80 protein-coding genes and 1 pseudogene are annotated in these 96,504 nt (G+C 69.5%); 37 read left to right on the top strand and 44 right to left on the bottom strand.

Annotated elements, in window-relative coordinates:
- On the top strand, window positions 1-884 hold an 884-nt coding region (locus tag FJV41_RS03730), incomplete at its 5' end, for an LA_2272 family surface repeat-containing protein (protein WP_438616729.1).
- 10 nt (window positions 885-894) lie between these two features.
- On the opposite strand, the gene FJV41_RS03725 is transcribed toward FJV41_RS03730, so the two are convergent.
- Window positions 895-1,674 (bottom strand): alpha/beta fold hydrolase, encoded by a 780-nt coding sequence (locus tag FJV41_RS03725; RefSeq protein WP_141641010.1) that lies wholly within the window; start codon window positions 1,672-1,674, stop codon window positions 895-897.
- Between the two features lie 95 nt (window positions 1,675-1,769).
- Between FJV41_RS03725 and FJV41_RS03720 the strand changes: the two genes are divergently transcribed.
- Entirely contained in the window at window positions 1,770-2,288 is a 519-nt protein-coding gene (locus FJV41_RS03720; protein ID WP_141641004.1) for a nuclear transport factor 2 family protein, read from the top strand.
- A 64-nt stretch (window positions 2,289-2,352) separates the two neighbouring features.
- On the opposite strand, the gene FJV41_RS03715 is transcribed toward FJV41_RS03720, so the two are convergent.
- Both FJV41_RS03715 and FJV41_RS03710 read right to left on the bottom strand, forming a co-directional pair.
- Window positions 2,353-3,189, bottom strand: a complete 837-nt coding sequence (locus FJV41_RS03715) for a ceramidase (protein WP_141641003.1) — start codon at window positions 3,187-3,189, stop codon at window positions 2,353-2,355.
- Window positions 3,190-3,221: 32 nt separating this feature from the next.
- Window positions 3,222-4,592 (bottom strand): hypothetical protein, encoded by a 1,371-nt coding sequence (locus FJV41_RS03710; RefSeq protein WP_141641002.1) that lies wholly within the window; start codon window positions 4,590-4,592, stop codon window positions 3,222-3,224.
- Window positions 4,593-4,788: 196 nt separating this feature from the next.
- Here FJV41_RS03710 and FJV41_RS03705 point away from each other — a divergent pair, with 196 nt between their 5' ends.
- On the top strand, window positions 4,789-5,172 hold the full coding sequence (locus FJV41_RS03705) for a hypothetical protein (RefSeq protein WP_141641001.1): 384 nt from the start codon (window positions 4,789-4,791) through the stop codon (window positions 5,170-5,172).
- Window positions 5,173-5,235: 63 nt separating this feature from the next.
- Here the strand turns inward: FJV41_RS03705 and ureG are convergent, their stop codons facing one another.
- The 5 genes from ureG to FJV41_RS03680 all read right to left on the bottom strand — a co-directional run bounded on the left by ureG (window position 5,236) and on the right by FJV41_RS03680 (window position 10,078).
- Window positions 5,236-5,973 (bottom strand): urease accessory protein UreG, encoded by a 738-nt coding sequence (gene ureG / locus FJV41_RS03700; protein WP_141641000.1) that lies wholly within the window; start codon window positions 5,971-5,973, stop codon window positions 5,236-5,238.
- A gap of 12 nt (window positions 5,974-5,985) precedes the next feature.
- Window positions 5,986-6,648: an urease accessory protein UreF gene (locus FJV41_RS03695; RefSeq protein WP_141640999.1), complete on the bottom strand. Its 663-nt coding sequence runs from the start codon at window positions 6,646-6,648 to the stop codon at window positions 5,986-5,988.
- A gap of 16 nt (window positions 6,649-6,664) precedes the next feature.
- Window positions 6,665-8,380, bottom strand: a complete 1,716-nt coding sequence (gene ureC, locus FJV41_RS03690; protein ID WP_141640998.1) for an urease subunit alpha — start codon at window positions 8,378-8,380, stop codon at window positions 6,665-6,667.
- Window positions 8,377-9,147 carry an urease subunit gamma gene (ureA, locus tag FJV41_RS03685; RefSeq protein ID WP_141640997.1) on the bottom strand — a complete coding sequence of 257 codons (771 nt, stop codon included), beginning with the start codon at window positions 9,145-9,147 and terminating at the stop codon, window positions 8,377-8,379. The genes ureC and ureA overlap by 4 nt, the downstream gene beginning before the upstream one ends.
- Window positions 9,148-9,232: 85 nt before the next feature.
- Window positions 9,233-10,078: an urease accessory protein UreD gene (locus FJV41_RS03680; protein WP_306440860.1), complete on the bottom strand. Its 846-nt coding sequence runs from the start codon at window positions 10,076-10,078 to the stop codon at window positions 9,233-9,235.
- 266 nt (window positions 10,079-10,344) lie between these two features.
- Here FJV41_RS03680 and FJV41_RS03675 point away from each other — a divergent pair, with 266 nt between their 5' ends.
- Window positions 10,345-11,454, top strand: coding sequence for a saccharopine dehydrogenase family protein (locus tag FJV41_RS03675; protein ID WP_141640996.1), 1,110 nt, complete (start codon window positions 10,345-10,347; stop codon window positions 11,452-11,454).
- Window positions 11,454-12,107 carry a TetR/AcrR family transcriptional regulator gene (locus FJV41_RS03670; RefSeq protein ID WP_141640995.1) on the top strand — a complete coding sequence of 218 codons (654 nt, stop codon included), beginning with the start codon at window positions 11,454-11,456 and terminating at the stop codon, window positions 12,105-12,107. The genes FJV41_RS03675 and FJV41_RS03670 overlap by 1 nt, the downstream gene beginning before the upstream one ends.
- Window positions 12,108-12,119: 12 nt before the next feature.
- Here the strand turns inward: FJV41_RS03670 and FJV41_RS03665 are convergent, their stop codons facing one another.
- The 3 genes from FJV41_RS03665 to FJV41_RS03655 all read right to left on the bottom strand — a co-directional run bounded on the left by FJV41_RS03665 (window position 12,120) and on the right by FJV41_RS03655 (window position 14,706).
- Window positions 12,120-12,479: a PilZ domain-containing protein gene (locus tag FJV41_RS03665; protein WP_141640994.1), complete on the bottom strand. Its 360-nt coding sequence runs from the start codon at window positions 12,477-12,479 to the stop codon at window positions 12,120-12,122.
- A gap of 84 nt (window positions 12,480-12,563) precedes the next feature.
- On the bottom strand, window positions 12,564-13,265 hold the full coding sequence (locus tag FJV41_RS03660; RefSeq protein WP_174476245.1) for a TFIIB-type zinc ribbon-containing protein: 702 nt from the start codon (window positions 13,263-13,265) through the stop codon (window positions 12,564-12,566).
- Window positions 13,266-13,287: 22 nt separating this feature from the next.
- Window positions 13,288-14,706, bottom strand: a complete 1,419-nt coding sequence (locus FJV41_RS03655; RefSeq protein ID WP_141640992.1) for a galactose oxidase-like domain-containing protein — start codon at window positions 14,704-14,706, stop codon at window positions 13,288-13,290.
- 236 nt (window positions 14,707-14,942) lie between these two features.
- On the opposite strand from FJV41_RS03655, the gene FJV41_RS03650 reads away from it, so the two are divergent.
- Window positions 14,943-16,385: an ELWxxDGT repeat protein gene (locus FJV41_RS03650; RefSeq protein WP_141640991.1), complete on the top strand. Its 1,443-nt coding sequence runs from the start codon at window positions 14,943-14,945 to the stop codon at window positions 16,383-16,385.
- Between the two features lie 52 nt (window positions 16,386-16,437).
- Window positions 16,438-18,939 carry a hypothetical protein gene (locus tag FJV41_RS03645; protein WP_141640990.1) on the top strand — a complete coding sequence of 834 codons (2,502 nt, stop codon included), beginning with the start codon at window positions 16,438-16,440 and terminating at the stop codon, window positions 18,937-18,939.
- 31 nt (window positions 18,940-18,970) lie between these two features.
- Here FJV41_RS03645 and FJV41_RS03640 read toward each other — a convergent pair whose 3' ends face one another.
- Window positions 18,971-19,744 carry a glucose 1-dehydrogenase gene (locus FJV41_RS03640; protein WP_141640989.1) on the bottom strand — a complete coding sequence of 258 codons (774 nt, stop codon included), beginning with the start codon at window positions 19,742-19,744 and terminating at the stop codon, window positions 18,971-18,973.
- Window positions 19,745-19,776: 32 nt separating this feature from the next.
- Window positions 19,777-20,763, bottom strand: coding sequence for a zinc-dependent alcohol dehydrogenase family protein (locus tag FJV41_RS54520; protein WP_141640988.1), 987 nt, complete (start codon window positions 20,761-20,763; stop codon window positions 19,777-19,779).
- A 247-nt stretch (window positions 20,764-21,010) separates the two neighbouring features.
- Here FJV41_RS54520 and FJV41_RS03630 point away from each other — a divergent pair, with 247 nt between their 5' ends.
- Window positions 21,011-22,063: a lysylphosphatidylglycerol synthase domain-containing protein gene (locus FJV41_RS03630; protein ID WP_246136971.1), complete on the top strand. Its 1,053-nt coding sequence runs from the start codon at window positions 21,011-21,013 to the stop codon at window positions 22,061-22,063.
- Here FJV41_RS03630 and FJV41_RS03625 read toward each other — a convergent pair.
- A complete protein-coding gene (locus FJV41_RS03625) occupies window positions 21,996-24,212 on the bottom strand; it encodes a molybdopterin oxidoreductase family protein (protein ID WP_141640987.1) in 2,217 nt (738 codons plus the stop codon). The genes FJV41_RS03630 and FJV41_RS03625 overlap by 68 nt on opposite strands.
- A gap of 121 nt (window positions 24,213-24,333) precedes the next feature.
- On the opposite strand from FJV41_RS03625, the gene FJV41_RS03620 reads away from it, so the two are divergent.
- From FJV41_RS03620 to FJV41_RS03585, 8 genes are all read left to right on the top strand, one after another.
- The gene (locus tag FJV41_RS03620) at window positions 24,334-25,260 is read left to right on the top strand and encodes a hypothetical protein (protein ID WP_141640986.1); all 927 of its coding nucleotides are present in this window, start codon (window positions 24,334-24,336) and stop codon (window positions 25,258-25,260) included.
- A gap of 143 nt (window positions 25,261-25,403) precedes the next feature.
- On the top strand, window positions 25,404-26,414 hold the full coding sequence (locus FJV41_RS03615) for a 3-oxoacyl-ACP synthase III family protein (RefSeq protein ID WP_141640985.1): 1,011 nt from the start codon (window positions 25,404-25,406) through the stop codon (window positions 26,412-26,414).
- Window positions 26,415-26,724: 310 nt separating this feature from the next.
- A complete protein-coding gene (locus FJV41_RS03610) occupies window positions 26,725-27,279 on the top strand; it encodes a chalcone isomerase family protein (protein ID WP_141640984.1) in 555 nt (184 codons plus the stop codon).
- Between the two features lie 140 nt (window positions 27,280-27,419).
- On the top strand, window positions 27,420-28,223 hold the full coding sequence (locus FJV41_RS03605) for an OmpA/MotB family protein (protein WP_141640983.1): 804 nt from the start codon (window positions 27,420-27,422) through the stop codon (window positions 28,221-28,223).
- A 38-nt stretch (window positions 28,224-28,261) separates the two neighbouring features.
- Window positions 28,262-30,877 (top strand): TonB-dependent receptor, encoded by a 2,616-nt coding sequence (locus FJV41_RS03600; RefSeq protein ID WP_141640982.1) that lies wholly within the window; start codon window positions 28,262-28,264, stop codon window positions 30,875-30,877.
- Between the two features lie 2 nt (window positions 30,878-30,879).
- Window positions 30,880-31,749, top strand: coding sequence for a hypothetical protein (locus FJV41_RS03595; RefSeq protein ID WP_141640981.1), 870 nt, complete (start codon window positions 30,880-30,882; stop codon window positions 31,747-31,749).
- Window positions 31,750-31,995: 246 nt separating this feature from the next.
- The gene (locus tag FJV41_RS03590) at window positions 31,996-32,730 is read left to right on the top strand and encodes an AHH domain-containing protein (RefSeq protein ID WP_141640980.1); all 735 of its coding nucleotides are present in this window, start codon (window positions 31,996-31,998) and stop codon (window positions 32,728-32,730) included.
- A gap of 4 nt (window positions 32,731-32,734) precedes the next feature.
- On the top strand, window positions 32,735-33,313 hold the full coding sequence (locus FJV41_RS03585; protein WP_141640979.1) for an imm11 family protein: 579 nt from the start codon (window positions 32,735-32,737) through the stop codon (window positions 33,311-33,313).
- Window positions 33,314-33,423: 110 nt separating this feature from the next.
- Here FJV41_RS03585 and FJV41_RS03580 read toward each other — a convergent pair whose 3' ends face one another.
- The 3 genes from FJV41_RS03580 to FJV41_RS03570 all read right to left on the bottom strand — a co-directional run bounded on the left by FJV41_RS03580 (window position 33,424) and on the right by FJV41_RS03570 (window position 36,198).
- Window positions 33,424-33,744: a hypothetical protein gene (locus tag FJV41_RS03580; RefSeq protein ID WP_141640978.1), complete on the bottom strand. Its 321-nt coding sequence runs from the start codon at window positions 33,742-33,744 to the stop codon at window positions 33,424-33,426.
- A gap of 123 nt (window positions 33,745-33,867) precedes the next feature.
- Window positions 33,868-35,187: a Kelch repeat-containing protein gene (locus FJV41_RS03575; RefSeq protein WP_141640977.1), complete on the bottom strand. Its 1,320-nt coding sequence runs from the start codon at window positions 35,185-35,187 to the stop codon at window positions 33,868-33,870.
- A 144-nt stretch (window positions 35,188-35,331) separates the two neighbouring features.
- Complete coding sequence (locus FJV41_RS03570; RefSeq protein ID WP_141640976.1) at window positions 35,332-36,198, bottom strand: hypothetical protein; 867 nt, start codon at window positions 36,196-36,198, stop codon at window positions 35,332-35,334.
- Between the two features lie 270 nt (window positions 36,199-36,468).
- On the opposite strand from FJV41_RS03570, the gene FJV41_RS03565 reads away from it, so the two are divergent.
- A complete protein-coding gene (locus FJV41_RS03565; protein ID WP_141640975.1) occupies window positions 36,469-36,897 on the top strand; it encodes a hypothetical protein in 429 nt (142 codons plus the stop codon).
- Window positions 36,898-37,056: 159 nt separating this feature from the next.
- On the top strand, window positions 37,057-38,007 hold the full coding sequence (locus FJV41_RS03560) for a hypothetical protein (protein ID WP_141640974.1): 951 nt from the start codon (window positions 37,057-37,059) through the stop codon (window positions 38,005-38,007).
- A 63-nt stretch (window positions 38,008-38,070) separates the two neighbouring features.
- Here FJV41_RS03560 and FJV41_RS03555 read toward each other — a convergent pair whose 3' ends face one another.
- A complete protein-coding gene (locus FJV41_RS03555; RefSeq protein ID WP_141640973.1) occupies window positions 38,071-39,324 on the bottom strand; it encodes an Hsp70 family protein in 1,254 nt (417 codons plus the stop codon).
- Between the two features lie 167 nt (window positions 39,325-39,491).
- Here FJV41_RS03555 and FJV41_RS03550 point away from each other — a divergent pair, with 167 nt between their 5' ends.
- Window positions 39,492-41,237: a hypothetical protein gene (locus FJV41_RS03550; RefSeq protein WP_141640972.1), complete on the top strand. Its 1,746-nt coding sequence runs from the start codon at window positions 39,492-39,494 to the stop codon at window positions 41,235-41,237.
- Window positions 41,238-42,069: 832 nt separating this feature from the next.
- Here FJV41_RS03550 and FJV41_RS03545 read toward each other — a convergent pair.
- The 8 genes from FJV41_RS03545 to dps form a co-directional block, all read right to left on the bottom strand.
- A complete protein-coding gene (locus FJV41_RS03545) occupies window positions 42,070-42,969 on the bottom strand; it encodes a CHAD domain-containing protein (RefSeq protein WP_141640971.1) in 900 nt (299 codons plus the stop codon).
- Between the two features lie 4 nt (window positions 42,970-42,973).
- Window positions 42,974-43,513, bottom strand: coding sequence for an inorganic diphosphatase (locus tag FJV41_RS03540; protein ID WP_141640970.1), 540 nt, complete (start codon window positions 43,511-43,513; stop codon window positions 42,974-42,976).
- 101 nt (window positions 43,514-43,614) lie between these two features.
- Window positions 43,615-44,028 (bottom strand): hypothetical protein, encoded by a 414-nt coding sequence (locus FJV41_RS03535; RefSeq protein ID WP_141640969.1) that lies wholly within the window; start codon window positions 44,026-44,028, stop codon window positions 43,615-43,617.
- Complete coding sequence (locus FJV41_RS03530) at window positions 44,025-44,576, bottom strand: hypothetical protein (protein ID WP_141640968.1); 552 nt, start codon at window positions 44,574-44,576, stop codon at window positions 44,025-44,027. The genes FJV41_RS03535 and FJV41_RS03530 overlap by 4 nt, the downstream gene beginning before the upstream one ends.
- A 55-nt stretch (window positions 44,577-44,631) precedes the next feature.
- The gene (locus tag FJV41_RS03525; RefSeq protein ID WP_141640967.1) at window positions 44,632-46,074 is read right to left on the bottom strand and encodes a protein adenylyltransferase SelO; all 1,443 of its coding nucleotides are present in this window, start codon (window positions 46,072-46,074) and stop codon (window positions 44,632-44,634) included.
- A 20-nt stretch (window positions 46,075-46,094) separates the two neighbouring features.
- On the bottom strand, window positions 46,095-46,712 hold the full coding sequence (locus FJV41_RS03520; RefSeq protein ID WP_141640966.1) for a glutathione S-transferase N-terminal domain-containing protein: 618 nt from the start codon (window positions 46,710-46,712) through the stop codon (window positions 46,095-46,097).
- Window positions 46,709-47,569 (bottom strand): SDR family oxidoreductase, encoded by an 861-nt coding sequence (locus FJV41_RS03515; protein WP_174488506.1) that lies wholly within the window; start codon window positions 47,567-47,569, stop codon window positions 46,709-46,711. The genes FJV41_RS03520 and FJV41_RS03515 overlap by 4 nt, the downstream gene beginning before the upstream one ends.
- 107 nt (window positions 47,570-47,676) lie before the next feature.
- Window positions 47,677-48,234 carry a DNA starvation/stationary phase protection protein Dps gene (gene dps / locus FJV41_RS03510; protein WP_141640965.1) on the bottom strand — a complete coding sequence of 186 codons (558 nt, stop codon included), beginning with the start codon at window positions 48,232-48,234 and terminating at the stop codon, window positions 47,677-47,679.
- 243 nt (window positions 48,235-48,477) lie between these two features.
- On the opposite strand from dps, the gene FJV41_RS03505 reads away from it, so the two are divergent.
- On the top strand, window positions 48,478-49,569 hold the full coding sequence (locus FJV41_RS03505; RefSeq protein WP_141640964.1) for a ferrichrome ABC transporter substrate-binding protein: 1,092 nt from the start codon (window positions 48,478-48,480) through the stop codon (window positions 49,567-49,569).
- Window positions 49,570-49,594: 25 nt separating this feature from the next.
- Here the strand turns inward: FJV41_RS03505 and FJV41_RS03500 are convergent, their stop codons facing one another.
- Window positions 49,595-49,846: a rhodanese-like domain-containing protein gene (locus FJV41_RS03500; RefSeq protein WP_246136970.1), complete on the bottom strand. Its 252-nt coding sequence runs from the start codon at window positions 49,844-49,846 to the stop codon at window positions 49,595-49,597.
- A 4-nt stretch (window positions 49,847-49,850) separates the two neighbouring features.
- Here FJV41_RS03500 and FJV41_RS03495 point away from each other — a divergent pair, with 4 nt between their 5' ends.
- Entirely contained in the window at window positions 49,851-50,324 is a 474-nt protein-coding gene (locus FJV41_RS03495) for an aminotransferase-like domain-containing protein (protein WP_246136969.1), read from the top strand.
- Here the strand turns inward: FJV41_RS03495 and FJV41_RS03490 are convergent.
- Complete coding sequence (locus tag FJV41_RS03490) at window positions 50,284-51,321, bottom strand: AraC family transcriptional regulator (protein WP_141640961.1); 1,038 nt, start codon at window positions 51,319-51,321, stop codon at window positions 50,284-50,286. The two genes, FJV41_RS03495 and FJV41_RS03490, sit on opposite strands and share 41 nt — an antisense overlap.
- 1 nt (window position 51,322) lies before the next feature.
- Window positions 51,323-52,207, bottom strand: coding sequence for an oxidoreductase (locus FJV41_RS03485; RefSeq protein ID WP_141640960.1), 885 nt, complete (start codon window positions 52,205-52,207; stop codon window positions 51,323-51,325).
- Window positions 52,208-52,495: 288 nt separating this feature from the next.
- On the opposite strand from FJV41_RS03485, the gene FJV41_RS03480 reads away from it, so the two are divergent.
- A complete protein-coding gene (locus tag FJV41_RS03480) occupies window positions 52,496-52,813 on the top strand; it encodes an energy transducer TonB (RefSeq protein ID WP_181790363.1) in 318 nt (105 codons plus the stop codon).
- A gap of 27 nt (window positions 52,814-52,840) precedes the next feature.
- On the opposite strand, the gene FJV41_RS03475 is transcribed toward FJV41_RS03480, so the two are convergent.
- Window positions 52,841-53,983, bottom strand: coding sequence for an esterase/lipase family protein (locus FJV41_RS03475; RefSeq protein WP_141641006.1), 1,143 nt, complete (start codon window positions 53,981-53,983; stop codon window positions 52,841-52,843).
- Between the two features lie 108 nt (window positions 53,984-54,091).
- Here FJV41_RS03475 and FJV41_RS03470 point away from each other — a divergent pair, with 108 nt between their 5' ends.
- The 6 genes from FJV41_RS03470 (at window position 54,092) to FJV41_RS03445 (ending at window position 61,996) form a co-directional block, all read left to right on the top strand.
- The gene (locus tag FJV41_RS03470; RefSeq protein ID WP_141640958.1) at window positions 54,092-56,170 is read left to right on the top strand and encodes a S46 family peptidase; all 2,079 of its coding nucleotides are present in this window, start codon (window positions 54,092-54,094) and stop codon (window positions 56,168-56,170) included.
- 221 nt (window positions 56,171-56,391) lie between these two features.
- Entirely contained in the window at window positions 56,392-58,620 is a 2,229-nt protein-coding gene (locus tag FJV41_RS03465) for a serine/threonine-protein kinase (protein ID WP_141640957.1), read from the top strand.
- Between the two features lie 54 nt (window positions 58,621-58,674).
- On the top strand, window positions 58,675-59,502 hold the full coding sequence (locus FJV41_RS03460) for a hypothetical protein (protein WP_141640956.1): 828 nt from the start codon (window positions 58,675-58,677) through the stop codon (window positions 59,500-59,502).
- Window positions 59,503-59,513: 11 nt separating this feature from the next.
- Window positions 59,514-60,332 (top strand): hypothetical protein, encoded by an 819-nt coding sequence (locus tag FJV41_RS03455; RefSeq protein ID WP_141640955.1) that lies wholly within the window; start codon window positions 59,514-59,516, stop codon window positions 60,330-60,332.
- Window positions 60,333-60,707: 375 nt separating this feature from the next.
- Complete coding sequence (locus FJV41_RS03450) at window positions 60,708-61,307, top strand: adenylate/guanylate cyclase domain-containing protein (protein ID WP_141640954.1); 600 nt, start codon at window positions 60,708-60,710, stop codon at window positions 61,305-61,307.
- Between the two features lie 41 nt (window positions 61,308-61,348).
- The gene (locus FJV41_RS03445) at window positions 61,349-61,996 is read left to right on the top strand and encodes a glutathione S-transferase family protein (protein WP_141641005.1); all 648 of its coding nucleotides are present in this window, start codon (window positions 61,349-61,351) and stop codon (window positions 61,994-61,996) included.
- Between the two features lie 16 nt (window positions 61,997-62,012).
- Here FJV41_RS03445 and FJV41_RS03440 read toward each other — a convergent pair whose 3' ends face one another.
- The 3 genes from FJV41_RS03440 to FJV41_RS03430 form a co-directional block, all read right to left on the bottom strand.
- On the bottom strand, window positions 62,013-62,837 hold the full coding sequence (locus FJV41_RS03440; protein ID WP_141640953.1) for a glycosyltransferase family 2 protein: 825 nt from the start codon (window positions 62,835-62,837) through the stop codon (window positions 62,013-62,015).
- The gene (locus FJV41_RS03435; protein ID WP_141640952.1) at window positions 62,834-63,433 is read right to left on the bottom strand and encodes an HAD family hydrolase; all 600 of its coding nucleotides are present in this window, start codon (window positions 63,431-63,433) and stop codon (window positions 62,834-62,836) included. Before FJV41_RS03435 ends, FJV41_RS03440 begins: the two co-directional genes overlap by 4 nt.
- A gap of 95 nt (window positions 63,434-63,528) precedes the next feature.
- On the bottom strand, window positions 63,529-63,969 hold the full coding sequence (locus FJV41_RS03430; protein WP_141640951.1) for a host attachment protein: 441 nt from the start codon (window positions 63,967-63,969) through the stop codon (window positions 63,529-63,531).
- A 192-nt stretch (window positions 63,970-64,161) separates the two neighbouring features.
- Between FJV41_RS03430 and FJV41_RS03425 the strand changes: the two genes are divergently transcribed.
- The 3 genes from FJV41_RS03425 to FJV41_RS03415 all read left to right on the top strand — a co-directional run bounded on the left by FJV41_RS03425 (window position 64,162) and on the right by FJV41_RS03415 (window position 68,997).
- The gene (locus FJV41_RS03425) at window positions 64,162-65,379 is read left to right on the top strand and encodes a peptidase associated/transthyretin-like domain-containing protein (protein WP_141640950.1); all 1,218 of its coding nucleotides are present in this window, start codon (window positions 64,162-64,164) and stop codon (window positions 65,377-65,379) included.
- A gap of 5 nt (window positions 65,380-65,384) precedes the next feature.
- Window positions 65,385-67,175, top strand: coding sequence for a hypothetical protein (locus FJV41_RS53435; RefSeq protein ID WP_246136968.1), 1,791 nt, complete (start codon window positions 65,385-65,387; stop codon window positions 67,173-67,175).
- A 304-nt stretch (window positions 67,176-67,479) separates the two neighbouring features.
- Window positions 67,480-68,997, top strand: coding sequence for a serine/threonine protein kinase (locus FJV41_RS03415; RefSeq protein ID WP_141640949.1), 1,518 nt, complete (start codon window positions 67,480-67,482; stop codon window positions 68,995-68,997).
- Between the two features lie 207 nt (window positions 68,998-69,204).
- Here FJV41_RS03415 and FJV41_RS03410 read toward each other — a convergent pair whose 3' ends face one another.
- A complete protein-coding gene (locus FJV41_RS03410) occupies window positions 69,205-69,738 on the bottom strand; it encodes an FHA domain-containing protein (protein WP_141640948.1) in 534 nt (177 codons plus the stop codon).
- A gap of 148 nt (window positions 69,739-69,886) precedes the next feature.
- Here FJV41_RS03410 and FJV41_RS03405 point away from each other — a divergent pair, with 148 nt between their 5' ends.
- Together FJV41_RS03405 and FJV41_RS03400 are read left to right on the top strand one after the other, a co-directional pair.
- Window positions 69,887-70,432 carry a hypothetical protein gene (locus FJV41_RS03405; protein WP_141640947.1) on the top strand — a complete coding sequence of 182 codons (546 nt, stop codon included), beginning with the start codon at window positions 69,887-69,889 and terminating at the stop codon, window positions 70,430-70,432.
- A 31-nt stretch (window positions 70,433-70,463) separates the two neighbouring features.
- On the top strand, window positions 70,464-71,888 hold the full coding sequence (locus FJV41_RS03400; RefSeq protein ID WP_141640946.1) for an alpha/beta hydrolase: 1,425 nt from the start codon (window positions 70,464-70,466) through the stop codon (window positions 71,886-71,888).
- A gap of 4 nt (window positions 71,889-71,892) precedes the next feature.
- Here FJV41_RS03400 and FJV41_RS03395 read toward each other — a convergent pair whose 3' ends face one another.
- Entirely contained in the window at window positions 71,893-72,744 is an 852-nt protein-coding gene (locus FJV41_RS03395) for an ATP-grasp domain-containing protein (protein WP_141640945.1), read from the bottom strand.
- A 138-nt stretch (window positions 72,745-72,882) separates the two neighbouring features.
- Here FJV41_RS03395 and FJV41_RS03390 point away from each other — a divergent pair, with 138 nt between their 5' ends.
- On the top strand, window positions 72,883-73,110 hold the full coding sequence (locus FJV41_RS03390) for a hypothetical protein (protein WP_141640944.1): 228 nt from the start codon (window positions 72,883-72,885) through the stop codon (window positions 73,108-73,110).
- Between the two features lie 54 nt (window positions 73,111-73,164).
- Here the strand turns inward: FJV41_RS03390 and FJV41_RS03385 are convergent, their stop codons facing one another.
- A complete protein-coding gene (locus tag FJV41_RS03385) occupies window positions 73,165-74,775 on the bottom strand; it encodes a serine/threonine-protein kinase (RefSeq protein WP_141640943.1) in 1,611 nt (536 codons plus the stop codon).
- Window positions 74,776-74,984: 209 nt separating this feature from the next.
- Here FJV41_RS03385 and FJV41_RS03380 point away from each other — a divergent pair, with 209 nt between their 5' ends.
- Complete coding sequence (locus FJV41_RS03380; RefSeq protein WP_181790361.1) at window positions 74,985-79,514, top strand: amidohydrolase family protein; 4,530 nt, start codon at window positions 74,985-74,987, stop codon at window positions 79,512-79,514.
- A gap of 177 nt (window positions 79,515-79,691) precedes the next feature.
- Here FJV41_RS03380 and FJV41_RS03375 read toward each other — a convergent pair whose 3' ends face one another.
- Window positions 79,692-80,333: a TetR/AcrR family transcriptional regulator gene (locus FJV41_RS03375; RefSeq protein ID WP_141640941.1), complete on the bottom strand. Its 642-nt coding sequence runs from the start codon at window positions 80,331-80,333 to the stop codon at window positions 79,692-79,694.
- Between the two features lie 121 nt (window positions 80,334-80,454).
- Entirely contained in the window at window positions 80,455-81,675 is a 1,221-nt protein-coding gene (locus tag FJV41_RS03370) for a metallophosphoesterase (protein WP_141640940.1), read from the bottom strand.
- Between the two features lie 251 nt (window positions 81,676-81,926).
- Between FJV41_RS03370 and FJV41_RS03365 the strand changes: the two genes are divergently transcribed.
- Window positions 81,927-86,291, top strand: coding sequence for an RCC1 domain-containing protein (locus tag FJV41_RS03365; RefSeq protein ID WP_141640939.1), 4,365 nt, complete (start codon window positions 81,927-81,929; stop codon window positions 86,289-86,291).
- A gap of 69 nt (window positions 86,292-86,360) precedes the next feature.
- On the opposite strand, the gene FJV41_RS03360 is transcribed toward FJV41_RS03365, so the two are convergent.
- The 3 genes from FJV41_RS03360 to FJV41_RS03350 form a co-directional block, all read right to left on the bottom strand.
- Entirely contained in the window at window positions 86,361-87,335 is a 975-nt protein-coding gene (locus FJV41_RS03360; protein WP_141640938.1) for a TIGR02996 domain-containing protein, read from the bottom strand.
- Window positions 87,332-88,750 (bottom strand): reverse transcriptase family protein, encoded by a 1,419-nt coding sequence (locus FJV41_RS03355; RefSeq protein ID WP_141640937.1) that lies wholly within the window; start codon window positions 88,748-88,750, stop codon window positions 87,332-87,334. Before FJV41_RS03355 ends, FJV41_RS03360 begins: the two co-directional genes overlap by 4 nt.
- 215 nt (window positions 88,751-88,965) lie before the next feature.
- Entirely contained in the window at window positions 88,966-92,478 is a 3,513-nt protein-coding gene (locus FJV41_RS03350; RefSeq protein ID WP_141640936.1) for an aldo/keto reductase, read from the bottom strand.
- 36 nt (window positions 92,479-92,514) lie between these two features.
- On the opposite strand from FJV41_RS03350, the gene FJV41_RS03345 reads away from it, so the two are divergent.
- Window positions 92,515-93,147 carry a hypothetical protein gene (locus FJV41_RS03345; protein WP_141640935.1) on the top strand — a complete coding sequence of 211 codons (633 nt, stop codon included), beginning with the start codon at window positions 92,515-92,517 and terminating at the stop codon, window positions 93,145-93,147.
- Window positions 93,148-93,214: 67 nt separating this feature from the next.
- Here FJV41_RS03345 and FJV41_RS03340 read toward each other — a convergent pair whose 3' ends face one another.
- The 3 genes and pseudogenes from FJV41_RS03340 to FJV41_RS52035 all read right to left on the bottom strand — a co-directional run.
- The gene (locus FJV41_RS03340) at window positions 93,215-93,832 is read right to left on the bottom strand and encodes a hypothetical protein (protein ID WP_141640934.1); all 618 of its coding nucleotides are present in this window, start codon (window positions 93,830-93,832) and stop codon (window positions 93,215-93,217) included.
- Between the two features lie 167 nt (window positions 93,833-93,999).
- Window positions 94,000-95,064 (bottom strand): alpha/beta hydrolase, encoded by a 1,065-nt coding sequence (locus tag FJV41_RS03335; protein ID WP_141640933.1) that lies wholly within the window; start codon window positions 95,062-95,064, stop codon window positions 94,000-94,002.
- A 107-nt stretch (window positions 95,065-95,171) separates the two neighbouring features.
- Window positions 95,172-96,504 (bottom strand): annotated as a pseudogene (locus tag FJV41_RS52035) (hypothetical protein); the annotation flags it as partial.

Raw genomic sequence — 96,504 nt, 5'->3', positions numbered from 1 at the left:
CGGCTGGGTTGGGCTGGGTGGACGGGACGATGGAGGGCGTGCAACTGGCGGGCATCGCCAACGTCACGGGCGGCGAGGCGCTGGGGTTCCAACTGGCGGCGGGTGGCAACCTCGCCTTCGGTGGAGCGACGGGCGGGCAGTTGGCGGGCATCATCAACTACTCGGAGCGCTCGTTCTCCGGGTTCCAGCTCGCGGCGGTGGGAAACCGCTCTGACGCGGACATGCATGGGCTCCAGCTCGTGGGCGGCGTCAACATGGTGGAGAACCTCACGGGGGCGCAGATTGGAGTCTTCAATCTGGCCGGCAGTGTGACGGGCGCGCAGGTGGGCATCATCAACGTCGCGGGCAACGTGAGCGGAGTGCAGCTCGGGTTCATCAACATCGCCGATGATGTGTCGGTGCCCATCGGTCTGCTCAGCCTGGTGCGCAAGGGGCGCATCGCCTTCGAAATCTGGTCCGACGAAGTCACGCCGCTGTCCGTGGGCGTGAAGTACGGCAGCCGCACGGTGCATGTGCTCGCGAGCATCGGCATGAAGGACCTGGAGGGCGACTCCTGGCGCACCGTCACGTCGCTGGGCGTGGGCGTGCATCTGCCCTTTGGTGACTCGGACCGCTACTACGCGGACATCGACCTCTCCATTGGTGGCTGGCAGCCCAAGCTCTTCGGCGAAGGCACGGAGAACAATCTCTATCGCCTGCGCGGCAGCGTGGGCTGGGAGTTGAAGCGGCGCTTCGCCCTGTTCGGCGGTGTGTCGCTCAACGCCTACAAACCGCCGGACGACAACCCGGACAAGGGGATGACGTGGATGCCGCAGTGGCAGACGGGGCGCGGGCCCACGGGCACGCGCATGTGGCCCGGCCTGTTCCTGGGCGTGCGCATCTGACGCGCGGGCGTCAGTCGCGCAGCAACCACTCCAGCAGCTCCTTCGCCGCGTCCACGTGGACGAAGTGGCCCGCGCCCGGGAGCGTCGCCACCGGGCAGCCCGCGGCCTCCAGGCGAGCGGCCTCCGCGTCGGAGACGTAGCGCGAGCGGCCTCCCCGGATGCAGCGCATGGGGGGGCGGTCCTTGCGCTCCACCGCGGCCCACAGGTCCGTGCCATTCACGCGCGAGTGCAGCTCCGCGAGGGCCTGTCGGTCGAAGCGCCAGCGCACGCCGTCGCCGTCCGCCACCAGGTTCATCACCAGCCAGTCCGCGAGTCCATCAGACAGTCCCTTGGCGGTGAGCGTCGCCCGCATCTCCTTGCGGTTCGGCGCGCGGGGTGGGGCCTGGAGGAGGATGCCCAGCACCATGCCGCTGTCGGACAAGTCGTAGGGTACGGGGCCGGGGGCGATGTCGAGCAGCGACACGCGGGAGACGGCCTCGGGGACGTGGAGGCTGGCGGCGAGGGAGACACGTCCGCCCAGCGAGTGGCCCACCCAGTCGAGCGCGCCGGTGAAGCCCTGGGCGCGGGCGGTGTCGAGCACGTCGCGGGCGAGGGTGTAGAGGTCGGCGCTCGGGGGTGGGACGGGAGAGGCGCCGTGGCCGGTGAGGTCCGGCATCAGGAAGCGGCGCCGAGGGTCCGCGGCGCTCCACGCCATCGCCAGGGAGCGCAGGTTGCGTCCCGTGCCAAGGAAACCGTGCAACAGCACCGTGGGCACATCCCCCTCACCGACCTGGAAGCTCTCGAGGACCACGCGACTCACGCCTTTCTGGCCGGCCCGGAGTATTGACCTGGGGGTGGGCCGTGCAGCTTCATACCGCGAACTTCTCTTCAACGAGGTCGCCTCGCGTGTCCACTGTCTCCCTGTTGTTGTTCGTGCTCGCCTCCGCTCCCGTGACGGGAACCGCCACGGACCCCAAGGCCGCCATCACCACCGTGCTGGATGACTGGCACAAGGCCGCCGCCCAGGCGGACGAAGCGCGCTACTTCGGGTACTTCACGCCGGACGCCGTCTACATGGGCACGGACGCCACGGAGCGGTGGACACGCGACGAGTTCCGCGCCTGGTCGAAGCCGTACTTCTCCAAGGGCAAGGCGTGGAGTTTCAAGGCGGTCTCCCGCCACATCACCGTGTCGAAGGACGGCGCGGTGGCATGGTTCGACGAGACGCTGGACACGCCGAACCTGGGACCCAGCCGGGGCAGTGGTGTGCTGGTGAAGGATGGCGGCACCTGGAAGATTGCCCAGTACAACCTGTCCATTCCGATTCCGAACGACCTCATGGATGAGGTGGTGAAGCGCATCCAGACGCAGGCGCCTGCGAAGTCCGCGCCGGCTCCCGCGCCTCCGGCTCCGAAGAAGAAGTAGCGGTGCGGGGTCGCGATGCGGTGCGCGTGCTACCGCGACCTCACTCAAGGCGCGCTCCTTTTCGTCAGGTGGGATTTGCTCCGTCCCGTGACGAGGGCGGTGTCACCTGCTCACCGAGCCGCGAGGGCAACAGCACTCGCGGAATCACTCCGAGCACGGCCCGAAGCTGGGACTCCTTCCCCAGCGTCCTCAACCGCTCCCGCGCGATGACGAGCAGGAGCGCGTTGAACCCGAAGGCCACGAGCACGTGCCACCACGCGTGGAACTGGGGATTGGGGATGCCTCGCGCGGGCAGTGTCTCGTTGAGGGTGGGGCAGAACTGGATGTCGCTCACCCACAACACAATCGCGAGCGCATAGGCCCCGATGCCGAGCTGGAACAGCCGCTTCGTGCCTGCGTCGGGACTTCGCCGCTGGAGGAAGTACGTCCGGCCCAGCGCGAAGAACTCCAGCGATGCGAAGCTCACCTGGAAGAGGAAGAACTGCACCGCGCCCCGGGTGAACGCCGTCAGGTACGTCACGAGCACCGCGTGGCCGAACAGCGCCCACGGGAACCAACTCCCGAACCGTCGCTCCGGCCGGTCCTCCAGCAGGATGTAGACGATGACGATGGCCAGATAGAGCATCGGCAATTCGTCCAGCATCTGGTGCTCGCGGCGCAGCGTCATGTGGAACGCCGTGCTGCCCACGCCCACCAACGCGAGCAACGCGAAGGCGAGGAGGAACCGCCGCTCCAACACCCGGCGATGCAGCACGACGCCCAGCACGCCCGTGAGGACCAGGATGAGACTGGACGCCGAGTTGAACAGCTCTCCGATGTGGAACAGGTGCTGGTAGTTCGTCTCGCACCAGTCCACCGTCGAAGTGCTCGGGCCCCAGAAGCCCGTCGTGGTCGAAGACATGATGCCCGGGAGCGTAACACCCGAACTTCAAGTCAGCGCGGCGCGACGATGTAGCGACCCAACCGCGACACGCTGCCGCTCACGGTATGAGTCACCGTGTCCACCTGTGCGCCAGGGACCTCTTGCGCGAAGCTCGTGTCGGGCTTCCAGTAGAGCGTGAGGGAAGCCTCGGAAGCGCCAGCGGGCATGAGGCTCGGCTCGTAGCGCACGGTCAGTCGGACCGGCTTCTGGAGCGGCTGCTCGCCCGGCATGAAGGAGTAGTTGTGCGCCCCAGCGAACGTCGACCATCCGGAGGGCACCACCATGCCCGAGCGCCAGCTTCCAGGCTCGACTTGAAGCTCCGAGGCCACGGCCCCTGATGGAAGCTCCCAGCGAACCCGCCCTCCGTACATGGAGACGATTCCCCCTGCCGGTGTGAAGCGCGCGGAGTCACCGCACTGATTCGGACGCAGTTCGCCCGCGTCCGACAGGCCGGTGAAGGTGTCCTCGCCCGCGAGCCCGTCCAGGATGCGGTGGTACTGGTACATGGACGTGGCGAGCGGAACGCCCGGGTAAAGCACTTCCACGCCTTGTCCGCTCGACCACAGCGTGTCGATTCGTCGCACGCTCTCCGCGAGCTGCGGATAGTCGAGCCCATGCTGCTGGCACAGGTTCCAGGCCGTGGGCGCGAACAGCTCGTTCGTCGCATCACATAGGCTCCGCGCTTCTCCTCCGACGCGGTAGGAGATCGCGCGCACGAACCATTCGTGCGAGAGCTCATGGCGCAGGAAGAACACGACGTGCGCGTACTCGTGTGCCACCAGCACCTGGTTCTCGCGGGCCAGCGCGTTCTCCACCGTCAAAGGACGCGGGACGCTGGGTGGCTGCACGTGTGAAGCCTCCAGCTCCCAGAGGCAGACGTTCGACCCGGGCCCGGGGCCCTCCGGGGTGGTGTTCATGAACGCCGCGCCCGCGCGGTTCCCTGGACTCCCGCACACGCTGTCCGAGGCGAGGTGGATATCCACCGGGATCATCTTCGGCACTACGTCGACGCCCGTAAGCGACAGCAGGTCGTCCTTCACCGCGCGGAAGCCCTCGTAGCGGGCGAAGATGTACGGCTCCTCGATGGGGCAGGGGGCCTGGCAGACGATGCGGAATGTGTCTCCGGCGCGTTGGTAGGCAACGTAGGACTGCCCGCCCAGCGTCACCGTCTGCGCGGGAATCGAGGGCACCTCGATGGGAGGGCCCGCATCGGTTCCGGCGTCGCCCCCCGCATCCATCCCACCATCGCTCCCTGCGTCTGTTCCCGCGTCGTCAGCGTCACCGGGGGACGGGTCCTCCTCGTCGCCACAGGCCGTGAGCAAGAGCAGCGTTCCGAGCAGGGCACATCGCGCGAGGTGAACGAGAGGCGAAGGAGAGGTCATGGGTGTGAGGTCCGGAACGAGGTGGCTTGCTGGGACCGATATGGCCCAGGTCGCGCGTCATGGGGACCCATCGTCCTTGGGGTTTCCGCATGAAATGGGTCGCCCAGCGGGCCGAGTCACCACGCGCGGCGCTTTGTCCTGGCAGCGTTGATGGCGTGGGTGGGAGTATCCCTGGCGCATCATTCGAAGGGGCGCCATGTTTGATCATCCTCATCCGTGGGCCTGGGCCAGCTCGAGTTTGCTGGTCATCGCTGTTGGGGCGCTGGCCATCAGGAAGGTCCGGCAGCAGCGCCACAGGCGGAACTGGATCCTCACCCATGGCCGACGGGTGAAGGCCACGTTGCGCGAAGTCACATACGATTCCATGTTCGCGGGCGACGAGGCCACCATGCACCTGCGGCTCCTGATGCACGAAGGGGAGCCGGGCAAGGACTGGCTCGTGGAGCAGGTGCGTTTGGTGCACGGGCGTGAGCTCATCCTCCGGCTGGTGGCCGGCACGGTGTTGGATGTGGCCTATGACCCCGCGGACCGTGAGAATCGTCCGGTGATTCTCCAAGTGGATGGCGACACCCTGATGTGAGTCGCAGCGACAGCGCCTCCCAATCAATGACAGTGGGAGGCACTGTTGGAGACCGCGGGGAGGTCAGGACGCGCGTGCGCCGGTGCGCTGCTTCCACGCCGTGAGCAGGTGCTCGATGACTTCGTCCAGGCCCACGTCCTTCGTGACTTGAGTGAAGACGAACGGCCCGCTGCCGCGCATCTTCTTCGCGTCGCGCTCCATCACTCCCAGGTCCGCGCCCACGTGCGGCGCCAGGTCCGTCTTGTTGATGATGAGCAGGTCCGACTGGGTGATGCCCGGCCCACCCTTGCGCGGCACCTTGTCCCCGCCCGCAACATCAATGACATACACCGTGTAGTCCGCCAACTCCCGGCTGTACTGCGCCGCCAGGTTGTCGCCGCCGCTCTCCACAATCAGCAGCTCCGGCGTCAGCTCCTCCATCAACTGCTCCAGCGCCAGCAGGTTGTGGCTGATGTCCTCGCGAATCGCCGCGTGCGGACACCCTCCCGTCTCCACCGCCTTGATTCGCTCCGGAGACAGCGCGTGGTTGCGGACCAGGAACTCCGCGTCCTCCTTCGTGAAGATGTCATTCGTCACCACGCCCAGCCGGTAGCGCTCGCGCAGCCTGCGGCACAACGCCAGCACCAGCGCCGTCTTCCCACTCCCCACCGGCCCACCGATGCCGATGGTGAAGGCCCGCGACTGGTAGTCACGCTTCTTCGGCTCCTCCCGCTCCTCGAAGTGGCCCGGATGGTCCCACTCCTCATGCGTGTGGTCGTGCTCGTCGTCATGGCCATGGCCGCGGTGGTCATCGTCGTGCATGTGCGCTTCACCTCAGGACAGGAAGAGTCTCGAATAGAGCCGGTCGTGCGTGGAACCCAGCAAGTCCAACAGCGGTGAGGGCTGCGCCAGCTCCTCCAACCCCAGCCCCGCGCATCGCTCCAACACCGTGTCCAACAATGATGTCGCCTGATGCTGGAGCTGGTGCGACTCGTGCGTGCCGATGATGCCCAGCCGCACCGCCGCCGACAGCGTGCCTCTCAACGTCAGCGATAGATGCAGCCGCTGCGCCTCCGACAGCTCGACCTCCAGCACGTTCAACACCGCACCGAACACCGGCGCATGGTGGAAGCCCAGCCCCGCCGCCCGCGCTGCCTCGCGCAGCGGCCCCACCGGACCCGGGAAGATGCGCGCGCACGTGTCCAGAAACGCTCGCCCCTGCGTGCGGCTCGCCCGGTGCGCCACATGGCTCGTGAGGAATGCCTCCGTGCGCGCGTCCAGCTCCGGCAGTCGCGACGGCTCGCGATGCGCCGCGCTCAACAACGGAAGTGCCCCGTACCCCGCCTGCCACAGCAGCTCCCGCGCGAAGCGGCGCAGCTCCGGCGCCCCACGCACCTCGCCCGCCTGCACCGCCGCCTCCAGTCCCCCCGAGTGCGCGAAGCCCCCCGTGGGAAACCCCGAGTCCGCGAGCTGAAGCACCTTCCAGGAAGAGCCCATGGCGCGCGGCTCCCGGTCAGAACAGCGAGTAGCGCTGCGCCAGCGGCAGCTTCACCGCGGCCTCACACCGCAACAGCTCTCCGTCCGCCCGCACCTCGTACGTCTCCGGGTCCACCGTGATGACCGGCAGCGCGTCGTTGAGCCGCATGTCCCGCTTGCTCAAGCCCCGACACCGCTTCACCGCGACCACCCGCTTCATCAACCCCAGCTCGCGCGTCGTCCCCTCCGCCAACGCACGCGGAGAAACGAACACCACGCTGGTGGCCCCGAGCGCGCGGCCTCGCGCTCCGAACATGGGCCGCATCAAATACGGCTGCGGCGTGGGGATGGAGGCGTTGGCGTCCCCCATCTGCCCCCAGGCGATGAAGCCACCCTTGATGACCAGCTCCGGACGGATGCCGAAGAAGGCCGGCCGCCACAGCACCAGGTCCGCGAGCTTGCCCACCTCTACCGAGCCGACCTCGTGCGACAGCCCATGGGCGATGGCCGGGTTGATGGTGTACTTCGCCACGTACCGCCGGATGCGCAGGTTGTCGTTGTCGCCGGCTTCCTGACTCAGCCGCCCACGCTGCTCGCGCATCTTGTGCGCCGTCTGCCACGTGCGACAGATGACCTCGCCCACGCGCCCCATGGCCTGGCTGTCCGAGGACATGATGCTGATGGCGCCCAGGTCATGAAGGATGTCCTCGGCGGCAATCGTCTCGCCCCGGATGCGGCTCTCGGCGAAGGCCACGTCCTCGGGAATCTCACGGTCCAGGTGATGGCAGACCATGAGCATGTCGAGGTGCTCGTCCAGCGTGTTCACCGTGTACGGCCGCGTGGGGTTCGTGGACGAGGGCAACACGTTGTCCACACCGCACACGCGGATGATGTCCGGCGCATGGCCGCCGCCCGCGCCCTCCGAATGGTACGTGTGGATGGTGCGGCCCTTGATGGCCGCCAGCGAGTCATCCACGTAGCCCGACTCGTTGAGCGTATCCGTGTGGATGGTGACCTGGATGTCCTCGTCCTCGGCCACGGTGAGGCACGTGTCGATGGCCGCGGGTGTGGTGCCCCAGTCCTCGTGCAGCTTCAGGCCGATGGCGCCCGCGCGAATCTGGTCGACCAGACCCTCCGGCATGGACGTGTTGCCCTTGCCCGTGAGGCCGATGTTGAGCGGAATCGTGTCCGTGGCCTGGAGCATCCGCTGGAGATTCCAGATGCCCGGCGTACACGTGGTCGCCTTCGTCCCCGTCGCGGGGCCCGTGCCTCCGCCCACCCATGTGGTGATGCCGCTGGCGAGCGCCTCGTCCGCCTGCTGCGGGCAGATGAAGTGGATATGCGTGTCCAGCCCGCCCGCCGTGACGAGGTGCCCCTCCGCGGAGATGGCCTCGGTGGTGACGCCCACCACCATCCCTGGCGTCACCCCGGCCATGATGTCCGGGTTGCCCGCCTTGCCGATGCCGACGATGCGGCCCGCCTTGATTCCGATGTCCGCCTTGTAGATGCCCGTCCAGTCGAGGATGAGCGCGTTGGTCAGGACCACGTCCAGCGCGTCCGCGTCACCGGCCCCCGCGCGCTGGCCCATGCCCTCGCGCAGCACCTTGCCTCCGCCGAACTTGCACTCGTCTCCGTAGACGGTGGCGTCGCGCTCTACCTCCGCCCACAGCCCCGTGTCGCCCAGCCGCACCTTGTCTCCGGTGGTGGGCCCGAACATGTCCGCGTAGTGGCGCCGGTCCATCTTCCGACTCATTCGCGCTCCTCTTCATGGCCGAAGCCTTGCGCACGGACCGCTTCCATTCCGCGCTCGCGATTCTCCGCGGACACCTTGCCGCTGCCCAACGCGTTGCCGCCGCGCACCACCTGCTCGCCCGCGATGGCCACCAACTGCACCGTCTTGCGCTCACCCGGCTCGAAGCGCACCGCCGTGCCCGCGGGGATGTCGAGGCGCCGGCCGTAGGCCTTCTCGCGGTCGAAGGCGAGCGCGCGGTTCGTCTCGAAGAAGGGGTAGTGGCTGCCCACCTGGATGGGGCGGTCCCCCAGGTGCGTCACGGTGAGGGAGATGGTGTCGCGGCCCGCGTTGAGTTCGATGTCGCCGGGCAGCACGCGCACCTCACCGGGCACTCCATCCGACGTGGACACCGGCGCGCTGAAACGCTCCAGCGAAGGCACGGGGAGGAAGCTGCCATACAGTGCCAGCTCCAAATCCCCATGCTCGGCCACCACCGGGTGGTGCACCGTCACCAGCTTGGAGCCGTCCGGGAAGGTGCCCTCCACCTGCACCTCCGCGAGCATCTCCGGCACGCCCTCCATCACCTGCGCGCGCCCCAGGAATCGCCGCCCCAGGTCCATCAGCTCGGCGACGCTGCGGCCGTCACGGATGAACTCCAGCAACTGCGTGGCGATGAGGGCGACAGCCTCCGGGTAGCTCAGCCGCACCCCTCGGGCGAGCCGCTTCTGGGCCAGGAAGCCCGCCTGATGCAGCAACAGCTTGTCGACGTCGCGAGGGGACAGGTGCACGAGACCAACTCCCGGAGGCCCGAAGGCGCCATGACTTGACGCGTCAACAGTAGTGCAACGTGTCGGGCGTCGCCAGGGAGGGGGCTCAGACGCGGCGGGCCCAGGGGTCGTCCCCGAGCAGCGCCGGGAGGAAGGAGAGCCAGTCGCGGGTGGTGCGCACCAGCTCCTCCACGGACACGGCGGCGGCGCGCACGAGCAGGCCGTGGGTGCCCAACGGGCTGGAGGAGGGGATGAGGGAGGCGCGCGAGGTGACCGGGAGCGAGGTGACTCGGGCGTGCAGTGCCTCGCGCGCGGTGGCCAGCGCGGGGCCGACGAGGAGGAGGGTGGCCATGGCCTCGAAGCGGCCCAGGCGCTCCGGGAGCGTCCCGTGGCTGGGGTCCAACAGCCAGCGCTCGTCGATAATGGCGCGCTCGCCCACGTGGACGCGCAGGGTGGAGGCGTAGTGCGAGAACGCCCAGCGCTCGCCCCGGGCGCTGCGTCCGGAGGTGACGAGGTCCGCGAGGACGAGCGATGCGCCAGGCGCGAGCTGGAACGCGAGGGTCTGGCTGTATCGCGCGCCGGTGAAACACGCGGTGGGGTCTGGCACCCAGGCGAGCAGGGCGTCCTCACCCACGCGGGCGGACACGTCGCTGCGACAGCCGGAGGGCGAGCGATAGACGCGGTTGGCTCCCTGGGAAGACAGCCACGCGGTGGCACCGGGCGCCACGTCCACCTCGAGCGAGAGGTGGTCTCCATCCACGAGGCCACCACCGAACGAGCTGGTGTAGGCCCACGCGGCGTGGCCGTGGTTGCGAGGGGTGAGCAGGCGCAGCGGGCTGTGCGCCAGCGCCTTGCTCACCACGGTGCGTGGGCCCGAGCGCTCGAAGGCGAGGTGCGCGAAGCCCGCGCGTCGGGATGTCTCGGGGAGGGGTGACCGCGGGGCCAGACTCACCCGGTCAGCCTGGGCCAAACGAGGCTGGAGCACAACGCCCGGCCCGCCGACGTGCGCGACTCGTGGCTGCAAGAGCGCGCTCGAAGACCCCGGAGAAGAAGGGGAACAGCGGCTGCGCCGTGTCGTCGCGCCGCGGGTGCGTCGAGCTTCGAGCCCCTCCGCACCCCGGAAGGGCCTCCCGGGCGATTGTCGTGAAATTTAGGTCATGTGACCTATATTGATTTCCATGGGGCGGAAACACTCCGTGCCCGAGCGTGGGAGTCGCCATGGTGTCCGAGGGAAGTGTCGTGCTGGTGGGGGGCTACGGAGTGGTGGGCGCCCGGCTCGCCCGCCTGTTGAGGGAGCGTCATCCCGGGTTGCCGCTCGTCATCGCCGGCCGGAGGCTGGAGCCCGCGCGGGAGCTGGCCGCGCAGTTGGGTGGAGCCGAGGGTGTGGCGCTGGATATCCGCGCGCCCTCGCCCCTGGCGGCGCTGGGCGTGAAGCCTCGGGCCGTGGTGTCGCTGGTCAATGACCCGGAGGACCACCTGCTGATGTCGGCGGCGCGCGACGGCATTCCCGTGCTGGACATCACCCGGTGGACGTCGCGGGTGCGAGCCGCGGTGCTGCGGCTGTCGGGCACGCCTCCTCGGGGGCCGGTGATGCTGGGCTCGGCGTGGATGGCGGGGCTGGTGCCGCGACTGGTGGCGATGGCCGCGCGACGCCTGGGGCGGCTGGAGCACGTGGACGTGGGCATCCGCTTCGCGCTCGCGGACGAGGCGGGGCCGGACTCCCTGGAGTACATGGACCGGCTGGGGCTATCCTTCGACGTGACGGAGCGCGGCCAGGAGCGCCAGGTGCTGCCCCTGACGGACGGGCGGCGCGTGACGTTCTCGGATGGAAGGAGCACGCGGGTGTTCCGGCTCGACACGCCCGAGCAGGCGACGCTGCCCATGGTGCTGGGCGCGCGCGGCGTGGCGACCCGGTTGGGGTTCGACTCGGGCTCGGCGACGTGGTCGCTGGTGGTGCTCCAGCGACTGGGCATCCTGCGTCTGCTCCAGCATCCCCGACTGACGCCGCTGCGCCGGGCGCTGCTGGCGACGAGCGGCACGGGCGGCGAGGCCGCGTGGCTCGCGGACCTCGAGGGCGAGCATGGCCGCACCCGCATCGAGGTGGTGGACCCGAAGGGTCAGGCGCACCTGACTGCGGTGGGCGCGCTGCTCGGCGTCGAGCGACTCCTGGGCCTGGATGGCGCGCCTCCTCCGTCCTCCGGCGTGTGGTTCCCGGAGCACGAGCCGAGGCCCGAGCAGATGCTGGCCACGCTGCGCGCGTGCGGCGTCACCGTGCGGCTCGATGAGGTAGCGTCGTCCGCCGAGGTGCCGACGAGGAAGGCGGCCTGATGCCCCCACGCGTGAGCAAGTCCCCCGGGAAGCTCCCCTCCGCGAAGCCGCGAGAGGGCACGGCGGTCCATGCCAAGGGCCACGAGCGCGTGGAGAGCATCCTGGACGCGGCCATGGAGGTGCTGGTGGAGGACGGCTACGCGGGGCTGAGCCTGCGCGGCGTGGCCCAGCGCGCGGGGCTGAGCCTGGGCAATCTCCAGTACTACTTCCCCACCAAGCAGGACGTGGTGCGCGCGCTGCTCGCGCGCTACCTGGAGACCGCCATCCGCCGGGTGCGCGAGCGCATGGAAGGAGGAGGGCAGGACCCGGTGAAGCGCTCACGGCACGCGCTGGAGGCCCTGTTGGAGGACCAGGAGTCACCCCAACACTTCCAGCTCTTCGCGGAGCTGTGGGCCCTGGCCGCGCGGGACACCATGGTGGCCGAAGCGTTGGGCGTCTTCTACGCGGGCTATCGCGAGGGCATCGTCGAGCTTTTGCGCGAGCTCGCGCCCGACCTCACGCCCGCCCGACGGGAGCGACGCGCGGCCCTGTTGATGGCCTTCTTCGAGGGGCTGTCGCTCTTTCGCGGCGGAGGCAGCCTGCGCGCCTCCTCCGTGCCCGGACTGGAACAGGAGCTGCGCGCCCTGTGGGACGACGTCGCCAGACGGACGTGAGCCTTCAGGGGCTCAGTCTTCTTCGGCGACGAGCACGGACTTGAGACGCTCCAGCGTCTCCGGAGAGACGTCCGTGAACGCGAGGCCTACTTCGAACCGGGCCACCGCGTCCTTGGGAAGCTTGCGCAGCCACGCCACGCGCGCGCGACATTCCAGCGTGGAGCCGTCTCCCGGAAACAGGTCCACCTCGAGCTGGGCGCCCTCGGCGTACTGCTCGTCGGAGTAGATGCGCACGCCTCCCAGGCTCGCGTCGAGCACCTGCCGCTTGTCGCCGAATTTCAGCCGGGCCGGGCGCGCATACAGCGGCGCCTGGAGACGGGGAAACAGACGACGGTCATCCGCTGGAATGCTCTTCGTGCTCACTTGGCTCATCTTCGGCACTCCCCCCGTCACAATCCGGCGGGTCTCACGGGCCTGTCACGAGCATAGGGGATTCAGAAGCCATGTGCAGGTGGGTCAATGGAACAACCCCGCCACCACCTCCAGCAACCCACCCACCGCTTCTCCCACCACGTTCGCTCCCTCCACGGCCGCCCCGGCGGCGGAGCCCAGGCCCTCGCTGGCCGCCTCCACCGTGACGACCAGCATCTCTCCGACTTCCACCACGTCCGCCGCGTCTCCCGCTCGCTCCAGTGAGGCCGTCAGGACCTCGGCGGCCCGGGAGCGCTCGGGGCTGCCCGCGGTCACCTGGGACAGCGCCGCCGCCGCGGCAGCCGCTGCCGCCGCCGTGCCCACCACCGCCGCGCCCACCACGAGTGAACGCTTGGAGCGCTGGTGCCAGTCGATCAACGCCTTGAGTTCATTCGCATCCAGCCACAGGCCATGGCAGCTCCCACACAGGTCCACGGAGCACACCTCCGTGCGGACCTGGGAGAGGAACTCCGCGCAGGACGGACAGCGCGCGGCGGGTGCGCCACACAGCCCGCACAGCTCATGCGTCGCTGAAACATGGTGTCGCGTGTGTCGACAGCGCCGGGTCGCCGTCGGCAGGGCCGCCTGGACGGCCTCCGTCCTCCAGCCCGGTGCCAGCCGTTCCAACTCACCCGCGTCCAGCCAGTGGCCGTGACAGCGGGTGCAGGTGTCGACGGAGACACCGCGCAGGTCGATGACGCGCAGCGTGGGGGCAGGTTGTGGGCAGATGGGGCAGTCGCTCTTCATGCGATGTGCATCCTTCCATGAATCAGGGCGGAGGGATGCGCAGCCTGCGGCCATACGAGGGCACGCCCGCGTTGTTCACGATGAAGAGCTGGTAGTAGCCGGGCGGCGCGAGGTTGCGGTTGGCGGGCGCGGTGACGGTGAGGCTGCCCGTGTTGCGCGTGAAGTTGAGCGTGAGCAGCCGCTGGTTCATGTCGAACGTGTGCGTCACCGAGCTGAGCGCGATGAGGGACACGCGGGAGATGTTGGCCGCGTCGGGCGTGGTGATGGTGAAGGTGCTCGCCGGCAGGGCGGTGGTGGGGGCCGCGGTGACGACGGGGCGCGCGCCCTTGAAGAGATAGGGCGGAGAGTAGATTTCCGCGGTGCGCTCAAGGCGTCCTCCCGCGGACAGCACGCGTCCGTCCGGCAGCAGCAGGGCGGTGGAGTGATAGCCGCGGTAGCGGACGTTGCTCGCCAGCGAGGTCCAGGTGTTGGTGGCCGGGTTGTAGACCTCCGCGTGGTAGACGGGGAAGTCGGCCGAGTCGAAGCCGGGACCGCTGCTGCCACCGAGGACGAGCACGGTGCCGTCCGGCAGGAGCACCGCGTTGTGCTGGCGTCGGCGGATGCTCATCGCGGCCCGGTACTGCCAGGCGGGCGTGGCGGCGGTGAGGTCTATCTGCTCCATGGTGGCGGTGGGCGGCTCGCTGCCGCCGATGATGAGCACCTTGCCGTCCATGTACACGGCGGGGCCGTAGTTGCGGCCGCCGAAGAGGCTCTGCGGCCCGTTGGTCCAGGCGCCATTGCCGTTGGGGTCCAACCACAGCGAGAGGCGCAGGGAGCCGGCGTAGAAGAGCCGTCCGTTGGGCGCGAGGAACATCTTCGGGTAGTAGGGGAAGTTCTTCTGCGCGCTGGTCAGCGTCCTCCAGGTGTTGGTGCCCGCGATGAAGCGCTGGGGAATCTGGTTGATGTCGCCGGGCCCCGCGATTTCTCCGGAGGTGACCACCACGTCTCCGTTGGAGAGGGTCGTGTTGGTGGGGTACCAGCGCCCGTTGTTCATGTCCGGCAGGCGCGTCCAGGTGTTGGTGGCGAAGTCGAAGAGGCTCGCGTCGTCGAGCCCCACGTGGCTCGCGATGTGTCCCCCGGAGACGAGCATCTTCCCGTTCGAGAGGAAGGAGTGGCCCGAGCAGAAGATGTTGTAGCCGGGGGAGGCAAACGTGGAGAGCGTCCCCGTGGTGGGGTCCCAGCGCATGGGAGGCAGGTCGCCCTCCTCGAACTCGCCGAAGAACATCACCTTGCCGTCGGGAAGCAGACTCAGGTGGGTGGCGGTGATGGGCCAGTTCATGACACTGGACCAGCGACCGACCTGCGCGGGGGTCTGCGCGCGGGCTGAAGTCGCCAGCAGCACGAGGCCGAGGAGCCAGACCGCATGCGCGCGTGGCGGGAGGGTGAGGCCGAGGGGCTTCATGAGCGCTCCGGGTGAGTGCTTTTCAATGGCGGCGGCAGAACGTAGGGGCGCGGCGCAAAGTGCATAGCTGTTCTCGCGTCTCGAACAGTGCTGCTTGGGCGACGTGGCGCTCCCACCGGAGGGTCGTTGTCTCGCGGCGCGAATTGGCTTCGTCTCACGCTCGCGCGGAGGTCTCGACGTCGGTGTCCTCTCAAGGGCGCCCGCGGTCGGCTCGCGCGGATGGAGGAGAAGTCCCGATGAGGTACCGGCGTCGTTTCCTGGGGATGGTGTGTCTGCTCGCGAGTTGTTCCTCCGCTCCGGACTCGTCGGAGCAGGCGAAGGAGGCCGTGTCCCCGCTCGTGAGCACCTGGGAGGCCTGCTCGCGGACCGCCGTGTCGCTGGGTGTCACGGCGGTGGAGGAGACACCGTTCTCGCCACCCCTGGCCCCCGGCCCGACGGGCCTGGTGTTCAGCGTGGACGACGGCGTGCGAGGTCGCGAGCCGTGGGTGAGCAACGGCGTGCCGGGAGCGGGGACCCGACTGCTGAAGGACCTCGTTGTCGGAGCGGCGAGTTCGGACCCCCGGTGGTTCACGCGGGTGGGGACGCAGGTGTTCTTCGCCGCCACGGACCCGGTGGCGGGGCGCGAGTTGTTCGCGACGGATGGCACCACTGACGGCACCCGACGCGTGAAGGACATCTGGCCCGGCGCGGTGGGCTCGTTCCCGACCGAGTTGTTCGCGTTCAAGGGGCTGCTCTACTTCACGGCGGGAGACCCGGTGCACGGGCGCGAGCTGTGGCGCAGCGACGGCACGTCCGCGGGCACTTTCATGGTGGAGGACCTGGAGGTGGGGACCGAGGACTCGTCTCCGTCCCAACTCACCCAGGGAGGAGATGGCGCGCTGTATTTCCTGCGCTCGGCGCTCAGCACCTTCACGTTGTTGATGCGCACGGAGGGCGGCCCCGGCGCGGTGGAGGTGTTCCGCACGCCGAGCGACCAGGGCATCCCGAGTCCGCTGACGCCCGTGGGCCGCAAGCTGTTCTTCGTCGAGGGCGGCGTGCACGGAGGCGGCGGCTCCCACGGCAGGAGCGGGACGTTGATGGTGACGGACGCGGGCGCGACGCCGGTGATGCTGGGCCAGTTCGGGATGGTGGGAGAGCTGGCGGGGGTGGACGGGAAGTTGCTGTTCGGCGCCTCACCGCACATGGCCATCGAGGACATGGAGCTGTGGCGCAGCGACGGCACCCCCGCGGGCACCACGCGGGTGGAGGACATCCGCCCGGGACCCGAGGGCTCGTATCCCGAGCACTTCGCGGTGCTGGGCAACCAGCTCTTCTTCGCCGCGAATGACGGCGTCTATGGCGTGGAGCCCTGGGACAGCGATGGCACGGAGCAGCGCACGCGCCTGTTCGGAGACCTGGAGGCCGGAGCTGGCAGCTCGTTTCCGAGCGAGCTGACGACGCTCGAGGACCTGCTCTTCTTCGGCGCGTCCATTCGCAACCGGGGCGCGGAGCCGTGGGTGGGCGACGGGGTGCGCATCTCCACGGTGTCCCTGACGGAAATCGCGCCCGGGCCGCTCTCCTCCAACCCGAGGAATTTCACGCGCTCCCAGGACCATGCGTTCTTCACCGCCGAGGATAACAGCGGGGTCCGGCGGCTGTATGCCCTGCTCATCCGGCCGGATGGGGGGTGTCCTCCTTGAGCCGGTGAGTCCAGGCGGGCGCGGCGGCACCGGGACGTTGTAGACAGGGGGCATGGCCCTTCCGTGGGAGAACGGTGCCCTCCGTGGCACGCGGGTGCGGTGTCCCGGCTGCACCCGCTTCAACACGCCCGGCATCCGGTGTCCCAACTGCGCGTGCGGTCCGGTGCCGCCCGAGCACTACGGCGCCGCGCGCATGCTGCTGCACGCGGGCGTGGACCGCTTCTCGGTGGTGGGGCGACTGGAGGCGCTGGAGCCCTCTCTTTCCTGGCAGTTGGAGTCCCAGTACGCCGCGCGGTGGGCGGACGTGCTGCGCGTCGTCGCGGACGTGCGCGAGTGCCAGCCCTTCCTGACGCTGCCGGACTTCGCGGAGGACGCCGAGGACCGCTGGGCCGAACAGCTCCCGTGGACCCAGCCGCCCGTGCCTGAATCCTCCTCCGATGAGGATGACGAGGACTCGCTGGCGGCGATGTTCCAGCGCAGCCAGGCTCCCGAGCTCCGCCAGCTCGCGGCGCTCGCGAAGGTCCAGCTGAGACAGGACACGCGGGACATGTTCTCCACCGTCCTGTCCTGTCTGTACCAGGAGGGACGCGCGGCGATGGAGGCCGCGCTCGCCCTGACGCGCTGGCGGGTGTGGAGCCGCACGCGGTTGCAGCGGCAGCAGCGCGAACTCATCGAGCGCCACGCGCGCGACATCTTCGCGGGCTTCCCGGAGCACACCGCGCGCGCCGCGGTGGCCTGGGTGCGCGCCACCGGCAAGCCGCCCGAAGTGGACCTGCTCTTCGCGCTGCGCGAGGGGCTGCGCTCTCCGGACGAGGACCTCCGCTTCGAGTGCGCGCTCGTGCTCCGCGACGAGCCGGGGCTGCTCGCCGCGCTGGACTCGGAGGACGCGGAGGTGGTGACGGAGGCGCGGGGGGCGCTGGCGTCGCTCGGCTCGTCGGCGCTGCTCGAGCGCCTCCGCGAGACGGGGGACGCGGCCTTCGTCCGGGATGTGCTGCGACGACTGCCCTCACCGCCCACGCTGGAGATGCTGGACGCGGTGCTCGCCGTCAGCGCGCGGGAGCCGGATGCGCTCGCGGACGCGGTGCAGTCCTGGGCCCGCAACATGCCCTTCGAGCGCCTGTCACCAGAGGTCCAGGCCCGCTGGGGAGCGTGGGCTCGCGACACCCTGGGCACGTGGCCCGCGCGCAACGTGATGCGGTGGCTGGAGTGGGCCACCGAGGAGCGAGAGGCCCGGGCCACGCCGGCCGCGCGCGCGTTTCATGACGCCGCCGTTCGAGCGCTCCGCGTCGCGCCCTCCTCCGAGCGCGCGGAGCTGGTGAGGGCGGGCGCCTTCACGAGCCTCCTCGCGCTGGGCGATGTGGAGGAGCTGACGCTGGTGCACTCGTGGGCGCGGGACGCCGCGTGTGCGAAAGAGCTGCTGGACCTGCTGGTGTCGCTGCCGGGGCGGCTGGACCGCCTGGCGCCGGAGCTGGGGCGAGGCCGCTCGGCGCGGCTGCTGATGGCGGCGTGGGAGCGGCCCGCGCGCGCGGCGGTGCTGGCCCCGCTGGTGAAGGCGGTGCGCTCCTGGAGCGGCATCTCCGGCCGTGAGGAGCTCATCGACGCCGTGTGGCTGCGCTTCCAGCGCCACCCCAGCGAGCGCGCGGAGCTGCTGGCCGCCTTCACGCCCTGGCGACAGGAGCTGTGGGAGCGCCAGCTCGCGGCGGAGCCGGACGCCATCGCCACCTTCGAGACGTGGTGGCGCGCGGACTCGCAGCTCCATCTCCCGGGGCTGGTGGGGTGGCTGTTGGGTGACGTCCCCGCCCAGACGCTGGCCGAGCGGCTCCCCGTCGTCTGGGCGGCCGCGGAGGCGCGGGTGGATGCGTGGCCGCGCTCCACCTCGCACGCGGTGTCCTCCGCGTCCGCGCCGCTCAACAATGCGCTGCGCCAGGGGCACGACTTCCTCATCCCCGACGTGGAGCGCTTCATGGCGTGGCTCCCGGACTTCGAGCGGCGCGTGCGCGAGGCGCCCGTCGCGGAGGCCGAGTCCAGCTACCACCGGGACCTGCTGGAGGACATCCACGTCGACGTGAAGATGATGGGCGAGTACCTGGAGCGTCGGCGGGACGAGGAGGAGCGGCGGCGCCAGGACGAGCTGCGGCGGCGCGTGGAGGAGTCCCGACGCAGGGACCAGCAGCGGCAAATCGAACTCGCCCAGCGCGAGGCGGACCGCATCCGGCAGGAGCAGGAGGATCACCGCGCGCGGCTGATGAGCGCGGTGGCCCAGATGGGAACGCCCATGTCCCCGGAGCGGTGGTTCCAGTCCAGCCCCCGGGTGGATGCACAGGACCTGGACACGGAGGTCATCCTCCCCGGGGCGACGCTGGGCACGCTGCTGGAGTACGCGCGGGTGCTCAAGGCGATGAGCGTGTGTGGCAACTCGCTGGAGGTCTTCGAGGCGCGCGGCCTGTCGATTGCCGACTGGAGCACGGAGGCGCAGGCCTGGATACAAGCGATGATGCGGCGTCCGGAGCTGAGCGTGCGCTTCGCGCAGCTGCTGACGGCGCCCTGGAACTGAGCGCCGCCAGTCACCCGGAATGAAGGCTCGGCTACTGCGCGGAGGAGCCGCCGTCGAGGACGAACTCCGAGCCCGTCATCAGCTTCGACTCATCGGACGCGAGGTACACGACGGCGTGGGCGATGTCGTCCGGCTCGCCCAGGTGCCCCAGGGGGATGCTTCGCCGCATGCCCTCGCGCGCCTTGTCGGGCATTCCGCTGGCTTCCATCAGCGCCTTCACCATGGTCGTCTCGACGAAGGTGGGGTGGATGGAGTTGCAGCGGATGCCGTAGCCCTGCTGCGCGCAGTGCAGCGCCACCGACTTGGTGAACATGCGCACGGCGCCCTTGGCGCTGCCATAGGCGGGCAGGGTGGGCACACCGATGAGGCCCGCCAGCGAGGAGATGTTGATGATGGAGCCCCTGGCGCCGCACTGACGCATGGCGCGGATGCCGTGCTTGCAGCCCAGGAACGTGCCGTCCAGGTTGACCGCGTGCACCAGCCGCCACTCCTCCAGGGAGAGGTTCTCCACGTCCTTGGGGATGCCCAGGCCCGCGTTGTTGACGAGCACGTCCAGCCGGCCGAACTGCTCCAGCGTCGTGTCGATGGCGCGAATCCAGTCCTCCTCACGGGTGACGTCCAGCGGGAGGAACAGACCCTGGCCCTGGCCCAGGGACGCGGCCACTTCGCGCCCGAGCGCCTCCTGGCTCGCGCGGTCCGTCACCACGACCTTCGCGCCCTCGCGCGCCAGCATCCGCGCGGACGCGCTGCCAAGGCCCCCCGCCGCGCCGGTGATGAGTGCCACCTTGCCTTCCACGCGTTTCATCGTCGTGTGCCTTTCAGGGCTGCGAGTCGGAATCAAACCGGACCGTTGGGCGTGAGCAGCACCTTGCCGCCCCGTCCACCTTCCATGGCGCGCGCCAGGGCTTCCTGGATGGCGTCCAGCGAGAAGGTGCCTTCCACCGCCGTCTTCAGCGTGCCGTCCGCCAGGAGCTTCGACAGCCGGGCGTAGGTGTCGCGCTGGTGCTCGCGCTCGGCGCGCTTCAACCACAGCACCAGCCAGAAGCCGCGCAGGGTGATGTCCTTGAAGATGGTGGCCGCCGCCGACAGCTTGGGGCCCTTGCCGCTCATGACGCCGTAGTTGACCACCGTGCCACCGGTGGCGAGCGAGTCGCCGAGCCGCCGCGTGGAGTCGCCGCCCACGCCATCGATGGCCAGCCGCACCTTCGCGCCGCCTGTCGCCGCGCGCACCCGCTCCGGCAAATCGTCCGTGTCCGTGAGCACGACATCCGCGCCCAGCGCGAGCAGCTCCGGCGCCAGCTCCTCGCGGCGCACGACGTTGAGCGTCTTGTAGCCAGCCTGCTTCGCCAGGGTGATGAGATAGCGGCCCACCGCGGAGTTGGCCGCGTTCTGGAGCACCCAGTCTCCGGACTGGAGGGTGACGAACTCGCGCAGCATGATGTCCGCGGTGGGCGGGTTGACGAACAGCATGGACGCCTGCTTCACGTCCGTGCCCTTGGGCACCGGCGTCAGTCCCTCGGCGGGGGCGACCAGGTGGGTGCGCCACGTCCCCGAGCCCAGCGGCAGGAAGACGACGTCTCCCACCTTCACCGCCGAGGAGTCCTTCACCTCCACCACGCGGCCCACGCCCTCGTTGCCCGGCACCGCCGGCAGCTTGGGCAGCGAGCCGTACTGTCCGGAGAGGGTGAGCACGTCCGAGGGATTGATGGGCGCGGCCAACACTTCGATGCGGACCTCACCCGACTTCAGCTCCGCGTCGGGCTCCTCCACCACCTCCACCACTTTCAACGGGTGCCCGAACTTCGAAAACCGGACCGCTTTCATGTGTTGCTCCGTGTGCGCGCGGGAAATCGGGCCCTCACCCTAGCGACCTTCGGCGCCGGAGCCGAGCACGCACTCCGCGTCGCTCGGGCAACCGGTGCTCCGGGGTGGGGGGACCAGGCTCGGATGTCCACCGGCTGACGCGGGAAGAGGGAGGTGGCCGCCGTGCGGCGGACGGCCCTCGCCATCCCGTGGGGGGCTGTCCACCTTCCACGGTGACTCGGGGCGCAGGGATGGTGAGGAGGCGACGGTGAGCAACGCGCGCGGGGAAATGACCCTCGGCCGACCGATGGATGCCGCGATGGCGGTGCCTTCGGTGTCGGGGTCCTGGCGACGAAAGGTGACGGGGCTGCTGCGGCCCGTCTTCGCGGTGGCCGGACTGGGGATGCTGGCGCTGCTGGTGCGAAAGGCAGGACCCCAGGAGCTGGGCGGGGTGCTGCTGGCCGCGGCGCCCTGGCTGCCGTGGGTGGCGCTGCTGGAGCTGGGACGTCAGGGCATGGACGCACTCGCGACGCGCGCCTCCTATGGCGCCAGGGCGGAGCACGTCCCGCTGAAGGTACTGGCGCGCGCGCAGCTCATCGGCACGGCGGTGTCCAGCATGGCGCCCGCGGGTCGCGCGGCGGCGGAGGCGACCAAGGCGGCGCTGCTGTCGCCTCACATGGGAGGCGCCACGGCCACCGCGGCGGCGGCCACATCGCAGGCGGCCTCGCTGGCGGCGGGGGGGCTCATCTCCTTTCCCTGCGCCGCGGCGTCCTTCCTGCTGACGGGCTGGTCCGCCTTCACCCTGGCCATGCTGGGCCATGGCGTGGTGCTGGTGGTGGCCTCCACCGGCCTGCGCGCGTGCATGCGCGCACGCAAGCCCTGTGCGTGGCTCGCGCGCCGCTCCCAGCGCTGGGCCCACCACACGGAGCAGTTCCGCGTGACGGCCTGTCACGGCACGTTGCTGCCCTGGGGACCCGTGCTGGCCTTCCTGGGCAGCCGCACGCTGCAGGTGGCGCAGTACGCGGTGCTGACGCACGCGGTGGGCATCGACACGTCGCTGGTGCAGGCCCTCTTCTCGCAAGGTCTCTACCTCTGCGCACTGGCGGTGGGCTCGCTGGTGCCCGGGCAACTGGGCGTCAGCGACGGCGCCTTCGCGCTGGCGGCGGGCGTGTTGGACACCACCACCGCGCGCGCCATGTCGGTGGCGCTGCTGAGCCATCTGGTGCAGCTCGTCTTCGTCGCGGCCGGCGCGCTCACGCCGCTGGTGTGGCGGGTGCGGCCGGCGCCTCGGCCGGCTTCACCTTCACCGGTGTACCGTTGAAGGCGGCGTTGCCGCTGAGCAGGTCCACGGCGCGGTCATCCGTCAGGTCGTTCTGGCTGATGCCCGCGTGCTCGGCGGCGATGCGCTGGCCCGTGCCCTGACGGCGGTGGCCGTAGCCGTGCGGCAGGCTCACCACGCCTCGCATGACGTCGTCCGTCACCGCCACCGGCACCGTCACTTCGCCCACGCGCGAGGTGACGACGGCGGCCACTCCGTCGACGAGGCCCAGCCGCGAGGCATCCTCCGGGTGCACCATCAGCGTGCAGCGCGGCTTGCCCTTCACCAGCCCCGCCACGTTGTGCATCCAGGAGTTGTTGTCGCGCAGGTGGCGCCGGCCGATGAGCAGCAGCTCTCCGTCGCGCGGCTCGCTGGCGGCGCCCTCCGGGAAGGTCTCTCGCAGGCGGCGCACGTCCGCCATCAGCGGCGCGGGCGCCAGCTGGATGCGCCGGTCCTTCGTCTGGAGCCGGCCCAGCAGACACGGTTGGAGCGGGCCCAGGTCCACGCCGTGCGGGGACGCGCGCAGCTTCGCCAATGACAGGCCGTCGCGCAGCGGATGGAAGCGGGCACCGTAGGGCCCCATGCGCAGGCCGATATCCAGCACCCGCTCCGGTCCCATCCGCGTGAGGGCCTGGTACTTCAAGGTCTGCCGCAGCGAGGGCCGGCCCCGGCGCAGGTTCTCCAGGCGGTGCTGGAGCGCCAGGACGACCTGCCAGTCCTGACGTCCCTCTGGCCCGGGCTGGAAGAGGGGCGGCGAGTACTTGGCGGTGTTGCGCACCGACAGCACATGGAAGGCCACGTCGTAGTGGCCGCGCTCCAGCGGGGAGACGGGCGGGAGGATGAGGTTTGCGTGGCGCGTCGTCTCGTTGAGGTACGGGTCCAGGCTCACCATGAAGTCCAGGCCCTCCAGCGCGCGCTCCAACTGCGGACCGTTGGGCGTGGAGAGCACGGGGTTGCCGGCCATGGTGACGAGCGCGCGGATGCGGCCCTCGCCCGGGGTGAGCATCTCCTCGGCGAGCACGGCGGCGGGCAGCTCTCCGCCGACCTCCGGAAGTCCGCGCACGCGGCTCTTCCAGCGGCCGTAGCTGCCGCGTCCGAGCGCCATCGCCTTGGGCCCGCCGACGACGTCGAACGCGGGCTGGGTGAACATGGCGCCGCCCTGACGGTCCAGGTTGCCCGTCACCGTGTTGAGGACGTTGATGAGCCACTGGCACAGCGAGCCGAACGGCTGCGTGGACAGGCCCATGCGCCCGTAGCAGACGGCCTGCTCGGTGGAGAGGAAGTCGCGGGCGATTCCGCGCAGCGTTTCGGCGGGCACGCCGGTGTGGGGCGCCACGCGCTCGGGCGGGAAGTCACGCGCAAGCTCTCGCACGGCCTCCAGGCCCTCCAGGTGCGCGGCCAGGTGGCTTGCGCGCGGTGTGTTCTCCACGAGCACGACGTGCAGCAGCGCCAGCAGCGCGAGCGCGTCCGTGCCGGGGCGGATGAAGATGTGGCTGTCGGCGATGGCGGCCGACTCCGTGCGGCGCGGGTCCACGACGATGAGCTTGCCGCCGCGCTGCTGAATCGCGCGCAGCCGGGCGCGGATGTCGGGCGCCGTCATCAGGCTGCCGTTGGACGCGAGCGGGTTTGCGCCCATGACGAGCAGGTACTGTGTGCGGTCCAGGTCCGGGATGGGCGTGAGGAGCTGGTGGCCGAACATGAAGTACGACACGAGCTGGTGGGGGAGCTGGTCCACCGACGTCGCGGAGAAGCGGTTGCGTGAGCGCAGCGCGCGCACCAGCTCCGGGCCGAACACCATGTTGCCCAGGTTGTGCACGTTGGGGTTGCCCAGGTACGAGGCCACTGCGTCGCGTCCGTGCTCCTTCTGCACGGCGTGGATGCGTTTGGCCGCCTCGTCGAGCGCGTCATCCCACGACACGCGCTCCCAGCCCGTCGCCGTGCGACGCATCGGATGGCGCAACCGGTCCGGGTCTTCGTGCAAGTCCTTCAGCGCCAGCGCCTTGGGACACACGTGGCCCCGACTGAACGGGTCCTCGTCGTCTCCTCGGATGGCGGTGATTTTCTCGCCCTCCAGCTCGATGCGCAGGCCGCACATGGCCTCGCACAGGTTGCACGTACGGAAGTGGACCCGGGACGTAGCCGTCGCGCTCATGCGCGGCACTCTACATCGCCCATGACAGCGCCAATGCCTGTCAGCGCCGCGTTTCGCTCTGCGGTTTCAAGGCTGACGGTGACGGCAAGCACATGAAAGGATTGCGGCGAGAGGGGAACAAATGCGCCGAATGTGGTCGTGGGTCGCTGTCGCGGTGATGTCGTTGTCGTCCGTTTCGCTGGGAGCCCAGGGCGACGAGGTGAAGGGCGACGGGGACGAGCAGGGCCGGACGATTCGCTTCACCAAGAAGGACGCCGTGGTGGGGGAGTCCGAGGAGCAGCGGCTTCGGATGGAGATGACGCAGGAGTTCTCCGTCACCGCGCCGGAGATGGAGCCGGAGTCCATCTCGCTGAAGAGCGCGATGGTCCAGAACCAGGTCCTCACCACGCTCGCGGCGAAGGGGCGCATCGTCACCCAGCGGAAGATTGCCTACGGCGAAGTGCAGGACGTGACGAAGGACGGCAACGGCAAGGAGACGCGCGAGGTGGCCGCCGTCAGCGGCAAGAGCTACCTGGGGGAGTTCAAGAAGGGGCGCATCGCGGTGACGGACCTCGATGGCATGGCCGTGACGAAGCAGGTGCGGGAGATGGTGGTCTCGGACCTGGAGGGGCTGGGCGAGGAGGACCCCATCGTCGCCGCCTTCCCCGAAGCGCCGCTCAAGATTGGCGACAGCGTGGAGCGCGTCGCCAAGGCGTTCCAGGACAGCCTCCAGAAAGGCGGCGGCGGCGACGGGGTGGTGTTCAAGGACACCCGCATCCAGCTCTCGGAGATTCGCCACGAGGCGCGCGGGCCCGTGGGCGTCTTCACGGTGTCCACCACGCTGGAGGTCCCCGCGGACGAGGAGAGCCCCGTGGCGATGTCCGTCACCTACCAGGGAACGATGAACATCCTGGCCGCCGGCATCGTGCTCACCAGCTTCTCCATGGCCGGGCCCCTGAAGCTCACCCCGACTCCGGAGCTGTTCGAGCTGGGCATGCGCGTCACGGGCAAGGGCGACTCGCGCCTCGTGCTCACCACCAGGGTCTTGCCACCACCGCCGAAGAAGTGACGACACGGCGCGTCAGCGGCGTGGCGAAGGTGTGACGGGAATGGTCCGGCGCGCCGCATGAATGGCTGGTTGCTCCGCGGAGTGGCGAAGGCGTGACAGGGCGCTGACAGAGAATGGGCAGGGTTCGTGGTTAGAGGGTTCACATGTTCCTGCACGCGCTCGGCCACTTCCATCCGCCCAACCTCCTGACCAACGCCTTCCTCGAGGAGCTGGGGCTCGAGACCTCGGACGCGTGGATTCTGGAGCGGGTGGGCATCCGCTCCCGTCACACGGTGCTGCCGCTGGAGTACCTGCGGGAGACGCGCAACCGGGACGTGCGGGCCGCGCAGGAAGCGGCCCTCTTCAGCAACGCGGAGACCGGGGCGCGGGCGTCGCGGATGGCGCTCGAGCGCGCGGGGCTGAAGCCGTCCGACATCGGCCTCGTCGTCGCGGGCGGCTGCAGCCCGGACGAGTGCATCCCCGCCGAATCCAACCGCGTGGCGCAGGTGCTGGGCATCGACGCTCCGGCGGTGGACCTCCAGAGCGCCTGCTCCTCGTTCTGCACGCAGCTGCACTTCCTCACGGGCATGCGGCCGGAGCGCCTGCCGGACTACGTGCTCGTGGTGAACATGGACAACTCCACGCGCGTCGTCGACTACACGGACCGCTCCAGCGCGGTGCTGTGGGGGGACGGCTCGGCGGCGGCGGTGCTCTCTCCTCGCGTGCCCGGGCGGTGGCGAATCACCGAGACGCGGCTGGCGGGAGACCCGTCGGGCGCGGACAAGGTGCGGGTGCCACGCATCGGCCACTTCACCCAGCACGGCGCGGAGGTGCAGAAGTTCGCCATCCGCCGCGCGGGCGAGACGTTCCTGGATTTGCGCGCCCACTACCTGGCCCAGCACCCCGGCAAGGGCAACGAGGACGTCACCTTCATCGGCCACCAGGCCAACCTGCGCATGCTGGAGGCCGTCCAGCGCCGCTGCGAGGTGCCCGAGTCCCGCCACCGCTTCAACGTCCACCTCCGGGGAAACACCGGCGCGGCCGGGGCTCCAGGCGTGCTGAGCGAGCACTGGGACGACTCCTCCCTGGGCGACGCGGTGGTGCTCAGCGTCGTCGGCAGCGGCCTCACCTGGGCCGGCGCCCTGCTCGAGCGCACCCGCGCTGGCACCCCCTGACCCCCCGCCTGGCCGGCCCGGATGCCCGGAACCCGACCTGTCATGAAGCCTGCTGCCCCGTACGTCGGAGAGCACTGGTATGTTCTCCAACGAGCGTCATGGCCCTGAATCACCCCCACATCCCCCTCCTGCTCCCGACCTGGTGCCCCGGCGGTCCCTCCGTGGGTTTGACACCGGGCGTGGGCTGGGACTCACCGGCGGTCTTCTCCGTCCACCAGACCACAGGGGCACGGACGGATCTGCTGGCGGCGGGGCGGGGGCGTGTGCACCTATCCCGGCACCGTACTCGGACGGGGCGGGGGTCGGACGCATGAGAGAGCAGGCGTGGCGGAAGAGCGCGCAGTGGCTCGTGCTGGGGTTGGTTCTGGCGACGGGCGTGGCGCAGGCAGGACAGAAGCAGGTGGGCGGGGTCCGCATGCCGGACTCGATGACGCTCCAGGGGCGCACGGTGGAGCTCGCCCACATGGAGCTGCACAAGCGCTTCATCTTCAAGGTCTACGTGTGGAGCCTCTATCTGGAGGACCGCCCACGCAGCGCGTCGGAGGCCATCGCCTCCAACTCCGTGAAGCGGCTGCACTTCCGCTTCCTGCGCGACATCACCCGCTCGCAGCTCGTGGACAGCCTCCGCAACGGCCTGAACCGCAGCGCGGAGCTGCGCGAGGGGCCCTTGTCCCAGCAGCTGGGCGTCATGCTCGACTCCATGCGTGACGTGGAGAAGGGCGGGGACCTCATCATCACCTACACGCCCGGGGGCGGACTGGAGATCGGCGGCGCGGCCAGCGGCGGCGTCTTCATCCCCGGCAAGACGTTCGCCGATGCGCTCTTCTCCGTCTGGCTGGACGTGCACCCCATCTTCCCGCGCTGAGGGCCGCGCCGCCGTGGCCCCCCTGGCCCACCCGCCAGGGCGCCGGGCTGGCGAAATGCCCGTGTGGGTTCTTCCTGACCTTGGCGCTCCCGAGCAGTAAGGTGGTGCTCCAACCATCGTTGTCGGGAGAACTCATACATATGCGGACACGGCTGATTCTGGCGGCATTCGTCGCGCTCTCCACGGGATGCGTTTCGCAGGGCAAGTTCGACGCGAAGGCCCTGGAGGCGGAGCAGCTCACCAAGGGACTCACCGACGAGAAGGGTGCTCGCGAGGCCGCCGAGGCCAAGGTGAAGGAGCTGGAGGAGAAGATCGCCGCGCTGGAGCAGGAGAAGACAGCGCTGGAGACGCGGCTGACCACCTCCGAGTCTCGCCTCACGGCGGGCGCCGCCGAGCGCCGCGCGTTGCAGGAGCAGAACGCGCAGCTGGCCGCGCTCAATGACGAGCTGGCGCGCAACTCCAAGAAGCTGGCGCAGGCGAAGGAGGAGCTGGAGAAGAAGAGCTCCGAGTACGAGAACCTGGCGCAGAGCCTCAAGTCGGAGATTTCGGAGGGCAAAATCGAGCTGTCCGAGCTCAAGGGCCGCATGACGGTGCAGCTCAAGGACAAGATTCTCTTCGCCTCCGGCTCCGCGCGGGTGGGCAAGGAGGGCGTGGCGGCGCTGAACAAGATCGCCGACGCGCTCAAGACGGTGCAGGGGAAGATTGTCCGCGTGGAGGGCCACACGGACGACGTGCCCACGGGCGGCGGTCAGTTCCCCACCAACTGGGAGCTGAGCCTGGCGCGGGCCATGGCGGTGGTCCGGGCGCTCCAGGACGCGGGTGTCGACCCGACGACGTTGTCGGCGGCGGGGTACGGCCAGTACCAGCCGATCGCCGCCAATGATTCGCCGGAAAACCGCAGCCTGAACCGGCGCATCGAAATCGTCCTCGCGCCCAAGTTGTGAGAGCTTCGGGAGGGCGCGCGTAGGTGCGCCCCTCCCTCATGAAAACGCTCTTCACCGTCTTCTGCTTCCTCGTTGCCACCGGGGCGCTGGCCCAGGCCCCGGATGGCGGCGTCGCCGACCCCGATGCGGGAGTCCCCACCGGTGTGCTGACGAAGCCACCCGAGCTCCTGCGCCAGGTGGAAGCGCCGTATCCCGCCGAAGCCGCCGCCCAGCAGTTGGAGGGGACGGTGGTGATGTTCATCGACATCTCGGAGACGGGCGCCGTCACGAACGTCGAAGTCACGCAGCCCGCGGGGCACGGCTTCGACGAGGCCGCGGTGGAGGCGGTGAAGCAGTTCCAGTTCTCCCCGGCCGAGGTGGACAACGTCCCGTCGCCGGTGCGCATCCAGTACGCGTACCAGTTCGTCTTCCGGCCCGTGGCGCCCGAGCCCACGGAGGACGGAGGTGTCTCGCAGCCGGAGGCGCCGGTGAACTTCAGCGGTCAGGCGCTGGAGCGCGGCACGCGCAAGCCGCTCAACGGCGCGGAAATCGTGTTGCCGGAGCTGGACCTGTCCACCGTCGCGGACGCGGAGGGGCGCTTCTCCTTCCGGGGCGTGCCCCTGGGCACCCACGAGGTGCTGGTGGTGCAGGGCGGGTATGACCGCTTCAAGACGAAGGAGACGATGTCCGAGGGCCTGGAGACGCGCGCCACGTACTACGTGCAGAAGCGCATCTTCAGCCCCTTCGAGACGGTGGTGAGAAGCGACCGTGAGCGCAAGGAAGTGACGAGCACCACGCTCCAGGTGGCGGAGGTGCAGCGCGTGCCCGGTACGCAGGGCGACACGCTGAAGGTGGTGCAGAACCTGCCCGGCGTCGCGCGGCCCGCGTTCAACGGCGGCGCGCTCGTGATTCGAGGCACCAGCCCGCAGGAGTCCGGCGTCTTCCTGGACGGCCAGCGCATCCCCCTGCTGTTCCACTTTGGCGGCCTGACCTCCGTCTACAACTCCGAGCTGCTGGAGTCGCTGGACTACCTGCCCGGCAACTTCTCCTCGTACTACGGCGACATCACCGGCGGCGTCATCAACGTGAACAGCCGCGAGCCGAAGATGGACCGCATCCACGGCACCGTGGGCGTGAGCCTCATTGAATCCAACGCGGTGATTGAGGGGCCGATTACGGACACGTTGGGGTTCGCGATTGGCGGTCGGCGTTCGTACATCGACATCGTGCTGGGCGTGATTCCGGAGGGCGACGGCCCGAGCCTCCAGGTGGCGCCGCGCTACTACGACGCGCAGCTCAAGCTGGTGTGGAAGCCGCTGTCGCGCCACACCTTCACGCTGCAGGGCATCACCTCGCGCGACAGGTTGGGGCTGGTGTTCGACCGGCCGTCGGACAACGACCCCACCGTCAACGGCAACCTGGAGGTCACCACGGGCTTCAACCAACTGCGGCTGCGCCACCAGTACCGCGCGGATCGGCTCACGTTGGACACGCACGCGCTGGTGGGCAACACGCTGGTGGAGTTCGAGATTGGCGACCGCAACCTGCGCATCGCCTCCACGGACCTGAACCTGCGCGCCACCGCGGAGTATGCCCTGGTCGAGCCCTTCACCCTGGCGGGTGGCGTGGACGTGACGAGCAACTTCGCGAACGTCAAGGCGCGCATCCAGCGTCCGCCGCGCGAGGGCGAGCCGCCCAGCCCGCTCATCACCGAGGACCTCCTCACCACCGACGGCGACTTCCTCCAGTACTTCCCTTCGCTGTGGATTGAAGGGCGTTGGCGTCCGTTCAAGGGGCTATTGGTGGTGCCGGGCGTGCGGTACGAGGGGTATATCTTCACGGACCAGAAGGAAGTGAAGCGCACGCTGAACCCGCGCCTCGCGGTGCGCTATTCGCTGACGGACACGCTGACGCTGAAGGGTGGCGCGGGCGTGTACCACGGGCCTCCGGTGCAGGATGAGCCCAGCCTCGCGTTCGGCAATCCGGACCTGTCGGCGAAGCGCTCGCTCCAGTACGGCGTGGGCGCGGAGTGGCAGCCGCGGCAGGAGTGGTTCGTCAGCGGCGAGGTCTTCTACAACGACCTGGACAATCTCATCAGCCGCTCGGACGCGCTGGTGGAGCGGGACGGGGAGCTGGTGCCGGAGCGGTTGAAGAACGGGGGCGTCGGCCGTGTGTATGGCCTGGAGATTCTCATCCGCCGCTCGCTGACGGAGCGCCTGTTCGGCTGGATTGCGTACACGCTCAGCAGGAGCGAGCGTCGGGACGCGCCCGGGGCGAACTGGCGCTTGTTCGACAACGACCAGACGCACGTGCTGACGGCCATTGCCTCGTACAAGTTGCCCAGGGGCTGGGAGGTGGGGGCGCGCTTCCGCTTCGCGTCGGGCAATCCGACGACGCCGGTGGTGGGCTCGGTGAGGGATGACGGCACCGACGTGTTCCTGCCGCTGTTCGCGGGAGTGAACTCGCGGCGGCTGCCGTCGTTCAATCAGTTGGACGTGCGCGTGGACAAGATTTTCGTCTTCGACAAGTGGACGTTGGACCTCTATCTGGATTTGACGAACGCCTACAACAACGCGGCGGTGGAAGGCATCGCCTACAACTACAACTACACCGAGAGCGCCTACTTCGAGGGACTGCCCATCCTCCCGGTCATCGGCGCCAAGGGGAGTTTCTGAGCATGCGCACGCGAGTCTTCGTCACACTGGCCGCGCTGCTGCTTGCCTGCGGCCCCGACTTCGAGTTGCAGAGTGAAATCCGCCGGGTGCGGGTGCTGGGCATCCGCGCGGAGCCGCCCGAGCTGGTGTTGGACCCGGACACCGGGGCGTTGCCCGGGCCGATGACGTTCAGCGCGCTGGCGGTGACGCCGGACGCGCGTCCCGTCACCGTCTCGTATGCGCTGTGTCGCTTCAACGGCAACCCGTACGACGGCCGTTGCCCCGGGGTGAACGGTGTGGCGCTGCCGGACGGCATGTTGTCGCTCCAGGACCCCAACGTGCAGGTGGTGCTCCAGGAGGCGCTGGTCGCGGCGAATCCCAATGGAGGAGGGACGCCGAACCCGGATGACCCGCGCACGCGCGAGGCGCTGGAGAAGGGCATTCCGCTCTTCGTGGGCTACGAGGCATCGGATGGTTCGGGGACGCCGGAGGGCACGGAGCGGGGCGTGAGGCAGGTGTTGGTGCGCTCGACGACGGCGCCGAATCAGAATCCGGCGGTGGCGGACATCCTCTGGAATGACGCCACGCTGACGGGGCCGTTGCCGTTGGATGCGGAGGTGGTCTTCCGCCCGGTGCTCACGGAGGGCAGCCTGGAGCTGTACACGGCGGAGGACGGCCCGCGCACGGAGCAGGTCTTCTACAGCTGGTTCGCCACGGGTGACGGCGAGGTGAAGGAGTTCCGCTCGCAGGAGCCGGTGGACAACAGGCCCGGAGACCCGACGTCGAAGTACGAGACGCCCGCCACGCCCCAGCGCATCACCGTCTACGTGGTGGCGCGCGACGGACGCGGCGGAGTGGGCTGGCTCAGCCGCGACGTGGATGTGGGGCCGTAACGCGCGGCTTCGGCGCCTGCCCCAGCGCCCCTGGCGTGATGTTGGGGCGGGTTCCGCGTCGGCGGGGGCTTCTCCTCAGCGTTTGCCGAAGCGCCCGCCAAAAAGGACTCTGCCCTCAGGGGCATGCTCTGAGAGTCCGCTGGGTTGGGGCGCCGAGTTCCGGACGGTCCTCCCTGACTGTCTTGTCTGGAATCGGTTCTCATTTAGGGGGTTCACAATGAGCTTGCCTGGGAGTGTGCTGGCCCCATGCCTGTCGGCACGTGGGAGCGGACGCTTCCGGTCAGAAGTTCGAATGGGTGGCCCGAGCCCGCGAAGTGGCAGGCGTGCGCATTCTGCGGGAAGCCAGCGCATGCCTTGGCGGCGGAGCCTGGGTCGAATGAAGGCAGCTCCGGAACGTTGAGCAGGAACATCCTCAACGGAGCGGGGCCTGAATCGCACCCCTGGTTCACCGGGGCCTATTCCATTGCAGCCCATCATCTCATCTGCTCGGAGTCGATGAGTGGAGACGAAGACTGGGCGCGTGCTTGCTGGTACTTCGGCTACGACATCAACCGCGCGGAGAACGGTGTCCTTCTTCCCACCGTTCCCGCAGTCGCCTGTGAGCTTCATACCCCCGTTCACCGAGGGCCCCACTCCGGCGGTTGGGCCTTCGACCTGGATCTGGCCTATCCCGAGGCTGTGAACAAGCTCCTGGAGGGCGTATCGCGGTCGGTAGACCGTGGGGGCTTCTGCGCGAAGCCGACGGCACTGACGAATACGTTGGACCGCCTCAGCCGAGACATATTGGGGAAGGTCGCGAAGGGGGCTTGGACCCTCACCACCGATGGCCTGGACTACCTCCCGGGGGGCAACGGCTGCTCTGGTGCGTTGAGCATTCCGGGCAAGCCACGCCTCCCATGTCCGCGCGGTCGACGTCATGGTGCACGTCACGGCACCACGCAGAAGGCTCTTCCACGACGAGCACTTCAGGTGGGGGCGTAGGCCCATGCAACAAGAGTACTTCATCCTCATGCGCGCGCGCTCGCAGCACCATCCGCTGCTTGCGTGGAACCAGTCCGGAAGCGCGTTCCGAAAGGCGCGGCCCGTGGCTGTCAGTGAGCCGGTCAAACTGCGGCTCGGTGAGCCTGTTCCCGCGAAGCCCGTCTTGGTGGACTTTCACAGTCTGCCGGCGCCCGTCGTGTCGCCGCGGCTCAAGGAGGTCCTGGAATCCGTGGACCTCCGAGGTGTCCAGTTCATTCCTGCTGACGTCGAGGTTGGAGACGCCATGCATCGTTATTGGCTGGTCCATATGTGGCGGGAGATTCGCTGCGTGGATCGAGAGCACTCCGTCTTCGAGGACTCCGAGACGGGGCTGTTCATGCTGCTGCTCGATCGGCTCGTACTCGATGAGGCTGTCCTCCGGGAGATTCCGCTGGAGGACCGGCTGGCCTTCACCCTTGAGGAACATGTCGTGCATCTATTCCACCGCACCGTGGTGGAGCGGGTGCTGGCGATGACGCCTCCGCCTGAAGGGCTCCGCTTCATTCCCGTGGCGGAGTGGGGTGACTCATCGGCGTTCCGGTGACCATGGGCGTCAGCCCGAGTCGCGGGCGCCTTCGGACCAGGCGCCACGCACCGCAAGGAGCGCGTAACTCTCAGGTGAATGTGCATCGCAGGGTGAGAGTTCCTCTGCCATCAGTCAGCCACCACACCACTCGTCCAGGCCCTGCCGAAGGTGACCCCTTTCCAGCGAACCTCTCTTGCTTCTTGGAGGTGTTTGAAGCGGAGGACGAATAGGGTGGGCCCTTCATTTGCGGTAGCCAGTGCGCGAATCCCCTCGATCTTGCCGCCGAAGTAGGAAGGCTTTGCCTTCGCCTTGTGCAGGTAGATCATCCCGCCGACGAGTTTCTTGGCTTCGTCTGCTTTGATCGCCCAATTGCCACTTTCCCAGTGGCCATCCGCGGACACGCGGTGGAGGTGTTCATTCTCATGACAGATGAAGTGGATGGAAGGCATGCCTCCATCTTCGGAAGTTTAATCCTCGGGTGAAAGGGTGAGGGATCAATTTGGGCGCGAGCAGTGCGGCAAGGCAGGCCTGCTCTGGCGCAGGCCAATACCCATCACGACGTGGACGCGCCCCTACGGCGCCGTCGAGGGTGGCTTCCAGAGGAACACGTTGCGCCGTGTCCCGTTCACGACGATGAACACGTTGCGCGCGGGGCTGTAGCGGAACCTCCCGTACGTGCCGTTCGACGCTGGCGCGCCCGGGTCATCCCCCGTGCCCGTGACTTCCACCCAGCGCGCGTTCGGCAGGTCGAGCAGCGCCAGCCTCTTCCCACCGGGGTACGCGACGAACCGGTCCAGCACCGGTGAGTACGCGAGCCCCGGCGCTCCGCCCACCGGCGTGCTCAACCCCGTGGTGGTGACGGTGGCGTGCGTCTTCGCCGCGTCGCTCAATGCATACGTCGACACCGTGGCGCCCTCGCGCACCAACGCCAGGACGTTGCGCCGCGTGTCCACATCCGCGCCCGCGTAGTAGTAGCCCGCGCCGTTCGCCGCATGCGCGGTCCAGGTGTTGGCGACGGGGTCGTACTCATGCAGCTTCCTCGGCCCGATATACCAGACGTGTCCGCGTGCATCGGTCGCGCTGGCCCCGTAGTCGATGACCGGGTTGTTCGCGCCGCGCACCCAGCGTCCCGTCGCGAAGTCGAAGCCCATCACCAATCTCGAACCCGCCTGCCCACTGGGATAGGTGCCCACGGAGCCGAGCACGTAGAACCGACCCGTCGCCTCGCTGAAGGCGATGTTGCCGTACGTGTGCGCGCTGCGCGGCTGCTGCGTGTCGAGCTGGGCGACGATGCTCGGCTCGTCACACAACTCCGGACGCACGTAGCCGCTGGCCGTCAGGCTCGCGTCGGGAATGGCGAGCGACGTGACGGACGGGTAGAAGCCACACGTCTCCACGCGCTTGTCCCGCATCACCGGCGTGACGCTGTTGCCCGTCATCCCCGCGGGCAGCTCCGTCCACCGCTTCCACTTCATCGTCGCGAGGTCGAACGTGAAGACGTTGTTGTACGGCGAGTCGTCATGCCCGCCGCCCCAGACAATCAACCTGTCTCTCAACGTGTCGTAGGCCCCGCCGCTCCACGCAATCATCACCGCTTCGCACGGATAGCTGGAGTACGGCGTGGGGCAGACGTCCGCCATGTTCGTCCCGGGCAGCTCCTTCCACGAGCCCTCCGGCATGGCGGCGATGATGGCGTCGACAGGGCCGGGCTCGACTCCGCCCGCGTCGGGCACGGGACCCGAACCTCCGTCACCTCCGGCGCCCGCGTCCGCACTGGAACCGCCATCCTCTCGTGGAGGTGTTTTGGAGGGCTCGCTCTCACCGCAGCCGGGAGACAGCGTGGCGGCCCAGACCAACGCGGCGGGGAGCAGGACTCGGGAGATTCTTCGCATCCCTCATCCTGTGCGGCCTTTTCCCCTCATGTCTCGGAAAGACTCGCGCAGCCTCCCCTCCAGAGCGCTGTGGTTGATGTGCCGCATGTCATCCAGGTCAATGTGCGGGCCTTGTCGCTGACCATCGGCATGTGAGCGGGGCGTTCAGATATTGGTGAGGATGATCCGCTTCAAGGCGAATTCCGGACGCATGACCAGCGGGTCGTTGCTCAAGGTGATGGAGGAACGATACTGCGTGCCAGCGGAGACGAGCGGCAGCGCGACGCGCAGGGTCAGATTCACCGGAGCCTGCGTCTGGCTGCAGCTGTCCTCGAAGACCGCTGCGTTCGCGCGGGTGAGGTTCCAGGAAAAGGTCTTCTTGTCCGGCGACAGACTGACGTTGTTCCAGAATTGGGCCATCCCCGCCACCAAGGTGTTTCCGTCGGTGACGTCACAGCCGTTGCCCACCTGGGTCAGAACCAGCTTGAGGAACCCCGCGTCAGGGCGGGGCACGCCCATGTTCAGGTCATCCCTGATTTGGGTGATGACCGCTTCGTCGAAGACATGGCTGCTGCTGACGCTGATGGAGCCCTTGAGTGGCAGCCTGATAGAGGGCTGGACGGTATTCATCAGATAGTCGCAGTTCGGGGGGCCGATCCGATTCATGCAGATGTGGATGAGATTGTCGTTCAAGGCGACGTCGAGCGGAGCCTCGACCGTGAGCGAGCCCAGAGCGGGCCACTCTGGGATGACGAGCCCGCCCTCGGCGCCGACCTTGTAGGACGAGTCCCAGTACCGCGCGAGGGACTCCAGGACCAGGTTGCCCAAGGCGTTGAGGGTGAGGTCGTGGCCGCCAATGGAGATGGCCTCCTCGACTTGAGATGCCTGGTCAGACGTCCCGACTCCCCGCTGATGGCTGTCGTGGAGTTCCGGCATCGAGTCCTGGGAACTCGACATGCAACCCGCCAGCAGACTCACACACGCACTCGTCATCACCCGGCTCATCGCCAGACGGCATCGCCCGCGCATCATGGTGCATCCTCCTCTGCACGCTGAAGACACGCGGCGGAGGCAGGCCATGCAGAGATTCCGCACTTTCGCCAATGCTGAAATCTTCCGTCACTGCCGCCCCAGATGACTGCTTCCCAGCAAGAGCGGTGTTCGCTGGAACGACCGATGTAACCCGAGTCAATTGAAACCTAATTCTGTCCACGAAAATAAGAATTCGCGAGAAGTCCACTTGGTTCCGTTCACCAGGAATGGTTGGTTCCGCCCCTCCCTTCACCTGGAAAGGACTCCCCCATGCGGAACTTCCTCGCAGTGACTGCCTCCCTCTTTTCGCTCACGTTCCTGGGCTGCAACACCGCGCCCGCCGAGCAGGCCCCCGAGCCCACGCCGGAGACCGCGGAGCAGACGCAGAGCCTGAACGCAACGGGCACGGGCTGCTCGGCTGACTCGGAGTGCGCCTCCGGTCTGTGCTGGGTGGAGGCGGACTCCTACCCCCTCTACAACCCGTACTGGATTCGCGCGGACAGCTGCACCGAGGAGTGTGGCGGCCCGACGGACCACGCGCCTTGCCGCATCATCGCGGCGGACCTCAACGCTCCGGCCGCGAACTCGGCGCGCTGCATCCCCGCGCGCGGCGTCTACGACGACTACCCCTATGACGACATCTTCTACGTGTGTGACCTGGTCGCCGCCGGCCTGGGCACGGTCCACTGGGTCGAGTAGTCGCGACGTGACTCGTGCCGCCCGGAACGCTGGAACTCCGGGCGGTGTGTCGCCGGGGGTGAACTCCACCGGGTTGCAGGTGTCAGGCAGTGGCGCCCCCGCATCATGATGATTTCATGACGGGTGTTGGCGCGGGCGCGGGAGGGAGACTCCCCCGTCATGAGATGCCTCCTGCTCGCCGTGGGCCTCGTCGCCATCTTCTCGTCGAATGCCTGTGCCCCACGTGTGTCGCGCCCCTCGCCGAAGCTGGGGCAGGTCGAGGACGTCCACACGAAGCCGGGCCGATACGACGGCTACTCCGTGGCGTGGCGCTTCGAGAAGGACGCCAAGGCTCTGGGGGTGGGGTTGTGGGGCGGTGTCGAGCTCCATGGACAGGGTCGCAGGCCCATCGTCGTGTGGCCGCGAGCCGAGTCTGGTGACCCCTCGTCTGACCGTGACTCCGGTCCGGCGCTCCGCATCGACTCCCCCATGGTGACGCGCTCGTCGGACCCTCGGGTGAGGGAGTTCCTGTCGGGACGCATCGAGGGACTCGACTACGAGTACATGAAGGCCCAGGGCTGGCTCTACGAGCGCTGTGGCCCGCCCTTCGTCGAGCCGTGTGTCTTGAGCGGGACCTTCATCAAGACGTCGAGCTTCGAGTCCGTGGACCCGCTCATCGCGTACCTGGGACGCTGGCTGAAGGAGGGCGATTACGCGGGGGTCCTTCACATCAACGTCGTGCAGCACGTCGGCGTGCCCGAGGACATCCGGACGCGCATGGGCGCTTACGACGGCTACTCGGTGGACCTCTGCAAGCCCGAGGAGAATCCGGACCGACGCCTCATCGTGGTCACCGGTCAGGGCTCACGGGTCTTCGCGCCCTTCATCGCCGGAGAGCCCGAGGACTACGACAAGCGCCGCACCTGGGCGGTGCTGATTGGCGGTCCAGACCAGCAGGCCCGCGCCGACCTCACCAGGCCCGGTTGCCACGCTCCCCATGCGGCCCGTATCCGGGTCGTCGGCTACGAGGACGTCGACGCGGCGATTGCCTATTGGGGTGGCCTCCTGAAGGCAGGCAACCATCAAGGCGAGGTGCTCATCTACGTGCAGGGCCTGGCTCAGGGCTCATGAGGCGCGAGCGCCGTGGGCCGCGATTCATGATGATTCCATGAGTGTCCGCGGTGGGACCGCGGCTCAGCCGAAGGCGGCGGAGGCGCGTCCCAGACCCTCGGCCACGGAGGTGAAGGCGTCAGCGGTGCGCACGCGCTCCTCGCCGAAGCGATTCACGTAGAGCTGGCGCACGGCGGGAATCTGCGAGGAGCCACCCGTGAGGAACACGGCGTCGATGTTCGCCGCCTCGGGGTGGCGCGACAGCAGCCCTACTGTGCACTGCTCCAGCTCGTCGAGCAGCGGCTTGCTGAACGCCTCGAACTCCGCGCGGGTGATGGGCTCGTGGAGGTTGATGCGGGCCTCCTCGAAGTCCACGGTGGCCACCTCGTCGCGCGACAGGCGCACCTTGGCGGCTTCAATCGCGCGGAACAGGCGGTAGCCCAGGTTGTCCATCACCAGGTCGTGGAGCGCCTCGATTTCGAGCTTCTTGTCACTGGTCTCCAGCATGGTGTCCAGCAGGTCCTGGGTGGACTTCTCCCGGATGAAGGACATCTCGTGCCAGGACAACAGCTTGGCCATGACGTGCTGGGGCATGGGCAGGCGCTTGTCGCTCAGGCCTCGCACCCGGTAGGTGGAGCCCGCGCCAAAGCGGGGCAAGAGCTTGTGGCGCATGATTTCGGCGTCGAACCGGTCTCCACCGATGCGCACACCGGTGGAGCCCACGACGTCCGGGCGGCGGTCCTTGACGCCTCGGCGCGAGGGGCCCAGGCGCATCAGGGTGAGGTCGGTGGTGCCGGCGCCGAAGTCGGCCACGAGGACCAGCTCGTCGCGGGTGAGCTGGGCCTCATAGGCGAGCGCGGCGGCGATGGGCTCGATGAGGAACTCGATGTGCTGGAAGCCGGCCAGCTCAGCCGCACGGTGCAGGCGCTTCTGGGCGAGCGCGTCCGCGTCCTTGTCCGGGGTGAAGACGGCGGGGCGGCCGAGGATGACGGCCTCCGGAAGGCCGCCCATGTGGGCGCCCGCCGCCTCGCGCACGCGCCGCAGGAGGATGGCGACCAGGTCCTCGATGGTGAAGGTGCGGCCCTTCACCTGGGTGGCGCGGAACGAGTTCGAATGGAGGAAGGACTTCACGGACTGGATGAAGCGTCCGGTGTTGTCCTCCATGTAGCGGTTGATGGCGTCGGCGCCTGTGTAGATCTCGCGCTCGTCGTCCGGGAAGAACATCACGGAGCGGAAGAGGCGGGGCTCCGAGGTATGGGGTTGCAGCGACAGCACCGTGCCATCAGGCAGGGCCGCGGCGGTGTTGCTGGTTCCGAAGTCGAGTCCGCAGGCTTGCATGGGGGTGCGCCCCTTATCGCCAAACTCCGGGAAAGGGTAGGGCGTCGTGAGCCGGGCTGCTCGGTGGAGGACGGGCGAGTGGGCGGCCGCCCGGAGAGGGCGTGGGTTGGCGAGGTTCGATGACTTCCCATGTTTCTTTTTCGGGAGTCACGACACAGGGGGTCTCCATGAAGCTCCGCGCGAGAGGGTGGGTGGCCGCCGGTGCCGCCGCGCTGCTCGTCACCGGCTGCCGCGAGCGCGGCCAGGATGAGCAGTCGCAGCAGGGCACGCAGGCGACCGCGAGTGAACAACAGCAGCAGGCGGAAAGCGCCCAGGATGAGGTACGGCGCAAGCAGGAGGCGCTGGACGAGGCGAAGGCCCGCGCTCAACGTGAATCGGCTGAGTCGGACGAGGCCCAGACCGCACAGCAGGCCGGAGCCGCACAGCAACAGGCCACGGACGCCACGGCGCAGGCCGGAGCCGCACAGCAGCAGGCTGGAGCCGCACAGCAGCAGGCCGCCGAGGCGAACTCGCAGCAGGGCGCCGCACAGCAGCAAGGAGCCCAGGCGAATCAGCAGGCCGCTGATGCCACGCAACAGGCGGGCGCCGCACAGCAGCAAGCCGCGAATGCCACGCAGCAGGCGGGAGCCGCGCAGCAGCAGGCTACGGATGCAGCTCAGCAGCAGGCCGCCCAGGCGGGCCAGCAGGCCACGGATGCAGCTCAGCAGCAGACCGCTCAGGCGGGACAGCAAGCCACGGATGCTCAGCAGCAGGCCGCCCAGGCGGGACAGCAAGCCACGGATGCTCAGCAGCAGGCCGCCCAGGCAGGACAGCAGGCCGGAGATGCGCAGCAACAGGCAGCCCAGACAGGACAGCAGGCTGGAGAGACTCAGCAGCAGGCCCAGGCCGGAGCGACTGACTCGGAGAGCGAGGCGGAGCGACAGGCCGACCTTCGGTCGGAGAAGGAAGCCGAACTGCGCGCGGAGCAACGGGCCGAGCAGCAGGCGGCGCAGACCGGCTCGACATCCACGGGCACCGAATCGCAGCCGGGCCAGGGCACACCGCAGTCGCCCGTGGCCTCCGCGCCCACGGGGACGGAGTCGCAGACCGGTCAGGACACGCAGTCGTCGGGCACACAGTCCCAGACCGGCCAGGACACGCAGGCCTCCGCGCCCACGGGGACGGAGTCGCAGACCGGTCAGGGTACGCAGTCGCCAGTGGCTTCCTCCTCCGGGACGGGCTCGCAGACGGCTCCTTCCACTGGGTCCTCCACGGATTCGAGCTCGGACCAGGCCTCCGGGGGGTCGGGGCAACAGGTCGACGAAGGCACTCAGCCGCTGTCTCCCCTCGAGCAACTCGATGCCCGGCAGCAACAGGGACAGACGACGAGCGGAACGGAACAGCAGCCCACCGACTCGACCTCAACGGGCACGGAGCAGCAGCCCATCGCCACCGCGCCTTCGACGACCGAGCAGCAACAGCCTGCTTCCGGGACCTCTGATTCCACGACGGGCACCTCGGGCACCACCTCGCAGCCACAGTCGGGCACGCAGCTGCCCCAGCAGCCGCCCGTGGTCGCGCTCCCGATTCCCTCTGGCTCTCAGCAGGGCAGCGGCACCTCGTCGGGAACCCAGAGCCAGCAGAACACGCCACAGCAGTTCACCGGCGAGGTGGTCCGCGCGAGCGAGACCGAGGTCCTGCTCAGTCAGGGCGGTGAGCCTCAGCTCCGCTTGACGGTGAACCCACAGACGCAGGTGACAGTGGATGGATTCAGCGCGGTCGCCGAGGACATCCAGGAGGGAGCCCAGGTCCGCGCCTCGTTCACCACGGACGAGACGGGGGAAGCCAAGGCGGTGAGCATCAACGCGACGTCCAAGGGGAGCACCACGGGAACAGGCTCTACCCAGGAGACGCAACCCACGCAGCAGCAGTAATCACATAGCGTCAGTGTCACGCCTTCCGGCGCTGCCCATGATAATCCCCGGCCCCTCTTTCGAGAGGGGTCACACATGAAGCAGCAACTGGTCGTCCTCCTGGGTGGATGGTGTCTCGGCGCGCTCGTGGCTTGTGGCGTTGACGAGCCGCGGTTGTCGCGAGCCGCGGAGGACTCCGTGGCGAGAGCGGCGCTCACCGAGGAGGGCCCGTCACCTCAGGGGCTTTGCGGTGAGGACGGCGTCTGTGACCCCTGGGAGACGCACGAGACCTGCCCGCTCGACTGCGACGGGCCCAGCGACCCTTGCGGAAACGGAGTATGCGAACCGCTCGAGACGCAGCAGAGCTGCCCCGCCGATTGCGGTGGTCCCATCGGCGGCACTTGTGGAGATGGACTGTGCGCGTCGTCCGAGACGCAGCAGAGCTGCCCCGCCGACTGTGGCGGCCCCATCGGCGGCACTTGTGGAGATGGACTGTGCGCGTCGTCGGAGACACAGCTGAGCTGCCCCGCCGATTGCGGCGGTCCCATCGGCGGCACTTGCGGAGATGGACTGTGCGCATCGTCCGAAACGCACCTGAGCTGCCCCTCCGACTGTGGCGGTCCCATCGGCGGTACTTGCGGAGATGGACGGTGCGAGCCGTCCGAGTCACACCAGAGCTGTCCGCTCGACTGTGACACTCCCGTTGGCGACCCTTGCGGAAACGGGTTGTGCGAGTCCTTCGAGTCACATCAAAGCTGCCCGCTCGACTGTGACGGCTGAGCTTCGCCTCGTGAGTGCCACGTCGCGCCACCGATGATGGGCGCGACATGGCCGAGGTGCTCAGGGGCCCTCGCTACATGAGGACCTGGATGAGTCGCCGGGGAATCGCCTCGGCGTGCCAGCGCTGGAGCTCGCGAGCAATCTCCGCGGAGCGCTTCGCCCGACCCTCGCGAATGAGCGGCAGCAGGGCGCGCGCGGCCTTGCGCTCCCGGGGCTTGCCGCCCGCCGCGAGCCGCTCGAACACCTCCAGCCGGACGTCCGCGTCGTGCAGCTCCCCCAGCCCTTCCTGGAGCGGGACGAGCACCTCCACCAGCGCGCCCAGGGTGCGGCGGAACGCGGGCTGGAAGATCTCCAGCTCATAGCGCAGCTTCTTCAAGTCCTTGCGCAGCGCATGCGCGGACGCCGCATCGGGCGCGTCCATGTAGACCTGCATCCGCTTGCGCACCCGGCGCACCCGCCAGTGCAGGGGCTCCTTCACCCGGCGCCCGCCGAAGCGATGGTCGTCCTCCAGCGCATCCACCTTGCGCAGCATCCGAGGCACGGTGCGCGAAGCCCACCGCTCCAGCTCCGAACGCAGTCGCTTCTCCTTCGCCTTCAGGCCCGCCAGTCGCGCCTTGCCCAGCGCGGCGATGCCCGCGCGGGTGTCGGGCTTCTCGCGGCGCGCCTTCTTCGCGACCTCCTCCAGCCAGGCCGCCTGGACGTGCAGGTCCCTCACGTCGCCCAGCGCGTCCTGGAGCCGCTTCACCTCCACCTCCAGCTTGCCCAGCCCTCCGAGCGGACGGAACACCTGGATGGCGGCGCGCAGCCGACGCGTGGCCACGCGCATGTCGTGGACGCCGTCGTCGTCGAGCTCGTCCGACAGCTTCGCCTCCGGCTTGCGGACATCCGCCAGCCGGCCCGCGAGGATGCGCCGCGCGGCCTGTCCCAGCTCGCTGTCGGGGCCCAGTCCGCGGATGGGCGTGGGTTGGGCCATCTGACTAACCTCCCGTCCCGGCCTGGGTGTTCAACATCCGCTCGGCGGCCTCGGGGCCTTCCCAGCCGAGGATGCGCGCTTCCTTGTCCTCGAAGTGCACGGCGGTGAGGAAGAAGTGCGCCAGCTCCTCGCGCTCGCGTCGGGACACGTCCTGATATGTGCGCAGGTGCTCGGTGCGAGGCGACGCCGTGGGCAGGGCGATGATGCGGTCATTGCGCTCGCGCTCGCCCGGCTTGCCACCCTTGCGCTTCTGGTCCACCTGGAGGACCCCCAGCGCGCGGCAGGGCAGCACGACGCCGGGCCACGTGGTGTCGTCCCACAACACCATGGCGTCGAGCGGGTCCCCATCTGGCCCGCGTGTCGAGGGGATGAAGCCCCAGTCGAACGGGTAGCGCAGACCCCGGGTGAGGGGACGGGAGAGCGTGAAGGCCGAGAGCGCGGCGTCGTACTTCAGCTTCACCGTCGAACCCCGTGGGGACTCGACGACGACGTGGAATGCGCCCTGGGACCCACGCGAGGGCAGGCGGGTGAGGTCCGTCGTCATGGAAGGTGGAAGGTCAGCCTGCCTCCCCCGTGCGGCAAGCGCCCTTCAGGGTGACTTTTGGCTCGCCAACCTTCCAGGCGGGCAGGCGAGCCAGACGGCCATCAGCCCACGAACATCATCGCGACGATGCCGCCCCAGACGACGCCCACACCCGTCAGGGCGAGGCCGGCGATGGCCATCCATCGCAGTGATTGATTGGGTGGCTCCCGCGTGCGGCCGAAGGCGATGATGTTCACCACCACGGCGACTATCTGAATCAGGACGGCCGCCGGCAGCAGCGAGAGCACGCCGAGGATGAGCCCGATGATGGGGAGCGCCGGGCCATGGCGCTCGGGCGCGTTGACGGTGCGCGTGCGCAAATCCCAGCACGCGGGGCACATGGGGCGCGCCTCCGGGCGCATCCGTCGCTCGCACGCCGGGCACATGAACGTGCCGCAGCGGCCACACGCCCAGCTCGCGATGACGTCGGGGTGTGCCGCGCAGGAGGCACTCTCTGTCGGCGTCTCCGTGCTCATGCCGAGCGCAGCTCCAGCGGGTGCTGCGCGCTTCGCGGCCGCCGCCCGGAGTTCAGGTGCGCCGCGATGGTGGTCGCCGCCGAGTCGCTGGGAAGGCGGAGGGTGATGGTCCGCTCGTCGATCTTCCGCACCAACGGCACCCGTCCCTTCACCGCCGTGAAATAGGCCACGATGGGCACGAGGACGGCCACCAGCACCGCCACCACGATGGGGGTCCCATCGCCCTTGCCCGCGAACACCGCGATGCCGCCCACCAGGATGGCGATGGTGGCCAGGAAGGAGAGTCCGAAGAGCAGCTTGCTGCGCTGCCACCGGGCCCACCCCTCCTCGCTGAAGGGCAGGGTGCCCTTGGCCCGCTTGGTGAGGACCATGGCGATGAGCAGCACGATGAGGGCCGCGAACGGCAGGAAGATGAGCAGCCAGCGCGGGTACCACGCGAACTTCACGGGCTTGAAGGAGACGCCCTCCGTCTGTCCGGTGATGACGCAGATACGGGGCAGGTCGAACTCACTGAGCTCGTTCTTGGGAATGACGACGTCAGCAGGCATGGCGCGCGGTTCTAATCCAGACACTTTGGCGCGCGCCAGCCGGGTCCTTCGTGCTTCAGGAGCTGCAGCTCACCACCAGGTGCCGGCCCCAGGCAGGAGGCTCCGTGGTGTACTCCTCGTACTCGGGGCGCTGCGTGAAGGGGTCTTCCAGGGCGGTGAGCAGTCGGTCCACCTCCGAGAAGTCGCCCTCCTGGGCCCGGGTGATGGCGGACTGCGCCATCCAGTTGCGCAGCACGTACCGGGGATTGACGCGCTCCATCAACGTCCGGCGCTCCGCGTCCACGCTTCCCTCGGACGCAAGCCGCGCCCGGTAGCGCTCCGCCCAGGCGTCGAAGCCCGTCCGGTCCGCGAACATCGCCCCCACCGTGTCCGGCTGTCCCAGCGCGCGGAAGAAGCGGGTGTAGTCCACGCGGGCCTCGGCCATGCGCGCGAACAGGTCACCCACCAGGGCGCGGTCCTCCTCGCGCACCTCGCGCAGGCCCAGCTTCTGGCGCATCAGCGTCAGGAAGTGCGCGCTGAAGGTGGGCTCGAAGGTGTTGAGGGCGGCTCGGGCCTCGTCCTCGGACATCAGCGTGAGGAGTGCTTCACCCAGACAGGCCAGGTTCCACATCGCGATGCGCGGCTGCTGGTTGAACGCGTAGCGGCCCCGGTGGTCGGAGTGGTTGCAGATGAAGCCCGGCTCGAACTCGTCCAGGAAGCCGAAGGGGCCGTAGTCCAGCGTGAGCCCGAGGATGGACATGTTGTCCGTGTTCATCACCCCGTGCGCGAAGCCCACCGCCTGCCATTGCGCCACCAGCCGCGCGGTGCGCTCGATGACTTCCGCGTAGAAGCGAGCATGACGCCCCGGCGCGCCGGACAGGTGGGGGAAGTGGCCGTCGATGACGTGGTCGGCCAGCAGCGCCACGTGCTCGTGCTGCTCGGAGTGGTGGAAGAACTCGAAGGTGCCGAAGCGCACGTGCGACGGTGCCATCCGCACCAGCATGGCGCCTGTCTCCACTTCCTCGCGGTACACCCGCTCGTCGCCGCCAATCAGACACAGCGCGCGCGTGGTGGGGATGCCCAGCCCGTGCATGGCCTCGCCGCACAGGTACTCCCGAATGGAGGAGCGCAGCACCGCGCGGCCGTCCCCACCGCGAGAGAAGGGCGTGGGCCCACCACCCTTGAGATGCAAATCCCACGACTGGCCCGCGCCATTGCGCACCTGGCCCAGGAGCAGGGCGCGGCCGTCACCCAGTCGGGGCACGTACACGCCGAACTGGTGCCCGGCGTACACCATGGCGAAGGGCTCCATGCCCGGCAGCGGACGCCCACCGCCGAGCGCCTCGACGAACTCCGGCCGTCGGGCCTCCTCCGGCGCCAGCTCCAGCAGGCGCAGCGCGGCGGGGTTGAGGCTCACCAGCCGGGCATTCGGGAAGGCGCGGGGGGCCACCCTCGCGCCGAAGCCGGGAGGCAGGCGGGCGTACGTGTTGTCGAAGCGAAGTTGTTCGAGCGCGGGCATGGAGGGGGAAACGGTAACGCTCAGGGGACCTTCATGCCGCGCTGCACGGCGGGACGTTCACCCACACGTGCCAGCCACTGCGGCACCTGGCCCAGGCCCGCGAAGAGCTCCGGGACGTACGTGCGCATGCCCGCGACCCACGGGTACAGGGCGATGTCCGCGATGGAGTAGCGGCCCGCCACGAAGTCTCCCTTGCCCAGCTGCCCGTCGAGCACCTTGAGCAGTCGCTTCGACTCCTCGGTGTAGCGGTCGATGGCGTAGGGAATCTTGGTGGAGGCGAAGCGGCCAAAGTGGTTGAGCTGGCCGAACATGGGGCCCACGCCGCCCATCTGGAACATCAGCCACTGCGTCACTTCCGTCTTGCCGCGCAGGCTGGACGGCATGAGCTTGCCCGTCTTCTCCGCGAGGTACAGCAGGATGGCGCCCGACTCGAAGACGGTGATGGGGCGGCCGTCCGGCCCGTCCGAGTCGACGATGGCCGGAATCTTGTTGTTGGGATTGATGGCCAGGAACTCGGGCGTGAACTGCTCGCCCTTGCCGATGTTCACCGACTTCGCGGTGTACGTCAGCTCCAGCTCTTCCAGGGCGATGGACACCTTGCGCCCGTTGGGCGTGGCGAACGTATACAGGTCAATCATGGTGAGACTCCCGTGAGCCGCGCGCTTTCACGCCAGAGCTGCTCGGCGAGGGCGTCGTCCCGCGCGGCGGCGGACGGCTTCCTCTTCCGGCAACGGATGAAGTACTTCCCGGAGACTCCGTCCACCTCCGGCGAGGCAGCCAGGTAGATGGACGTCCGCGCGCCGCCTTCGGCGGACAGCATGAACGGCGCGCCGAGCTTCACAATCCAGCGGAAGAATCCCTTCGTATTGTGACCGAAGCCCGAGCGCACCACGCCAGGGTGCACCGCGTTCGTCGTCACGGGCGTGCCTTCCAGCCGCTTCGCCAGCGCGTGGGTGAACAGGATGTTGGCCAGCTTGGACGTGGCGTACACGCGGAAGCCGTCGTAGCGGCGCTCGCTCTGGAGGTCGGTGAAGTCGAGCTTGCCGACCCGGTGCGCGTCCGACGACACGTTGATGACACGCGCGGGGCCGCTGGCCTTGAGCGTGTCCATCAGCAGATGCGTCAGCAGGAAGGGCGCCAGGTGGTTGGTGGCGAGCGTGGCCTCCAGCCCATCCACCGTCACCTCGCGGCGGTCGATGATGAGGCCCGCGTTGTTGAGCAGCACGTCCAGGCGCGAGTAGCGCGAGCGGAAGGTGTCGGCCAGCGCACGCACGGCCTGGAGCGAACTCAAGTCCGCGAGAATCGTGTCGATGCGCGCGCCCGCGACGGACTGGTTCACCGCGTCGACGGCGGCCTGGGTGCGGGCGGGGTCCCGGCCCACCAGCACCAGCGTGGCGCCAAGTCGTCCCAGGGCCTTGGCCGTCTCCAGGCCAATGCCACCGGTGGCCCCGGTGATGAGGCACACCTTCCCGTCCAACCGTGTCTCAGCGCTCATGGGGCGTCCTCTGGATTTCGAGGACGCCTTCTATATGCCGACACGGGCCCGGACGCTCGTGGAAGCGCCGGGCCCATGGGGAAGGGAGGTCTGGGTGCCGCCGTGGCTCAGGCGTGCGGAGGCCGGGTGGGCTCGCTGGAGCGGGCGTCGTCGCGTCCGCCCTTGGTGCGCGGACTGGGGCGCGGGGCGCCGTTGAGGTGGCTCTCCAGGAACCACATGTCCAGCTCCACGTCGCCCAGGACCTGGGTGAGCAGGTCCACGGTGATGGGCTCCTCCAGCTCATCGCAGCGCTCGATGCCGCCGCGGATGGAGGCGCCGTAGCGCGCGAAGCGGTCCACCAGGCACTTCAGGTGGTCCTCGCTCTCCACGGCCTTGAGGTCGTACTCGGGCAGCTCGCTGTTCTTGGCGGCCAGCCGGATGGTGCCCTCGGCGTAGCCGCCCAGGGTGCCGGCGCGCTCGGCGAACTCGTCGGCCTGCTTGCGCGCGTGCTTGGCCAGGTCGTCGAAGAGCAGGTGACGGCTGTAGAAGTGGGTGCCCCGGATGTTCCAGTGCGCTTGCTTGATTTGCCAGTGCAGGTCGATGGAGTCGGCCAGCAGGTTGTTCAGCAGGTCGATGATTTCCTCGCGCGTCTCACTGGGGACATTCACATGGCTGGGAAAGTTCATGGTTGGCGCTCCCTCCAAGAAGGCTTTCGGAAGAGTGGGGATGGCCTTCCCCGCGCGCCATGCCGAGGCGTCCTGGCTGGGGGGCGAGCGGACAGCCGGGCGTTCCATGAGAAACCGCTCTAGAGGTCATTGATGACGCTACCTCCGTCGCCGGGGAGGCGGCGGGAGGGAGCGACTGGACATCATCGAGCTCGGACGTCAGGGCGCTTCTCCTCGGAGGAGCTAGGAGGCACACTCCGAGGTGTGTCCCGGCGTTCATCGTGGTGGCTTGCGGTCCTGCTTTCCGTGCTCGTGCACGCGGCGCTCTTCCTGGCGCTGTCGCGAGTGCGGTCAGCCGCGCCAGCGCGTCCGTCGGCCACCGAACTGGAGATTGTCTACCTGGAGCCCAAGGCGCCGGTAGTGGCCCCACCCGTGCCAGCGCCGACCCCGCGGCCTCCCAAGCCCGAGCCGGTTCCGCCTCCGCGTCGGACGGACGAGAAACCGCCCGAGGCCATCGCGCGGGCACCCGAGGGCAAGAAGAAGGAAGAAGAGTCCCCGGCCGTCGCGGAAGCGCCCGGAGTCGCGTCGACGGAGCAGGGGCCCGAGGCTTCTCCGGAGGATGCGCCCACCCGGACCGCGCCGCCGACGATTTCGCTCGTGCCGAAGGGGCTCTGGGGGAGCGAGCCTCCAGGCAAGCCCGCGCAATCGGGCAAGACGCTGCGCAATGACGGACAGCCTGGTGAGGACCCTCGGGCCATCGCGCGGCGGGAGGAAGCGCAGGCGAAGGAGTTGGTGGATGGCTGGGCGGCGGACGCGAGCGCGGCGGCACGCGCGGAGAGCGGCGCCGTGAATCCGTACTTCACGAAGCTCCAGGACCGGTTCGCCAAGAAGCTGGTGAACCCGCCGTCGCCGGACCTGAACGTGCTGGGCTCACGCCTCAAGCGCGAGCAGGTGGAGGCCACGGAGCGCTTTGGGAAGACGGGCTCGCCCTACGTGGCGGAGAAGCGGGACCGGCGGTTGGAGCAGCGCAACCGCCTCCAGGCGGCCGTCGAGGCGGGGCGGGCGGCGAACATGTTCATGATGGACGTCACCACGCCGGTGCTCGCGCTCGCCACGGTGCTGGAGGTGCGTCAGGCGCGAGACGGCAAGCTGCTGGACCTCAAGGTGCTGGAAGGCTCGGGGGACCCCAAGTTCGACGCGTGGGCGGTGTCGCATCTGCGCGATGCGCTGGCCAGCGCGGACGCGCCGCCGGAGTCGGGCCCGGGGCTGCGCTCGGATGAGCTGCGCAGCCGGTGGCGGCTGGAGGAGTACCTGGGCAATCCCCGCGTGAAGGTCGTGCTCATCGGCGTGTACTGAGCCGCCTGGCTCACACGGGGTGTGCTCAGCGCGGCAGGCGCTCGGCGTAGACGGGTTGGCCCTGGGGCGCGGTGCCCTCGGTGGCGTAGCCCTCCTTCACCCAGTACTCGATTCCGCCGATGAGCTCCTTCACGCGAAAGCCCAGCGCGGACAGGCGCGCGGCGGCCTTGGTGGAGCCGTTGCAACCAGGGCTCCAGCAGTAGGTGACGATGACGTCGTCCTTGCTCAGGTGCGCCGTCGTGGTGGCGGAGAGGGTCCGCGCGGGCAGGTTCAACAAGGTGATGTTCCCCTCGCTGCGGCTGGCCTTCCTCGTCGTTCCTGAGGTGCTGGTGGACGCCTTCACCGCCGCGCGCGCCGCAACGGATGGCCACGCGCCTCCGCTCACGCAGGCCGCGATGGCGCGGTTCATGGAGTCAGGGCACTACGCCGCGCACCTTCGACAGATGCGACTCGTCTATGCGGAGCGTCGCGACGCGCTCCTTGATTCACTGAAACGCGAGGCACCTGGAGTGCTGCGAATCGGCACGGCGGAGGCGGGCATGCATGTCACGGCCTTCCTGGCCGAAGGGCTCCAGGATGAGGCTGTGATTGCGAGGACGGATGCACGGCGACTGGGGGCACGCCGGCTGTCTCCGCTCTACCTGGGGCGAAAGCGCGAGCAGGGGTTGGTGCTGGGCTTCTCCGGCGCGAGTCCCGCCGGGCTTCGCGCCGCTGTCAGGACGCTGTGTGGGGTGCTCGACGGCCCGAACCGGTAGCCTCTTCGCGCGTGGCCCCGCGCCAGCGCAGCGGCGTCGTTCCCTCCCAGCCCTGGAACGCACGGCTGAAGGAGTTCAGCTCCTCGAAGCCCAGCAGGAAGGCCACTTCGTTGGCGTCCAGGTCCGTGCTCCCGAGCAACTGGCGCGCGGCCTGGTGTCTCACTTCATCGAGCAGGAGTTGATACGTGGTCCCCGCGGCCTCGAGCTTTCGCTGGAGCGTGCGCGAGCTCAGGTGCAGCTCCTCGGCGACCTTGTCGACGGAGGGCCGCTCGCCACACATGCGGCGTCGCAACGCCAGCCGCACGTCGTCCGCCAGGGTGTGTCGCTGTCGCTGGTCCAGCTCTCGCTCCAGTCCGGGCACGAGCAGCGCCAGCAGGTCCGCGTTGTGCGTCAGGAGGGGCTCGTCGAGCGCGCTCGCCTCGAACACGAGCAGGTCCACGGGGGCATCGAAGCGGACCTTGCAGCCGAAGTGGCGGGTGAGCAGCTCCGCGTCGGAGCGACGTCGCGCCAGCTCGACACGCCTGGGCACCAGGGGCTTGCCGGTGCCTCGGCGCGCGAGCGCCAGCGTGGAGGCGAACGTCGCGTCGACCAGGAACAGGGGCAGCGGTCCTTCGGCCAGAAGCCAGTGGAACCTGAACCGCGCCTCGTTCTTCACGACCTCGACGCTCACCTCCTCCGGGCAGACCAGACCCTTGTAGCGGGCGAGCTTCGCCAGGGCCTCGCCGAGGGTGGGGGAGTGGAGGGCCGCCATCGTCGCGACATCGAAGTGATGGGGTCTGGCGTCGGAGCCCACGCGCAGGCCGACCTCCCTCCCTCCGCCCGTGGCCTCCACCGCGTGCCAGAACGCCATGAACTCCTGGGTCGTCAGGCGCGCCTTGGGCTCCTGGAAGCGGGAGCGGACCAGGCCCGCGTGTCGCAGCACGCGCTCGACCTCGACGCCGAGCGCGGTGAGGCGGTCGAGCAGCACGCTGGGAACAGGGACGAGGTCGGCGGGCACGTCAGTTCCTCTTGGGCATCAGCATCTTGGCGACCGGAGTCTCCGCGAAGGGGACCAGGCCATCAATGTCCGTGGAGACGCTGAGCGACTTCCACCGCGAGTCCTCCGCCGTGCGCTGCTGGACGACGAGCTCCGCGAGGAAGACGGCGTCGGAGCCGAGCAACAGCCGCAGGGGTGGCTGCTTCTCGTAGGCAATCTGGAGAATCGCCTTCGCGGCCTTGATGGGGTCTCCGCGCGGGCCGTCCGCGCCCCGGCGCACGTGCTGGGAGAAGGCGCCCACGGTGGCCTTGTAGGCGTCGCTGATGTCACCGACGTTCATGGACGAGCCGGCCCAGTCGGTGCGCATGCCTCCGGGCTCGACGATGGTCACCCGGATGCCCAGCGGCGCCACTTCCTGGGCGAGGACCTCCGAGAACCCCTCCATCGCCCACTTCGCGGATTGGTACGACGCCAGTCCGGGCGAGCCTCGGCGTCCGCCGATGGAGGACACCTGGATGATGTGGCCGTCCTTCTGCGCGCGGAGCACCGGCAGGGCGGCGCGGGTGACATGCATCATCCCGAAGAAGTTCGTCTCGAACTGCTCGCGGAAGTCCGCCTCGTCCACGTCCTCGATGGCGGCCACGTTGGCGTAGCCCGCGTTGTTGACGACGACGTCCAGCCGTCCGAAGGCCGAGGTCGCCTCGGCGACGGCGGCTCGTGCCGCGGCGGAGTCCGTCACGTCGAGCGCGACGGCGCGCACCCGGTCGCCATACCGCTCCACCAAATCCTTCAGTTGCTCCGGCTTGCGCGCCGTGGCCACGAGCCGGTGACCGACCGCCAGCACGGCCTCCGCCAAATCACGGCCGAGGCCGCGAGAGCTTCCAGTGATGAGCCAGACCTTCGACATGGGGACCGTCCTTCTTCTCTTCGTCGTCGCGCCGTGAATTCGGCCACGCCCAAGAGTTACGAACCGCCCCGCACGCGCGCCAATCGCATGGCGCCAAAGATTCATCGAATCGCGCCACCATCCTGAGTGGCACCCGAGGGCACGGGTGAGCCCGCCCTGGGAGGGGCTCGCAAGATGGCTGCATGGCGGCGGGCTCGTGTAGAAGGCGGCGTCAGGGGCCCGCTTCCTTGCTTGTCGCTGACGACCATGAATCCACTGTGCTCTCGTATCCGGTCTGTCGTGTCCTGGTTGCCGCCGTTGTTCGTGCTCGCTTCGGGCTGTGCCGCCCAGAAGAACATCTCGCCGCCGCATCCCTTTGATACGGGCGCCGTCCCAGAGTGCACGCAGGAAGCGAAGGAGCAACGGCTCCAGGGAACGGCCGTGTTCCGCTGCATGCTCACCGCGATGGGGGAGCTGAGGGATTGCGTCGTCGCTCAGCCCCTGCCTCCGATGACCGAGGTGTTGCTGGCGTCGACGCGGAATCGCCGGTTCGAGCCGGCGAGGCTCGACGGCAAGCCCATCGAGACCTCCTACAAGGTCACCTTCACCCTCAACTGCAAGCCGTAGCGGCCACGGCGCGGCGGGGCTTGGGGGTCAGCGCTTCTCTTCCTCGAAGAGGAAGTCGGTGATGGCCTTCCAGGTGGCCTCGAACTGGGGTCGCCGGAAGCCGGAGCCGGAGATGAGCCAGTCCACGTGCGGCGGCTGGTGCGCCGGCTGGTCGAAGTGGCCAATCGCATCCAGGTGGTCCGCGCGCACCGCCGCCAGCACGCGCCCGTAGACCTGCGAGCGCGTGGGGACGATGCCGTCACACGCCGTGGGGCCCGGCATCGCCCCATACGCCTGCACCAGCGCCGCCGTCTGCGCGGGCGAGTGCAGCGGCAGCGCCGTCAGCGGCATCCGCTGCGTCTGCCCATACATGAACGCGTAGATGGTGTGCGTGAGCTGCGCGTAGGGGTCCAACCCCGCCGACACGCGCGTGCGCAGCGACGGTGGCCGGGCCTGCGTCACCACCGAGCCGTAGCGCACACCCGGCCGGTCCAACGTGCTCGCGTTGAACAGGTCGATGCCCTCCGGCGTGAGCTGCGGAATCAGCGACGTGTCGTTGCCCACGTCGCTCAGGAACTTCGCCACCGCGTCGCGCCGCTCCGAGGAGAAGTCCCCGAGCAGTTGGTCATAGAGCTGATCCAACAAGGTCTGCTTCCACCCGAGCTGGTCATCCACGCGCGCCATCAGGTGCCCGAAGCGGAACACCACCCGCAGCGGCAGCCGGCCGAAGCGAAGGACGTACACGGTGAACAGCGACAGCAGCTTCAACAGCCGCTGTCCGAACAGCCCCAGGAAGAACGACGCCAGCGGCGTGCCCGCGTGCGGCGCGGACACCGTCACCACCGAGCCCACCCGCCGGGCGAACGGCTCCAGCTCCAACCCCTCCGCGAGCTGCGCGCCCGGGCTGACGAACAGCCGCGCGTCCAGGCCTCCCGTCGAGTGCCCTATCAGGTGGATGGGGCCGTCATCACCGCTCGCCGTCTCCTGCACGGCTCGGAGCAGGTCCGCCGTCCGAGTCCGGATGGACGCCGTCGGGTGAGACAGGACGATGACGACCTCCGACTCACCCATGTCTCGACGAGCCAGCTCCGCCTTCAAGTAGTCGAGCGCGTGTCCGAAGTAGACGAGCTCGCCCAGGTTGATGAACCCGAAAAACCCGGGGACGAGATAGATGTGGTGCTTCGCGGCCATTGTCTCCACCATACCTGACGCGACGCGTGATTCCCGCTCGGGAATGCACTCTCCGAGCAGGCGTTCACCGGCGCCTTTCTCACCCCATCAGCCAGAAGGACGAACACCGTGGACCGTGCATTGCTCGCACTTGGCCTGCTCATGTCTCTCCCCGCCGCCGCGGACGAGGGCATGTGGACCTACGACGCCTTCCCCGTGGAGACGGTGAACAAGGCCCATGGTTTCACGCCCACTCAAGCATGGCTGGACAAGGTCCGGCTCGGCTCGGTGAGGTTGGCCGGTGGCTGCTCCGCCAGCTTCGTGTCTCCGGACGGCCTGGTGATGACGAATCACCACTGTGTCCGCGGCTGTATCGAGGACCTGTCCTCGCCCAAGGACGACCTGCTGGCCAAGGGCTTCCAGGCCCGCACCCCCGCGGAAGAGCGCCGCTGCCCCAAGGTGGAGGCCAACCAGCTGGTGAAGATGACGGACGTCACCGAGCGGATGAACGCGGCGACGAAGGGCCTCACCGGCGCCGCCTACAACACCGCGCTCAAGAAGGAGATGTCCGCCGTGGAGTCCGCGTGCGCCACGTCCACCGACGTGCGCTGCGACGTGGTGACGCTGTTCAACGGCGGCAAGTATCACCTCTACGAGTACCGCCGCTTCCAGGACGTGCGCCTGGCCTTCGCCCCGGAGTTCTCCATGGCGGCGTTCGGCGGGGACCCGGACAACTTCAACTTCCCGCGCTTCGGCTATGACGTGGCGTTCCTGCGCGTGTGGAAGGACGACGCGCCCGCGAAGAGCCCGGACTACCTGCCGTGGGCGAAGCAGGGCGCCAAAGACGGGGACCTCGTCTTCGTCTCCGGCCACCCCGGTGGTACCGAGCGCAAGGCCAGCGTCGCGGAGCTGGAGTTCCAGCGCGATGTGAACCTGCCCTACACGCTGCTGATGCTCTCCGAGCTGCGCGGCAAGTTGAAGGAGTTCTCCAGCGGTTCGCCGGAGCGCTACCGCACCACGCGCTCGCGGCTGCGCGGGGTGGAGAACGGCCTGAAGGCGCTGCGTGGTCGGCACCAGGCCCTGGCGGACCCGTCGCTGCTGGCGCGCAAGCGGGAGGACGAGGCGGAGCTGCGCAAGCGCGTGGAGGCCAACGCCACGGTGAAGGCCGCCACGGCGGGGGCGTGGGAGGAGACGGCGAAGGCGCTCGACACGTACCGCCGGATGCTGCCCGAGTACCGGATGAAGGAGGGCGGAGACGCGTTCTCCTCGGAGTTCTACTCGCTGGCGCGTCACCTGGTGCGCATCGCCGACGAACAGCCCAAGCCCAACGCGGAGCGCCTGCGCGAGTACACCGACGCGCAGCTTCCCTCGCTGCGTCAGCAACTGCTGCGCGGCGCGCCCATCGCCGTGGAGCTGGACGAGGCGGTGCTCGCCTTCGGCCTCGGCCGCCTGCGCGAGACGCTGGGCGCGGATGACCCCTTCGTGCGGCAGGTGCTCGGCACGGAGTCTCCGGAGTCCCTGGCCCGCTCGCTGGTGCGCGGCACGAAGCTGGGCGACGTGAAGACGCGGCAGGCCCTGCTGGATGGGGGCAAGGCGGCGGTGGAGGCGTCGAAGGACCCGATGCTGCTCTTCGCGCGCAAGGTGGACGCGGAGGCGCGCGCGGTGCGCAAGCGCTATGAGGACTCGGTGGAGGCGGTGCTCAAGCGCAACGGCGAGCGGTTGGCCAAGGCGCACCTCGCGGTGTACGGCACCTCCGGCTATCCCGACGCCACCTTCACGCTGCGCCTCAACGCCGGCCAGTTGAAGGGCTGGGACGAGAATGGCCGCCCCGTCGCGGCGCTCACGACGTTCGGCGGTGCGTATGCGCGCCACACCGGCAAGGAGCCCTTCAAGCTGCCGGACACCTGGATGAAGGCGAAGGGCAAGGTGCCGGACGCGACGCCGCTGGACATGGCCACCACCAACGACATCATCGGTGGCAACTCCGGCTCTCCCGTCGTGGACCGCGATGGACGCGTCGTGGGGCTCGTCTTCGACGGCAACCTGCACTCACTGGGCGGCCGGTATGCGTACGTCCCGGAGACGAACCGCGCCGTGGCGGTGCACGGAGACGGCATCCTCGCCGCCCTGGAGCACGTCTACGGCGCCACGCGGGTGGTGAAGGAGCTGCGCGCCGCGAGCGAGGTCGCGACCCCACCCGCCAGGTAGGCCGGCGCCGGGTTTTCGCCGCCGGAGCCCTCCGGCGGTGGACCCCATCGGTTCCTCATGCTGTGAGAAGGCGATAGCCGGCGCGCCCGAGTCGAGGCGTGCCGGCGTTCAGTGTCCTTGCGGAAATCTCGCGGGGGCGTGTAGCAACGCCAGATGACTGGCCAAGGCGTGTCAGGGGCTCCAGGATAGAATGCGGCTTCCGGAGTGAAGGCCGGTCTTCCATGAGTTCCTTGCCAGCACACGACATTCCACTCGGCACCGTCCTACGGGACACGTACGAGATTGCCGGCGTGCTCGGCCGGGGAGGCATGGGCACCGTCTTCCTGGCGCGTCATCTGCGGCTTCCGGGTCGGCAGGTGGCGATCAAGGTGCTGCGGCCGGACTCGAGCCTGGGGAAGGATGTCTATCTTCGCTTCCGGCGCGAGGCGGAGATTGCGTCGCGGCTGGGCCATCCGAACATCGTGGAGGTCATCGACTTCGACACGCTGGAGGACGGCTCGCCGTTCCTGGTGATGGAGCACCTGCGCGGGATGCCGCTGTCGCGGCGCATGCGCAAGGGCGCGCCCCTGACGCTGACGGAGGTGTACTCGATTGCCCGGCAGATGGGCTCCGCGCTCCAGGCGGCGCACGGCGCGGGGGTCATCCACCGGGACTTGAAGCCCGGCAACGTGTTCCTCGTGCCCATGGAGATCGCGGGCATGTCGGTGGAGCACGTGAAGCTGCTCGACTTCGGCATCTCCAAGATTCTCGATTCGAAGACGGTGCAGACGCAGGACGCCATCCTGCTGGGCACGCCGCAGTACATGGCGCCGGAGCAGGCCACGGGGAAGAACAAGGACGTGGACCTGCGCACGGACATCTTCTCGTTCGGGTGCATGGTGTACGAGATGCTGGCCCGCAAGCTGCCCTTCAAGGACGGGGGCATCCTGCCGGAGCTCATCTACCGCATCGTTTATGATCCACCGGAGCCCCTGGCCGAAGTGGCGCCGGAGACTCCCGCGCACGTCATCCGCGCCATCGAACAGGCGCTGGCCAAGCGCCCCGAGGACCGCTTCCCGGACGTGAGCGCCTTCATCGCCGCGCTCACCGGGACGCCGCTGCGCACCGTGACGCCGCCCGCGGACGTGCTGCTTCAGCCTGTCGTCGCGCAGGCCGCCGCGCACGTGCCCACGGCGACCGTGCAGCCCCGGCCCATCGCGTCGCCCCCGTCGAGGCCCGCCACGGTGGCTGCCGTGCCCCGCCGTCCGTCCCAGCACGCCGCGTCCCGCCGCTCCGCGCAGGGTGAGTCCGCGCAGTCCGCTGAAGCGTCGCGGCGCTCCGCGCAGGGTGAGTCCGCGCAGTCCGCTGAAGCGTCGCGGCGCTCCGCGCAGGGTGAGTCCGCCCAGTCTCCTGATGCCTCGCGACGCTCCGCGCAGGGTGAGTCCGCGCAGTCTCCTGAAGCCTCGCGACGCTCCGCGCAGGGTGAGTCCGCGCAGTCCGCTGATGCGTCTCGACGCCCCGCGCAGCATGAGTCCGCGCAGTCGCCGGAGGCTTCGCGACGCTCGGCGCAGGCAGACGCCTCACGACCTTCGGAGGCTTCGGGCCTCATCGGGAAGTCGGTGCGTGTGTCGCCGCCGAAGGTCGTGTCCTCCGCTCCGCCCGCGCCTCCGGTGGCCGAGCCCGCAGCGGCGGTTCCGCTCGAGGTGTGGAGGCCCTCGGTCGCGAATGCCGCGCCGATGAGTCCGGACCCTTCGGAGCCCGACTCGGTCCCCGAGCCCCCGACGATTCGGTCCGCCTCGCGAGGTGTCCTGGCGGGCTCGCGCAAGGTCTGGGTCTGGATGGCGTTGGCCGCGGGCGTGCTCATCGCCGTGGGCGTGGGGTTCTCGCGAGTCCTGCCCTTCGCGTCTCGGGAGGACTCCGTGTCCGCCTCCGCCGACCCGGCGGCTCCTCCTGTCCAGGCGCCCGCGAGTCCCCCGGATGTAAATCCCACCCTGGCGCGCGAGGCCCCCGCGGACCCACCCAAGGCGAAGGCCGACTCAGAAGGCGCACTGGCGGTCGGCTCTCCGGAAGCCGCCCCTCCATCGGCGGAGACGAGCGTGACCCCAGAGGTGAAGGCGAAACCCCGGGGCAACGGAACCCCACCGAATGACGCCGCTCGAAACCCCGTGGGCACCTCGCGTCCGACGCTCGATGCGGAGCGGCGACGCAGCCCGGAGACCATCCAAGAAGGCGCGCTCGCGGACCTCGAACTGGCGGAGAAGGCGCTGGCGAGCGGAGACACCAGCGAGGCCCTCCACCTGGTGCGCCGCAGTCAGCGGTCGCAAGTCACAGGCGCCTCCTTCGCGCTGCTGACGCGGGTCCACTGCCGCCAGGGAGATTTGTCCAACGCGCGCACCGTCTGGCTTCGGGTTCCCACGGCGGAGCGCGCTCAGGTTCGCCAGTACTGCAAGCAGTACGATATCGCCCTGTGACGGCGGCGCCCGTGTCGGGCGTCCACGCGGGGCTCCACGAACAGGGGGCGTTGCTTGAGAGTCTTGTTGGCGTTGAGTGTCGTCATCGTCGTCGCGCTCGGTTGTTCGCGGAGCGCGCGGCCCACCACCGAAGCACCAAAGCCGGAGGGCACGGGGCTCGTCTTCACGTCCGAGGGTGGGGATATCATCACCATCGTCCCGCTCCTGCCCGCGGAGCCCCGACGGGCCCTGGTCCAGTTCCACGCCCCGGGCGATGACCTGGATGGGAAGGTGGCGCTCCACAGCGTCGGTGACGACAACTCCTACTGGACGGACTGGCGCGGCAAGCGTCTGCGCCTGGTGCGACTGGCGCCGTCCCAGAAGTCGAACGGGAGGAACACCCTCAACCGCTTCGACAAGGAAGACCCCGTCACCCTCTACGCGAGCGAGGAGCGCTCGAAGAAGGTGGACGTCGAGGACGTGGTGGAGCTGTACCAGCGCCAGCTCGCCGACGGCACGCTCACCCGCGCCGCCGCGTTCGACAAGGCGTTCTGGGCCGCATCCGAGGAGCGCGACCTGGCCGAGAAGGTGAAGACGCTCAACCAGACGTGCGGCTCGAACGTGGCCGTCCAGGTGGCCTGGGACACCGTCTCCGACAAGGAGCTGAGCGAGTACCCCATCGGCGCGTACTGCGCCGGGCCGCTCGAGGCCCTTGAGTTCCTGTGCCGGGGCTCGGAGGAAGCCCGGCGCACCGTGAAGAGCACGCTGAAGCGGGTGGAGTGCCGCAACGGCGCCGCCTACGGAGGCAAGGTCGAAAGCGGCGCGCTCCAGTGGACCATCGCCCCCGCCGCGGGCGGCATGGACACGGCTTCCTACGCCGACTTCTTCCTGGACCACCTGTGAGGCTCCATCCCATGTCCCTGGCCCATCGCCTCGCCCTGCTCCTGACGTTGTCGTCCACCGCCGTCCTGGCCCACGAGCCCCCCTGGGCGCGCGAGGACTCGCTGCGCAAGCGCATGCTCCTGGAGCGCACCGCCGTCTGCACCGACGGCAAGGGGCACTACGTCTCCTCGACGGAGGTCTTCGACAGCTCGCAGCCGCAGCTCTTCTACGGAGACGGCGCCACCTTCACCGAGATTCCCATCGCCCCCAACGTCGTCCGGCTCCCCACCGGCTCGTTCTTCGAGCCCCGCTTCTGGAACCCGGACCTGGAATCCAACGCGAATGGCGTGGACGCGCGCGCCTACTCCGTCGTCCAGGTGGACCCGAAGGAGGGCACCTGCTCGGTGCGCTGCGGCCAGCGCGCGACGGCCTTCAAGCTGCTGGCGACGGAGACCTCGCGCGAGCTGCTGCGCAAGGCGGCCTATACCCCCAGCCCCATGAAGTACGAGCCGTACGCCCTCCTGCGCGACACCAAGGGCGTCTACTTCCTGGTGGAGCGGGGCCGGCTCCAGGCCGAGCAGAAGAGCTTCCGCGTCTTCATCGGCCCCCGTGGCCGGATGAAGCAGCAGCAGATGGTCAACGTCGTCTCCGACTCGAAGGGGGAAATCTTCTCCACGAAGAAGGGAGACCTCCAACTGCTGCTGGACCGCGAGCTGCCGTCGCTCTGGGTGGAGAAGAAGGCCCGCCGCAAGCTGCGACAGGTGCCTGTCTCGGAGAACCTGGCGCTCATCTACAACGAGCTCGGCATCTACACCGGCGCCCGCCTGGGAACCCCCTGCGACGACCTGTGAGGCCCACCCCTCACCTGTCCTGAGAAGAACGCGCACCTGACTCACTGCGTTGGAGGTCGGACACCCGTGGAGTCCGACCTCCTGGGCTGTTTGTGCGTCGCGTCAGTGATGAATTATCCTGATGGAGTCGAGCAGAGTGGTTCAGTGTTCGTCCCATCGCTCCCCGGCCCTGACGCAGCGGGACTGAGAGCGAGCGGCCGTCGAAGCCGAGACGTCAGGAGCGAGGGACTTCACGCGATGCATGGCCGCGCCCGTCCGGGCGAGAGGTCATCCGGGGCCCGGTCCCAGCCGTGACGGGGGGCTCGGCTGGGACCGGGGACCTCGTCCTGGAGTAACGTTTTGGACAATTGGCATCGGGGGGAGGGGAGCTGAGCGATGGTGGTGGAGGAACCCGAGCCGGGCAAACTGTCGGCCATCCTGTTCACGGGCATCGAGGCCGCGGGGCGCCAGTCCTGGCGTGACGAAGCGCTCCAGCAGGTGGTGCGCGACGAGCACGCCGTGCTGGTCCGCGAGCTGCTCCCGCGACACGGTGGCCGCGAGGTGAAGCGTCTGGAGGACGGCTTCCTGCTGGAGTTCGAGGGCGGGCTGGCCGCCGTGGACTTTGGCCTGGAGCTGCAGCGGGCGCTGGAGGTGCACAACGGGCTGGTGGCCGTGGAGCGCCGCGTGGTGATGCGCGTGGGCGTGCACCTGGGCGTCGTCGTGCACCGCGACGGTGAGGTGTTCGGCGAGGGCGTCAACCTGGCCGCGCGCATCGAGGCGCTGGCGCGGCCCGGCACCCTCTACGTCAGCGAGACGGTGGCGCGGCAGGTGGAGGGGCAGCTGGAGTCCCCGCCGGTGCGCCTGGGTCGGGGCGAGATGAAGAACATCCGCCTGCCGGTGGCCGTGTATCGCATCGACCCGCCGGAGCACCGCCGTCGCCAGCCGTGGTTGTCGCGCGTGCGCTCGTTCCTGGGCCGCAACACCCCGGCGAACTGAAGCGCGGGCGTCCCGTGGCGTGGAGCGCTACCGTGCGCGCCATGCCCCAGCTCACCCTCGTCGTTGCCTCGAAGAACTATTCCTCGTGGTCGCTTCGGCCGTATCTGGCGCTGGCCCACACCGGGCAGCCGTTCCAGGAGGTGGTCATCCCCCTGGACACACCGGAGACGCGGGAGCTCATCGCCCGTCACTCCCCCACGGGCCGACTGCCGCTGCTCAAGCATGGCGACGTGTCCATCTGGGACTCGCTGGCCATCTGTGAGTACCTGGCGGAGACGTTTCCGGAGGCCCGGCTGTGGCCCCAGGAGCGCGAGGCCCGCGCGGTGGCGCGCGCGGTGACGGCGGAGATGCACTCCAGCTTCACGAAGCTGCGCGAGCACATGGGGATGAACCTGCGCGCGCGCCGTCCGGGACAGGGCCGGGTGCCGGGCGTGGCCGAGGACATCGCCCGCATCCAGGCGCTGTGGACCGACTGCCGCGCCCGCTTCGGGCAGGGCGGGCCGTTCCTCTTCGGCCACTTCACCATCGCGGATGCCTTCTACACGCCGGTGGCCACGCGCTTCGTCACCTACGACGTGGCGCTGGAGCCGGTGTGCGCCGCGTACCGCGACACGCTCCTGGCCCAGCCCGCCTTCCAGAAGTGGGCGGAGGCGGGGCTGCGCGAGCCGCCCGTCGCGAAGTACGAGTGAGCCGCCGGCTTGGGCCTCAGTCCAGCCGGCCCTCGCGCACGCGGGCGAACAGCTCGTCGTAGCGCTCCTCCGAATAGATGCGCGCCAGCTCCGCGAAGCGGCCCTCGCGCAGCTGGCGCAGGTACGCGTACTTGGTGGAGTGGTAGCCGGCCACGCCCCACGCCAGCCGGGAGGCGTCCGCTCCGCCCCGGAAGACGGCGCCGGTGAGCACGCAGTCGCGCACCCACGCGGCCAGGCGCTGGATGACCACGGGCTTGAGCCTGCGTTGCTCGAAGTGGGCGCGCAGGGCCCACATCAGCGCGTAGCGCTCCTCCTTGGCGCAGCGGCGCGCCACCGAGGTGGCGAAGCGGTGGTCGATGGGCGCCAGCACGCGCCCGCCCCGCATCTTCGGCAGGGCCTCATGGACGATGTGCCGCGCGTGCCACACGGCCTTCTCCCGCCGCACCAGCCGTGCGCGCCACTGTGTGCGGAAGAGGAAGCGGCGGCCCTCCACCTCCGCCCAGTCGCGCCGGGGCAGCCGGTAGACGTCGGCGTCGGGCGAGGAGCCCTTCCATGCGCGCAGCGTGTCCACGGCGCCGGGCTCCAGCGACTCGTCCGAGTCCAGGTAGAAGACGTAGTCGCATGGTGCCAGCGCGTTCACCGCGGCCACTCGCGCGGCGCCATAGCCCTTCCAGGAGTGTGGCACCGAGCGCGCCCCCAGGGAGCGCGCCAGCTCCCCCGAGCCGTCCGTGGCGCCGGAGTCCAGCGCCACCACGTCATCGCAGAGGGCCAGCAGGCCGCGCAGGCAGGGCTCCAGCGTGTCCTTGTTGTCGCGGTGCAGGACGTAGCCACCGAGCCTCATAATCCGAGCGCCTCGAGCTGGGTGTCGAAGGCGGCGGCGGTGGTGAAGAGCTGGCCGCGCAGGCCCAGCGCGTTGGCCGCGTCCACGAACTCCGGCAGGTCATCGAAGAAGGCGGCCTCTTCGGGCGCGCAGCCCGCGCGCTCCAGGGCGATTCGGTAGATGTCCGGCTCCGGTTTGACGCTGCCCACCTCGCAGCTCATCACCAGCGCATCGAAGCGCTGGAGCAGGGGCAGGCGAGGCCGCAGGTAGGCCGCGTGCAGCGCGTTGGTGTTGGACACCAGCACCAGCTTCACCCGACCCACCAGGGACTCCACCCGGGGGAGCACCGCGTCGTGGGTGGTGAAGTGGCTGCTCCACAGGGGCGCGAACTCCGCCATGGGCAGCTCCAGGTTGAGCGCCCCGCACACGCTGCGGCGGATGCCCTCGGCGTCCAGGAGGCCCTTGTTGGCCGCGGTCCATCCCGCGCCCATCAGCCGCTGGGAGACCTCGTGCGCCTGCATTCGGGCACAGGCTCCCAGCCTGGAGAACAGCAGCGCGTTGTCGTGGAAGACGAGGACGTTGCCCAGGTCCAACAGGACCGCCTTCACCGCCGCCATTCATGCTCCTCGTGCCGCGCGGCCCGCGCGGGCCCGGGCGTCGCCCCACCGCTGACGCCCGGACTGCTGTTCCGGAAATTCCGGAAAAGGCCACGCTAGAGGAGGGGAACGCGTTCAGGCAAATCGCGGGCCGGCACGGTGGAGTAGTCGGAGCCCACGTCCAGCAACACCCGCTGTCGGACGCGGGTGCTCAGCGCCTTGCGCAGCCGCCCGAGGAATTCAGGGGGCGCGGCGATGACGAGCTTGTCGAAGGCGTGGCGGTCATGCCCCTTGTCCAGGACGCCGGACAGCTCCCGGGCGAACCGCTCGTGCTCCAACTCCTTGCGGCCATTGGGCTCATTCTCACCGGGGGGCCCGTGCAGGGTGCCGGCGTTGGGGTTGTCTGGCTGGTCGCGCAGGTCATCGCCCTTGGCCCTGCTCTCCTCGTGGTGGAACTCCTCGACCAGACTCCAATCCTTCTCCGCCTTCGCGTCCGTCGCGAAGAGCCTTGCCCGGCTCGCGTTCCCCACAAGAATCCAGAGCTTTGCGTCCGCCATGTGTCACGCCTCCTTAGGATGGGAGATGAGGACCCACGCGACACCCGGCAAGCTTCCGGCCCCGAGCCGCTTCCCCTTCGTGCGCAGGGCAGGCGGCCATGTCGCACAGGGTTGACACCCACCCCCAGACCCACGGTGTCTGGAATCTGACCGATCATTCCGTTGGGAATGGCAAAGGAGTAGAACGGCGGGATGCGCATTCCCGTCGTTCTGCCTGTCGCCATGCTGGCGCTCGCGCTGCTGGCCCGTCCCGCGCGGGCTCAGGAGCAGGGCGGCCTGGGGCTGGACCTCAGCTCAGAGACCTCCTCCCAGGAGTCCCCGTCGGAGCAGCCGGGCGGACAGGACATGGGGTTGGACCTGCGAGCGGAGGACGAGAACGCCGTGTCGCTGACACCGCGTTTCGTCCTGCTCGGGTTGGACACGCCAGAGCGCGCGGGCTCGCAGCAGGCGTCGGTGTGGCTGCGGGAGCTGGCGAAGGGCGCGATGTCGTCCGGCATGGTGGCCTTCGGCGCGGGCCCCCGGGAGGTGCGCGAGCGACTGGAGGCGAACTACGACGCGGCGCTGCGCTGCTCGCAGGCGTCGTGTCTGGCGGAGCCGGCGGAGTCGCTGGACGCGGACCTGCTGACGACGGCGCGGCTGTCGCTGGAGGACGCGGGCTGGACGCTGCGCGCGTGGACGTACGACAGGGACAAGGGCGTGGTGCACGAGGACGTGGTGTCGGGGCGCAACCCGAAGGACGCGGCCTTCCAGCAGGAGGCGGCCACCAAGCTGGGCAATCGGATGATGGCGCTGGGCCGACCGCGCGCGCTGCTGAAGGTGAGCGTCAACGTTCCCACGGCGGTGGTGAAGGCGGGCGAGCGCATCCTCGGCGTGGGAAGCGTGGAGGCGCGCCTGCCGCCGGGCACCATGCAGGTGGAGGTGTCCGCGGATGAGTATGCGTCCTTCACGCGGACGGTGACGCTCAAGCCCGGTGGGCGCGAGGAACTGGAGGTCCGCATGGAGATCTCCGGCCCGGCGCCGGAGGGTCCCGAGGACGCGGTGGCCCGACAGGTGGCGAAGCGCGGTCGCGGCACGCCCATCTACAAGCGGCCGGCGTTCTACACCGCGCTGGTGGGCCTGGCGGCGGTGGGCGTGGGCGCGGTGCTGGGCAAGGGCGCCAAGGACGTGGAGGGCCGGGCGAAGGACGCGGATGGAGACGGGATGCTGGATGTGTCCCGCAAGGAGCGACTGGATGCACAGTCGCAGGCCAAGCTCTCCCAATGGTTGGCTATTGGTGGTGGTGCGGTGACGGCGGGCAGCGTGACGTGGCTCTTGGTGGTGCCCTCTCACAGCGAGGCGCCGACGCCCGCGGGCACGGTCAGCGCGGGCGCGGCCACGGCGGTCCATGTCATCGTCGGCGGGAGCTTCTGAGCTTTATGAAGACCTTCAATTCCTGGCTGCGAGCCTTCGCTTCCCTGCTGCTGGTGTCCGGCGCGGCGGGCTGCAAGGTGGAGTTCCCCGACAACGCCGCCTACACCTGCGCGGTGGAGGCGGACTGTGGTGGGGACGGTTATCTGTGTACAGCGCTGCCCAACGGGGGACCCAAGTACTGTTGTCTCCCGGAGCCCGACGAGAAGTGCAACGGCGTGGACGACGACTGCGACGGCGCGGTCGACGAGTTGGAGGCGGCGTGCTTCTCGGGTGCCGCCAACCTGCGCAACGTAGGCGCGTGCCGCGATGGCCAGTCCGTCTGCACCCGTGAAGGCACGGTGGCCTGCGTGGGCGATGTGCTGCCCGCCGGCGAGCGCTGCAACAGCGTGGATGACGACTGCGACGGTCAGGTCGACGAGGACTTCGACCGGATGACGGACCCGTTCAACTGCGGCACCTGCGGCACGGCCTGCACCGCGCAGCAGAACTGCGTGGAGGGCCAGTGTCAGAAGCGCACGGAACTCGACTGCGGCAATGGCATCGATGACAACCGGGATGGCCCGGCCGACTGCGCGGACCGCGACGACTGCGACAACCAGGCCTGCGGCGCGGGCTGCACCTGCCAGAACGGGAAGAAGACCGAGACGGGCTGCGGCAACGGCGTGGACGACGACGATGACCGGAGCATCGACTGCGCGGACCGCGACGACTGCGACGACCAGTCCTGCGGCGCCGGCTGCGTGTGTGACCAGGGCCGCAAGGCGGAGTCGCTGTGCACGCCTGACAGCGCGGACGAGGATGGCGACGGCCAGCTCAACTGCAACGACACCGACTGCGAGCGCAGGGAGTGCGGTCCCGGACTGGCGTGTCGTGGCATCAATTGTGTCGAGGGCGCGTGCGGCAACGGGAACGACGACGACACGGACGGACAGACGGACTGCGCGGACGTGGACTGTGGCGGTCAGTCGTGCGGCATGGGCTGCACCTGTCTGGCGTCGGCGAAGACGGAATCCGACTGCACCGACCGCCTCGACAACGATGGCGATGACAAGATCGACTGCTTGGATCCGGACTGTGCCAGCCAGCGCTGCGTGGCCGGTGAAGTGAACGCGGTGTGCATCAGCGAGAAGTGCGCGGAGCAGAACTGCCGCGACGTCACCGACAACGACGGTGATGGACAGACGGACTGCGCGGACCGCGATGACTGCGACTACGTCACCGTGGCCAGCAACGGCGCGACGGTGACGGTGATGTGCACCCAGGGGGCCGCGAAGGAAGTCCAGTGCTCCAACGGCCAGGATGACGACGGCAATGGGGCGATTGACTGCCAGACGGGCAACGCGGACGCCAACTGCGTGAGCGGCGAGTGCGGGCGCGGCTGCAGCTTCCAGAACTGCACGCGCCGGGAGACCCTTTGCTCGGATGGTCGTGACAACGACGGCAACAACGGCCTGGACTGCGCGGACTCCGACTGCAACAACCAGTCGTGTGGCACCGGCTGCGTGTGCACCGGCGGCGCGCGTCGGGAGACCATTTGCAGCGACGGCGTCGACAACGATGGCCTCAACGGCATCGACTGCGCGGACTCCGACTGCAACAACCAGTCGTGCGGTACCGGGTGTGTGTGCGGCGGCACCACCCCCAAGGAGACCATCTGCAACGACCTCGTCGACAATGACGGCAACAACGGCATCGACTGCGCGGACACGGTGGACTGTCCGAACAACGCGGCCTGCACGCGCGTGGTTGGAAGCAACCGCGTGCCGGGTGTCTGTCAGGCGGGCTCCTGCACCTGAGCACCTCCCTGGAGGTGGGGGTTTCCCGGCCCCGCCTCCCGTCTCATCCTTCCTCTCCGCGAGTCGCAGTCGTGATCCTCTCCCTGACGTCCCAAAGCCCGGTGAGCGAGCCTGTCCGGTGGAGGACGGCGCACGAGGCGTGGGCGCGTCCGTGCGGGCTGACCTCTCCTGCGCGGGGAGAAGGGTCTTCGAGGACCTCGGATGCGTCGTCTCCACAGGGAAGGAACGGCGCTGACGTTGGATGGAAGACAGAGGGCCCGGCGTGGGTTGCCGTTGCTCCTGAGCATGGAGAGTTCTTCACACCATGGGCAACGATGACCTCTTCGCGCAGACCCTGCTGTCCGGTCGTGGAGGCTCCATGAGCGGAGAGCCCCGGATGGGCGAGGAGCTGCGGGAGGGCTTCGTGCTGGGCAGCTACCAGCTGGAGACTTTCCTGGGTGAAGGCTCCATGGGGCGGGTGTTCCAGGCGCGTCACGCGCGGCTGGGGCGGCAGGTGGCCTTGAAGGTGCTGAAGCCGGAGCACGCGCGGGACGGCGGCTTCGTGCAGCGCTTCTTCCAGGAAGCCCGCACCGTGAATCAAATCAACCACGAGCACATCGTGGAGATTTTCGACTTCGTGGACGAGGGCGAGGGCGGCCACGTCTACTGCGTCATGGAGCTGCTGCGGGGCCAGGGGCTCGGCGTGCTCTTGAAGCAGGAGCCGCTGTCGCTCGCGCGCATCCAGCGCATCGCCGTGCAGGTGTGCGCGGCGCTGGGCGCGGCCCACCAGGTGGGCGTGGTTCACCGGGACATCAAGCCGGACAACCTCTTTCTCACCCAGCGCGCGGGCCAGCCGGACTTCGTGAAGGTGCTGGACTTCGGTGTGGCCAAGCACCTGTCCTCCGAGGGGGCTCCCACCGGCACGCTGGACGGGACCATCATCGGCACGCCGGCGTACATGTCCCCGGAGCAGGCCGCGGGCCTCTCGGTGGACGCGCGCTCGGACATCTACGCGGTGGGCAACATCTTCTACGAGATGCTCTGCGGGCATCCGCCCTTCCAGGCGGAGGCCTTCGGGCAGCTGGTGGTGCAGATCATCACCCAGCCGCCGCCGCCGCTGCCCTCGCACCTGCCTTCGGGTGAGCCGTTGCCGCCCCAGCTCACGGAGCTGGTGATGCGCTGCCTGGCGAAGGAGCCGGAGGGGCGGCCCCAGTCGCTCGCGGAGGTGACGACGGGGTTGTTGCTGCTGCCCGTCCAGGTGCCCACGTCGCCGGAGGCGGTGGCCGCGATGGAGCTGTCCGAGCGGCCCACGCGGCGGATGTCCGTCGTTGGAGCGGGGCGTCGCCGCGCGGTGATGCTGGCCGGTGGAGGCGCGCTGGCGCTGCTGACGGGCGCGCTGCTGTGGATGGGGCTGGGTGCGGCGGATGCGCCCGTGCTCGCGCAGGCGCCGGTGTCCGTTGTCTCGCCGGAGCGGAAGGTCGAGCCCAGGAAGTTGGAGGTGTTGCCTCCCGCGCCCGTGCAGCCCGGTGTGACGCTCACCGTGCACTCCTTCCCGGAGGGCGCGCAGGTGGTGCGCTCGGACACGGGTGAGGTGCTGGGCATCACCCCGCTGGTGCGCGAGCTGCCGCGCCGTGAGGTGCCGCTGAGTCTTCGCGTGGAGCTCGCGGGCTACGTGTCGTCGGAGCGCTCGGTGCGGCTGGATGCTCACACCGAACTGGAAGTGCCGCTCGCCAAGTCCCTCACGGCGCCGAAGCCGGCCGCGAACGCGAAGAAGGGGAGCCGGAACGCGACCGCGCCTCGCAAGGGCGCGCGCGCCGCGAGCGCCGCCCCCGCATCACGTTGAGCGCGGACCGCCGGGCTCCTGCTCCACGCAGCGCGGTGAGTTACCCACCCCTCGTCACGGACAGTGTCGGGTGGTTGCGTTGCTGGCGGTGCATCCGCGCTCCACGCAGCGGCGCAGCGGGGTGAGAGCCCAGCCTGCGCCACTCCGGTTGCCGCGCTGCTGGCGGCGCGCCCGCGCTCCACGCAGCGGCACCGAGGTCTCCCCGCCTCAGCGCGAGGCGGCCGTCTGCGCCAGCACCTGCGCGGCGATGCGGGAGATGCGCTCGTCGAAGCCGCTCGCGTCGTGGAAGGTGAGGCGCACGTCGCCGACTTCCAGCTTCGCGCCCGGACTCAGCACGGTGCCCTCCTCGGGGAGCTCCTGCCCATCCAGCTTCACCGGACGGGCATCCGCCACCCTCGCCACGTGCCAGCCCGCGTCGGGGCGGGGCGTGAGGATGAGCTGCTCCCGCGACACCGTGGCGTCGTTGATGACCAGCGCGTTGTTCGAGGCGCGCCCCATCCGCATGGGGCCTCGCTCGGCCAGGGCCACCAGTTCGAAGCACATGGCGTCCCCGGCGGGCAGGCAGTCCCGCAGGTCCGTCAAGGGCAGCCGAGTGGCACCCACGTTCCCCTCCGTCGTTTCGGGGACGTTCCACGCGCCTGCCTCCCACACCAACCAGGGGTGTGGGTACTTGGCGCGAAACTTCTCCTTGAGAGCCATGTGCTGCCTCACGAGCAGCGAGAGCAGCAGAGCGCGTGCCATGGGTAACTCATAACCTCTTCGGGGCCCGCCAGGCGCGAGAAGGTGGGTTTGGGTGTCCACGAATGGTCGGAATCCAGGCGAGGAGGCCCCTCTCGCGCCCGGGCGGGAGCCTGTAGTACACCCGCGCCCACATATGTCTGGAGGTCCCATGCGTCGCCTGCTGCTCGCCCCGTTGTTGCTCCTCGTCCCCGCCTGCAAGGGTGAAACCGCGAAGGACGTCACTGCCGCGGTGGTGGGCAAGACGGTGGAGGTCGCCAAGGGCGCGGGCAGCGGCGTGGTGGAGGGCATGAAGGAAGGCCGCAAGGGCGCGGTGAGCACGGATGGCTCGCGCACGCTGTCCGCGGCCGACGAGGTCCACGCCAACACGGAGCTGTCCGTGCTGGAAGTGAAGGCGTCCAGCGGGGGCGGGGTGGAGGTGGTGCTGGCCGTGACGAACAAGACGGCCGAGCCGCTGCACCTGCTGGGCCTCCAGGAGGGTGGCGGCGCGCAGTTGCTGGACAAGGACGGCTTCGCCACGCCGCTCCAGGCGCGCTCTCCGGGACAGGCCGCGGACTCCATCAAGGTGCCGCCCTCGGTGAAGGTGAAGGCGAGCGTCTTCTTCGATGGCGAGGCCGACAAGGCCGCGAAGGTGCGGCTGTGGGGGCGCGAGTTCACGGTGTCGGGCACCGCCACCGCCGCCACGCCCCAGCCCTGACGCTGGTTCCCTCCAGCCACTGGAGACGTTGATGCGCCGTCTGTCCGCCGTCCTGCTGTGCGCGACGCTGCTGTCCGCCTGTGATGACTCCGAGGGCGCGGCGTACGTGCCACCTCCGCCCTTCACCCAGACGTATCCGGACGGGGGCGTCTCGCCGGACGGCGGCTCGGGGCCGGAGAGCTGGGCCTGTCAGCGCTCGGCGGTGGTGCGCGGCGCGCCCATCTCCCTGTGGGTGAACCTGCAACTGGCGATGAGCCGCGCCACCTCACCCGAGGTCCGCACGGCGGCCATCGACCAGTTCGTGGCGGATGTGGCGGCGCAGGGCGGCACGCCGCTGGTGAGCGATGCGCGCTCGGGCCGGCAGCGGGTGGTCTTCTTCGCGCGCGGCGACTCCGCGCGCGACACGTCCGTGGCTGGCGACTTCAACGAGTGGTCCCCCACCGCCACGCCGCTGGCGCAGGTGCGTGACACGGACCTGTTCGTCGCGGAGGTGGACATCCCGCGCACGGGGCCGCACCCGTACAAGCTGGTGCAGGGTGGAGGCTTCTTCGAGGACCCTCGGGCGAAGCACGTGGTGTGGGACCGCCTCAACCGCAACGCAGTGGGCCAGTTCAACTCGCTCGTCTATCCGGACGCGCAGGACGCGACGAAGGGGCGGCTCACCGCCTGGTACGGCGTGCACGCCACGGTGCTCGGGGATGCGCGCGACGTGTTCGTCTACACGCCGCCGTCCTACGACGGTCCGGAGTGCCCGACGCTGCCGGTGATGTACGTCCACGATGGCAACGAGAGCATCACCCGCGAGTCCTTCGTGGACGCGGCGGACGCGCACTACAAGGCGCGGCCCCAGGACGCGGCGGTGCTCGTCTTCGTGGCGCTTCCCACGCAGGACGTGCGGCTGGCGCAGTACACCTTCGCGCCCGCGCGCGCCCCGGGCTGGCCCGCGCCCAAGGGCGACGAGTACCTGGCCTTCCTGAAGGATGACCTGATGCCTCGCGTGGAGGCGGGCTTCCGGGTGAAGACGGGTCCCCAGGACACGGGCATCTTCGGCGCGTCACTGGGGGGACTCATCTCCGTGTACGCGGGCTTCCAGTTCCCGGAGAAGTTCGGCTTCGTGGGCACCCAGTCGGGGACGTTGTTCTGGCCGCACGACGGTGAAGTGGACCGGGACGATGGCAACGCCATGGTGCTGCGCGCGGCGCAGGAGCCGGTGGTGCCGGTGCGCTTCTACGTGGACCACGGCTCGCCGGCGACGGGCTGCACGGACGACGGCGAGCAGGGCTCCGACGACTGTCAGTCCAACCTCCAGTTCATCGCGGCGCTGAAGAGCCGGGGCTACGACGTGGCCCACGTGCACGAGCCGAGCGGGCAGCACGACTGGTCCTTCTGGAAGAAGCGCCTGCCGAAGCTGCTCTGCGTGTTCCGCAACACCGACGCGAAGGTGTGCGGCCTCTAGGGCTTCAGAGTCTGGCGGCGATGGCTCGGGCCAGTCGGCCTGGGGCCTCGGGGTCCAGTGACAGGAAGAGGGAGGGCTCGGTGACTTCCACTTCCTGCAGGCGCGAGACGCCTTCGTTGTCGGTGGCCACGTCCACGCGGGCGTAGAGCAGCGGCTGGCCGATGGCCTCCAGCACGCGCTCGGCCAGGCGTGACTCCTCGCGGTTGTCGGGCGTGAAGACGGTGGGCTGCGCGAAGCCCCGGGGCGCGGACTTCAGCGTGGGGGGCCGGCGCACCGCGTGGCTGAAGGCGCCGTCGAAGGAGATGTAGCTGCGCTCGCCCTCCGTCTCGAAGGCGGTGAGGTAGGGTTGCACCATGAGTTCGCACTCGGCGGCCAGCTCCGTCACGAGCTGGGTGGCGGCGGCGGCTTCGGCGCGCGGAAGAATGTGTGTCTTGAGTGCGCCCGCGGACACGGCGGGCTTGAGGACGACGGCGTCCCAGCCGCGCGACTTCACCAGGGCGCCGACGTCGAGCGTGCCACCGCGCTCCACCCAGACGGTGGGCGTGACGGGGATGCCCTTGGCCTCCAGCTCGCGCAGGTAGAACTTGTGCGTGTTCCAGCGCAGCACGTCGGCCGGGTTGTGGAGCTTCGTGAGGCGGCCGACCTTCTGCGCCCAGGCGACGAAGGTGTCGCGGCGCAGGTGGCTGTCCCAGGTGGTGCGCACGACGGCCATGCGCACGGTGCGGAAGTCCACCGTCGGGTCGTCCCACACGACAGGCCGCGCATCCAGTCCCAGCGCCTTCAGGGCGGGAAGCAGGGGAGCGTCGAAGGCGTCGAGCTCCGGCAGGTCGGCATAGGTGAGGACGGCCACGTCCATGGTGTGTTGCTCCCGGTGAGGCGTGCGCGCCCTAAGTAGCGCGAAGGCGCCGAGCGCGCAGGGATTTTGAGTGAAGGGGCGGCTGTCGCACGGCGATGCCTGGAGCGTGGTTGCTCGAGCAGGGAGGCTGCGAGCGCGGTGGCGCGATGCTCGGCGGGGGTGGGCATCGGCGCGATGGCTGCGCTGGGCGCGGTGGCTGGTCGCGCCTCGACGCGCATCAGGCTGGGCGCGCGGTGGCGGATTGAACACCGATGCGCGTCAGCCAAGGGCTCGGCGGCGGATTTAGCATCGATGCGCGTCAGCCGAGGGCGCGGTGGCGGGCTGAACATCGATGCGAGTCAGGCCAAGGGCGCGGTGGCGAGTTGAACGTCGACGCGCATCACGCCGGGCGAGCGGTGGCGTGTTGAACGTCGACGTGCATCAGGCCGGGCGAGCGGTGGCGGGGGCGCGAGGCGGTGCCTGTCCGCCCGCATCACTGGCCTTGTCCTTCTGGTTGCGCTCTTGCGCCTCACGCAGCGCGTTCGCGAGCAGCGCCTGTCCTCGGGGATAGGGCGCGGCTTCACCGCCTATCGCGAGCATTTGCTGTCGCAGCAGCGCGCCGCTGGCCGTGCGTTGCTCGGGCCGCTTCTCGAGCAACCCCATCACCGCCGCGTCCAGCTCGGGCGGCACCTCCGGGTTGAAGTGCGAAGGCGGCGCCAGCTCCTGGTCCAGCGTGGCGCGCAGCAGCGCTTCCTGCGTGGAGCCCTGGAGCGCGCGTCGGCCCGTGAGGGCCTCATGCAGCGTCAGCCCCAGCGCGAAGAGGTCCGCGCGCCCATCGAACGGCCGTCCCGCCGCCTGCTCGGGCGCCATGTAGCCCAACTTGCCGCGCACACTCCCTGCCGCCGTGAGCTGCGAGCGCGCCGAGTCCCGCGCAATCCCGAAGTCCGACAGCTTCGCTTCCCCGAAGCGGGACACCAGCACGTTGGGCGGGTTGAGGTCCCGGTGGACCAGCCGCAGCGGCTGTCCATCCGCGCCCGTGCGGCGGTGCAGATAGTCGAGCGCCGCCGCCAGCTCCGCGCCCAGGAAGGTCACCGCCGCCACCGGCAGCGGCCGGCGCGACAGCCCCCGCATCAGCGAGCTGAGCGGCATGCCATCCACGAACTCCATCGCCAGGAAGTACGTGCCGCCATGCCGCCCCAGGTCGAACACCTGGACGATGTTGGGATGGTTGAGCGACGAGCACAGCTCCGCCTCCCGGCGGAACATGGTGACGAACTCATCGTCGTCCGCGAACGAGGGGAGGATGCGCTTGAGGGCCACCTGCTTCTGGAAGCCACCCTCCGGGCAGTACGTGGCCCGGTACACCTCCGCCATGCCTCCGGCACCCACGCGCTCGTGCAGCACGTATTTGCCCATGACCTCCTGCTCCCGCAGGGCGGACAGCGCCCCCCGCGTCAGCTGGAGGAAGTGCCGCGCCAGCGTGGCGGTGAAGACCCCCGCGGCCACGAAGAAGAAGGCCCGCGTGGCGATGAAGCGCGGCGTCAGCGTGATGAGCGCCGACTCCGGCAGCAGCGGCTGGACGAAGAGGAAGTAGATGCCCAGGTACTCGGCGGCCACCAGGATGCCCGCAGCCAGCGCCAGCCGGGGATTGCTGCGCAGCGTCGCGAGCGTAATCAGCGTGGGCCAGATGACGAGCGTGGGCGCCGTGAGCGCGTAGATGGGCCCCTGGAAGCGCAGGTCGAACGCCAGCACCACCGCGGGGATGCTGACCTCAATCGCCACGTTGAGCCAGGGAATCGCCGGGTGGAACGCACCCGAGCGCAGCACTCGCCACAGCGCCGTGTAGTAGAGCGCCAGCACCGCCGACAACCCCATGAGGGCCTGCGTCAAGCCCCAGCCAATCGAGGGCCCCAGCGCCGCGGCCACCACCACCGACGCGCCCGACAGGCCCGCCATGAAGCGCGCCACCGACAGCTCCCGGGCCTGCGCATCGCGTCGTAGGTGTCCGTCCAGGAAGCGGGAGACGGGGCTCGTCAGGGTGTGCGCGGTCATCGGTCGTCCCACTCTACAAAAAGCTGGGAACTCGACACGGCCCCCCGGCCCTTCAGCCCGCATCTGGCTCGTGGGGTCGTCCTGACTACAGGTATTTCGGGGCGGGGCCCCGGGGTCGCCTGTCGCTGAAATGTTTCACGAGCTACTCTCCGCGCGTGTCGAGGACGTACCGCCTCACCCCAGGCCGGTGTCCCCGGGAGACCCACGAGATGCGAAAGTTCCCTCGCTTGCTGCTGGCCGCGCTCGCCGCGGTGTTGCTGTCCCACGTTGGTTGCTCTGGCGATGACAGGCCGGAATGTGAGGGCGCGAGCTGCGTCGCCCCTGCCGTCTGCGGCAACAGCGCCAAGGAAGAGGGCGAGCAATGCGACGACGGCAACAGGGTCAGCGGCGACGGCTGCGACGCGGACTGTACGGTGACGCCCGAGGTGGAGAAGCCCGTCTGTGGCAACGGGAAGCTGGAGGGCACGGAGACGTGCGACGACGGCAACGCGGCGGACGGTGACGGCTGTCAGGTGGACTGCTCGCTGACGCTGACCCGCTGCGCGGCGGCGGACGTACCCCCGCTCGCGGATGGGGCCACGTGCGCGGTGACGAAGGCCGGCAATGGCGCGCGCCTCTTCACGGGCGTCGTGCTGAAGGACGGCGAGACGCTGGTGGGCGGCCAGGTGATGGTGAACCCCCAGGGCGTCATCACCTGCGCGTCGTGTGACTGCTCCACCGAGGATGGCGCCGCTGAAGCCACCCACATCTCGTGCCCGACGGGTGTCATCTCCCCGGGCCTCATCAACCCGCACGAGCACGTCACCTTCCAGAACGGCCCGTACGCGTGGACGGATGAGCGCTACGAGCACCGGCTGGACTGGTACCGGGGCCTGGGCAACCACACCCGCGTCGCCAACAGCACCCGGTCCGCCGCGGACTCGGTGGGCTTCATCGAGCTGCGCCACCTGCTCTCGGGCACCACGTCCATCGCGGGTGTGGGCGGCGTCGCGGGCCTCCTGCGCAACCTGGACCAGGTCCCCGTGACTCGTCAGGAGGGCATGGACATGTGGGTCGCGGTCTCGGACACCTATCCGCTGGGGGACCAGGAGACGGACCTGCGGGCGGATGACTGTACCTATGCGCGGATGCCGAGGACGTCGAGCCTGTCCAAGGTCGCCGCCTACCTGCCGCACCTGGGCGAGGGCATCAGCACGGAGGCCTACAACGAGATTCGCTGCGTGTCCGTGGCGCCCAATGACGTGCTGCAGCCGCGCACGACGCTCATCCACGGCATCGCGATGACGGCGCGCGAAATCACGCTGATGGCGGACCGGGGCACGGCGCTCATCTGGTCGCCGCGCTCCAACCTCACGCTGTACGGCGACACCGCCATGGTGTCCGCGTACAAGCGGCTGGGCGTGAGCATCTCGCTGAGCACCGACTGGGCCCAGTCCGGCTCCATGAACATGCTGCGCGAGCTGAAGTGCGCGGACACGCTCAACACCGTGCAGTTCGCCCGGACGTTCAGCGACGTGGACCTCTGGAAGATGACGACGGCCAACGCCGCGGAGGCGGTGGACATGCAGAGCCGCGTGGGCCGCCTCGCGCCGGGCAAGCTGGGCGACCTGGCCATCTACTCGCTGCGCACCCACGCCAGCTCGCCGCACCGGGCGGTCATCTCCGCCGAGCCCGCCGATGTCGTGCTGACGATGCGCGCCGGCAAGGCGCTCTACGGCGACCAGACGCTGGTGGGCGCGCTGAAGGCCGAGGCGGAGGCGTGCGACGCGATGGACGTGTGCGGCACCGCCAAGACCGTCTGCCTCCAGTCGGAGCTGGGCAAGAACCTGGAGGCGCTGAAGGCCGCCAACCCCGTGGGCTATCCGCTGTTCGCCTGCGGCGTTCCCCAGGGCGAGCCTGTCTGCGTGCCCCGCCGCATCTCGAACAATCCGGACTTCCCGGCGTCGGTGCGCGGCTCGAACGTCTACTCCGGTGAGAGCAAGGTGGATGACCCGGATGGCGACGGGTTGCGCAACTCCATCGACAACTGCCGCACCGTCTTCAACCCCATCCGTCCCATGGACGGCGGCAAGCAGGCCGACTCGGACAACGACGGCGTGGGCGACGCGTGCGACCCGTGCCCGCTGGCGGCGAACACCTCCGCGTGCACGCACGTCGTCGTCGGCGATGATGACCAGGACGGGTTCCCGACGTGGCAGGACAACTGCCCCTTCACGTCGAACCAGGACCAGGCGGACCAGGATGGGGATGGCAAGGGTGATGCGTGCGACGTGTGCGCCGCGACGCCCAACGCGGGCCACCTGGGCTGCCCGTCCAGCATCCATGCGCTGAAGACGCGGGAGGATGGACGCCTGCCCCTGGAAGGGCGGCCGGTGTCGTTCAACGACGTCATCGTCACCGCCGTGGTGAAGGGCGCCGCGACGGTGGAGGGCTACTGGCTGCAGGTGCACCCGCTGCCGTCGGGAGCGAGCGTGGAGAACTCGGGCATCTACGTGTACGCGCCCAAGGGTGACCTCGCGGTGGGAGACCGGCTGGACATCGTCACCGCGACGCTGACCCTCTTCAACGGGCTGCCGGAGCTGGTGGACGTGAAGTACGTCCGGCGCAGCGCTGGCAACCCGCTGCCGGCGCCGGTGCCCGTCACCACGGCGGACATCCGCACCGGAGGCCCGAGGGCCGAGGCGCTGGAGGGCGTGCTGGTGGAGGTGTACGACGTGAGCACCACGAGCACGGTGGACAACTTCAAGCAGTTCTTCGTCAACGAGAGCGGCAACACGTCGCAGCCCGGGCTGATGGTGGACGACCTGGCGTACACCTACGCGGACCCGACGCTGGGGACGCGGTTCGGCGTGCTGCGCGGTGTGCTGACGTTCAGCTTCAGCGACTCCAAGGTGATGCCGCGCAGCATCGCGGACCTGAAGCCGCCCATGCCGTCGTTGACGGGCTTCGGGCCGGGCGACGGGTTCGTCCGCCTGGGCGAGACGGGCGCGGTGAGCACCTTCCCGCAGGCGCTGACGGTGACGCTGTCCGGCACCTACTCGGAGCCGCTCGACATCTTCATCACCTCCAGCGACAGCAGCGCGCTGCGCGTGGCCAACGGACGGGTGACGGTGCCCGCGGGTCAGAGCGCCGTGGAGGTGAAGGTGGAGCCCCTGGCCCCGGCGGCGAACGTGACGCTGACCGCGTCGCTGCGAAACACCACCCGTCAGGCGTCGTTCCGGGTGCTGGGCGCGACGGAGCAGCCCGCCATCACCGGGCTGACGCCTTCCGAGGCGACGGTGGTTCCGGGAGGCTCGGTGAGCTTCGCGGTGGCGCTGGACCGTCCGGCCCCCGCGAACTCCACCATCGCATTGACCGTGAATCCCACGTCGGGCTTCGGCACGCTCACTCCGGTGGATGGGGCGCTGACGGTGGCGACGAACGCGATGGAGGCGACGTTCACCCTCACTGTCGACGAAACGGCCACGGGCCCCACGGGCACCGTGACGGCGGAGCTGGGCGCCAGCAGCGCGACTTCCACGGTGACGGTGGACCTGGTCTCCCCGAGGTTGTTGGGCATGACGCCCACGGGGCCGGTGGTCGTCCGGTACGGGTTGACGCAGGAGTTCCGGGTGACGCTGTCCTCGGCGCCGACGGCGGACCTCGCGGTGGCGCTGGCCGCCACGCCGGGCGCGGGTGTCACGCTCTTCGGCACGGTGCCGGCCACGGTGACGGTGCCCGCGGGCGCGACGGAGGCCACGTTCTTCTTCACCGCGGATGCGCGGGGCGAGGGCGAGGGCACGGTGTCCGCGTCGCTGCTCGGTGTGCGGCGGACGTCGGCCGTCACGGTGACGCCGCCGCCCGCGCAGCTCGCCTCGCTGACGCCCGAGACGGCGTCGGTGTACTTCGGGGCGAAGCAGGCCTTCACGGTGACGCTGGACCGCAGGGCGGCCGTCGGTGGCGCCGTCGTCACGCTGGCGGTGTCCTCGGCCACGCTGGGGTCGCTGCCCGCGGCAACGGTGACGGTGCCGGAGGGACAGACGAGCGTCCAGGTCCTCTTCACGGCGGGGACCGAGGCCCTGAGTGGCACCGTGTCCGCGACGTACGAGGGCGTGACGAAGACGGCGGCCATCACCACGGTGCCGCGCCCGGCCATCAACCACCTGGTCATCAACGAGGTGGACTACGACCCGAAGGGCACGGACACGACCGCGAACAAGGAGTTCGTGGAGATCTACAACCCCACGGCTTCGGCCATCTCCCTGGTGGGTGTGTACCTCGTGTTCATCAATGGTTCGCCAGCCGTGCCGGCGAGCTACGAGAAGATCGACCTCGCGAGCGTCATCTCGCTGGCGCCGGGCGAGTACCTGGTGGTGGGCCCCGCGGGCATCGTGGATCCGCTCGCGGGTCAGGCGGGAATCAAGACGATGCTGTCGACGAAGGCCATCCAGAATGGTGGCACCGCGAACAGTCCCTCGGCGGACGCGGTCGCCCTCTTCGACAGCGCCACGGAATCCATCCTCGATTCGCTCGCCTACGAGGGGCCCGTCAATCAGGGCACCATCGCGGGCGTGGCGAACAAGCGGTTCGACTTCACGGAGGGGCCGCGGAGCACGGCGGCGTTGGCGGACATCGACACGACGGAGGGGACGCTGGCGCGCGGCGCGGACAGCTCCGACACGAACGACAACCTGGATGACTTCAGGTTCACCACCACGCTGACCCCCGGCAGGCAGAACATCATCACCCCGCTGCCATGACACCCCGCGCGGCGTCGAGCCGCGTGACACGGTGAGAAGTTGCTCGGGCGGCTCCCGCGATGTCGGGGCCGCCCGAGCCTTTTCGAGGGACGTGGATGGCCACGTCGAGGTTCTCAGGGACGAGGCGCGGGAGCGACAGCGCCGCTCCTGGTGGCGCTTCTGGGGTTGAGCAGGGCGCTACGGTGCCTTGCGTACCAGCGCGCCGTCCATCAGCAGTCGGTCAAGCGAGGCGGCCATCGAGTCGTAGTCGAGCGTGGCGCGGAAGAGGTTCTGGTACATCAGCGCGCCCAGGTAGCCCCCGAAGACGCCGTGGGCCGCCAGCTCCGTGTCCACGTCCTGGCGGAACTCGCCGGTCGTCTGCCCGTGACGGAGGATGCCGCCCAGCACCTTAGCGTACAGGCCCAGCTTCTCGCGGATGGCCTCCGCCACCCGCTCGTTCGAGTCCGCCGCTTCGGCCGCGAGCATGCCGAAGAAGATGCCGTACTCGCGATGCTGGCCCAGGAAGGAGTGCGTGCCGCGGGTGAAGGCCTGGAGTTGCTCGCGAGCGGACAGGCCGCGGTGCTCGTCGAGCAGGTCCACGAAGCCACTCAGGTAGCGCTGGTGCAGCTCCTCGATGGCCGCGAGCAGCAGGTCTTCCTTCGTGGGGAAGTGCCAGTACAGCGCTCCAGGGGTCATCCGGATGGCGCGCGCCAGGTCCGCCATCGTCGTCGCCAGGAACCCTCGCTTCGCGAACAGGGTGATGGCCGCTTCGAGGATGTCCACGCGTGTGCGCGCGGAGCGTTCCTGCTTGAGCTCTCTCTTCGCCGGTTCCTTGCTCATGGCAACGAAAACCATACCCCAGTCCCGCGGCGACACCCGGGCGTCATTCTAGCGCGTTGGCATCTCATGGTGCCCGGAGCGCGCACCAACAGGAGTCAAGGGTTGAACCTGTGTCTGTCTTTCAGGCCGCCAGCAACGTCACCTTGACGATTTCCGGAGGAGCGCCGACACGCAGGGGCGGCCCCCAGAAGCCCGTGCCCCGGCTGACGTAGAGGTGCTTGTCGCCCTCCTCGAAGTGTCCCGCGTCGTGCTCCCAGATGGCGGACACCGCGAGCGTGAACGGAAAGAACTGTCCCCCGTGCGTATGCCCGGACAACTGCAACCCCATGCCCGCTTGCGCCGCCACGCGCCAGTTGGAGGGTTGGTGCGCGAGCAGCACCGCAGCCCGCTCCGGCTCCCTTCCCGCCACCGCCGCCTTCAAGTCATAGCCCTGCTTCGCGCCCGACAGCCCCGCCGACCAGTCATCCACGCCCACCAGGTCGAACGAGGCCCCCGCGTCTCCAATCCGCACATGGCGATTGCGCAGCACCCGCACCCCCATGCCCTCCAGCGCTCCCGCCCAGGCACCCGGGTCCCAGTAGTACTCGTGGTTTCCCGTGACGAAGTACGTGCCGTGCCGTGAGCGCAGCTCGCGCAGCGCCGCCACCGAGGGCCCCAGCGAGGCGACCTTCCCGTCCACCAGGTCTCCGGTGATGGCCACGAGGTCCGGGCGCAACGCGTTGCACCGCGCCACCAGCTCGTCCATGAACTTGCGCTGGATGACGGGGCCCACGTGGATGTCACTCAGTTGCACCAGGGTGAAGCCATCCAGCTCCCGAGGCAGTCCGGGCAGCCGCACCGCGACCTCGTTCACCACCGGGGGATGGAACGCGCTCCACGTCCCGTAGCCCGTCAGGCTCCCCGACGCGAGCAGCGCGCCGCCCGCCGTGGCTCGCGCGAGGAAGTGACGCCGCGCCACATCCACTTCCGGCACCTCGGCCTGACTCGCCGCTCCAGCCGGACTCGTGGAGAGGTCCACGGAGGGCGCTTGCGTCAGCCTCCGCGACAGGGCGCGCACGCCTCCAATGGCCCACAGCGCGAACAGCAGGTACGTCGCCGCGCCCATCCACATCCACACGGCCGTGGCCACCGCGAACGTGGCGTCCATCGGCAGGAAGCGCGTCACCGACCAGGACAGCACCAGCAGGGCGCCCAGCACCGTCATCACCGCCATGCCCACCCGGCGCCATCTCCGGTCCTCCGACGTGTCCGCGAACAGGCGCCGGTACAGGTAGATGTGGACCCCCACGGTGATGAGGCTCGTGAGGACCGCGAAGATGATGAAGCGCGCCGGTGAGTCCATGGTCGTCCCAATACTCGCCCGGCCTCGACGCGCCGCAACGCATTCCTCGTGAAGAAACGTGAATCGCCCCGTGCGTGCACCCCGCCTGCCTGGCCGTGGAGGAGGCTCCCGAAAGGGTGTGACTCAGGCGTCCCGGGCGGGGTCTTCCCGTCGCGCCGTCCTCCTCCTGGTGCACGTGCCCATGCACGACGCTTCTCATCCGCCAAGGACACGAGGTATGGACGGCCGCTTCTCGCGCTGGAGGCGAAGTGATGCGGATGGACAACTTGAAGGCGGGGCAGAAGTTCCCGCTGGTCTTGGTGCTGAGCGTTCTGCTCACCGCGGGGTGCGAAGGATTTTCCACGCCCGTCGCGCCTGTCGTCCCGACGGAAGCGGTCGCCACGCGCTCGCAGGCCCTGGCGGCCGCGGCCCCCAGGTTGGCGGCGGGCGCGCAGCACTCGCTCTACGTCACGCCGCTGGGCACCGTGTGGGCCTGGGGTGGCAATGCCTCCGGGCAGCTGGGCACCGGCGACAAGTCCTTCCAGCGCGTCCTCGCCGGGCAGGTACCGGGACTGAAGGACATCACCCACGTCGTGGCCGGTGATTCCCACTCCCTCGCGTTGCGCTCCGACCGCACGGTGTGGACGTGGGGCAGCAACTCCTCCGGGCAGTTGGGTGACGGCACCACCGTGGACCGCGCCACGCCGCGCCAAGTCCCCGGGCTCGCCGACGTGGTGTCCGTGGCCGCCGGCGAGTTCCACTCGCTCGCGCTGCGCTCCGACGGCACCGTGTGGGCATGGGGCAGCAACTTCTACGGCCAGCTCGGGCGCGGTCACACCCAGCAGGCGCTCACTCCGGCCCCGGTCGTCGGCCTGACGAACGTGGTGGCCCTCGGTGCCGGCTTCGACTTCTCCCTCGCCGTGCGCGCGGACGGCACGGTGTGGGCCTGGGGCGCCAATGCCTCCGGACAGCTGGGCGACGGCACCTTCACCCAGCGCCTGGCGCCGACGCAGGCGATGAACCTCGGGAACGTCACCGCCGTGTCCGCGGGCATCTACCACGCGCTCGCGCTGCGCTCGGACGGCACGGTGTGGGCCTGGGGTGGCAATGCCTCCAGCCAGTTGGGCGATGGCACCTGGACGGACCGCCCCACGCCGATGCAGGTCGCGGGACTCTCGCGAGTGACGTCCGTGGCCGCGCAGGACGCCGGCTCGCTGGTGCGCGTCGAGGACGGCACCGTATTCGCCTGGGGCCGCAACACGCAGGGGCAGCTCGGCGACGGCACCACCACCGACAGCAGCTCTCCCGTGCAGGTGCGGGGGCTGGGCTCGGTGACGGCGCTGGCGGCGGGGACGCAGCACGCGGTGGCGCTGCGTGCCGACGGGACGCTGTGGTCCTGGGGGAATGGGACCTCTGGCCAACTGGGCAACGGCAGCTCCGAGCGGCTGCTCTCTCCAGAGGTCGTCACACGCCTGTCCGGCGTCACCTCGGTGGCCTCGGGCAGTTTCCACTCGCTGGCCGCGCTGTCGGACGGCTCGGTGTGGGGCTGGGGGCGCAACTACTACGGGCAGTTGGGAGACGGCACCGCCGCCGAGCGTCACGCGCCGGTGCGGGTGTTGGGCCTCGGCAACGTGCGCTCCGTCACGGCGTCCGGACACCACTCGCTCGCGCTGCGCAGCGACGGCACGGTGTGGGGGTGGGGACGCAACGCGAACGGGCAACTGGGTGACGGCACCACGAAGGACCGTCTCACGCCGGTGCAGGTGGTGGGCTTGAGTGGCGTGACGTCCCTGGCCGCGGGAGGCAGCCACGTGGTGGCGCTGCGCGGTGACGGCACGGTGTGGACGTGGGGTTACAACGGCGTGGGCCAGTTGGGTGACGGCACCACGAAGGACCGCCTCACGCCGGTGCCGGTGAAGGCCCTGTCGAATGTGGTGTCCGTGGCGGCGGGGACCTACTTCTCGCTCGCGCTGCTCGCCGACGGCACGGTGCGGGCCTGGGGTGACGGCTTCGAGGGACAACTGGGGGATGGCGGCGGCGTCCAGCGCGAGTCACCGGTGCCGGTGCTGGGGCTGACGGGCGTGAGGGCCCTGGCCGCGGGCGCGGCGCATGGGTTGGCCGTGCTCGAGAGCGGCGCCGTGTGGGCGTGGGGCGACAACGCGGAGGGACAGCTGGGCGATGGCTCCTGGGTCGACCGGTTCCGCCCCGTGCAGGTGCCGGGGCTGACGGGGGTGTCCTCCGTCGCGGGAGGTCTGTACCACTCCATGGCGCTGGGCCTGGACGGAACGCTGCGCAGCTGGGGCGCCAACATGTATGGGCAGCTGGGGGATGGCGGAGTCACTTCGCGCGTGGTGCCCGGCGTGGTGCCCGGTGCCTCCGGCATCAAGCTGCTGGGTGGCAGCTACCTGCATGTGCTGGCGGTGCGCCAGGACGGCATGGCGTTGGCGTGGGGCTACAACCGCTTTGGTCAGCTCGGCATCGGGGCGGCGGGTTGGAGCGCGCTGCCCGTGCAGGTGCGTGGGCTGGGACAGGGACGGCGGCTCGCGGCGGGGAGCTCGCATTCGATGCTCGTGCGCGCCGACGGCACCGTGCTCGCGTGGGGACAGAATGCCTCGGGGCAGCTCGGCGATGGCACCGCCACCTACCGCGCATCGCCCGTGCCGACGCAGGGCCTGCCGTGCGCCCGCTCCGTGGCGACGGGAGGTCAGCACTCCCTGGCCCTCGCCTGCGACGGCACGGTGTGGACATGGGGCGCCAATCAGCGCGGGCAGCTCGGGGATGGCACCGTCAAGCCGCGCCTCCTGCCCGCGATGGTGGAGGGGTTGTGGGGCGTGGTGGCCGTGGCGGCGGGGGGCGACGCCTCGATGGCCCTGCGCGTGGATGGCACGGTGTGGACGTGGGGCGCCAATGGCAGCGGGCAGCTGGGTGAAGGAGGCCTGGTGGACCGCGCCACGCCCATGGAGGTGAAGCGCTTGTCGGGCATCGCCTCCGTGGTGATGGGTGAAGCGCATGCGCTGGCGGTGGGACAGGACGGCGCGGTGTGGGCCTGGGGCGCGAACGAGAAGGGCCAGCTCGGGGATGGCACCACGACGGCGAGCACGGTGCCGCTTCGGGTGACGGGGCTCGCGGGCGCCGTGAGCGTGAGCGTCGGCCGGGCCTACTCGCTGGCGGTGCTGCACGACGGCACGGTGTGGAGCTGGGGCGCGAACAACTCCGGGCAGCTCGGGGATGGCACCAACATTCCGAGGAGCACGCCGAAGCCGGTGCTCCTGCCGACGAACATCAAGGCGGTGGCCGCGGGCCCGCACCATGTGCTGGCCGTGCGTCAGGACGGCACGGCGTGGGCCTGGGGTGACAACGGTTACGGACAACTGGGCGAAGGCACCCACTACCTGCGCTTCACGCCGGTGCAGGTGTTGGCGCTCACGCAGGTCGCGGAGGTGGCCGCGGGCGAGCAGCACTCGCTGGCGCTGCTGGACGACGAGAGCGCTCGCTCCTGGGGCAGCCACGAATACGGCCAGCTCGGCGAGGTGGAGTCGGGGCCGAGGACGGCGCCGGTGGCGGTCAAGCTTCCGACGTCGAAGGACTTCGCTCCCGTGCTGTCCCTGCGGGCCTGGTACCAGCACGCGGTGGCGCTCCTCGAGGATGGCACCGTGCAGACATGGGGCGGCAATGGCTACGGGCAGCTCGGCGACGGCACCGTCGAAAGCCAGGCCATGCCCACCACGGTGCAGGGGCTGCCGAAGATGCAGGCGGTCTCTCCTGGCGCGTGGCACACGCTGGCGCTGGCCGAGGACGGCACGGTGTGGGCGTGGGGCAACAACGTCTTCGGACAACTGGGTGACGGCACCACCACGCCGCGCCCGCGGCCCGTCCAGGTGGTGGGGCTCGACAAGGTGGTGGCCCTGTCCGCGGGCAGCTACCACTCGCTGGCGGTGCGGGAGGACGGCTCCGTGTGGAGCTGGGGCTACAACGTCTTCGGGCAGCTCGGCGACGGCACGCTGGTGGCGCGTCAGGTCCCCACGCGCATGGTGGGGATGGAGGGCGCCGTGGCGGTGTCGGGCGGTGAGCACCACACGCTGGTGTTGCGCGCGGACGGGACGCTCTGGGCTTGTGGCCACAACGCGCATGGGCAGTTGGGCGAGGGGACGGCCACCAACCGCACCTCACCCTTCCAGGTGCTGGGGCTCGAAGGGGTGAAGTCCGCGCAGGCGGGGGGCTACCATTCCGTGGCGCTGCGCGACGACGGCACCGTCTGGACCTGGGGCAGCAACGACTATGGCCAGCTGGGAGATGGAGGGTTGTCCACGCGCATCTTCGCCTCGCCGGTTCCGGGACTGGCGGGCGTGGTGTCGCTGGGTGTCGGGGCCAGCCACACCTTCGCCGTGGGCTCCGAGGTCTGGGCCTGGGGGCGCAACTCGCACGGACAGCTCGGCACCGGAGACGGCTCCCCGCGACTGGAGCCGACGCGGGTGAAGGGCCTTCGAGGCGCGAACTCCGTCTCCGCCGGCACGGACTTCTCCGTCGCGCTCGACGGTGAAGGGACGGCGTTGAGCTGGGGCACCAACTTCCACGGGACGCTGGGCGTGGGTGTGCCAGGTCAGCGTGCCGTGCCGGGGGCCGTGGCACTGCCCTGAGGCCGCGCTCGGTTCCGGGGCGATGACGGCACGACTGTCTTCGCCCCGGTGCACCGGGCTGCGCGCTGCTCAGAGTCGCAGTCCGGCACCCAGTCGCTTGACGAGCGGGCCGAGCTCGTCGCGGTCCAGGCCCATCTCCATCAGCTCCAGGCGCCGCAGCTTCGGCAGCGCCTTGGCGGTGCGGAACGCGAGCGCGCCCTCTTCGCTCAGGTCGTTCTGCGACAGCTCCAGACGTTCGAGGCCGGTGAGGCCCTTGCTCTTCGCGAGCGCCTCCGCGGCCTCGTCGCTCAGCTCGTTGCGGTTGAGCGTCAGCCACTGGAGCGCGCCCAGGCCCTTCGCGCCCGCGAGCGTCGCCACGCCCTCGTCGGACAGGCCGGAGCCGGACAGATAGAGCCGCTCCCACACGAGGGTCGCCTTCGCGAGCACCTCCGCGCTCGTGTCCGTCAGCGCGCCGCTGGAGAAGCTGACGGAGCGCAGCGCGGGCAGGGCCTTGCTCTCCACCAGGGCACGGACCGAGGTGTCCTTCGCGCCCGCGAGCACCAGGCCCGACAGGTGTCCGGCCCGAGGTGAGGCCGCGAGGGCCTTCGTCGCCGCATCGACGCCGGAGCCCTCCAGGCGCAGCCAGCGGACCTGGGAGAACCAGGGTTGCTCGGCGGCGTGCTCCAGGCCCTTGCCGTCGCGCGTGTCCACACACAGCCGGGACACGGGCTCCAGCGCGAACAACTCCGGGCCGTGCTTCGCGAGCCGGTCCTCCGCGAGACTCAGCTCCTCGATGAAGCCCCGGTGGTAGCGCGGCTCATGCACCTTCGCGTCGCGCAGGGGCTTGAGCCAGGCGCGGCCATTCGCGTCCATCAGCTCCCGCACGCGCGACTGGAGCGAGCGGCGTCGAGCCGGGTCCATGCGGCCGGGCAGGGCGAGCTGCACGCGGATGAACTCGGCACGCGCGGCATCCACGGTTTGAAGTGCATCCGCGCACGCCAGCCTCGGCGCGTCGTTGGTGGGGTCCGCCACCACCTTCGCCAGCAGTGCATCGAGGTCGCTCATGAGGTCAGCAGCTCCTTCACCTCGCGCTGCCAGCGCGCGCCCAGCTCCGGATGCACCATGCGCACGTAGGCGGCGTAACCCTCCAGCCAGGCCGGGAAGTTGGGGCGGCCTCGCGCCTGGGACTCCACGCCGTGCTTGCGGCAGTTGGCGAGGATGGCCTTGAAGCGGCGGCGCTCCTCACGAGGGATGGCCACCCGTTGGTTGACGGTGAGGCCTGTCACCCGCTGGCGTCCTCCCTGGCGCATGACGCGGCGCTTGGCGCCGTTCTCGGAGAAGCCCTCCTGCTGGAGGATGGCGTTCACCCACCAGAGGAAGCGGCCGAGCCGCTCCGGAGGACTGGCGAAGGAGAAGGACAGGTCATCCGCGTAGCGGGTGTAGGAAGCGCCCGCCTTCTTCGCGAGCGCGTGCAGGCGCGCGTCCATGCGGCGGCAGACGAGGTTGGCGATGGCGGGCGAGGTGGGCGCGCCCTGGGGAAGCACGCCGGGCCACACCACGGTGCCGTCCGGGAGCCTGGGGCGCCAGGTGGTGAGGCCCGCGAGGGTGGAGGACACCTCGTCGTTGTAGCCGTGGGCCTCGAAGAAGCCCTTCACCCGGCGGTAGTGCACCGTGGGGAAGAAGTCCTCCAGGTCCACGCGCACCACGACGTGGGCGCCAACGTGCGCCTCGGCGTTCGTCACCGTGGAGCGGCCGGGCACGAAGCCATGCACGGCGGGGTGCGTGGGCAGGTGCGCGAGCAGTCCTTCGAGCAGGGCGCGTTGCGCGGCCTTGAGCTTCGCGCGGGGCGCGCAGATGCGGCGCACGCCGCCGGAGCGTTTGGGCGTCTCGAACTCCACGTAGCCGGAGCCTGCGCCGGAGCCTGGGCGCATCAGCGCGTCCAGCTCCGCGACGTCCACGCCCACCAGCTTCGCCACGTCCTCGCGGGATTGCAGCGGGGGCAGGTTCTCGGTGGCGGCGGGCTTGCGCTTCACCTCGTCGTCGCGCAGCCCCGGGTAGAGGCCGAAGAGCCAGCCTGTGGGGTTCCAGCCTCCCACGGACCTGGGGCTCGGGCGCCTCGGCGGCTCTACGCGGCTGTCGGGAAGCGACACGTCCGCGAGGCCCAGCTTGCGCACGGCGGCGCGCGCGGCGGAGGCCACGCGGGAGTCAGCGTCCTTCACCCGGCGGCGCAGATGTCCGGCGGCGGCGACGCGGGGAAAGAGCAGGGGGATGAGGCGCACGGCCTGGAGGCGCTCGCGGGGGTCCACGCTGCCCAGGCGCCGCGCGACGGTCTCACTCCAGTGGCGGCTGACGTAGAAGCGGGCCACTTCGTATTCGGCGAGGCCCTGGTGACGCTCCAGCAGCTCGGCGATGCGGCTGAAGTGCGCCTCCGGGTCCTCCATCAAGGGCTTGAGCTCGAGGAGGAGTGAGACCAGGTCCATTCAGCGCTCCAGGGCCACCGGTGCGGTGGGAACCACGAGCTCCTGGGGACGCCGCCACCTGCACGGCAGAGGCGGACGAGGTCGGGGAAGCCCGCCAGGCGGACCTCGTACCGCGTCGTCCTTCAATGGGTGTCATCGGCAGCCGCGACGTGACATCGCGGACGAAAGGCTGGCTGCACGCGGCCCCAGGAGCGGAGCGAAGCTCACCACATCCTTCACGTTGAAGGAAGGTCGTCGAACTCCGCGGGCCCATCTTCTTCCAGCAGTGCGAGCAGGGCTTCCCGAGGCCCTCCGGGCGCCCGACGCACCAGGGTGTCGAGCTGTCGCCCTTGTGCGCGCACGCGCTCGCCGTGGGCGCGCATGGCGGACAGGGCATCTGGCTCCATCCAAGGGCGGGACAGCACGTCGAGGTTGTGCAGCAGCTCGCGGCGGTTGCGTGGCGCGGTGAGGCTCGCGCTGACGCCGGGTTGGGAGAGCGAGTAGCGGTAGCAGTCCACCGCGGAGGAGAGGGTGGTGTCTTGAGGCGCGCCGGGGACGGGGCGCAGGAGTCGGCCGTAGCAGGTGGTGGTGAAGGTGAGCACGCCGGTGCCCTGGCGCTGGGCCTCGGGGAGGAGCGCGGCCTCGGCGCCCGGGTGCGCGGCGCTGTGGCGGGTCATCACGACGGGCCAGGGCTGTCGCGCGAGTGCATCGCGGGCGAGGTCTCGCAGGTGCGTGGAGAAGCCGAAGGCGCGCAGTTTGCCTTCGGTGCGCAGGCGCTCCAGGGCGGAGTAGTCCTCGTCGGAGAGTCGCTCGGGTGCGCGGACCCAGAAGAGGAGGAAGACGTCGAGCCAGGAGGTGCGCAGGCGCCGCAGCGCGGACTCCACGTCGCGACGGATGGCGCCTGGGCCCGAGTGGTAGGTGCCCGCGACGATGACGGAGCGCTCGCGAGGGCCGCGACCGCTGCGCAGGAACTGCGTCAATGCGGCGTAGCGGGGTTCCCAGAAGAACGTGTTGATGCCGGCCTCATGCGCCTCGAAGAAGGGCTCGCGCGTGGTGAGGTGCGCGCCCGAGAGGACGAGCGGCGAGACGTTCAGGCCCGTGCGCCCCAGGGGGCGGGACGAGGCTCGCGGCGGAGGCGCTGGGCGCGGGGACGGGGTGGTTCGCTGACGCGGGGCGGAGGTGGGGCGGAGACGCGCGAGTTCGGGCTCGGCGGTGAAGAGCGCATCGGGGAAGGTGAGCGACAACGCTTGCAGGTGGGTGACGACGCGAGTGGGCTCGGCGTGGGCGAGCAGTGCGTCACGGAGTCGGGCGAAGGCGGTGTCATCCGCGCGGCGCAGGCGCCAGGTCCATGCGGCGATGCGCAGGTCCGTGTCGCTGTCGGGAGTGGACTGGCGTGGTGGCGCTGCCTGTCGCGTGTCGCGTGTGTCGAGTGGCTCCGGTGGCGAGGCGGGCACTGTGTGGAACTTGTTGGGCGGGATGTCCCGCTCGCTTCCTGGCTCCGAGGGCGAGGCAGGCACTGTGTGGAACTTGTTGGGCGGGATGTCCCGCTCGCTTCCTGGCTCCGAGGGCGAGGCAGGCACTGTGTGGAACTTGTGGGGAGGGATGTCCGCGCTGACTGGGTCCGGTGGCGAGGCGGGGCCTGTGTGGAGCTTGTTGGGAGGGCTGTCCGCGCTGACTGGGTCCGGTGGCGAGGCGGGGCCTGTGTGGAGCTTGTTGGGAGGGCTGTCCGACTCGACGCCTCGCACCAGTATCGAGGCCTCGGGTGTGGGCATCTTGTCGTGAACGGCTTGAAGTAGTGAGGCGCCCGGTCGCGCGTTGGGCGCATCGGTTGCCGGCAGGCCCAGCAAGGACTCCAGTCGTGCATCGAGTGTGTCGCAGTCCTCCAGTGGAGAGGCCGCCGCCGTGCGGACCATCAGCTCGGTGTCGCGCGACAGGCGCAGCAGGGCGCGCAGCTCCGCGTCTCCGTTCTCGGGTCGGAGTTGCTCGGCGGCGCGGGCTCGTATCCAGGGGTCGGGAGAGAGGGCGCAGCCGAGCGCGAGGGTGGATTGGAATGAAGGGTCCTCTGATGCGAGCGCGCGCCCGTGCGAGAGGGCGAGCTGCAACGCCATGCGCCGCACGCTCGGGTCTGAATCCGCGAGGCAGACCCGGGCAGCGCTGTCGACGTCGAGCACGGCGGCGCGCAGCCACGGGTCCTCGTGGGACTCAGCGTGCTGACGCTCGGTCTCCGTGAGCCAATCCAGGGACGCGAGGGCTTGCAGGGCCACCGCGCGCACGGAGGGGTCCTCGTCTTGAGAGGCGTGGAGAAGTGGCTCGGAGGCTTCCAGGTACGCGGCGGCTGTCGCGACGGCCCGCCGCTCTCGGAGCGAGGTGGCGCGCGGCGCGAAGGCCACCAGCGCCGAGGCGAAGTCCTGGACGGCGGCGGTGGACCGGGGCCGGCGCTCCCATGCGCCGATGACCTCCGCGCGCACGGCGGTGTCCTCATCGTCGAGAGCCTTCAACACGAGGCCTCGACTGTCCGGGTCGAATACGAGCGCGGAGAGCGCCGCGCGGCGGATGGCGGCCTCGGGGTGACTCGCCAGCGTGCGCACCCGAGCGAGGAGCGTCTCGTGTCCCTGCTTCACCGCGACACGCGCGGCCCAGGCCAGTGAGCCCGGACGAGGGAGCGCCGCGAGGACGCGGGTCGCGAGGTCGACCTCGTCCACGTTGAGGCGCTCCAGCAACGCGCGCGCTTCGTCCTGTGCGTGTGGTACGCGCGGCTCGTCCAACCAGTGCATCGCGAGGCGCAGCGCTTCCGGGTCCTTGCGCTCGAGGAGTCGCCGACGCGCGAGAACGCGAAGAGGTTCGTGCGGATCTCCCAGCCACTCCACCAGTTCCCGCGCGGAGAGCGAGCCTGCAGGGCGAGCCTCCAGTCTCGCGGTGGTGACCGCCGGGTCCTCACTGGTGAGACCCGCTTCCATCTCCGTGGATGCGGTCGCGCGAGAGTGCACTGGCGGGCTGGGTGGCCCTGCGCTGCTGAGCTGGCCGCCTGAGTGCGGAAGCGCCGTCGATGCAGTCGTGTCGCCTACGCGCGTGTCCTCGGTCCGAGAACTCGCCGCCGTTCCCACGGCGACGCGCTGCTGTGTCGCGGAGCCCTCTGCTTCAAACGGGCGAGGACCCACTTCTCCCGAAGCCACGGCGCGCCACTCGGTCTCCAGCCACGCCACCGCCGAGCGCATCGGACCGTGGGCCTGTTCCCCTGCCTCCGCGGCCCGACGCACCTGTTGCCGCAGGTCCTCGTGCTCCGCTCCCAGCCACGCCAACGCCTGCACCGCCGCATGACGCACGCGCCAGAACGGGTCTTCCAGCGCGGCGAGCAACACCCCCACCGCACCCGTGCCCGCGACGGAGGCCGAGGCCCGCACCATCGCCCGTCGCACCCACCACACGGACTCCTGCCGCACCGCTCGCGCCGCGTGAGGCAGCAGCGCCTCCGCGCCCAATCGCGCCAGCGCCCGCCACGTCCTGTCCCGCACCATCGGCATCGGGTCGTCGAGCGCTTCGAGCAGCGCGGAAACGAAGCGCCCATCCCGCGCATCACCGAGCCGCCGCGCCGCGATGGCCCGGACCTCCGCGTCCTCATCCGTGAGCAGCGCCTGCCTCAGCGCGTAGCGCCCCACCAGCTCGGAGGCATCGACCGCGCTCGCCGCCTCGCGCCGCACCGTGACGTCCTCATCGAGCAACCGCACGGTGGCCAGGTCCAGTTCGAGCATCGCCAGGGACTCTAGGCGCCCTGCTACAATGCGGACATGCCCGACATGCTGGCCATCATCAGCAAGGCGATTTTCGAGAAGGAGGCCGCCGGCCTCTCACCCGGCCAGGTGTTGCCGACGGACCGCTATCGCAGCCAGAGCAGGCACCTGTCCCCGCTCGAAGACGGTGGGCGCCTCTTCCTCGTCACGGTGCGCCCGCCCAACGAGTCCCTCTGGCTCGTCGCCGTGCTGGAGGGCCTGTCCCCCGATGACGAGGGCTGGGTCGGTCGGAAGAACCGCATCCCCATCACCGACGTCACGTCCGCCATCCCCACGCTGCGCTTCGAATCCGGCAAGGGCCTCCAGGCCGCGAAGGGCGCGCTGGGCATGTCCCTCCAGACGCCTCGCGTCCTCACCTCGACGGACGTGGAGCTCCTGCTCGCGAGCGCGGGAGGTGGCCCCATCAACTTCACCGCGCATCAGGAACACTCCGCGCTGCCCTGCCTGTGCAAGCAGTGCTTCCCCCGAAGCCCCGAGCGCGCGGAGGCCCAGGGCATGCGCTTCGTCCGCGCCCAGGTGGAGACGAGCGGCCGGCTGCTCTACTACTGGCTGCCCGAGGAACTCGCCGGTGACTCGCGCGCCGTCGCCCAGGCCGTTCGAGGTGCGCTCATCGGGCGGCTCGGCGCCTGACACACGTCCACCGTCTCCATGGGCGACTCACCCATGGCGCGAACGGTGGTGGAACGTCAGGGGGAAGCTACGGCTTGCTCGGGCCCGCGTCCGACGTGGACAGCTCGGAGCCGATCTGCTGCCACTCCTGGGCGTAGGCGCCCCGGGTGAAGGTGCGCAGGTCGTCGCTCGTCACGGTGCCTCGCGCCATCGCGGTGTCGAGCGCGCGGACGACGGCGGCGCGGTGCGGCTGCTCCACGTAGGGATTGCCCTCGCGGAACACCTCGCCAAACAGCGACTCCAGCCGGCCGTCCTGCTTCAGCCGCTCCACGATTCGCGCCTGGGAGGCGGGCTCGTCCGCGTGCGCATGCAGCATCGCGGAGGCGAGGCCACCCTGGGCGTCGGCATCGGGGAACTCGGAGAGCAGCTCCAGCTCCGCGTCCGCTCCGGCGATGGCCGAAGCCTCCGAGGCGGCGGGCGCCAGCGCGGCGTTGATGGCCGGCGTGGCGCGCGGCGTCGGACGGCGGTCCGGCTCGAAGTCGCTGCGTCCCTGGAACGGCCTCACCGCCTGGTGTGCCGGGAGGTCCTTTTTTCCGGGGCTCTGCTGCGCGCCCTTGGAGGCGGAGTCCGGCCGCTCCGTGCTGGAGCGCTCCGAGACGGAGCTCTTCGGCGAGGACGAACGGTTGCCACCATCAATGCGCGACATGAGTGCGCTCCAGGAAGACTGCGAGCCGGTGCGGGCATGGCTCCGGGAAGTCTCAAGGAAGTTATCGGACGCCCCCGGCGCCAGTTGCGTCCAGTGCAAAGGTGAGGTGGCACACGCGCGAGTGCAGCGCTGATGACCGCCAGAAGACACTTGAAGAAGCGCAGCAACTACCGGCGCTTGGCCGTAGGCCGCGGGGGAAACAGCCACTCCAGCCCACGCACCACGTCATCCCGCCAGGCCGGGTAATTGTGCCCGCCGCTGTACTCCCGGTACTCGACCCGGTGCCCCGTGGCCTTCAGCAAGGGCCCCAGTCGCTGGTTGCCCTCCAGGAGCACCTCGAAGCGCCCGCAGCTCATCCACACCTCCAGCGGGCGCCGGGGCACGTGCCGCGCCAGATCGAACACGACGAACTCGTGGTTTTCCACGATGAACGCCCCCGACTGCGACAGCACCCGCCCGAAGGTCTCCGGCGCGCGCAGCCCGATGAAGAGCGACATCAGCCCGCCCAGCGACGAGCCCAGCACCCCATGCACCCCCGGGTTGTGTCTTTCGTCCACCAACGAAAGGTGTTCCCGCGCCAGGGGCAGCACCTTCCACAGCAGCAGGGCCACGGTGTACTCGCTGCACGCGTACTCCACGCCGCGCGTCAGGCCGCCGTTGGAGACGAGCGCGAGGGCGACGGGTTGCATGCGGCCGTCGGCGACCAGCGTGTCCACCAGCTCCGGCAGGCGCACGCGGCGCAGGTAGTCGTCTCCGTCGAGCACGACGAGGAGCGGCACTGGCTCTCGCGTCGGCGGGGCGTACAGGTGCACGGTGCGCTGTCCATCCAGGCCCACGTCGGACATGTCCACGCGGTGGCGGGTGACGCGGCCGCGCGGCACGCCCCGGGGGCGTCGCAGGGGCAGCGAGGGCCCGCCGTCGGGCATGTAGAAGGCGTGGTTGACGTCGCCGAAGCCGTTGTCGGAGACGCGGGTGTTGAAGTCGTCCTTCAGCCGTTGGCCGTGCGCATCGAAGAGGGCGTATTCGACATAGGCGTCGCGAGGCAGCGCCAGCGAGCGCGTCCACAGGCCGGGGGCCACGCGCTCCAGCGCAAGCGGCTCGCCCCTCCAGTCCTGGAAATCACCCTGGACGAAGACGGGGCCTCGCCCACGCCACACGAAGGTGGCCGTGTCTCCGATGATGACGGGTGTCCCCTCGGCGCGCGCTCTTGCTTCCAGCTCCTTGGCGTCCATCCCGTGTCGCTCCCTGGTGGGTCCAGGGAGCGCGTTCTAGCGCGAGACGGCCACGCGGGCGCGCGCCGTGCTCCGGAGTGTGTGGTGGCCCCGGAGCGCGGGTGGACTCAGCCGACGTTGTCGCGGTGGCGGGCCTGGATGTCACCCGGGAGCGGCTTGCCGGGGACGTGCAGGGGGCCCAGGTCCTCCGCGAGACCGCCGAGCCCTCGCGGGGCGTTCTTGGTCAACGTCAGGATTTCGGCGACCTCGGCCGGGTCCTTCGCGTTGGCGAGCTTCTGGACGAACTCGAACTGGTTCGTCGCCATCTTGCCCGAGTGGCTCTCCCACCGGGACTTGAAGTCGCGGGCGCGATCGGCGAGCTCGGTGAGCTGGTCTCCGGAGAACGTCAGCTCGATGTCCTTCTTCTTGTCGAAGTCGTGCTGGTCGACGTTGTACTGCTGCGCGAACGTGTACTCGGCGCCGCCGGACAGGCCCTCCATGAACATCTTGTATTCGAACTTGTCCTTGTCGAAGACCTCCTTGCCGTCCTTGTCGAAGCTGCGCTTGTAGTCGAGCCGCGTGCCGTCCGCGTCCTGGGTCTCCAGCACCGTGTCCCGCGAGCCATCACCCTTGGTGGTGATGGTGATGCTGCCGCCGTTCTCGGGGACGGCCTGGAACTCCTTGCTGAGGGGGCCCAGCTCCAGCTTCACCTTGGCGTCCGAGGAGAGCTCCAGCTTGTCGACGGTGGCGGAGTCGGAGACGCCCGCGCCGTCCTTCTCCGGCAGCTGCTTCGTCTTCGCGAACTGCTCGAAGGCGTCCTTGCCCTCCTTCGTGTTCACGTCGAACGTGGCGGTGCGCATCTTGTAGTCGGTCAGCTCGGTGCTCCCGTTGAGGGAGACCGTGGCGCCCGCCGCGCCGACGCTGACGGAGGCCCCGCTCTTGATGAGGTCGGTGGGGCCCGCCGTCACGGTGACCTGGCCCTTGTCATCCTTCGAGGTCTCGAAGGAGACGCCACGGCCCTTCTGGATTTCCTCGCCCAGGCCCAGGTCGACGCCCTTCACGTCCACGCTGCCGTTGTAGGAGAAGCCCTTGAGCTCGGCGGCGTCCATCTTCACCGAGGCGCCGTTCGGAATCGTCTCCGGCTTGAGCGGATGCGGCGGAGCGATTTTGCCCTGCTTCAGCTTCTCGAAGTCCTCGTCCTTCATCTTCACTTCGTACGTCTGGGTGTTCGCGCGGGAGACGCCTCCGCCCACGGTCACCTTCTTCATGTCCAGCTCGGCGTTCGCGCCCACCGACATCTCCGCGGAGAGCTCCACGGTGGTGTAGCCGTCCGCCTTCTTGACCTTCTTGTCGAGCTCCGCGCTGAACTCCAGGCCCACCGAGCCGTTCTTTCCCACCGGCACCGTGAGGGGCGGAAGGGGGAGGGAGCCGGTGGGAAAGAACGGCTCGGTGGGCCTGGAG

The sequence above is a fragment of the Myxococcus llanfairpwllgwyngyllgogerychwyrndrobwllllantysiliogogogochensis genome (assembly GCF_006636215.1).
Taxonomy (GTDB): domain Bacteria; phylum Myxococcota; class Myxococcia; order Myxococcales; family Myxococcaceae; genus Myxococcus; species Myxococcus llanfairpwllgwyngyllgogerychwyrndrobwllllantysiliogogogochensis.
The sequence above is the reverse complement of the archived record's forward strand: the minus strand, read 5'-3'. Positions and strand labels throughout refer to the sequence as shown.

What these genes read in the sequence shown, in the direction of transcription:
- FJV41_RS03660 (WP_174476245.1), bottom strand. Translation starts at nt 13,265, where the DNA reads ATGAAGAGCGACTGCCCCATCTGCCCACAACCTGCCCCCACGCTGCGC.
- FJV41_RS03605 (WP_141640983.1), top strand. Translation starts at nt 27,420, where the DNA reads ATGCGGACACGGCTGATTCTGGCGGCATTCGTCGCGCTCTCCACGGGA.
- FJV41_RS03360 (WP_141640938.1), bottom strand. Translation starts at nt 87,335, where the DNA reads ATGAGCGACCTCGATGCACTGCTGGCGAAGGTGGTGGCGGACCCCACC.
- FJV41_RS03710 (WP_141641002.1), bottom strand. Translation starts at nt 4,592, where the DNA reads ATGACCTCTCCTTCGCCTCTCGTTCACCTCGCGCGATGTGCCCTGCTC.
- FJV41_RS03610 (WP_141640984.1), top strand. Translation starts at nt 26,725, where the DNA reads ATGAGAGAGCAGGCGTGGCGGAAGAGCGCGCAGTGGCTCGTGCTGGGG.
- FJV41_RS03520 (WP_141640966.1), bottom strand. Translation starts at nt 46,712, where the DNA reads ATGATTGACCTGTATACGTTCGCCACGCCCAACGGGCGCAAGGTGTCC.
- FJV41_RS03430 (WP_141640951.1), bottom strand. Translation starts at nt 63,969, where the DNA reads ATGGCGGACGCAAAGCTCTGGATTCTTGTGGGGAACGCGAGCCGGGCA.
- ureC (WP_141640998.1), bottom strand. Translation starts at nt 8,380, where the DNA reads ATGAGTCGGAAGATGGACCGGCGCCACTACGCGGACATGTTCGGGCCC.
- FJV41_RS03540 (WP_141640970.1), bottom strand. Translation starts at nt 43,513, where the DNA reads ATGACGACGGACCTCACCCGCCTGCCCTCGCGTGGGTCCCAGGGCGCA.
- FJV41_RS03455 (WP_141640955.1), top strand. Translation starts at nt 59,514, where the DNA reads ATGTCCCTGGCCCATCGCCTCGCCCTGCTCCTGACGTTGTCGTCCACC.
- FJV41_RS03450 (WP_141640954.1), top strand. Translation starts at nt 60,708, where the DNA reads ATGGTGGTGGAGGAACCCGAGCCGGGCAAACTGTCGGCCATCCTGTTC.
- FJV41_RS03565 (WP_141640975.1), top strand. Translation starts at nt 36,469, where the DNA reads ATGCGGAACTTCCTCGCAGTGACTGCCTCCCTCTTTTCGCTCACGTTC.
- FJV41_RS03445 (WP_141641005.1), top strand. Translation starts at nt 61,349, where the DNA reads ATGCCCCAGCTCACCCTCGTCGTTGCCTCGAAGAACTATTCCTCGTGG.
- FJV41_RS03380 (WP_181790361.1), top strand. Translation starts at nt 74,985, where the DNA reads ATGCGAAAGTTCCCTCGCTTGCTGCTGGCCGCGCTCGCCGCGGTGTTG.
- FJV41_RS03345 (WP_141640935.1), top strand. Translation starts at nt 92,515, where the DNA reads ATGCCCGACATGCTGGCCATCATCAGCAAGGCGATTTTCGAGAAGGAG.
- FJV41_RS03335 (WP_141640933.1), bottom strand. Translation starts at nt 95,064, where the DNA reads ATGGACGCCAAGGAGCTGGAAGCAAGAGCGCGCGCCGAGGGGACACCC.
- FJV41_RS03655 (WP_141640992.1), bottom strand. Translation starts at nt 14,706, where the DNA reads ATGAAGCCCCTCGGCCTCACCCTCCCGCCACGCGCGCATGCGGTCTGG.
- FJV41_RS03650 (WP_141640991.1), top strand. Translation starts at nt 14,943, where the DNA reads ATGAGGTACCGGCGTCGTTTCCTGGGGATGGTGTGTCTGCTCGCGAGT.
- FJV41_RS03515 (WP_174488506.1), bottom strand. Translation starts at nt 47,569, where the DNA reads ATGAGCGCTGAGACACGGTTGGACGGGAAGGTGTGCCTCATCACCGGG.
- FJV41_RS03495 (WP_246136969.1), top strand. Translation starts at nt 49,851, where the DNA reads ATGTTCCCCTCGCTGCGGCTGGCCTTCCTCGTCGTTCCTGAGGTGCTG.
- FJV41_RS03590 (WP_141640980.1), top strand. Translation starts at nt 31,996, where the DNA reads ATGCCTGTCGGCACGTGGGAGCGGACGCTTCCGGTCAGAAGTTCGAAT.
- FJV41_RS03395 (WP_141640945.1), bottom strand. Translation starts at nt 72,744, where the DNA reads ATGGACGTGGCCGTCCTCACCTATGCCGACCTGCCGGAGCTCGACGCC.
- ureG (WP_141641000.1), bottom strand. Translation starts at nt 5,973, where the DNA reads ATGCACGACGATGACCACCGCGGCCATGGCCATGACGACGAGCACGAC.
- FJV41_RS03385 (WP_141640943.1), bottom strand. Translation starts at nt 74,775, where the DNA reads ATGACCGCGCACACCCTGACGAGCCCCGTCTCCCGCTTCCTGGACGGA.
- FJV41_RS03675 (WP_141640996.1), top strand. Translation starts at nt 10,345, where the DNA reads ATGGTGTCCGAGGGAAGTGTCGTGCTGGTGGGGGGCTACGGAGTGGTG.
- FJV41_RS03340 (WP_141640934.1), bottom strand. Translation starts at nt 93,832, where the DNA reads ATGTCGCGCATTGATGGTGGCAACCGTTCGTCCTCGCCGAAGAGCTCC.
- FJV41_RS03525 (WP_141640967.1), bottom strand. Translation starts at nt 46,074, where the DNA reads ATGCCCGCGCTCGAACAACTTCGCTTCGACAACACGTACGCCCGCCTG.
- FJV41_RS54520 (WP_141640988.1), bottom strand. Translation starts at nt 20,763, where the DNA reads ATGAAAGCGGTCCGGTTTTCGAAGTTCGGGCACCCGTTGAAAGTGGTG.
- FJV41_RS03370 (WP_141640940.1), bottom strand. Translation starts at nt 81,675, where the DNA reads ATGGACTCACCGGCGCGCTTCATCATCTTCGCGGTCCTCACGAGCCTC.
- FJV41_RS03665 (WP_141640994.1), bottom strand. Translation starts at nt 12,479, where the DNA reads ATGAGCCAAGTGAGCACGAAGAGCATTCCAGCGGATGACCGTCGTCTG.
- FJV41_RS03545 (WP_141640971.1), bottom strand. Translation starts at nt 42,969, where the DNA reads ATGGCCCAACCCACGCCCATCCGCGGACTGGGCCCCGACAGCGAGCTG.
- FJV41_RS03465 (WP_141640957.1), top strand. Translation starts at nt 56,392, where the DNA reads ATGAGTTCCTTGCCAGCACACGACATTCCACTCGGCACCGTCCTACGG.
- FJV41_RS03585 (WP_141640979.1), top strand. Translation starts at nt 32,735, where the DNA reads ATGCAACAAGAGTACTTCATCCTCATGCGCGCGCGCTCGCAGCACCAT.
- FJV41_RS03580 (WP_141640978.1), bottom strand. Translation starts at nt 33,744, where the DNA reads ATGCCTTCCATCCACTTCATCTGTCATGAGAATGAACACCTCCACCGC.
- FJV41_RS03485 (WP_141640960.1), bottom strand. Translation starts at nt 52,207, where the DNA reads ATGTCGAAGGTCTGGCTCATCACTGGAAGCTCTCGCGGCCTCGGCCGT.
- FJV41_RS03575 (WP_141640977.1), bottom strand. Translation starts at nt 35,187, where the DNA reads ATGCGAAGAATCTCCCGAGTCCTGCTCCCCGCCGCGTTGGTCTGGGCC.
- FJV41_RS03440 (WP_141640953.1), bottom strand. Translation starts at nt 62,837, where the DNA reads ATGAGGCTCGGTGGCTACGTCCTGCACCGCGACAACAAGGACACGCTG.
- FJV41_RS03535 (WP_141640969.1), bottom strand. Translation starts at nt 44,028, where the DNA reads ATGAGCACGGAGACGCCGACAGAGAGTGCCTCCTGCGCGGCACACCCC.
- FJV41_RS03645 (WP_141640990.1), top strand. Translation starts at nt 16,438, where the DNA reads ATGGCCCTTCCGTGGGAGAACGGTGCCCTCCGTGGCACGCGGGTGCGG.
- FJV41_RS03475 (WP_141641006.1), bottom strand. Translation starts at nt 53,983, where the DNA reads ATGGCCGCGAAGCACCACATCTATCTCGTCCCCGGGTTTTTCGGGTTC.
- FJV41_RS03555 (WP_141640973.1), bottom strand. Translation starts at nt 39,324, where the DNA reads ATGCAAGCCTGCGGACTCGACTTCGGAACCAGCAACACCGCCGCGGCC.
- FJV41_RS03375 (WP_141640941.1), bottom strand. Translation starts at nt 80,333, where the DNA reads ATGAGCAAGGAACCGGCGAAGAGAGAGCTCAAGCAGGAACGCTCCGCG.
- FJV41_RS03670 (WP_141640995.1), top strand. Translation starts at nt 11,454, where the DNA reads ATGCCCCCACGCGTGAGCAAGTCCCCCGGGAAGCTCCCCTCCGCGAAG.
- FJV41_RS03350 (WP_141640936.1), bottom strand. Translation starts at nt 92,478, where the DNA reads ATGCTCGAACTGGACCTGGCCACCGTGCGGTTGCTCGATGAGGACGTC.
- FJV41_RS03410 (WP_141640948.1), bottom strand. Translation starts at nt 69,738, where the DNA reads ATGGCACGCGCTCTGCTGCTCTCGCTGCTCGTGAGGCAGCACATGGCT.
- FJV41_RS03640 (WP_141640989.1), bottom strand. Translation starts at nt 19,744, where the DNA reads ATGAAACGCGTGGAAGGCAAGGTGGCACTCATCACCGGCGCGGCGGGG.
- FJV41_RS03570 (WP_141640976.1), bottom strand. Translation starts at nt 36,198, where the DNA reads ATGATGCGCGGGCGATGCCGTCTGGCGATGAGCCGGGTGATGACGAGT.
- FJV41_RS03705 (WP_141641001.1), top strand. Translation starts at nt 4,789, where the DNA reads ATGTTTGATCATCCTCATCCGTGGGCCTGGGCCAGCTCGAGTTTGCTG.
- FJV41_RS03715 (WP_141641003.1), bottom strand. Translation starts at nt 3,189, where the DNA reads ATGTCTTCGACCACGACGGGCTTCTGGGGCCCGAGCACTTCGACGGTG.
- FJV41_RS03600 (WP_141640982.1), top strand. Translation starts at nt 28,262, where the DNA reads ATGAAAACGCTCTTCACCGTCTTCTGCTTCCTCGTTGCCACCGGGGCG.
- FJV41_RS03615 (WP_141640985.1), top strand. Translation starts at nt 25,404, where the DNA reads ATGTTCCTGCACGCGCTCGGCCACTTCCATCCGCCCAACCTCCTGACC.
- FJV41_RS03365 (WP_141640939.1), top strand. Translation starts at nt 81,927, where the DNA reads ATGCGGATGGACAACTTGAAGGCGGGGCAGAAGTTCCCGCTGGTCTTG.
- FJV41_RS03550 (WP_141640972.1), top strand. Translation starts at nt 39,492, where the DNA reads ATGAAGCTCCGCGCGAGAGGGTGGGTGGCCGCCGGTGCCGCCGCGCTG.
- FJV41_RS03355 (WP_141640937.1), bottom strand. Translation starts at nt 88,750, where the DNA reads ATGGACCTGGTCTCACTCCTCCTCGAGCTCAAGCCCTTGATGGAGGAC.
- FJV41_RS53435 (WP_246136968.1), top strand. Translation starts at nt 65,385, where the DNA reads ATGAAGACCTTCAATTCCTGGCTGCGAGCCTTCGCTTCCCTGCTGCTG.
- FJV41_RS03625 (WP_141640987.1), bottom strand. Translation starts at nt 24,212, where the DNA reads ATGAGCGCGACGGCTACGTCCCGGGTCCACTTCCGTACGTGCAACCTG.
- FJV41_RS03560 (WP_141640974.1), top strand. Translation starts at nt 37,057, where the DNA reads ATGAGATGCCTCCTGCTCGCCGTGGGCCTCGTCGCCATCTTCTCGTCG.
- dps (WP_141640965.1), bottom strand. Translation starts at nt 48,234, where the DNA reads ATGAACTTTCCCAGCCATGTGAATGTCCCCAGTGAGACGCGCGAGGAA.
- FJV41_RS03435 (WP_141640952.1), bottom strand. Translation starts at nt 63,433, where the DNA reads ATGGCGGCGGTGAAGGCGGTCCTGTTGGACCTGGGCAACGTCCTCGTC.
- FJV41_RS03400 (WP_141640946.1), top strand. Translation starts at nt 70,464, where the DNA reads ATGCGCCGTCTGTCCGCCGTCCTGCTGTGCGCGACGCTGCTGTCCGCC.
- FJV41_RS03415 (WP_141640949.1), top strand. Translation starts at nt 67,480, where the DNA reads ATGGGCAACGATGACCTCTTCGCGCAGACCCTGCTGTCCGGTCGTGGA.
- FJV41_RS03425 (WP_141640950.1), top strand. Translation starts at nt 64,162, where the DNA reads ATGCGCATTCCCGTCGTTCTGCCTGTCGCCATGCTGGCGCTCGCGCTG.
- FJV41_RS03595 (WP_141640981.1), top strand. Translation starts at nt 30,880, where the DNA reads ATGCGCACGCGAGTCTTCGTCACACTGGCCGCGCTGCTGCTTGCCTGC.
- FJV41_RS03405 (WP_141640947.1), top strand. Translation starts at nt 69,887, where the DNA reads ATGCGTCGCCTGCTGCTCGCCCCGTTGTTGCTCCTCGTCCCCGCCTGC.
- FJV41_RS03695 (WP_141640999.1), bottom strand. Translation starts at nt 6,648, where the DNA reads ATGGGCTCTTCCTGGAAGGTGCTTCAGCTCGCGGACTCGGGGTTTCCC.
- FJV41_RS03530 (WP_141640968.1), bottom strand. Translation starts at nt 44,576, where the DNA reads ATGCCTGCTGACGTCGTCATTCCCAAGAACGAGCTCAGTGAGTTCGAC.
- FJV41_RS03620 (WP_141640986.1), top strand. Translation starts at nt 24,334, where the DNA reads ATGCGCCGAATGTGGTCGTGGGTCGCTGTCGCGGTGATGTCGTTGTCG.